Origin of the sequence: Curtobacterium sp. 9128 (assembly GCF_900086645.1) — a bacterium.
In the GTDB taxonomy this organism is placed as follows: Bacteria; Actinomycetota; Actinomycetes; order Actinomycetales; family Microbacteriaceae; genus Curtobacterium.
Map to the genome: position 1 here is coordinate 2,674,004 of NZ_LT576451.1, position 115,343 is coordinate 2,789,346.

General features: G+C 71.0%; 103 protein-coding genes and 1 tRNA gene (2 of these 104 running past the window's edge). 26 read left to right on the forward strand and 78 right to left on the reverse strand.

The window, feature by feature from the left end; translation table 11 throughout:
- The 13 genes from metK to QK288_RS12915 form a co-directional block, all read right to left on the reverse strand.
- A protein-coding gene (gene metK / locus QK288_RS12855) for a methionine adenosyltransferase (RefSeq protein WP_281264695.1) crosses the window boundary here: on the reverse strand, positions 1-519 show its 5' end (the start). The gene continues 696 nt to the left of window position 1, outside the view; the window shows 519 of its 1,215 coding nt (coding positions 1-519); its start codon is at positions 517-519; its stop codon lies beyond the left edge, outside the window.
- Between the two features lie 5 nt (positions 520-524).
- Positions 525-791 carry a DNA-directed RNA polymerase subunit omega gene (rpoZ, locus tag QK288_RS12860; protein WP_281264696.1) on the reverse strand — a complete coding sequence of 89 codons (267 nt, stop codon included), beginning with the start codon at positions 789-791 and terminating at the stop codon, positions 525-527.
- Positions 792-867: 76 nt separating this feature from the next.
- Positions 868-1,782, reverse strand: a complete 915-nt coding sequence (gmk, locus tag QK288_RS12865; protein WP_281264697.1) for a guanylate kinase — start codon at positions 1,780-1,782, stop codon at positions 868-870.
- Positions 1,779-2,681: an orotidine-5'-phosphate decarboxylase gene (gene pyrF, locus QK288_RS12870; protein ID WP_281264698.1), complete on the reverse strand. Its 903-nt coding sequence runs from the start codon at positions 2,679-2,681 to the stop codon at positions 1,779-1,781. Before pyrF ends, gmk begins: the two co-directional genes overlap by 4 nt.
- Positions 2,678-5,956 (reverse strand): carbamoyl-phosphate synthase large subunit, encoded by a 3,279-nt coding sequence (carB, locus tag QK288_RS12875; protein WP_281264699.1) that lies wholly within the window; start codon positions 5,954-5,956, stop codon positions 2,678-2,680. The genes pyrF and carB overlap by 4 nt, the downstream gene beginning before the upstream one ends.
- A complete protein-coding gene (gene carA, locus QK288_RS12880; RefSeq protein WP_281264700.1) occupies positions 5,956-7,155 on the reverse strand; it encodes a glutamine-hydrolyzing carbamoyl-phosphate synthase small subunit in 1,200 nt (399 codons plus the stop codon). The genes carB and carA overlap by 1 nt, the downstream gene beginning before the upstream one ends.
- Complete coding sequence (locus QK288_RS12885) at positions 7,155-7,697, reverse strand: hypothetical protein (RefSeq protein WP_281264701.1); 543 nt, start codon at positions 7,695-7,697, stop codon at positions 7,155-7,157. The genes carA and QK288_RS12885 overlap by 1 nt, the downstream gene beginning before the upstream one ends.
- The gene (locus QK288_RS12890; RefSeq protein WP_281264702.1) at positions 7,694-9,055 is read right to left on the reverse strand and encodes a dihydroorotase; all 1,362 of its coding nucleotides are present in this window, start codon (positions 9,053-9,055) and stop codon (positions 7,694-7,696) included. The genes QK288_RS12885 and QK288_RS12890 overlap by 4 nt, the downstream gene beginning before the upstream one ends.
- Positions 9,052-10,011, reverse strand: coding sequence for an aspartate carbamoyltransferase catalytic subunit (locus QK288_RS12895; RefSeq protein ID WP_281264703.1), 960 nt, complete (start codon positions 10,009-10,011; stop codon positions 9,052-9,054). Before QK288_RS12895 ends, QK288_RS12890 begins: the two co-directional genes overlap by 4 nt.
- Entirely contained in the window at positions 10,008-10,589 is a 582-nt protein-coding gene (gene pyrR, locus QK288_RS12900; protein ID WP_281264704.1) for a bifunctional pyr operon transcriptional regulator/uracil phosphoribosyltransferase PyrR, read from the reverse strand. Before pyrR ends, QK288_RS12895 begins: the two co-directional genes overlap by 4 nt.
- A 58-nt stretch (positions 10,590-10,647) precedes the next feature.
- Positions 10,648-11,100 (reverse strand): transcription antitermination factor NusB, encoded by a 453-nt coding sequence (nusB, locus tag QK288_RS12905; RefSeq protein WP_281264705.1) that lies wholly within the window; start codon positions 11,098-11,100, stop codon positions 10,648-10,650.
- Positions 11,097-11,660 (reverse strand): elongation factor P, encoded by a 564-nt coding sequence (efp, locus tag QK288_RS12910; protein ID WP_144758338.1) that lies wholly within the window; start codon positions 11,658-11,660, stop codon positions 11,097-11,099. Before efp ends, nusB begins: the two co-directional genes overlap by 4 nt.
- Before the next feature lie 78 nt (positions 11,661-11,738).
- A complete protein-coding gene (locus QK288_RS12915) occupies positions 11,739-13,430 on the reverse strand; it encodes an AarF/UbiB family protein (protein ID WP_281264706.1) in 1,692 nt (563 codons plus the stop codon).
- A gap of 279 nt (positions 13,431-13,709) precedes the next feature.
- Here QK288_RS12915 and QK288_RS12920 point away from each other — a divergent pair, with 279 nt between their 5' ends.
- On the forward strand, positions 13,710-13,877 hold the full coding sequence (locus QK288_RS12920) for a hypothetical protein (RefSeq protein ID WP_281264707.1): 168 nt from the start codon (positions 13,710-13,712) through the stop codon (positions 13,875-13,877).
- A gap of 7 nt (positions 13,878-13,884) precedes the next feature.
- Here QK288_RS12920 and aroB read toward each other — a convergent pair whose 3' ends face one another.
- From aroB to QK288_RS12965, 9 genes are all read right to left on the reverse strand, one after another.
- Positions 13,885-14,967 (reverse strand): 3-dehydroquinate synthase, encoded by a 1,083-nt coding sequence (gene aroB / locus QK288_RS12925; protein WP_281267587.1) that lies wholly within the window; start codon positions 14,965-14,967, stop codon positions 13,885-13,887.
- 11 nt (positions 14,968-14,978) lie between these two features.
- Entirely contained in the window at positions 14,979-15,506 is a 528-nt protein-coding gene (locus tag QK288_RS12930; protein ID WP_281264708.1) for a shikimate kinase, read from the reverse strand.
- Positions 15,503-16,723, reverse strand: a complete 1,221-nt coding sequence (gene aroC / locus QK288_RS12935) for a chorismate synthase (RefSeq protein WP_281264709.1) — start codon at positions 16,721-16,723, stop codon at positions 15,503-15,505. The genes QK288_RS12930 and aroC overlap by 4 nt, the downstream gene beginning before the upstream one ends.
- Before the next feature lie 36 nt (positions 16,724-16,759).
- Positions 16,760-18,259, reverse strand: coding sequence for an endolytic transglycosylase MltG (gene mltG, locus QK288_RS12940; protein ID WP_281264710.1), 1,500 nt, complete (start codon positions 18,257-18,259; stop codon positions 16,760-16,762).
- Positions 18,260-18,330: 71 nt separating this feature from the next.
- Entirely contained in the window at positions 18,331-18,783 is a 453-nt protein-coding gene (gene ruvX / locus QK288_RS12945) for a Holliday junction resolvase RuvX (protein WP_281264711.1), read from the reverse strand.
- A gap of 2 nt (positions 18,784-18,785) precedes the next feature.
- Positions 18,786-21,443, reverse strand: a complete 2,658-nt coding sequence (gene alaS / locus QK288_RS12950) for an alanine--tRNA ligase (protein ID WP_281264712.1) — start codon at positions 21,441-21,443, stop codon at positions 18,786-18,788.
- Between the two features lie 80 nt (positions 21,444-21,523).
- Positions 21,524-21,706, reverse strand: coding sequence for a hypothetical protein (locus QK288_RS12955; RefSeq protein WP_281264713.1), 183 nt, complete (start codon positions 21,704-21,706; stop codon positions 21,524-21,526).
- Positions 21,707-21,824: 118 nt separating this feature from the next.
- The gene (gene rpsD, locus QK288_RS12960; RefSeq protein ID WP_281264714.1) at positions 21,825-22,454 is read right to left on the reverse strand and encodes a 30S ribosomal protein S4; all 630 of its coding nucleotides are present in this window, start codon (positions 22,452-22,454) and stop codon (positions 21,825-21,827) included.
- 224 nt (positions 22,455-22,678) lie between these two features.
- Positions 22,679-24,043, reverse strand: coding sequence for a replication-associated recombination protein A (locus QK288_RS12965; RefSeq protein ID WP_281267588.1), 1,365 nt, complete (start codon positions 24,041-24,043; stop codon positions 22,679-22,681).
- 116 nt (positions 24,044-24,159) lie between these two features.
- On the opposite strand from QK288_RS12965, the gene QK288_RS12970 reads away from it, so the two are divergent.
- Positions 24,160-24,972, forward strand: a complete 813-nt coding sequence (locus QK288_RS12970) for a peptidylprolyl isomerase (RefSeq protein ID WP_281264715.1) — start codon at positions 24,160-24,162, stop codon at positions 24,970-24,972.
- A gap of 112 nt (positions 24,973-25,084) precedes the next feature.
- Complete coding sequence (locus QK288_RS12975) at positions 25,085-26,317, forward strand: DUF349 domain-containing protein (protein WP_281264716.1); 1,233 nt, start codon at positions 25,085-25,087, stop codon at positions 26,315-26,317.
- Positions 26,318-26,404: 87 nt separating this feature from the next.
- Here QK288_RS12975 and QK288_RS12980 read toward each other — a convergent pair whose 3' ends face one another.
- The 5 genes from QK288_RS12980 to QK288_RS13000 all read right to left on the reverse strand — a co-directional run bounded on the left by QK288_RS12980 (position 26,405) and on the right by QK288_RS13000 (position 29,677).
- A complete protein-coding gene (locus tag QK288_RS12980; RefSeq protein ID WP_281264717.1) occupies positions 26,405-27,367 on the reverse strand; it encodes a bifunctional riboflavin kinase/FAD synthetase in 963 nt (320 codons plus the stop codon).
- 13 nt (positions 27,368-27,380) lie between these two features.
- Positions 27,381-27,821, reverse strand: coding sequence for a hypothetical protein (locus tag QK288_RS12985; protein ID WP_281264718.1), 441 nt, complete (start codon positions 27,819-27,821; stop codon positions 27,381-27,383).
- A gap of 68 nt (positions 27,822-27,889) precedes the next feature.
- Positions 27,890-28,255 carry a hypothetical protein gene (locus tag QK288_RS12990; protein WP_281264719.1) on the reverse strand — a complete coding sequence of 122 codons (366 nt, stop codon included), beginning with the start codon at positions 28,253-28,255 and terminating at the stop codon, positions 27,890-27,892.
- Positions 28,252-29,193, reverse strand: coding sequence for a tRNA pseudouridine(55) synthase TruB (truB, locus tag QK288_RS12995; RefSeq protein WP_281264720.1), 942 nt, complete (start codon positions 29,191-29,193; stop codon positions 28,252-28,254). Before truB ends, QK288_RS12990 begins: the two co-directional genes overlap by 4 nt.
- A 37-nt stretch (positions 29,194-29,230) precedes the next feature.
- Positions 29,231-29,677, reverse strand: a complete 447-nt coding sequence (locus tag QK288_RS13000; protein ID WP_281264721.1) for a hypothetical protein — start codon at positions 29,675-29,677, stop codon at positions 29,231-29,233.
- 97 nt (positions 29,678-29,774) lie between these two features.
- Here QK288_RS13000 and QK288_RS13005 point away from each other — a divergent pair, with 97 nt between their 5' ends.
- A complete protein-coding gene (locus QK288_RS13005) occupies positions 29,775-30,635 on the forward strand; it encodes an A/G-specific adenine glycosylase (RefSeq protein WP_281267589.1) in 861 nt (286 codons plus the stop codon).
- A 13-nt stretch (positions 30,636-30,648) separates the two neighbouring features.
- On the opposite strand, the gene rbfA is transcribed toward QK288_RS13005, so the two are convergent.
- The 10 genes from rbfA to dxr all read right to left on the reverse strand — a co-directional run bounded on the left by rbfA (position 30,649) and on the right by dxr (position 43,315).
- On the reverse strand, positions 30,649-31,095 hold the full coding sequence (rbfA, locus tag QK288_RS13010; protein WP_281264722.1) for a 30S ribosome-binding factor RbfA: 447 nt from the start codon (positions 31,093-31,095) through the stop codon (positions 30,649-30,651).
- Between the two features lie 86 nt (positions 31,096-31,181).
- Positions 31,182-34,004: a translation initiation factor IF-2 gene (gene infB, locus QK288_RS13015; RefSeq protein WP_281264723.1), complete on the reverse strand. Its 2,823-nt coding sequence runs from the start codon at positions 34,002-34,004 to the stop codon at positions 31,182-31,184.
- A gap of 74 nt (positions 34,005-34,078) precedes the next feature.
- Complete coding sequence (locus QK288_RS13020) at positions 34,079-34,399, reverse strand: YlxR family protein (protein ID WP_281264724.1); 321 nt, start codon at positions 34,397-34,399, stop codon at positions 34,079-34,081.
- 71 nt (positions 34,400-34,470) lie between these two features.
- Positions 34,471-35,469, reverse strand: coding sequence for a transcription termination factor NusA (gene nusA, locus QK288_RS13025; protein ID WP_281264725.1), 999 nt, complete (start codon positions 35,467-35,469; stop codon positions 34,471-34,473).
- 258 nt (positions 35,470-35,727) lie between these two features.
- Positions 35,728-37,479: a proline--tRNA ligase gene (locus tag QK288_RS13030; RefSeq protein WP_281264726.1), complete on the reverse strand. Its 1,752-nt coding sequence runs from the start codon at positions 37,477-37,479 to the stop codon at positions 35,728-35,730.
- Positions 37,480-37,564: 85 nt separating this feature from the next.
- Positions 37,565-38,695, reverse strand: coding sequence for a flavodoxin-dependent (E)-4-hydroxy-3-methylbut-2-enyl-diphosphate synthase (gene ispG, locus QK288_RS13035; RefSeq protein ID WP_281267590.1), 1,131 nt, complete (start codon positions 38,693-38,695; stop codon positions 37,565-37,567).
- A 57-nt stretch (positions 38,696-38,752) separates the two neighbouring features.
- Positions 38,753-39,295 (reverse strand): cysteine hydrolase, encoded by a 543-nt coding sequence (locus QK288_RS13040; protein ID WP_281264727.1) that lies wholly within the window; start codon positions 39,293-39,295, stop codon positions 38,753-38,755.
- Entirely contained in the window at positions 39,292-40,785 is a 1,494-nt protein-coding gene (locus QK288_RS13045) for a cytosine permease (protein ID WP_281264728.1), read from the reverse strand. The genes QK288_RS13040 and QK288_RS13045 overlap by 4 nt, the downstream gene beginning before the upstream one ends.
- A 25-nt stretch (positions 40,786-40,810) precedes the next feature.
- The gene (locus QK288_RS13050) at positions 40,811-42,139 is read right to left on the reverse strand and encodes a site-2 protease family protein (protein ID WP_281264729.1); all 1,329 of its coding nucleotides are present in this window, start codon (positions 42,137-42,139) and stop codon (positions 40,811-40,813) included.
- A gap of 81 nt (positions 42,140-42,220) precedes the next feature.
- Entirely contained in the window at positions 42,221-43,315 is a 1,095-nt protein-coding gene (gene dxr / locus QK288_RS13055; protein WP_281264730.1) for a 1-deoxy-D-xylulose-5-phosphate reductoisomerase, read from the reverse strand.
- Between the two features lie 98 nt (positions 43,316-43,413).
- Between dxr and QK288_RS13060 the strand changes: the two genes are divergently transcribed.
- Positions 43,414-43,929, forward strand: a complete 516-nt coding sequence (locus QK288_RS13060; protein WP_281264731.1) for a hypothetical protein — start codon at positions 43,414-43,416, stop codon at positions 43,927-43,929.
- A 77-nt stretch (positions 43,930-44,006) separates the two neighbouring features.
- On the opposite strand, the gene QK288_RS13065 is transcribed toward QK288_RS13060, so the two are convergent.
- Both QK288_RS13065 and QK288_RS13070 read right to left on the reverse strand, forming a co-directional pair.
- Complete coding sequence (locus tag QK288_RS13065) at positions 44,007-44,981, reverse strand: FKBP-type peptidyl-prolyl cis-trans isomerase (RefSeq protein WP_281264732.1); 975 nt, start codon at positions 44,979-44,981, stop codon at positions 44,007-44,009.
- Positions 44,982-45,512, reverse strand: a complete 531-nt coding sequence (locus QK288_RS13070; protein WP_281264733.1) for an OsmC family protein — start codon at positions 45,510-45,512, stop codon at positions 44,982-44,984.
- 54 nt (positions 45,513-45,566) lie between these two features.
- Between QK288_RS13070 and QK288_RS13075 the strand changes: the two genes are divergently transcribed.
- A complete protein-coding gene (locus QK288_RS13075) occupies positions 45,567-46,559 on the forward strand; it encodes an asparaginase (protein ID WP_281264734.1) in 993 nt (330 codons plus the stop codon).
- Here the strand turns inward: QK288_RS13075 and QK288_RS13080 are convergent.
- From QK288_RS13080 to QK288_RS13185, 22 genes are all read right to left on the reverse strand, one after another.
- Positions 46,556-47,233 carry a hypothetical protein gene (locus tag QK288_RS13080; RefSeq protein WP_281264735.1) on the reverse strand — a complete coding sequence of 226 codons (678 nt, stop codon included), beginning with the start codon at positions 47,231-47,233 and terminating at the stop codon, positions 46,556-46,558. The genes QK288_RS13075 and QK288_RS13080 overlap by 4 nt on opposite strands.
- 92 nt (positions 47,234-47,325) lie before the next feature.
- A complete protein-coding gene (locus QK288_RS13085; protein ID WP_281264736.1) occupies positions 47,326-49,005 on the reverse strand; it encodes a hypothetical protein in 1,680 nt (559 codons plus the stop codon).
- A gap of 68 nt (positions 49,006-49,073) precedes the next feature.
- Positions 49,074-51,548 carry a transglutaminase domain-containing protein gene (locus QK288_RS13090; RefSeq protein ID WP_281264737.1) on the reverse strand — a complete coding sequence of 825 codons (2,475 nt, stop codon included), beginning with the start codon at positions 51,546-51,548 and terminating at the stop codon, positions 49,074-49,076.
- Positions 51,545-52,957, reverse strand: coding sequence for a DUF58 domain-containing protein (locus tag QK288_RS13095; protein WP_281264738.1), 1,413 nt, complete (start codon positions 52,955-52,957; stop codon positions 51,545-51,547). Before QK288_RS13095 ends, QK288_RS13090 begins: the two co-directional genes overlap by 4 nt.
- A complete protein-coding gene (locus QK288_RS13100; protein WP_281264739.1) occupies positions 52,954-53,925 on the reverse strand; it encodes a MoxR family ATPase in 972 nt (323 codons plus the stop codon). Before QK288_RS13100 ends, QK288_RS13095 begins: the two co-directional genes overlap by 4 nt.
- A 30-nt stretch (positions 53,926-53,955) precedes the next feature.
- Positions 53,956-59,799 (reverse strand): Ig-like domain-containing protein, encoded by a 5,844-nt coding sequence (locus QK288_RS13105; protein WP_281264740.1) that lies wholly within the window; start codon positions 59,797-59,799, stop codon positions 53,956-53,958.
- Entirely contained in the window at positions 59,796-61,208 is a 1,413-nt protein-coding gene (locus QK288_RS13110) for a serine/threonine-protein kinase (protein ID WP_281264741.1), read from the reverse strand. Before QK288_RS13110 ends, QK288_RS13105 begins: the two co-directional genes overlap by 4 nt.
- A 125-nt stretch (positions 61,209-61,333) precedes the next feature.
- A complete protein-coding gene (locus QK288_RS13115; protein WP_281264742.1) occupies positions 61,334-62,155 on the reverse strand; it encodes a protein phosphatase 2C domain-containing protein in 822 nt (273 codons plus the stop codon).
- A 3-nt stretch (positions 62,156-62,158) separates the two neighbouring features.
- A complete protein-coding gene (locus QK288_RS13120; RefSeq protein WP_281264743.1) occupies positions 62,159-62,914 on the reverse strand; it encodes an FHA domain-containing protein in 756 nt (251 codons plus the stop codon).
- A gap of 67 nt (positions 62,915-62,981) precedes the next feature.
- A complete protein-coding gene (locus QK288_RS13125) occupies positions 62,982-63,536 on the reverse strand; it encodes a hypothetical protein (RefSeq protein WP_281264744.1) in 555 nt (184 codons plus the stop codon).
- Between the two features lie 98 nt (positions 63,537-63,634).
- Entirely contained in the window at positions 63,635-64,405 is a 771-nt protein-coding gene (gene yaaA, locus QK288_RS13130) for a peroxide stress protein YaaA (protein ID WP_348639045.1), read from the reverse strand.
- Positions 64,402-64,665: a F0F1 ATP synthase subunit epsilon gene (locus QK288_RS13135; RefSeq protein WP_056124084.1), complete on the reverse strand. Its 264-nt coding sequence runs from the start codon at positions 64,663-64,665 to the stop codon at positions 64,402-64,404. Before QK288_RS13135 ends, yaaA begins: the two co-directional genes overlap by 4 nt.
- Position 64,666: 1 nt before the next feature.
- Positions 64,667-66,121, reverse strand: coding sequence for a F0F1 ATP synthase subunit beta (atpD, locus tag QK288_RS13140; RefSeq protein WP_144765305.1), 1,455 nt, complete (start codon positions 66,119-66,121; stop codon positions 64,667-64,669).
- A gap of 47 nt (positions 66,122-66,168) precedes the next feature.
- Positions 66,169-67,071 (reverse strand): F0F1 ATP synthase subunit gamma, encoded by a 903-nt coding sequence (locus QK288_RS13145; RefSeq protein WP_281264745.1) that lies wholly within the window; start codon positions 67,069-67,071, stop codon positions 66,169-66,171.
- On the reverse strand, positions 67,072-68,700 hold the full coding sequence (gene atpA / locus QK288_RS13150) for a F0F1 ATP synthase subunit alpha (RefSeq protein WP_281264746.1): 1,629 nt from the start codon (positions 68,698-68,700) through the stop codon (positions 67,072-67,074). It lies immediately after the preceding gene.
- A 107-nt stretch (positions 68,701-68,807) separates the two neighbouring features.
- The gene (locus QK288_RS13155) at positions 68,808-69,602 is read right to left on the reverse strand and encodes a F0F1 ATP synthase subunit delta (protein ID WP_281264747.1); all 795 of its coding nucleotides are present in this window, start codon (positions 69,600-69,602) and stop codon (positions 68,808-68,810) included.
- Between the two features lie 2 nt (positions 69,603-69,604).
- On the reverse strand, positions 69,605-70,171 hold the full coding sequence (locus QK288_RS13160; RefSeq protein WP_281264748.1) for a F0F1 ATP synthase subunit B: 567 nt from the start codon (positions 70,169-70,171) through the stop codon (positions 69,605-69,607).
- Between the two features lie 9 nt (positions 70,172-70,180).
- Entirely contained in the window at positions 70,181-70,417 is a 237-nt protein-coding gene (gene atpE / locus QK288_RS13165) for an ATP synthase F0 subunit C (protein WP_027465781.1), read from the reverse strand.
- A 61-nt stretch (positions 70,418-70,478) separates the two neighbouring features.
- Entirely contained in the window at positions 70,479-71,339 is an 861-nt protein-coding gene (atpB, locus tag QK288_RS13170) for a F0F1 ATP synthase subunit A (protein ID WP_281264749.1), read from the reverse strand.
- 105 nt (positions 71,340-71,444) lie between these two features.
- Entirely contained in the window at positions 71,445-71,921 is a 477-nt protein-coding gene (locus QK288_RS13175) for a hypothetical protein (protein WP_281264750.1), read from the reverse strand.
- Complete coding sequence (locus tag QK288_RS13180) at positions 71,918-73,150, reverse strand: MraY family glycosyltransferase (protein ID WP_281264751.1); 1,233 nt, start codon at positions 73,148-73,150, stop codon at positions 71,918-71,920. Before QK288_RS13180 ends, QK288_RS13175 begins: the two co-directional genes overlap by 4 nt.
- The gene (locus QK288_RS13185; RefSeq protein WP_281264752.1) at positions 73,147-73,821 is read right to left on the reverse strand and encodes an L-threonylcarbamoyladenylate synthase; all 675 of its coding nucleotides are present in this window, start codon (positions 73,819-73,821) and stop codon (positions 73,147-73,149) included. The genes QK288_RS13180 and QK288_RS13185 overlap by 4 nt, the downstream gene beginning before the upstream one ends.
- 37 nt (positions 73,822-73,858) lie before the next feature.
- Between QK288_RS13185 and QK288_RS13190 the strand changes: the two genes are divergently transcribed.
- A complete protein-coding gene (locus QK288_RS13190) occupies positions 73,859-74,506 on the forward strand; it encodes an HAD-IA family hydrolase (RefSeq protein WP_281264753.1) in 648 nt (215 codons plus the stop codon).
- A gap of 106 nt (positions 74,507-74,612) precedes the next feature.
- On the opposite strand, the gene prmC is transcribed toward QK288_RS13190, so the two are convergent.
- The 9 genes from prmC to argS all read right to left on the reverse strand — a co-directional run bounded on the left by prmC (position 74,613) and on the right by argS (position 86,587).
- Positions 74,613-75,485: a peptide chain release factor N(5)-glutamine methyltransferase gene (prmC, locus tag QK288_RS13195; protein WP_281267592.1), complete on the reverse strand. Its 873-nt coding sequence runs from the start codon at positions 75,483-75,485 to the stop codon at positions 74,613-74,615.
- Positions 75,486-75,501: 16 nt separating this feature from the next.
- Positions 75,502-76,581, reverse strand: coding sequence for a peptide chain release factor 1 (prfA, locus tag QK288_RS13200; protein ID WP_281264754.1), 1,080 nt, complete (start codon positions 76,579-76,581; stop codon positions 75,502-75,504).
- Between the two features lie 3 nt (positions 76,582-76,584).
- Positions 76,585-78,795 (reverse strand): transcription termination factor Rho, encoded by a 2,211-nt coding sequence (rho, locus tag QK288_RS13205; RefSeq protein WP_281264755.1) that lies wholly within the window; start codon positions 78,793-78,795, stop codon positions 76,585-76,587.
- Between the two features lie 182 nt (positions 78,796-78,977).
- Positions 78,978-79,892, reverse strand: a complete 915-nt coding sequence (gene thrB, locus QK288_RS13210) for a homoserine kinase (protein WP_281267593.1) — start codon at positions 79,890-79,892, stop codon at positions 78,978-78,980.
- A gap of 74 nt (positions 79,893-79,966) precedes the next feature.
- On the reverse strand, positions 79,967-81,046 hold the full coding sequence (thrC, locus tag QK288_RS13215; protein ID WP_281264756.1) for a threonine synthase: 1,080 nt from the start codon (positions 81,044-81,046) through the stop codon (positions 79,967-79,969).
- 70 nt (positions 81,047-81,116) lie between these two features.
- The gene (locus QK288_RS13220; RefSeq protein WP_281264757.1) at positions 81,117-82,424 is read right to left on the reverse strand and encodes a homoserine dehydrogenase; all 1,308 of its coding nucleotides are present in this window, start codon (positions 82,422-82,424) and stop codon (positions 81,117-81,119) included.
- Between the two features lie 29 nt (positions 82,425-82,453).
- Positions 82,454-83,878, reverse strand: a complete 1,425-nt coding sequence (gene lysA / locus QK288_RS13225; RefSeq protein ID WP_281264758.1) for a diaminopimelate decarboxylase — start codon at positions 83,876-83,878, stop codon at positions 82,454-82,456.
- Between the two features lie 92 nt (positions 83,879-83,970).
- Positions 83,971-84,732, reverse strand: a complete 762-nt coding sequence (locus tag QK288_RS13230) for an LmeA family phospholipid-binding protein (RefSeq protein WP_281264759.1) — start codon at positions 84,730-84,732, stop codon at positions 83,971-83,973.
- Positions 84,733-84,922: 190 nt separating this feature from the next.
- Positions 84,923-86,587 (reverse strand): arginine--tRNA ligase, encoded by a 1,665-nt coding sequence (gene argS, locus QK288_RS13235; protein ID WP_281264760.1) that lies wholly within the window; start codon positions 86,585-86,587, stop codon positions 84,923-84,925.
- Between the two features lie 69 nt (positions 86,588-86,656).
- On the opposite strand from argS, the gene QK288_RS13240 reads away from it, so the two are divergent.
- Entirely contained in the window at positions 86,657-87,265 is a 609-nt protein-coding gene (locus QK288_RS13240; RefSeq protein ID WP_281264761.1) for a hypothetical protein, read from the forward strand.
- 58 nt (positions 87,266-87,323) lie between these two features.
- On the opposite strand, the gene QK288_RS13245 is transcribed toward QK288_RS13240, so the two are convergent.
- Positions 87,324-88,052: a gamma-glutamyl-gamma-aminobutyrate hydrolase family protein gene (locus tag QK288_RS13245; RefSeq protein ID WP_281264762.1), complete on the reverse strand. Its 729-nt coding sequence runs from the start codon at positions 88,050-88,052 to the stop codon at positions 87,324-87,326.
- 91 nt (positions 88,053-88,143) lie between these two features.
- Between QK288_RS13245 and QK288_RS13250 the strand changes: the two genes are divergently transcribed.
- The 4 genes from QK288_RS13250 to QK288_RS13265 all read left to right on the forward strand — a co-directional run bounded on the left by QK288_RS13250 (position 88,144) and on the right by QK288_RS13265 (position 94,721).
- Positions 88,144-88,215: transfer RNA gene (locus QK288_RS13250), tRNA-Arg, on the forward strand.
- A 166-nt stretch (positions 88,216-88,381) separates the two neighbouring features.
- Entirely contained in the window at positions 88,382-89,428 is a 1,047-nt protein-coding gene (locus QK288_RS13255) for a Gfo/Idh/MocA family oxidoreductase (RefSeq protein ID WP_281264763.1), read from the forward strand.
- Positions 89,429-89,472: 44 nt separating this feature from the next.
- Positions 89,473-93,411, forward strand: coding sequence for a Pls/PosA family non-ribosomal peptide synthetase (locus tag QK288_RS13260; protein WP_281264764.1), 3,939 nt, complete (start codon positions 89,473-89,475; stop codon positions 93,409-93,411).
- Complete coding sequence (locus QK288_RS13265; RefSeq protein WP_281264765.1) at positions 93,408-94,721, forward strand: M1 family metallopeptidase; 1,314 nt, start codon at positions 93,408-93,410, stop codon at positions 94,719-94,721. The genes QK288_RS13260 and QK288_RS13265 overlap by 4 nt, the downstream gene beginning before the upstream one ends.
- On the opposite strand, the gene QK288_RS13270 is transcribed toward QK288_RS13265, so the two are convergent.
- On the reverse strand, positions 94,718-95,302 hold the full coding sequence (locus QK288_RS13270) for a 4'-phosphopantetheinyl transferase superfamily protein (protein WP_281264766.1): 585 nt from the start codon (positions 95,300-95,302) through the stop codon (positions 94,718-94,720). The genes QK288_RS13265 and QK288_RS13270 overlap by 4 nt on opposite strands.
- 108 nt (positions 95,303-95,410) lie before the next feature.
- A complete protein-coding gene (locus QK288_RS13275; RefSeq protein ID WP_144765352.1) occupies positions 95,411-95,614 on the reverse strand; it encodes a hypothetical protein in 204 nt (67 codons plus the stop codon).
- 211 nt (positions 95,615-95,825) lie between these two features.
- Here QK288_RS13275 and QK288_RS13280 point away from each other — a divergent pair, with 211 nt between their 5' ends.
- From QK288_RS13280 to QK288_RS13300, 5 genes are all read left to right on the forward strand, one after another.
- Positions 95,826-97,823, forward strand: a complete 1,998-nt coding sequence (locus QK288_RS13280) for a TPM domain-containing protein (RefSeq protein ID WP_281264767.1) — start codon at positions 95,826-95,828, stop codon at positions 97,821-97,823.
- 64 nt (positions 97,824-97,887) lie between these two features.
- Positions 97,888-98,613, forward strand: a complete 726-nt coding sequence (locus QK288_RS13285; protein WP_281264768.1) for a PspA/IM30 family protein — start codon at positions 97,888-97,890, stop codon at positions 98,611-98,613.
- 55 nt (positions 98,614-98,668) lie between these two features.
- Positions 98,669-99,490 carry an arginase family protein gene (locus QK288_RS13290; protein WP_281264769.1) on the forward strand — a complete coding sequence of 274 codons (822 nt, stop codon included), beginning with the start codon at positions 98,669-98,671 and terminating at the stop codon, positions 99,488-99,490.
- Positions 99,491-99,547: 57 nt separating this feature from the next.
- On the forward strand, positions 99,548-100,951 hold the full coding sequence (locus tag QK288_RS13295) for an NAD(P)/FAD-dependent oxidoreductase (RefSeq protein WP_281264770.1): 1,404 nt from the start codon (positions 99,548-99,550) through the stop codon (positions 100,949-100,951).
- Between the two features lie 3 nt (positions 100,952-100,954).
- Positions 100,955-101,311, forward strand: coding sequence for a Fe-S oxidoreductase (locus QK288_RS13300; RefSeq protein WP_281264771.1), 357 nt, complete (start codon positions 100,955-100,957; stop codon positions 101,309-101,311).
- A gap of 234 nt (positions 101,312-101,545) precedes the next feature.
- On the opposite strand, the gene QK288_RS13305 is transcribed toward QK288_RS13300, so the two are convergent.
- Positions 101,546-102,337, reverse strand: a complete 792-nt coding sequence (locus QK288_RS13305; RefSeq protein ID WP_281264772.1) for an ABC transporter ATP-binding protein — start codon at positions 102,335-102,337, stop codon at positions 101,546-101,548.
- A gap of 20 nt (positions 102,338-102,357) precedes the next feature.
- Positions 102,358-103,251 (reverse strand): siderophore-interacting protein, encoded by an 894-nt coding sequence (locus tag QK288_RS13310; protein WP_281264773.1) that lies wholly within the window; start codon positions 103,249-103,251, stop codon positions 102,358-102,360.
- 65 nt (positions 103,252-103,316) lie between these two features.
- On the opposite strand from QK288_RS13310, the gene QK288_RS13315 reads away from it, so the two are divergent.
- Genes QK288_RS13315 through QK288_RS13340 form a run of 6 tightly spaced genes read left to right on the forward strand, consistent with a single transcriptional unit; the run spans position 103,317 to position 109,311 of the window.
- Positions 103,317-104,258: an alpha/beta fold hydrolase gene (locus QK288_RS13315; protein WP_281264774.1), complete on the forward strand. Its 942-nt coding sequence runs from the start codon at positions 103,317-103,319 to the stop codon at positions 104,256-104,258.
- Positions 104,259-104,315: 57 nt separating this feature from the next.
- Positions 104,316-105,827: an ABC transporter substrate-binding protein gene (locus tag QK288_RS13320; protein WP_281264775.1), complete on the forward strand. Its 1,512-nt coding sequence runs from the start codon at positions 104,316-104,318 to the stop codon at positions 105,825-105,827.
- Positions 105,828-105,852: 25 nt separating this feature from the next.
- A complete protein-coding gene (locus tag QK288_RS13325; protein WP_281264776.1) occupies positions 105,853-106,803 on the forward strand; it encodes an ABC transporter permease in 951 nt (316 codons plus the stop codon).
- Positions 106,800-107,720: an ABC transporter permease gene (locus QK288_RS13330; protein ID WP_281264777.1), complete on the forward strand. Its 921-nt coding sequence runs from the start codon at positions 106,800-106,802 to the stop codon at positions 107,718-107,720. The genes QK288_RS13325 and QK288_RS13330 overlap by 4 nt, the downstream gene beginning before the upstream one ends.
- Complete coding sequence (locus QK288_RS13335) at positions 107,717-108,535, forward strand: ABC transporter ATP-binding protein (protein ID WP_281264778.1); 819 nt, start codon at positions 107,717-107,719, stop codon at positions 108,533-108,535. The genes QK288_RS13330 and QK288_RS13335 overlap by 4 nt, the downstream gene beginning before the upstream one ends.
- Positions 108,532-109,311 carry an ABC transporter ATP-binding protein gene (locus QK288_RS13340; protein ID WP_281264779.1) on the forward strand — a complete coding sequence of 260 codons (780 nt, stop codon included), beginning with the start codon at positions 108,532-108,534 and terminating at the stop codon, positions 109,309-109,311. Before QK288_RS13335 ends, QK288_RS13340 begins: the two co-directional genes overlap by 4 nt.
- A 365-nt stretch (positions 109,312-109,676) precedes the next feature.
- Here the strand turns inward: QK288_RS13340 and QK288_RS13345 are convergent, their stop codons facing one another.
- On the reverse strand, positions 109,677-111,116 hold the full coding sequence (locus QK288_RS13345) for an amidase (protein WP_281264780.1): 1,440 nt from the start codon (positions 111,114-111,116) through the stop codon (positions 109,677-109,679).
- Between the two features lie 77 nt (positions 111,117-111,193).
- Between QK288_RS13345 and QK288_RS13350 the strand changes: the two genes are divergently transcribed.
- Together QK288_RS13350 and QK288_RS13355 are read left to right on the forward strand one after the other, a co-directional pair.
- The gene (locus QK288_RS13350) at positions 111,194-111,859 is read left to right on the forward strand and encodes a YigZ family protein (protein ID WP_281264781.1); all 666 of its coding nucleotides are present in this window, start codon (positions 111,194-111,196) and stop codon (positions 111,857-111,859) included.
- Positions 111,860-111,973: 114 nt separating this feature from the next.
- Entirely contained in the window at positions 111,974-112,846 is an 873-nt protein-coding gene (locus tag QK288_RS13355; protein ID WP_281264782.1) for an aminoglycoside phosphotransferase family protein, read from the forward strand.
- A gap of 87 nt (positions 112,847-112,933) precedes the next feature.
- Here QK288_RS13355 and QK288_RS13360 read toward each other — a convergent pair whose 3' ends face one another.
- Both QK288_RS13360 and QK288_RS13365 read right to left on the reverse strand, forming a co-directional pair.
- Complete coding sequence (locus tag QK288_RS13360) at positions 112,934-113,671, reverse strand: sulfite exporter TauE/SafE family protein (RefSeq protein ID WP_281264783.1); 738 nt, start codon at positions 113,669-113,671, stop codon at positions 112,934-112,936.
- A 21-nt stretch (positions 113,672-113,692) separates the two neighbouring features.
- On the reverse strand, positions 113,693-114,577 hold the full coding sequence (locus tag QK288_RS13365; RefSeq protein WP_281264784.1) for an oxidoreductase: 885 nt from the start codon (positions 114,575-114,577) through the stop codon (positions 113,693-113,695).
- Between the two features lie 14 nt (positions 114,578-114,591).
- Here QK288_RS13365 and QK288_RS13370 point away from each other — a divergent pair, with 14 nt between their 5' ends.
- On the forward strand, positions 114,592-115,343 hold the 5' portion of the coding sequence (locus QK288_RS13370; protein ID WP_281264785.1) for an ABC-F family ATP-binding cassette domain-containing protein. It continues 892 nt past the right edge of the window; the window shows 752 of its 1,644 coding nt (coding positions 1-752); its start codon is at positions 114,592-114,594; the stop codon falls past the right edge of the window.

Sequence of the window (115,343 nt, forward strand, 5' to 3'; positions counted from 1 at the left end):
GAACGGCAGTTCACCGGACTTGCGGACGGCGGCCAGGCGCTCGGCCAGCCGGTGTGCGAGCCAGATCGCGACGGGCATGTACTCGGGCGTCTCGTTCGTCGCGAAGCCGAACATGATGCCCTGGTCACCGGCGCCCTGGCGGTCGAGCGCGTCGACGCCGGCACCCGAGCGGGCGTCGAGCGACTCGTCGACGCCCTGCGCGATGTCCGGCGACTGCGCGCCGATGGAGACCTCGACACCACAGGTGTGGCCGTCGAAGCTCACCTCTGACGAGTTGTACCCGATGCCCGTGATGACGTCGCGGACGATCTTCGGGATCTCGACGTAGCCCGACGTCGTGACCTCGCCCGCGACGTGCACGAGCCCGGTCGTCACCATCGTCTCGACGGCGACGCGCGCGTGCGGGTCCACCGCGAGGAGGGCGTCGAGGATGCTGTCCGAGATCTGGTCGCAGATCTTGTCTGGATGCCCCTCGGTGACCGACTCGGACGTGAAGAGGCGCAGGGTGCTGGACGTCACCGGGGTCAGACGGTGGGCTGCGGCTGCTGCTTGGTGGCGGTGAGCTTGTCCTCGTTGATCTCGTGGAGGGCCACCGACAGCGGCTTGTCGTCGATCGTGGAGTCGACGAGCGGACCGACGTTGTCGAAGAGCGAGCCCTCGTGCAGGTCGGCGTAGTAGTCGTTGATCTGGCGCGCGCGCTTCGACGCGAAGATGACGAGCGCGTACTTCGACTCGACCTTGGACAGCAGGTCGTCGATGGGCGGGTCGATGATGCCCTGGGGGTTGGCCATGGTGTCTCCTGTCGACGGAAGTTCGGTCGCACCCGGCGGGGCGCAGTCGCGCCCGAACGGGCGCAGTGGCACCCGGCTAGGGCGCAGTGAACAAGTCTACGACTTCCTGTGCCGCGGTGCTGACATCGGAGTTCACGATGCGCACGTCGAACTCGTCCTGCGCGGCGAGTTCGACCTTCGCGGTCTCGAGCCGACGGGCCTGTTCCTCTGCGGATTCCGTGCCGCGACCGATCAGCCGGCGGACGAGTTCGTCCCACGTCGGCGGCAGCAGGAACACGAGCACCGCCTCGGGCATGGCGTCACGGACCTGCCGAGCGCCCTGCAGGTCGATCTCGAGCATCACCTTGTCGCCGGCGTCGAGCGCGCGGTCGATCGGCGGACGCGGGGTGCCGTATCGGTACGAGTTGTGCACGGTCGCCCACTCGAGGAGCTCGCGGTCCCGGATCATCCGGTCGAACTCGGCGTCGTCGACGAAGTAGTAGTGCACGCCGTCGACCTCGCCGGGACGGGGCTTCCTCGTCGTCGCGGACACGCTGAGGTTCACCTCGGGGTACTGCTCGCGGATGTACGCGCTCACGGTGCCCTTGCCGACGGCGGTCGGACCCGCGAGCACGACGAGCTTCGACACGCCACGCTTGCGGCCACGCGCGACGAGCCAGTCCGACAGCGCGGTCCGCTGCCGGGTCCCGAGCCCGCCGAGGCGCTTCGACGGCGCGATCCGGAGCGTGCCCATGATCCCCTCGGCCCGCGCCGGACCGATCCCGCTCAGGCTGGTGAGGAGGTCACGGACGCGCAGGGACTTCTCGGCCGGTGCGTCCTCGTCGCTCCATGCGGTGCGCGCGACGTCGAGTGCCGACCGCTCCCCCGACGCGACGGCGGCCTTCACGGCGGCCCGGGCGCGACGCGCGGCGACCGCCGCACGTGCGGCCGCGACACGGTCCACCTCCGGTGGATTGCGGTGCGCGGGCAGCTGGCTGCGGTCGTCGGTCATGCCCCTGCCCCAGCCAGCGCCGCCGCGATCCGATCGGCACGGTCGGTGACGAGCGACGCGACGCCGTCCGGCCCGTCGGTGAGCAGCCCGCGGGACTCGCTCACGAGCACCTGCTCGGCACGGGAGCCGTACAGGGACCTGAGGTCCTCGATGCGAGCGCCCTGCGCACCGAACCCCGGAGCCAGGATCGGCGAGGTGCCGATCTCGTCCGCGCCGATGCCGAAGTCCTGCAGGGAGAGGGTCGCGCCGAGCACGAGCCCGACGTCGCCGATGGCCTGGTCGCCCACGGCCGGGTTGTCGTCTGCCACGTCGAGAACGATACCGGCCGCGACGGAGCGCCCCGCACGCGGGCCCTCCGCCAGCACTGCGGTCTGCAGGACGCGGGCCTCGGGGTTGCTCGTCGCCGCGAGCACGAACACGCCGGCGCCGTTCCGTCGCGCGACGTCGACCGTGCCGGCGAGCGAGCCGTAGCCGAGGTACGGCGAGACCGTCATCGCGTCGGCGGCGAACGGCCCGTCGCGGTCCAGCCACGCGAGCGCGTAGTCGTCCCCGGTGGATCCGATGTCGCCGCGCTTCACGTCGGCGACGACCAGGAGGCCCGCATCGCGTGCCCGGCGGATCGTCGCGTCGAGAGCACGGTATCCGTCCACCCCCGCGGCCTCGAAGAAGGCGATCTGCGGCTTCACGACCGCGGCGCGGCCGGCGGCCGCGTCCACCAGGACGCGGCCGAACTCGGTCAGACCCGCTTCGTCACGACCGAGCCCCCACGCCGCCAGGGTGGCGGCATGGGGGTCGATCCCGACGCACAGCGCGGACCGCGACCCGATGGCGGCCGCGAGCCGGACGCCGAACGGCTCCGGGCCTCCCGACCGGTCTGCGGCGTCGAGGCGGTCCGTCACCAGCCCGCCCGCTCGAGCGCGTAGTCCTGCAGGCTGCGGACGCTGTGCTGCGTGCCGATCGTCTCGATCGCCGCGACGGCCGCACCGAGCTGCGCGATCGTGGTGAACAGCGGCTTGTCCGCCGCGACGGTGGCCGCGCGGATCTCGTAGCCGTCCGCACGACCCGACGCGCCCGACGGGGTGTTGATCACGATGTCGACCTCGTCGCGGGCGAGCATCTCCACGACGCTGTCGCCGCCCTGGCTGAACTTGCCGACGACCGACACCTGGATGCCGTTGCGGCGGAGCACCTCGGCGGTGCCCTCGGTCGCGGTGATCGTGAAGCCGAGCTGCTGGAGGCGGTGCACCGGCAGCACGATCGCGCGCTTGTCGGTGTCGGCGACGCTCACGAAGACCGTGCCGGAGGTCGGCAGTCCGCCGTACGCGGCTTCCTGCGACTTGAGGAACGCCCGCGGGAAGTCGCGGTCGATGCCCATGACCTCGCCCGTGGAGCGCATCTCCGGGCTGAGGACCGAGTCGACGACCTGGCCCTCTGCGGTGCGGAACCTGCGGAAGGGCAGCACGGCCTCCTTGACCGCGACCGGCGCCTGTGCGGGGACGAACGCGCCGTCCCGCTCGGGCAGCAGCCCCTCGGCGACGAGCCCGTCGACGGTGGTCCCGGTCATGATGCGGGCAGCGGCCTTGGCCAGCGCGATGCCGAGCGCCTTGGAGACGAACGGGACGGTACGGCTGGCACGAGGGTTCGCCTCGAGCACGTAGAGCACCCCGGCACCGATCGCGAACTGCACGTTGAGCAGCCCTCGGACGCCGATGCCGCGCGCGATCTTCTCGGTCGCGTCGACGACGGCCTGGATCTCGCCGCGGCCGAGCCCGACCGGCGGGAGCGTGCAGGACGAGTCGCCGGAGTGGATCCCGGCTTCCTCGATGTGCTCCATGATGCCGCCGATGTAGAGCCGCTCACCGTCGAAGAGCGCGTCGACGTCGATCTCCACGGCGTCGTCGAGGAACCGGTCCACCAGGAGCGGCAGATCAGGGCCGATGATCGCCTGGTCGGCCATCCGGTCGAAGTAGTCGGCCATCGCGGTGGAGTCGTAGACGATCTCCATGCCGCGGCCACCCAGGACGAACGACGGGCGGACGAGCACCGGGTACCCGATCTCCTCGGCCACCGCGGTCGCGCTGGCGAGGTCGTGCGCGGTTCCGTTGCGCGGGGCGAGCAGCCCGGCCTCGTCGAGGATCGCGGAGAACTGGCCGCGCTCCTCGGCGGAGTCGATCGCCGTCGGGCTGGTGCCGAGGATCGGGATGCCGGCTGCCTCGAGCGGCTTCGCGAGCCCCAGGGCCGTCTGGCCGCCGAGCTGCACGACGACGCCGACCAGCTCGCCGGACGCCGCCTCGGCCTCGATGACCTCGAGGACGTCCTCGGTGGTCAGCGGCTCGAAGTACAGGCGGTCGGAGGTGTCGTAGTCGGTGGAGACCGTCTCCGGGTTGCAGTTGATCATGATCGTCTCGAACCCGGCGTCCGAGAGCGCGAAGGACGCGTGCACGCAGGAGTAGTCGAACTCGACGCCCTGGCCGATGCGGTTCGGGCCGGAGCCGAGGATGACGACCTTCTTGCGGTCGCTGGGTGCGACCTCGGTCTCGGTGTCGTAGGACGAGTAGTGGTACGGCGTGAGTGCCGGGAACTCGCCGGCGCAGGTGTCCACCGTCTTGAACACCGGACGGATGCCCAGCGCGTGACGGCTGTTGCGGACGTCCTGCTCGGTGACGCCGCGCAGCGCCGCGATCTGGATGTCGCTGAAGCCGTGCTCCTTGGCCCACCGGATCGTGTCGGCATCGAGTTCCGCTGCCGCGGCGACCTCGGCGGCGACCTCGTTGATGAGCACGATCTGGTCGATGAACCACGGGTCGATCTTCGTGGCGTCGAAGACCTCTTCTGCGGTGGCGCCGGCGACCAGGGCCTGCTGCACCGTGACGATGCGGCCGTCGGTCGGGATCGCCGACTTCGCCAGCAGTGCGTCCTTGTCGAGCTCGGCGGCCGGGGTGTCCCAGTGGAAGCTCGAGCCGCGCTTCTCCAGCGAGCGGAGCGACTTCTGCAGGGCGGTGGCGTAGTTCCGGCCGATGGCCATCGCCTCGCCGACGCTCTTCATCGTCGTGGTCAGCGTGGCGTCGGCGGCCGGGAACTTCTCGAACGCGAACCGAGGGGTCTTGACCACGACGTAGTCGAGCGTCGGCTCGAAGCTCGCCGGGGTGACCCGCGTGATGTCGTTCTGGATCTCGTCGAGGCGGTACCCGATGGCGAGCTTCGCGGCGATCTTGGCGATCGGGAAGCCCGTCGCCTTCGACGCGAGGGCACTCGAGCGGGACACACGCGGGTTCATCTCGATCACGATGACGCGGCCGTTGGACGGGTCGATCGCGAACTGGATGTTGCAGCCGCCGGTGTCGACGCCGACGCGACGGATGATGTCGATGCCGATGTCGCGGAGGTTCTGGTACTCGCGGTCGGTGAGCGTCAGCGCCGGGGCGACCGTGATCGAGTCGCCGGTGTGCACGCCGACCGGGTCGACGTTCTCGATCGAGCAGACCACGACGGTGTTGTCGTAGTTGTCCCGCATGAGCTCGAGCTCGTACTCCTTCCAGCCGAGGATCGACTCCTCGAGCAGGACCTCGGTCGTCGGGCTGGACTGCAGCCCGTCGCCGACGAAGCGGACGAGCTCGTCCTCGTTGTACGCGAAGCCGGAGCCGAGGCCGCCCATCGTGAAGGACGGACGGACGACGAGCGGGTAGCCGAGGTCGGCCGCGAACGCCTTCGCCTCCTCCAGCGTGTGCGCGATGTGGCTGCGGGCCACGTCGGCGCCGGACTCGAGCACGAGCTCCTTGAAGAGCCACCGGTCCTCGCCACGCTGGATCGCGTCGACCTTGGCGCCGATCAGCTCGACGCCGTGCTTCTCGAGGATCCCGGCCTCGTCGAGCGCGATCGCCGCGTTCAGGGCGGTCTGGCCGCCGAGCGTCGGCAGGACGGCGTCCGGCTGCTCGATGCGGATGATCTCCTCGAGCGAGGCGTTCGTGATCGGCTCGATGTACGTCGCGTCGGCGAAGTCCGGGTCGGTCATGATCGTGGCCGGGTTCGGGTTCACGAGGATGACGCGGATGCCCTCTGCACGGAGGACACGGCAGGCCTGGGTGCCGGAGTAGTCGAACTCGGCGGCCTGGCCGATGACGATCGGACCCGAGCCGATGACGAGGACGGAGTTGATGTCGGAGCGCTTGGGCATCAGTTCGCTTCCTTGGTGGTGTCTGCTGCGGGCGTCGTTGCGTCGGCGGTGGCGGCGTCCAGCGGACGGCCTTCCGCACGCGCCACGACCATGTCCCGGAAGCGGTCGAAGAGGTACATGCTGTCGTGCGGTCCCGCGGCGGCCTCCGGGTGGTACTGCACGCTGAACGCGGGGATGTCGAGCGCGCGGAGGCCCTCGACCACGTTGTCGTTGAGGGAGTAGTGCGAGACCTCGACGCGGCCGAACCCGGCAGGCGACTCGAGGACCTCGCCGACGGGGGCGTCGACCGCGAAGCCGTGGTTCTGGCTCGTGATCTCGACCTTGCCCGTCGTCGTGTCGAGCACCGGCTGGTTGATCCCGCGGTGGCCGAACGGCAGCTTGTACGTGCCGAAGCCGAGCGCGCGGCCGAGGAGCTGGTTGCCGAAGCAGATGCCGAAGAACGGGCGGCCGTCGTGCAGGCTCTCCTGCAGGAGCGTCACCTGGGCGTCGGACGCAGCGGGGTCGCCAGGACCGTTCGAGTAGAACAGGGCGTCGGGGGCGAGCGCTCGGAGCGCCTCGATCGTGACGTCCTGGGGCAGGACGTGCACCTCGAAGCCCCGCTCGGCGAGGTAGCGGGTGGTCGACGCCTTGACGCCGAGGTCGAGCACCGCGAGGGTGCCGATCTGCTCGCCGACGGCGGGCACGACGTAGGTCTCGGGGGTGGACACCGTCGCGGAGAAGCTCGCGCCGGCCATGTCGGCCTGCTCGCGCACCAGGCGCGCCTGCTCCTCGGGCGCCAGCGCGGCGTCCGGGCCGCTGAACACGCCGCCCTTCATCGCGCCGGCGTCCCGGATGCGCCGGGTGAGCGCACGGGTGTCGATGCCGGAGATGCCGACGATGCCGTCACGCTCGAGGTGGTCGTCGAGGGAGGCGTTCGCGCGGTGGTTCGACACGACACGGCTGGGGTCGCGGACGACGTACCCGGCGACCCAGATGCGGCGGGACTCGGGGTCCTCGTCGTTGACCCCGGTGTTGCCGATGTGCGGCGCGGTCTGCACCACGATCTGCCCGGCGTACGAGGGGTCGGTCAGGGTCTCCTGGTAGCCGGTCATCCCGGTCGCGAAGACCACCTCGCCGAGTGTGCGCCCGCGGGCGCCGTAGGCCCATCCGTCGTACCGGGTGCCGTCCTCGAGGACCAGCACGGCCCGTTCGCGTGTCATCAGTTCGTCCCTTCGCCCGCGTGGTGCGGGTGGTTGTGCTTCGTCGCCAGCTCCTGGAGGGCGTGCAGTGCCGCTGCGTCGCCCTCCGGAAACCGGAAGTAGGTGTCGAGGTCCGTCGCACCTGCGGCGCCGGTCGCCGTCCATCGCAGACGGACCAGTCCCCCGGGTTCGACCACGCGGTCGATGGCCCAGGTGGCGCGGTCGGCGCCGCGGACGGCGTCCCGGGCGACCCAGCGGTCGTCGGCTCCGGCGAGGTGCAGGACCACGCCGTCCCGGTGGACGGTCACGCCGCCGCGGCCGCGGAAGCCGAGTCCGCCTGCGGTGATGCGTTCGAGCGGGGTGTCGGCCCGGGTCGTCGCGACGGTGAACCCGTCCCACGACCCGGCTTCCGGCCCGGGTTCGGCCGGCACGCTGACGGGAGGCACGGATTCCGCCTGCTTGCGGGCCCGCGTCCGCCAGGTGCGTGCCATGGCGACGAACAGCGCGGCCACGGCGAGCAGGATCACCCCGCCCAGCAGCCAGCGTGCGGCGTCACCGCTCATGCGGTCGCCGCCGTCCCGGCCGTCGCCGCCGCTGCGGCGGCGACGGTCTCGGCGTCGACCAGGACGCCGTCGAGGAGCGTCGGGTAGCCCTGGTGGAAGGTCGCGACGACCCGACCCGGGAGCCGCATGCCGAGGTACGGCGAGTTCTGCGACTGTCCGGCGAGGTCGGTCACCGCGAACTCGCGGACCGCGCTCGGGTCGTACAGCGTGATCTCCGCGGGGGCACCGGCAGCGATCGCGTGCCCGTGACCGGCGACCTGCCCGATCCGCGCAGGAGCGCTAGAGAGCACGCGCGCGACGTCCGCCCAGTCCAGTCGGCCGTCCTCGACCACCGCGGCGTGCACGACGCTCAGCGCGGACTCGAGGCCGACCATGCCGTTGGCGGCCGCCGGCCACTCGCAGCACTTGGCCTCTGCCGTGTGCGGCGCATGGTCCGTCGCGACGATGTCGATCGTGCCGTCGGCCAGTGCGGCGCGCAGGGCGTCGACGTCCTCGCGGGAGCGGAGCGGGGGGTTCACCTTGTACTTGGCGTCGTACCCCGGTGCACCGTCGACCCCGGCGATGAGGTCCTCGGTGAGCACGAGGTGGTGCGGTGTGACCTCCGCGGTGACGTCGATCCCGCGGGACTTCGCCCAGCGGATGACCTCCACGCTGCCGGCGGTCGAGACGTGGCACACGTGCAGCCGCGCACCGACGTGGTCCGCGAGCAGGACGTCGCGGGCGATGATCGCCTCTTCCGCCACCGACGGCCAGCCGGCGAGCCCGAGCTCCGACGACAGCCGCCCCTCGTTCATCTGCGCGCCGATCGTCAGGCGGGGTTCCTGCGCGTGCTGCGCCAGGACACCGCCGAAGCCCTTGATGTACTCGAGCGCGCGCCGCATCAGCAGCGGGTCGGACACACACGAGCCGTCGTCCGAGAACACCCGGACCTTCGCCCTGGACGTCGCCATCGCGCCGATCTCGGACAGGTGCGTGCCCTGCAACCCCTGCGAGACGGCACCGATCGGACGGACCGTGACGTAGCCGGCGTCGTCGCCGAGGGCCTGGACCTGCTCGACGACCCCGGCGGTGTCGGCCACCGGGCTCGAGTTCGCCATCGCGTTGACGGCGGTGAAGCCGCCGGCGGCCGCGGCACGCGAGCCGGACAGGACCGTCTCGGACTCCTCGAAACCGGGCTCGCGGAGGTGGGTGTGCAGGTCCACGAGACCGGGCATGGCGATCAGGCCGTCCGCGTCCACGGCCGTGGCACCGGCCGCGTCGAGACCGGACCCGACCGCGGTGATGCGCCCGGCCTCCAGTCGGATGTCGGCACGGGTGCCGTCGACCAGCTGCGCGCCGCGGATGAGGTGGGCGGTCATGCGATGGTCTCCTTCGCTTCGTTTCCGGTCAGTGCCAGGTACAGCACCGCCATGCGGACGCTCACGCCGTTGGCGACCTGCTCGACGACGGTCGAGCGGGCGTCGTCCGCGGCGACCCCGGCGATCTCGAGCCCGCGGTTCATCGGGCCGGGGTGCATCACGAGCGTGCGCTCGGACAGCCGCTGGAACCGGGCCGCGGTGAGCCCCCAGTGCCGGGTGTACTCGCGTGGGTTCGGGAAGAACGCGTCGTTCATCCGCTCCTGCTGGATGCGCAGCGTCATCACGACGTCGGGGTCCTCGGCGAGGGCCACGTCGAGGTCGTGGTGCACGGCGGCGCCGAACGGGGTCGTGGTGGCGGGCAGCAGCGTCGGCGGCGCCGCGAACGTGACGCTGGCACCGAGCGTGCGGAGGAGCCACGCGTTGGACCGTGCGACGCGACTGTGCAGCACGTCGCCGACGATCAGCACGCGCACACCGTCGAGGCCCTGGCCGCGAGACGCACCGCCGTGCAGGCGACGGCGCATCGTGAAGGCGTCGAGCAGGGCCTGGGTCGGGTGCTCGTGCGTCCCGTCACCGGCGTTCACCACCGGGACGTCGATCCAGTCCGCGTCGGCGAGCACCCGCGGGGCGCCGGACGCGCCGTGCCGCATGACGATGCCGTCGATGCCCATCGCACCGAGTGTCTGCACGGTGTCCTTGAGCGACTCGCCCTTCGAGACGCTGGAGCCCTTCGCGGCGAAGTTGATGACGTCGGCGGACAGGCGCTTCGCGGCGGCCTCGAACGAGATGCGGGTGCGTGTGGAGTCCTCGAAGAAGAGGTTCACGACGGTCTTACCGCGGAGCGCAGGCAGCCGCTTGACCTCTCGCGTGTTGACCTCGGCCATCTCCTCGGCGACGTCGAGGATGTGGATCGCCTCGGCGCGGGACAGGTCCGCTGTGGAGAGGAGGTGCTTCACGAGGCGGCCCCCGGCGTCTCGCCCTGCTGCTCGCTCTGTTCGATGACGACCTCGTCGGTGCCGTCGGTCTCCGTCAGCCGGAGCGTCACGCGCTCGTCGGACGCCGTCGGCAGGTTCTTGCCGACGTGGTCGGCACGGATCGGGAGTTCGCGGTGCCCCCGGTCCACGAGCACGGCGAGTCGGACGGCGCGCGGCCGGCCGATCCCCTGCAGCGCGTCGAGCGCCGCGCGGACGGTGCGGCCCGAGTAGAGCACGTCATCGACGAGCACGACGACCTTGCCGTCGATGCCGGTCGTCGGGATCGTCGTGCGGTGCGGCGCACGACCGATGCCGTGGCCGAGGTCGTCGCGGTGCATCGTGACGTCGAGCGTGCCGACGCGCTGGTCGCGCTGATCGGCCCAGTCGGGCTCGATGCCGGCCAGGATCGTCGCGAGACGATCGGCGAGCACGGCTCCGCGCGTCGGGATGCCCAGGAGCACGAGATCCGAGCCGCCGTGGTTGGCCTCGAGGATCTCGTGGGCGATGCGTGTCAGAGCACGCGTGATGTCGGGGTGCTGCAGGACCGTTCTGGTACCCACGCCGACCTCCTTCCCCGCCTCTCAGGACGGCATTTAAAGGATGCTGACGTGGTCAACCCTACCGGGACTCCTGGTCCCCTGCGACCGTCCGGCCGGACGGTGCACGGCCCCCGGCGACGGCACCGAGGACGCCGTTGACGAACCCGGCCGACTCCTCGGTCGACAGCGACTGCGCCAGCTCGACCGCCTCGGCGATGGCGACGCCGTCGGGCACGTCGGCGTTGAACCGGATCTCCCAGACGCCCATGCGCAGGATGCAGCGGTCGAGGACCGGCATCCGCGCGATCGACCAGCCCTGGGCGTGGTCGACGATCACGGCGTCGATCTCGGCGCGCGCTTCCTCGACGCCGGTGACGACCTGCCGGGCGTAGTCCCAGCTGGACGCACGCTCGGGCTGGTCGAGGTGCCTGACGGTCTCCGTGGCGAGGACGTCCGCGATCGGGAGATCGCGGACCTCCGCCACGTACAACATGTCGAGGGCGCGCTTGCGGGCCTTGGAACGAGCGCTCATTCGTTGACGCGGCCGAGGTAGTTGCCGTCGCGCGTGTCGATCTTCACCTTGGTGTCGGTCTCCAGGTACAGCGGCACCTGGATCTGGTAACCGGTGGCCTTGATCGTCGCGGGCTTGGTGCCGCCGGACGAGCGGTCGCCCTGCAGGCCGGGCTCGGTCTCGATCTCGGTGACGATCGAGGTCGGGAGCTCGATGTAGAGCGGGTTGCCCTCGTTCATCGCGATGGTGACCATCGCGGACTCGAGCAGGAAGTTCTTCGCGTCGCCGACGACCGTCGCGGGGACCGGGATCTGGTCGTAGGTGTCGGTGTCCATGAACACGTACGAGTCGCCGTCCTCGTAGAGGAACTGGTAGTCGCGACGGTCGACCGTCGCGGTCTCGATCTTCGCGCCCGCGTTGAACGTGCGGTCGACGACCTTGCCGGAGACGACGTTCTTCAGCTTGGTGCGCACGAACGCACCGCCCTTGCCGGGCTTGACGTGCTGGAACTCGACGACCGACCAGAGCTGCCCGTCGATGATGAGAACGGCGCCGTTCTTGATGTCAGTGGTACTGGCCATGAGTCTTCGATGTCCCGTTCGTATTGATGAGTGAAGTGTTCGGGCGTCGCGCGCCCCGGTCGAGTGTAGCCGACGGCGTCACTCCCGCCGTCGTGCCCGCCACGCGTCGATCGCCGCCCAGACCAGTAGCACGACCGCGGCGCCACCGAGCAGACCACCGGCCGCCGCGGTGCTCAACGCCGCCGTCGGTCGCGCGGGCGACGCCAGGTAGACGATGGCGAGCACGCCCGCTCCTGCGCCGAGCAGCACGAGGAGCACCCGGCGGATCAGACCGGACAGCGTCCGACGGTCCCGCTGGTCCGCGAAGAGCCGGATGTTGACGGTCAGCTTCCCGGTCTCGATCGCCTCGCCGATCCGGTCGACGCGGCGCGGCAGGCGTCGGGCGGTCGACACGAGCCCGAAGAGCTCCTTCAGCGCGACGTCCCGCAGCTTGCCGGGGCGCAGCTGGTCGCGGATCTGCTCACGAGCGAGGTTCCGCGATTCCTCGAGCAGGTCGAAGCTCGGCACCAGGGTCCGGAGCGTCCCCTCGAAGATCGCGAGCGCCCTGGCCGCGGCCACGAAGTCCGGCGGGGCCTTCAGCCGGTACTGCCCGAACACCTCGACCGCGTGGTCGACGGTCTCGACGCCGATGCGCGCACCAGGCCCGAGCTCCTCGGCCACGAAGCGGGCGATGTCCCGTCGGAAGTCCGGCTCGTCCTGCGCCCGCCGGACCGGGGCCATCCGCAGCACCGCGTCCGCGATCCGGGAGGTGTCGTCCTGCAGGTAGGACGCGAGCAGCTCCTGCACGATGTCGCGGAGCCCCGGGTCGAGCCGTCCGACCGACCCGAAGTCGATCAGTGCCGGCCGACCGTCGGGGAGCAGGAGCACGTTCCCCGGGTGCATGTCGGCGTGGTAGATGCCGTCGAAGACCACCTGCCGGAGGAACACACGCAGGATCGCCCGCATCGGCTCGTCCAGGTCGCGGTCGGACCTGGTGGCCCGGATCGCGCTGAGGGTGTCGCCCTCGAGGAACTCCATCACGAGCACGCGCCGGCCGGACAGCTCGGGGTACGGGTCCGGGAATCGCACCTCGTCCGGACGGGCGCTCCGTGCCTGCGCCGCGCGGAGTGCCTCGAGGTTGCGGAGCTCCGATGTGAAGTCGACCTGCCTGATGAGGTCGGCCGCGTACTGCGCCGCGACGTCCTGCACGCCGATCTGCCGGGCTTCGGTCGAGGTGCGGGCCATGAACCGGACCACCCGGAGCGCGATGTCGACGTCGCGTCGGACGGCGTCGTCGATACCGGGTCGCTGCACCTTCACGGCGACCGCCGTGCCGTCGTGCAGTCGAGCACGGTGGACCTGCGCGATCGACGCGGCCGCGACGGGTGTCGTGTCGAACGACTGGAAGACCTCGTCGACGGGCGCGTGCAGATCGCTGGCGAGCAGCGCAGCGACGGCAGCGGGGTCCGCCGCCGTCACGTTGCGCTGCAGGTGCGCGAGGCCCTCGGTCCACTCGTCGGGCAACAGGTCGTCCCTGGTCGACAGCAGCTGCCCCATCTTCACGAATCCGCCGCCGGCTTCTTCGAGCGCGCGGCGGAGGTGCTCCGCCTGACTGCGGCGCTTGTCGGACGTCTCCGGGTCGCGTGAGAAGTCGAGCCGTCGGAACGGCACCAGACCGTGTCGACGGGCGATGGACAGGAGCTCGGCGAACCGGCGCGCGCGGGTGCGGAGCGTTCCGGGCTCCGCCGCCGGCCCGGCGCCGAGGTCGCTCAGGCGGGGTGGGTTGGGCACTCGGCCAGCATGCTCCCCCGGGCTGGGCTTCCGCAGACGGCTCCTCCACAGCCGGGAGGCTCGGCGCGCGTCCCACAGATCGGCCTGCCGCCGCCTCGTGGCCCCGTCCGCTGCACCCGTCCAGACCGCGAGCGATACGGAACACGACATTTCGGAAAGTGTGCTCGCGAACGTGCGCGACCTACGGTGGGCTCCCGAGGACGACCGCGAGCTCGCCGCCACGCTGCTGGCACAGATGCGCCGCCGTTCCGAAGGATTGCCGATCGAAGGAGTGCCACCATGCTGAAACGGAAGCCGCTCGACGTCCCGACCGACCCGTTCGAACGGCGGGCATTCGCCAACGGCGCCACGCCCGAGGAATGGGCCGAGTTCCACCGCACCAACATCATCACGGTGTCGATGCGCGTGAAGTGGTGGTTGCGGAGGACGCTCCACGTCCTTCGATGAGCTCGGGCTAGACGCCGACCTCCTGGTAGGCGGTGAAGAGCAGGTGGTCCTCCGGCCCCTCGAGGGTGACGGGCTTGCCGACCCCGTCGAGGATGATGAACCGCAGCATCCCGGCACGCGCCTTCTTGTCGCGGCGCATCGTGGCGAGGAGCCCCTCCCACCGGCCGAGCGGGTACGTGGTGGGCAGCGACAGCGAATCGAGGACGGCACGGTGCCGGTCCACGGTCGCGTCGTCGAGGTGCCCGGTCAACCGGGCGAGTTCCGCGGCGAACACCATGCCGACCGAGACCGCCGCTCCGTGCCGCCACTGGTACCGCTCGGCGTGCTCGATCGCGTGCCCGAGCGTGTGCCCGTAGTTGAGGATCTCGCGGCGGCCCTGCTCGGTGAAGTCGTCCGACACCACCTGTGCCTTCAGCTCGATGGCGAGCTCGACCACTCGGCGGAACTCCGGCGTCGTGGGGTCGGTCGCGCGATCCACGTCGGCTTCGACGATGTCGAGGATCTCCGGCACGGCGATGAACCCGGCCTTCACGATCTCCGCGAACCCGGTGAGCACGTCGTTGCGCGGCAGCGTCAGCACGAGGTCGATGTCCGCGACGACCGCCTTCGGCGGATAGAACGCGCCGACGAGGTTCTTGCCCTCGTTCGTGTTGATGCCGGTCTTGCCGCCGACGCTCGCGTCCACCATGCCGAGCACGCTCGTCGGGATCGCGATGTACGGCACGCCGCGAAGCCACGTCGCGGCGACGAACCCGGCGAGGTCGGTGACGGCTCCCCCACCGAGCCCGATCACGGCGTCGGTCCTGGTGAAGTCCGACTGCCCCATGATCTGCCAGCAGAACGCGGCGACCTCGATGCGCTTGGCGGCCTCGGCGTCCGGGACCTCGGCGATGAGCGCCTCGAGGCCGGCGTCGACCAGTTGCACGCGGAGCTCCTCAGCGCGTGCACCGAGGGTCGGCGCGTGCACGATGAGCACCTTGGCGACCCGCGGTCCGAGGAGCGCCGGCACGGAGCCGAGCAAGCCGTTGCCGACCGCCACGACGTACCCGTCGTCGCCCCCGACGCGGATCTCGGTGGTGCCCTCTGGCAGGATCGACTCGGTCACGGTGTTCCTCCTGTTGTCCCCCGCACCCACGCGACGACGTCGTCGACGACGTGCGACATCGGGCGGCGGGAGGTGTCGACGACGATGTGCGCCAGCTCCGCATAGGTCGCGGCGCGCTCGTCCATGATGGTCTGCCAGGCGTCGATGCCGCCGGAAGCCAGCAACGGCCGGTCCGAGCCGTTGATCCGCTCGGCGACGGCTTCGGGTGAGACGGTGAGCAGGACGACGCGCGCCCCGGCCATCGCGTCACGCGTGGCCGCGTGGGTCACGGCTCCCCCACCCACGGCGACCACGCCACCCGACGCCATCGCCGCGGCCACCGCATCGGCCTCGAGCGCCCGGAACGCCGGTTCGCCGCGGTCCGCGAAGATCCCCGGGATCGGTCCGTGCTCTCGGACGATCACCCGGTCGGTGTCGGTGAACGGCACGCCGAGCTGCTTCGCGACGCGCTTGCCCACGCTCGACTTGCCGGCGCCCATCGGTCCGATGATGACGACGGGAGCCGCGGCGCGCTCGTTGCTCACCAGGTGCTGGAGGGCTCAGCCGGCTCGGTGCGGCGTGAACGCAGGGTCTCCGGGATCGACGCGAGGTACGACTCGAGGTTGCGCTTGGTCTCCACGACGTTGTCGCCACCGAACTTCTCGAGCACGGCGTCGGCGAGCACGAGCGCGACCATGGCCTCGGCGACCACACCGGCGGCCGGGACGGCGCAGACGTCCGAGCGCTGGTGGTGCGCGGAGGCGTCCTCACCCGTGGCGACGTCGATGGTGTGCAGCGCGTGCGGGACCGTGGCGATCGGCTTCATCCCCGCGCGGACGCGCAGCACGGTCCCGGTGGACATGCCGCCCTCGGTCCCACCGGCGCGGTCGCTCGTGCGGATGATCTCGCCGTCCTCGCGGAACAGCTCGTCGTGCGCTTCGGAACCGCGGCGGGCAGCCGTCTGGAATCCGTCGCCGATCTCGACGCCCTTGATCGCCTGGATGCCCATGATCGCCGCGGCGAGACGCGCGTCGAGACGACGGTCCCACTGCACGTGCGAGCCGAGCCCCGGCGGGACGCCGTAGAACAGCACCTCGACGACACCGCCGAGGGTGTCGCCGTCCTTCTTCGCCGCCTCGACCTCGGTGACCATGCGGGCAGAGGTGTCGGCGTCGAAACAGCGCAGCTGGTCCTCGTCGAGCCGGTCGACGTCGTCGGGTTGGGGCAGTGCGGTGCCGTCGGGCACGCGGACGGTCCCGACCTGCAGCGTGTGCGCGACAGACCGGATTCCGAGTTCGGCGAGGAACGACTTCGCGACGGCACCGAGGGCGACGCGCGCCGCGGTCTCGCGAGCCGAAGCACGTTCGAGGATCGGGCGGGACTCGTCGAACCCGTACTTCTGCATGCCGACCAGATCGGCGTGCCCCGGACGCGGGCGGGTCAGCGGGGCGCTGCGACCACGCGAGAGCTCGGTCTGCTCGACCGGCTCCGGGTTCATCACCTCGACCCACTTCGGCCACTCGGTGTTGCCGATGCGGATGGCGATCGGGCTGCCGAGGGAGTACCCGTGCCGGACGCCGCCGGACACGTGCAGCTCGTCCTGTTCGAACTTCATGCGCGAGCCGCGGCCGTAGCCGAGTTTGCGCCGCGCGAGGTCGGTACGGATGGACTCGAACGACACCGGGACGCCGGCGGGCAGGCCCTCGAGCATCGCGATCAGTTCGGGTCCGTGGGACTCACCAGCGGTCAACCAACGAAGCATGGTGTCCATCCTCCCACAGCGCCAGGGCCCGAGTCGTTACTGGTACGAGGGGTTCGCGCGGAGCCACGCCTGGAACTGCTTCACCGCCTGCTGGTGCTCGGCGTAGGTGTCCGAGAAGACCGTCTCGCCCGTCTCGAGGTTCACCGTGACGAAGTACAACCAGTTGCCGGTGGCCTCTTGGGTGACCGCCTTGATGGCGATGTCACCGGGGTTCGAGATCGGCGCGGGCGGCAGACCCTCGTGCTGGTACGTGTTGTACGGGTTCGAGGCGTCGTTCCGCTCGGCGTCGGTGGTGGTCACCCGGTGGGTGTTCCCCGTGCCGTACGCGACGGTCGCGTCCGACTGCAGCTTCATGCCCTGGTCGAGGCGGTTCTGGAACACGCGGGCGACCTTCGGGTAGTCGGCTGCCAGGCCTGCTTCCTTCTGCACGAGCGACGCGAACACGATGACGTGCTCCTGGTCCGCCTCGGCCACGCCGGCGTCCTTCAGGTGCTGCTTCATCGTGTCGACCATGGACTGGAAGTACTGCTTCGCGGTCCAACCCGGGTTGATCGGGTACGTCGCCGGGAAGAGCCAGCCCTCGAGGGTGGTCACGCCGCTCGGTAGCCCGTACGCGGAGACGTCCTTCGCGGCCGACGACACCTCGGCTTCGCTCAGCCCGGCCTTCGAGACCATGCCGGCCTCGATGTCCTTGAGCGCGGTGCCCTCCGGGATCACGATGGACGCGGTGACCTTGTTGTCCTTGTCCTGCAGCGCCGCGAGCGCGGCCTTCGAGCTCATGTGCTTCTTCAGCGCGTAGGAACCCGGCTGGAACTGGACGTCGCCGGATGCCAGCAGGAGCTTGTAGAACGCGGTCGACGTCTTCACGACGCCGCTGCGCTGCAGGGTCTTCGCGACGTCCTCGCCGATGTCGCCCTGCTTGATGGTGATGGTGACCTTCGAGGTCCCGTTCCCGGTGTAGTCATCGGTCTCCTTCGCGCCGGTGAGCGCTCCGATGACCTGCTGCACCTTCGGCGCAGCGAACGTGTACGCGCCGATGCCGGCCGCCAGCACGACGGCGACGATGACGATGCCGGCGATCAGTGCGCCGCGCGACCGACGACGCGGCTCACGGGGCGGCCTGGAGGCTCCCCCGCGTCCGCCTCGGCGCCCACGTCCGCCGCCTCCCGCCGATCCACCACCGGTGCTGCCGCCACCGGTGCTGCCAGCACCGTCGCCGTCGCCTGGTGCAGGCGCTGCCGCCCCCTCGGTGAGCAGGCCGTGCACCTCCGGGTGGAGCTCATCGACGGATCGTGCCACCGGAGCGTCGGCCGGTGAGACCGGCCGCTCCACGTCGTCCCGGGGCGACCCGGCGGCCGCGCGAGCCGACGTCGATTCCCGGGCACGAGCCTCCCGTCGGGACAGCGGGCGCCCTGTGGCACCGTCGGCGGAGCGGACGTCGTCGCGTCCATCGGGTGCACCGTCGGTGGGCTTCGCCCGCCGCTCGGCGTCGTTGCCGGGCGCGATGATCGCGTTCCAGTCCAGGTCGTCTGCCAACGGTCCTCGGTCTCTCGGTCGGGAAGACTCCGCGGGGGCTCCGTCGCTGCGGTGGCGACGGGAGGGCAGCCCTACTCGGGGAGCGTGGCCCCGGGTGGGGCGCCGGACGCGCGCTCGTGGTCGAGCGCATGTTGCAGAATGATAACAGCGGCCGCTTGGTCGATCACGGACCGCGACTTCTTGGCGTTGCGTCCCGCCTGCCGCATCCCCCGCTGGGCGGTCACCGTCGACAGTCGCTCGTCGACCAGACGGACGGGTCGGTGCGCGGCGATCCGGGCCGCGAACTCCCTTGCGTCCGTCGTGGACGGCGTGTCCGCGCCGGACATCGACAGCGGCAGCCCGACGACGATCTCGAGCACGTCGTACTCCTCGGCGATCGTCAGGATCCGCCCCAGGTCAGCGTCGTCGTCGCGCGCGACGGTCTCCACCGGCGTTGCGAGGAGTCCGTCGCGGTCGCAGACGGCGACACCGATCCGGGCGCGTCCGACGTCGACGCCGAGGCGGCGTCCGGATCGGATCGTCATGGTCAGGCCGACAACCGCGCGGTCACCGCACGGAGCGCTTCGGGCAGTGCCGCGGCGTTCGTGCCGCCACCCTGTGCGAGGTCGGGCTTCCCGCCACCACCACCGCCGAGGACACCGGCGGCTTCCTTGGCGAGCGGTCCGGCCTGGATCCCGGCCGCACGGGCGGCGTCGTTCGTCGCGACGATGACGGCCGGCTTGTCGTTGACCACGGCGCCGAGCACGACCACCGCGGCGCCGTCGCCGAGCTGGGCGCGGACACCGGTGGCGAGCGACCGCAGGTCGTCCGCGGATCCGAGGTTCTCGACCGACTCGGCGACCACGGTGGTCCCGCCGATCGTCGTCGCCTGACGGGCGATCGCCGGTACCCGCTGCTGGAGCCCGGCCGACTCGAACTCCGCGATGCGCTTCTGCGCGACACGGAGGTCCTCCATCAGGGACTGGACACGGGTGGGGAGGTCGGCGCGGGGGGCCTTCAGCGCGCTCGAGAGCTGCGACACGATCGTGCGCTCGACCGCGAGGTCACGGAAGCCCTCGAGTCCGACGAGGGCCTCGACACGACGGTTGGTGGAACCGACGCTGGATTCGCCGACCAGGTTCACGAGACCGACCTGGGAGCTGGACGCGACGTGCGTCCCACCGCAGAGCTCACGCGACCACGGGCCACCGATGTCGACCATGCGGACCTCGGCGCCGTACTTCTCGCCGAACAATGCCTGCGCACCGAGTTCCTTCGCCTGGTCGAGCGGCATGATCCTGGTCGAGACCTCGAGGTCGGAGCGGATCGCGGTGTTCACGACCTCTTCGATCTCGGAACGGGTCTCGAGCGAGACGGGCTGGCTCCACGAGAAGTCCAGGCGCATGTAGCCGGACTTGTTGTACGAACCGGCCTGCAGCGCTTCCGGCCCGAGGATGTCGCGGAGCGCCGCGTTCACGAGGTGCGTGGCGGAGTGGGCCTGGGTCGCGCCCCTGCGGTACTCGGCGTCGACCACCGTGGTGGCTGCGTCGCCGACCCCGACCTCACCGGAGCGGACCTGCACCTTGTGGCTCCACAGTCCGGACACCGGTCGCTGCACGTCGAGGACCTCGAGGTCGAAGCCGTTGCCGACGATGGAGCCCTGGTCGGCGTCCTGCCCGCCGGACTCCGCGTACAGCGTGGTCTCGCTGAGGACGACCTCGGCGATGTCGCCGGCGACCGCACGGTCGACGCTCTGGCCGTCGACGATGAGGCCGAGCACGCGGGACTCGGCTTCGAGGGCGTCGTACCCGAGGAAGGTGGTCTCGCCGGAGGCACGGAACGCGCTGTAGACACTGAGGTCGGCCAGCGCGGTCTTCTTGCTCTTGGCGTCCGCCTTGGCCCGCGCACGCTGCTCCGACATCAGGGTGTCGAAGGCGGTGCGGTCGACGTGGACGCCGGCTTCCTCGGCCATCTCCATCGTCAGGTCGATCGGGAAGCCGAACGTGTCGTGCAGCAGGAACGCGGTGTCCCCGCCGATCGACGGCTGGTTGTCCTGCTTCGCGCGGTCCACCGCGACGTCGAGGATCGTCGTCCCCTGTGCCAGGGTGCGCAGGAAGGTCTCTTCCTCCGCGTAGGCGATGCGCGAGATGCGGTCGTAGTCGGACGCGACCTCGGGGTAGGCGTCACGCATGGCGTCACGCGACGCGGGGAACAGCTGGGGGAACGTCGCTCCCTCCACGCCGAGCAGACGCATGGCCCGGACCGTGCGGCGCAGCAGACGGCGGAGGATGTAGCCGCGTCCCTCGTTCGACGGCGTGACCCCGTCCGCGATGAGCATCAGGGAGGACCGCACGTGGTCCGCGATGACGCGCATGCGGACGTCGTCCTCGTGCACCGCACCGTAGCGGCGACCGGAGACCTCCGCCGCCTTGTCGAGGACCGGGCGCACCTGGTCGATCTCGTACATGTTGTCGACGCCCTGCTTGATGAAGGCGACGCGCTCGAGCCCCATGCCGGTGTCGATGTTCTTGTTCGGCAGCTCGCCGGTGATCTCGAAGTCGTACTTCGACCGCACGTCGGCGATCTGGTACTGCATGAACACGAGGTTCCAGATCTCGACGTAGCGGTCGTCATCCGTCGCCGGACCACCGTCGATGCCGTACTCCGGGCCGCGGTCGAAGAAGATCTCCGAGCAGGGGCCGGCGGGACCGGGCTGGCCGGTCGACCAGTAGTTCGTGTCCTTGCCGAGTCGCTGGATGCGCTCGTCGGGCAGGGACGAGTGCTGCTTCCAGAACGCGATCGCCTCGTCGTCGTCCTCGTACACCGTGACCCACAGGTCGTCAGGCGAGAAGCCGAGCCCACCGTCGGGCTCCGGCGAGGTGAGGAACTCCCAGGCGTACTGGATCGCCTGCTCCTTGAAGTAGTCGCCGAAGGAGAAGTTGCCGTTCATCTGGAAGAACGTGCCGTGCCGCGGGGTCTTGCCGACCTCTTCGATGTCGTTGGTGCGGATGCACTTCTGCACGCTCGTCGCGCGGGGGTACGGCGCGGGGATGAGTCCGGTCAGGTACGGGATGAACGGGACCATGCCGGCCACCGTGAACAGCAGCGACGGGTCGTCCGAGACGAGCGAGGCGGACGGTACGACGGTGTGGCCGCGGTCACCGAAGTACTGGAGCCAACGGCGGCGGATCTCTGCGGTCTGCATGGTGCTTCCTGATGACGTGGAACGGGTACGGGCGCTGGGGCTGTGCGGTGCGACGGTGTCGCCGCGTGTCGGTGCGACGGTCAGTCGTCGGTGCGGAGCTCGGCTTCACGGGAGCGGTACCCGTCGGCCACGGCACCGGTGAAGGCCTTCGTGCGGGCATCGACCTCGGCGAAGAACTTCGCACCCGACGAGGTCCTGCTGACCCGGTGGGCGACGAGGAACCCGATGACGACGCCGACGGCGACGGCGAACAGCTGCTTCACGGTGCCTCCCTCTCGCACGCGCCGTGGCGCGCGTCCGACCAGCTTAGTCGTCGCTCCGGGAACGCAGAACGGCGGGCCGCCCGATGTGGACGACCCGCCGTTCAGGCGGTGCAGTGGATCAGCGAGCCGCGTAGTACTCGACGACCAGCTGGACCTCGCAGGTCACGGGGACCTCGGCGCGCTTCGGGCGACGCACGAGGCGGGCCTGGAGCTTGTCGATCTCGACCTCGAGGTAGCCCGGGACCTTCGGGAGGACTTCCTGGTGGCCACCGGCAGCGGCGACCTGGAAGGGCTCGAGCGACTCGGAGCGCTGCTTGACGTGGATCAGCTGACCCTCCTTGACGCGGAAGGAGGGGCGGTCGACGAGCTTGCCGTCGACGAGGATGTGGCGGTGCACGATCAGCTGACGGGCCTGCGCGGTGGTGCGGGCGAAGCCAGCACGCAGCACGAGGGCGTCGAGGCGCTGCTCGAGCAGCTCGACCAGGTTCTCACCGGTCAGGCCGTTGGTCTTGCGGGCCTCTTCGAAGACGATGCGCAGCTGCTTCTCGCGGATGCCGTACTGGGCGCGCAGACGCTGCTTCTCACGGAGGCGGACGGCGTAGTCGCTGTCGGCACGACGACGCGTGCGGCCGTGCTCACCGGGGCCGTAAGGGCGCTTCTCGAGGTACCGGGCCGCCTTCGGCGTCAGCGGGATGCCGAGCGCGCGAGACAGGCGGGTCTTGCTGCGGGTACGTGACTTGGTAGACACAGGGTCCTTTTCTCTGTTGTTGCTGAACTGAACACGGGTCTCGGCACGCGCACGTGCCGACGAACCCCGTGAAGGGATCCAGAGGGATGAGCCTGTGGGATCGGACGGCTACAGTCCGAACCTCTGCCCCCGTGCCGCCACAACGCTCTGCGCTGCGTGGCACTCTGTCCCCGACGCAGCCGCACGCGGGGACCAGGACTTAGGCCCGTCAACGATAGCAGGCTTCAGGCGTCCCCAGAAGTGCCGCGCGTGATCTTCCGGAGCCGGTCGAGCCGCGGCCCGACTTCTCGCTCGTAGCCGTTCGCGGTCGGCGTGTAGTACTCGGTGCCCTCGAGCGCGTCGGGGAGGTACTGCTGCTCCGCCACACCGTGCTCGGCGTCGTGGGAGTAGATGTAGCCCTTGCCGTGCCCGAGCCGCTTCGCACCGGCGTAGTGGGCGTCCCGGAGGTGGTTCGGTACGACGCCCATCCGGCCGGCCTTGACGTCGGCCATCGCCGCGTTGACGCCGTTGTACGCGGCGTTCGACTTCGGCGCCGTCGCCAGGTACACGACCGCTTCTGCCAGGGGGATCCGTCCCTCCGGCATGCCGATCAGCTGCACCGCCTGTGCCGCGGCGACGGCGATCGGGAGCGCCTGGGGGTCTGCCATGCCGATGTCCTCGGACGCGGAGATGATGATGCGCCTGGCGATGAACCGGGAGTCCTCTCCTGCCTCGATCATCCGGGCCAGGTAGTGGAGCGCGGCGTCGACGTCGCTCCCCCGCACCGACTTGATGAACGCGCTGATGACGTCGTAGTGCTCGTCGCCCTGCCGGTCGTAGCGGAGCAGAGCACGGTCGACGGCGGCCGCGACGGTGTCGGCGTCGACCACCGGCACGCTGTCGTCGTCGTCGTCCTGTGCCGCCCCGGCCGAGGCGGCAGCGGCTTCCAGCGCCGTGAGCGCACGACGGGCGTCGCCGGATGCGAGCCGGACGATGGCGGAGCGTGCTTCGTCGCCGAGGACGACGGACCCACCGAGGCCACGGGGGTCCTCCACCGCACGGTCGACGAGCATGCCGAGGTCGGCGTCGGTGAGCGGCTTCAGGGTCAGCAGGAGCGACCGGGACAGCAGCGGCGAGATGACCGAGAACGACGGGTTCTCGGTCGTGGCCGCGATGAGGATCACCCAGCCGTTCTCGACCCCGGGGAGCAGCGCGTCCTGCTGCGCCTTGCTGAAGCGGTGGATCTCGTCGAGGAACAGCACCGTGGTCGAGCCGTAGAGGTCACGGTGCGTGAGGGCCTTCTCCATCACCTCTCGGACGTCCTTGACGCCGGCGGTCACCGCGGAGAGCTCGACGAACTCGCGTCCGGACTGGCGGGCGATCGCCTGCGCCAGAGTGGTCTTGCCGGTGCCAGGGGGTCCCCAGAGGATCACGGAGACACCGCCGGGGTTCTCACGCGTGCCGGTCGCGAGCTGCACGAGCGGCGACCCACGCCCGAGGAGGTGCTGCTGACCGGCGACTTCGTCGAGGCTGGTCGGACGCATCCGGACGGCGAGCGGCACGGAGCCCTGCGCCAGACCGACACGCCCACCGGTCGTGGGCGCGGTCATGCCCGATCGATCCGATGCCATGCCCTCAATCGTAGGTGGAACCACTGACAGCCGACTCATGGGAGCGGGTCCGATACGCTCGCAAGCACACTGCGACGAGAGGGCAGACCAGCACCGTGGCACCGAAGAACCAGGCGCGTGACAACCGTGAGGCGCGCGAGCGGCTCCGTCTCTACGAGGCTCGACAGGGCCTCCACGACCGGCAACGCCGCCGACGTGTGCGGGACAACGTCATCGGGATCAGCGCGCTCGTCGCCGTCGCGGCACTCGCGACCGGGTCCCAGCTCGCCTTCGCCGGCTCGCAGCCCGACGCGAAGCCGAGTGCGAGCGCCAGCGCCACCAGCACGCCGACTCCCTCGGCCAGCGCCACCCCCGCGAACACCGGGGACGTCCCGAGCAAGTCCATCGCGAAGGACTCGACGTGGACGGGCTCGCTCACGCTGAACAAGGACGTGAAGCTCGGGATCGAACTCGACGGGAAGAAGGCGCCGCAGGCCACGAGCGTCGAGATCGACCTGATCCGCAAGCAGTTCTACGAGGGCACGAGCTGCCACCGGCTCGCCGACAGCGACGGGTTCGAGTTCCTGCAGTGCGGTTCGGCGAACGGCGACGGCACGGGCGACGCTGGCTTCCAGTACGGACCGATCGAGAACACGCCGAGCGACGACGTCTACGACAAGGGCACGATCGCGATCGCCCGCAGCTCGTCCACGTACTCCCAGTCGACGCAGTTCTTCATCGTCTACGGCGACACCACGCTCGACGGCTCGACCGGCGGGTACACGGTGGTCGGCAAGGTCACCAGCGGTCTGTCGGACCTGGTGTCGAAGATCACGTCGAAGGGCATCTCGGACGCCGGTTCGGACGGTACCGGGGAACCGAAGGTGAAGACCACGATCACCGGCGCGACGATCAAGCAGGAGCAGTAGTCCACAGACCAGCACACTGGCGGGTCGCGGGGCTCGCCAGTGCAATAGGGTGGCTTCCTGACCGTACCGACGGTGACGTCGGTGATGCACGACCACGATCGAGGCGAGACCTGTGGGATCTGACGAAGCAACGACCTGGGGGCGGGTCGACGATGACGGCACCGTGTACGTCCGGTACCAGGACACCGAACGTGTCGTGGGTGAGTACCCGGACGCCACCCCCGAAGAAGCACTCGCCTACTTCGCGCGCAAGTACGCCGACCTCGAAGGTCAGGTGAAGATCGCGGAGCAGCGCGTGCAGCGCGGCGCGTCCGCGAACGACGTCGCCAGGACGGTCGAGCACCTGACCGCGCTCGTGGGCGAAGCCCGCGTCGTCGGCGACGTCAAGTCGCTCGAAGACCGCGTCGCAGCGCTCTCCGAGCAGCTCGGGTCGCTGACCAAGGAGCAGGCGGAGCAGGCCCAGCAGGCCCTCGCCGAGGCACTCGCGTTCCGCACCGCCCTCGTCGAGGAAGCCGAGGCGCTCGCAGCGGTCGACCCGGCACGTGCGCAGTGGAAGCAGATCACCGCGCAGCTCGACGACGTGTTCGCGCGGTGGCAGCAGCACCAGCACGACGGGCCGCGGATCCCCAAGAACGAAGCGAACGAGCTGTGGAAGCGGTTCCGTGCCGCACGGTCCACGGTGGACCAGCACCGTCGCGCGTTCTACTCCGAACTCGACGCGCAGCACCGGGACGCCCGCACCCGCAAGCAGGAGCTCGTCCAGCAGGCCGAAGCGCTCGCGCCCCGTGGTTCGGATGCCATCCCGACCTACCGCCAGCTCCTCGACGACTGGAAGCGCGCCGGGCGTGCGGGCAAGCGCCACGACGACGCGCTCTGGGCACGGTTCAAGGCCGCAGGTGACGTGCTGTTCGAACAGCGCCACGCCGAGAGCGCCGCGGAGAACGAGGAGTACTCCGCCAACCTCGACGCGAAGCTCGCCGTCCTGACCGAGGCCGAGCCGCTCCTCCAGCAGAACGACCGGGTCGCGGCCCGCAAGGCCCTCACGGACATCCAGCGCCGGTGGGACGAGATCGGCAAGGTCCCCCGCGGGGACGTCCGCCGCATCGAGGACCGCCTCCGCGCGGTGGAGGACCACGTCCGCGGGCTCGAGGACGCGCACTGGCGCGAGTCGAACCCGGAGCGCAAGGCCCGTACGACCGGGCTCGCGAGCCAGCTCGAGGACGCGATCGGCAAGCTCGAATCCGAACTCGAGTCGGCGAAGGCATCCGGGGACGCCCGCAAGATCAAGGACGCCCAGGAAGCCCTCGACGCCCGCAAGATCTGGCTCGACGCGCTCGGCAGCTGACCCAGCGCGACCGCTGACGCTGCACCACCCACGACGAAGGCCCCGGCGGATCCGCCGGGGCCTTCGTCGTCGGGCGAGACCCGGAGGTCAGACGGGTGCCGGGAGCCCGAGCAGGGTCCTGATGTCCCGGTCGTCCTGTCGCATCTGGGCAGCGAGCTCGTCCATCGACGAGAACTTCACCATCCCGCGCACGTAGGAGACGAACAGCACCGAGATGGTCTCCCCGTACAGGTCGATGTCGACGTCCAGCAGATGAGCCTCGATCTGCTTCGCGGGCACCCCCTCGAACGTCGGGTTGTTCCCCACCGACACCGCGGCCGGGTACACCGTGCCGTCGTGCAGCACCCGGGCGGCGTACACACCGTCGGCCGGGACGAACCCCTCGCACGACGGGTCGAGGTTCGCCGTGGGGTACCCCATCGCGCGACCACGCTGGTTGCCGTGCACCACCACGCTGCGGACCGCGTGCTCGCGGCCGAGGAGCCTGGCGGCCTCCGCGACACGACCCTCGCCGAGGAGCTCGCGGATCCACGTCGACGAGACGCGACGTTCCCCGTCGGGGCGGACGTCGTCGACCAGGTCCACGTCGTCGATGAGCTCGACGGAGAACCCGTGCTGCGCACCGAGGGTCCGCAGGAGTGCGACGTCGCCTGCCCCCTTCGAACCGAACCGGAAGTCGCTCCCGACGAAGACGAGCTCGGCGTGCAGTGTCTCGACGAGGATCCGGGACACGAAGGTCTCCGGCGTCCACGACTGCAGTTCCGCGTCGAACCGGAGCAGCAGCGTGGCGTCGACCCCGACGTCGTCGAGCAGTTCGCGGCGTTGCGCGATGCTCGTGAGCGCCGGGGGCACCTTGCCGGGGTCGATGATGCTCAGCGGGTGCCGGTCGAACGTCACGACGGTGGACACCAGCCCGTGCTGCCGAGCGGCCCGCTCGAGGTGGGCTATCACGGCACGGTGCCCGACGTGCACGCCGTCGAACTTGCCGATCGTGACGGCACTCGGCCCGAATCCCTCTGCGACGTCGTCGACGTCCTCGTAGTACTGCATGCTGCTCCCCCGCCTACTCGCCGGCCGTCACGACGGACTCGGCAACGGGTCGGCCAGCGGTGCGGTGGTGTTTGCGGAGCCACCACAGACCGGCGATCGGCAGGACGAGCGGCGCGAAGGCGTACCCCAGGCCGTAGTACGACCAGATGGTGTCGTCCGGGAAGAGCTGACGGTCGAACAGTGACAGCGTGCCGATCACCAGGACACCGGTCATCTCGAACACGATGGTGACGCACGCCACCCGGAACCAGAAACGACCGGGGACGATCAGGGCGATCATCGCGACGATGTACACGACCGCGGCGATCGCGCTCAGCGTGTACGCGAACGGGGCGAACGAGAACTTCTCCGCGATCTGGACGACGCTCCGCCCGGTCGCCGCGAGCGCGAGGATGCCGTACACGGCGATGAGGACGCGACCGATGCCGGTCGCGAGTGAGGTCTTGGTCGCCATTGCACCGATTCTACCGACGCCGGGAGACCACCGCGGCACACCTGGTCGCCCGGTGACGCAGAGCGACCTCAGTTCAGCGCGAACCAGATCTGGTACATCCGGTAGAGCATCACCGCGACGGTGAAGGCCCCGGCGCCCAGGACCACGGTGCTCCACCGCGTGCGGTCGACGAGCGCCCACACGATGGTGGCCGGTGGCACGAGCAGGACGGACACCGCGTAGACCCAGAACTCGAGGACGTTGCCCCGCGGTGGGTTGCCCACCGCTGGTGCGACCAGCGAGACGACGAGTTGCGCGATGAGGAGCAGTTCGACGAGGACGAGCGATCCGACGGTGTAGTCGTTCGGCTTCCACCCGATGAACCCGACCACCACGGCGAAGATGCCGATCACGACGGCGAGCACGAACTGCACCCACATGAACCACTCGATCACGCGTTGGCTCCGGTCGTCGTCGGGAAGTTGGTGATGACGCGCAGCAGCCCCCTGCGCACCGACACGAGGCCGATGAGCCGGTCGTCGCGCGCGGTGACGGCGGCAACGGGTCCGTCGGTGTCCGGGTGGTCGGCACCGATCCGCTTGCCGTCCGCGAGGTCCTTCGCGTCGACGGCGTCGAGCGTCACGACCGGGAACAGGGTGCGGGCGATGTCGGCCGGCCGCACGAGTGCCCCGCGGACGTCCACCGAGTCGTCCTCCAGGTCGACCGCGTCGTCGACCGCGAACGGGCCGACCAGGGTGCGACGCAGGGCTGTCAGGTGCGCGCCGGTACCGAGCGCTGCGCCGACGTCACGGGCGAGTGCCCGCACGTACGTGCCCGACGAGCACGAGACCACGACGTCGAGGTCGACGACGGGCACCGACGCGTCGAGCGCGGACACGACACGGTCGTTCCGGCCGGTCACGTCGAAGCGCGAGATCGTCACCGCCCTCGCCTTGAGGGTCACTTCCTCGCCCTTCCTGGCCAGGTCGTACGCGCGCCGACCGTCCACCTTGATAGCGCTGACCGTCGAGGGCACCTGCGAGATCGGGCCGCGCTGCGTGGCGACGGCCGCCTCGATCGCAGCATCGGAGACGTCGGCTGAGCCGACGCCGACCGCTGCGACCGGCGTGCCGTCAGCGTCGTCGGAGTCGGTGGCGACTCCGAGGCGGATCGTCGCGGTGTAGGTCTTGTCGAGCCCGACGAGGTGCGTCAGGAGCCTGGTGGAGGGGCCGGCGCCGAGGAGCAGCAGCCCCGTCGCCATCGGGTCGAGCGTGCCGGCGTGGCCGATCTTCTTCAGGTCGAGCCGTCGACGCGCGATGGACACGGCACGGTGGCTCGAGATCCCCTGCGGTTTGTCGACGAGGAGGATGCCGTCGGGAGCGGTTGCGAGCACCGCAGCAGATTACCAGCGCGGCGGGACGCCAGCGGCGTCAGCAGGCATCGTTCCACTCACGCCGGGGATGCGCCGGATCGGTGACGTCGAGCACCGCGGACGCCGCGATCTTGACGTCGGCGCGGCGCTCGAGTCGGCCGGACTCCTGCTCGACCCACATCGACCACCGCCACAGAGCGCGCGCGCCGGCGCCGAGGACCCCGTGCCCGTGCACCACCAGCACGCCGGGACCTTCGCCCGTGGACCGGAACGGCGCCACCAGGTCGTTCCGCAACGCGTCGGCGTCCGCCGAGCTCGCTGCGGCCGCCATCGCGGAGACTCCCTGCTGCTCGAACCCCGCGACGAGCGCAGCGGCCACCCGCTCGAGGTCGACGCCGTCCTGCCCGTCGATGCCGACGACGGTGCGGTTCGTGCCGACCTGCGCGATCACCTCGTTCGCGATCGCGGCCATCGTGTCGGTCTCTTCTGGTGCCCAGCGTGCCATGCACCCACCGTAGGCTGTCGTGGTGAACGCGAGCAGGGCCTCCCGACGGTCTGTGGACAACCCGTCGGACGGATCCCGTCCCGACATCGCCACCCCGCTGATCGCCTGGTACCGCGCCGAGGCGCGCGACCTGCCGTGGCGACGCCCCGGGTTCCCGGCCTGGGGCACGCTGGTGAGCGAGATCATGCTCCAGCAGACGCAGGTCGCGCGGGTGGTCCCCCGACTGGAGGCATGGCTCACCCGGTGGCCGACGCCTCGCGACCTCGCCGACTCGCCTCCTGGCGACGCGGTGCGGGCCTGGGACCGGCTCGGCTACCCGAGACGCGCGCTCGCGCTGCACGCCGCGGCGACGGCGATCGCCGAGCAGCACGACAACGTGGTGCCCCGCGACGTCGACGCGCTCCTCGCACTCCCGGGGATCGGTGACTACACGGCCAGGGCGGTGGCGGTCTTCGCGTACGGTGACCGGCACCCGGTGGTCGACGTCAACGTGCGCCGGGTTCTCGCCCGAGCGATCCTCGGCGAGGGCGAACCAGGACCGGCGAAGGCCAAGCAGGACCTGCCGCTGATGGAGTCGGTACTGCCGGAGGACCGCGACGACGCGGCGACGACGAACGCCGCCGTGATGGAGCTCGGCGCACTCGTGTGCGTCGCCCGCTCCCCCGCGTGCGACGTGTGCCCCATCGCGGACCGCTGCGCCTGGCGAGCGGCCGGGTACCCGGAACACGACGGACCGCGCGCCCCGAGACAGGCGAAGTTCGCCGGGAGCGACCGACAGGTCCGCGGGCTCGTGATGGCCGAGCTCCGCGCGAGCGACGTGCCGGTCACCCCCGACGAGATCCGGATGGTGTGGCCGGACGACGACCAGCGGGACCGGGCGCTCGCGTCGCTCCTGCGGGACGGACTGGCCGTCGGCGACGACGCGAGCGGCTACCGGTTGCCGGACGGGTCAGACTGAGCGTCGGGACCGACTAGGCGCGTTCCTCGGCATCGTCGTCCTCGTCGTCGTGCTTGTACGGGTCGGCGTCGCCGGCGTACGTCGCGCCGGCCGAGGCGTTCCGGACCGCTTCGTCGCGCAGCTTGGCCTGCACCAGCAGGTCTTCCATGTGCGCCGAGGTGTCCGGCAGGGCGTCGGCGATGAACTCGAGCGACGGCGTCAGCCGAGCGGTGATGTTCTTGCCGACCTCGGTGCGGAGCATGCCGGTCGCGGCCTTGAGCGCCGCGGCGGAGTCGGCACGTTCCTCGTCCGTGCCGTACACGGTGTAGAAGACCGACGCGTGCTGTAGGTCACCGGTGACGCGGACGTCCGTGATGGTCACGAACCCGAGTCGCGGGTCACGCAGGCCCTTGTCGATCCGGCGGGCGACGACTTCCTTGATGCGGTCCGCCATCTTGCGTGCGCGCTGCGGATCAGCCATGGGTGCCTCCTGGGGCGGTGGTGGAACGGGGTCGGGCCCCGGCCCCTCCCGCGAAGGAGAGGCCGGGGCCCATGGTGGTCACACGATCAGTCGCGTGGCTTCTCGACGAGCTCGGTGGTCTCGATCTCGTCACCGATCTGGATGTCGTTGTACTTGCCCAGACCGATACCGGCCTCGAAGTCCGTACGGACCTCGGTGACGTCGTCCTTGAAGCGACGGAGCGACTCGATGGCCAGCCCGTCCGCGAGGACCACGCCGTCACGGATGACGCGCGCCTTGGCGTTGCGCGTGATCGTGCCGGAACGGACGATGACACCGGCGATGTTGCCGAACTTCGAGGACCGGAAGACCTCGCGGATCTCGGCGACACCGGACTGCACCTCTTCGTACTCGGGCTTGAGCATGCCCTTGAGGGACTGCTCGATGTCCTCGAGTGCGTTGTAGATGACCGAGTAGAACCGGACGTCGATGCCTTCACGGGCAGCGCGTTCGCGGGCCTTGACGTCCGGACGGACGTTGAAGCCGACGACGATCGCGTTGTCGATCGTGGCGAGGTCGATGTCCGACTCCGTGATCGCACCCACACCGCGGTGCAGGATGCGCAGCTGGACGCTGTCGTCCACCTCGATGTCGAGGAGCGACTGCTCGAGTGCCTCGACGGCACCGGAGACGTCACCCTTGATGATGAGGTTGAGCGAGTCGACCTTGCCCTCTTCGAGTGCGCGGGTGAAGTCCTCGAGCGAGATGCGCTTGCGGGCCTTGGCCAGCTGGGCGTTGCGCTCGGCGGCTTCACGCTTCTCGGCGATCTGGCGTGCCGTGCGGTCCTCTTCGGTGACGAGGAACGTGTCACCGGCGCGGGGCACCGACGACAGACCCTGCACCTGGACCGGGCGGCTCGGCGTCGCTGCTGCGACCGCGTTGCCGTCCTCGTCGGTCATCGCACGGACGCGGCCGTAGGCCGTGCCCGCCACGATGGCGTCACCGACGTGGAGCGTGCCCGACTGGATGAGCACGGTCGCGACGGCGCCGCGGCCCTTGTCGAGGCGCGCTTCGATCGCGACACCACGGGCGTCCTTGTCGGGGTTCGCACGCAGGTCGAGCCCGGCGTCCGCGGTGAGCAGCACGGCGTCCAGGAGCTCCTGGATGCCGATGTTCTGCCGCGCCGACACGTCGACGAACATGACGTCGCCGCCGTACTCCTCGGCCACCAGGTTGTACTCGGTGAGCTGCTGGCGGACCTTGGCGGGGTTCGCGCCTTCCTTGTCGATCTTGTTCACCGCGACCACGATCGGCACGTTCGCCGACTGCGCGTGGTTCAGCGCCTCGATCGTCTGGGGCATGATGCCGTCGTCCGCCGCGACCACGAGGATCGCGATGTCCGTCACCTGCGCACCACGGGCACGCATGGCGGTGAACGCCTCGTGTCCAGGGGTGTCGATGAAGGTGATCGGGCGCTCGATGCCCTCGTGCTCGGTGGTGATCTGGTACGCACCGATGTGCTGCGTGATGCCGCCGGCTTCGCCCTCGACCACCTTGGAGTTGCGGATGGCGTCGAGCAGTCGGGTCTTACCGTGGTCGACGTGACCCATGACGGTGACGACCGGGGGACGCTGCTGGAGGACGGAGTCGTCTTCCTCTGCGTACTCGGCATCGATGTCGATGTCGAAGCCCTCGAGGAGCTCGCGGTCTTCGTCCTCCGGCGACACGATCTGGATCTTGTAGCCGAGCTCGTCGCCGAGGACCTCGAAGGTCGCCTCGTCGAGGGACTCCGTGGCGGTCGCCATCTCACCGAGGTGGAACAGCACCGTCACGAGGTTGCCGGGGCTGGCGTCGATCTTGTCCGCGAAGTCCGAGATGCTCGCACCACGACGGAGTCGGACGACCGTGTTGCCGTCACCACGAGGGACCTGCACACCGCCGAGCGACGGGGCCTGCCGCATCTCGTACTCGGCGCGCTTCGTCCGCTTCGACTTGCGGGCACGGCTCTTGCCGCCACCACGACCGAACGCACCAGCGGTACCGCCACCGGGGCCACGACCGCGGCCACCGCCACCGGCGGGACGCGGGCCGCTGAACGCCGGACGCGGGAAGCCGCCACCGGCGCCACCACCGGCACCCGGACGACCACCGGGGCCGCCACGACCGCCGCCACCCTGGCCCGGGCGCTGCCCGAAGCCGTTCGGACGGTTGCCCTGACCGGGACCACCCGGACGCGGAGCACCCGGGCGAGGCGCGCCGGGACGCGGGGGCTGCGGACGCGGGATCCCACCGCCACCGGCACCGCCGGCGGGGCGCTGGCCCATGCCCTGGTTCGACGAGTAGGGGTTGTTGCCCGGACGGGGCGGGCGCGAGCCCATGCCCTGGCTGGACGCGTAGGGGTTGTTGCCCGGTCGTGCGCCCGGCTTCGGGCCACCCGGCTTCGGGCCGGCAGCCGCTGCGGGCTTCGGGCCACCCGGCTTCACGGCGTCGGTCTTGGCGGGGCCGTCAGCGGAACCGGAGCTCTTCGACTCGGCTGCCGCCTTCCTGGCTGCTTCTGCCTCGGCCTGTCGCTGTGCGACGGTCTTCGGGGCCGGCGTGACGGGCACGTCGGAATCGTCCGAAGGTGCTGCCGCGGCGGGTGCTGCGGCCTCGGGCTCCGGGGTCGGCGCCGGACGCTTGGGTCCGGGCTTCGGGCCACCGGGCTTGGGCGCTGCGGACTTCGCCGCCGGCGCGGGTGCTGCTGCAGCGGGCTTGGCGGACGCCGAAGCACCTTCTGCCTGCAGGGCGGCACGGAGCTTCCGTGCCACGGGGGGCTCGACACTCGAGCTCGGTCCCTTGACGAACTCGCCCAGCTCCTTGAGCTTCTCGAGTGCGGTCTTGCTGTCGACGCCGAGCTCGCTTGCGATCTCGTGTACGCGTGGTTTCGCCACTGTTCTCCTTCACGGGTCCCACCCCGTCAAGGGGCAGGACTCACTGGATGATGGGTCTCATTTCGAGCCGCTCATCAGTTGTCCATAAGCCGTTCAGCCTGTTCTGTCGTGTCCGGGCGCTCTTCCGCGAGGTCCCTCGGGTGAGGGAGACTCCGCAGGTAGTCGAGCACCGCAGACGTGTCCGGTTCGCGATCCAGCCGCAGCGCCCGGCGGAAAGCCCTGCGCTTGACGGCCAGCTCGTAGGCTTCGACGGTCGGTGTGAGCCACGCTCCCCGGCCCGGCATGACTGCCTTCGGATCCGCCACCACACGTCCGTCGCCCAGGGCGACGACTCGGAGGAGGGAGGATCGGGATGCGCGACGACGACTGCCGATGCACGTTCTGACGGCGACCACTCTACTCCTTGCCTCCGACGACCGCGATCCGGCGCGCCCGGACGGGGCACGCCGAGCGCGAAACGCGCCCGCTACGACTCGTCGTCGTCCAGGATCGAGTCCGGCTGGATGTCGATGCGCGCACCCGTGAGCTTCGCGGCGAGTCGGGCGTTCTGCCCTTCCTTGCCGATCGCGAGCGACAGCTGGTAGTCCGGCACCAGGGCACGGACCGCCTTCGTCGACACGTCGAGCACGAAGGCGCTCGTCACCTTCGCCGGCGACAGCGCACTCGCCACGAAGGTCGCGAGGTCCGGCGACCAGTCCACGATGTCGATCTTCTCGGCACCGAGCTCGGTCGTCACGGCGCGCACGCGGGCACCGAGCTCGCCGATGCACGCGCCCTTCGCGTTGACACCCGGTTCGTTCGCCTTGACCGCGATCTTCGTGCGGTGACCGGCTTCACGAGCGAGCGAGGTGATCTCCACGACACCGGAGGCGATCTCCGGGACCTCGAGCGCGAACAGCTTGCGGACCAGGCCCGGGTGCGTGCGCGACACCGTGATCTGCGGGCCCTTGTTGCCGCGGCCGACGCTCGTCACGTAGACGCGGAGGCGGGAGCCGTGCGTGTACGTCTCCCCCGGGACCTGCTCTTCGGGCGGCAGGATGGCCTCGACGGTGCCGAGGTCGACGTGCACCATCTTCGGGTTCGGGCCCTGCTGGACCACCCCCGCGACGATGTCGCCTTCCTTGCCGCGGAACTCGCCGAGGATCTTGTCGTCGCCGATGTCGCGGAGTCGCTGGTTGATGACCTGCTTCGCCGCGAACGCCGCGATGCGGCCGAAGTCGCTCGGCTGGTCGACGGCCTCGCCGATGACGGTGCCCTCGTCGTCGCGCTCCGGCACGAAGACGCTGACCTCGCCGGTCTTCCGGTCGAGCTCGACGCGGGACTGCGCGTCGGCCGGCTCGCCGTTCTCGTCGGTGTGCTTGTGGTACGCGGTCAGGATGGCCGACTCGATGATCTGGACGAGTTCTTCGAACGGGATCTCCCGTTCACGCTCCATGAGTCGCAGGACTGCGAGATCGATCTTCACCGAGGGCCTCCGTATTCAGCTGAGTCGCTCCTGCGCACTGGAACCGCGCAGAAGTCGGCGTCCAGACTACCGCACTGCCAGTCGCGACCCGGCCGCGCCGTTGCGGACTGGAGGCACGGTGCCAGCCCGCACCGAGCCTCCCGTCCGGTGCGGGCGCACCCAGATCTCCGAAACGGTCCCGGAACGATGAGACGCCGCCGAAATCGGCGGCGTCTCGACGCGGTCGCGGCGTTTCGGCCGCACCGCGGTGTCAGCCCGCTAGATCGCGCGGACCGCCTCGAGCAGGTCGGCGACCGGCACCTCGGTGCGCTCACCGCTCGCACGGTTCCACAGTTCGACGATGCCGTCGGCGGCACCACGACCGGAGACGATCACGATCGGCATGCCCAGCAGCTCGGCGTCGCGGAGCTTGACGCCGGGAGAGACCTTCGGACGGTCGTCGTACAGCACGTCGTACCGGTCGTCCTCGAGCGAGGCGACGATCGACGTGGCAAGGTCGTACGCGGTCTCGTCTCGGCCCGTGGCGACCACGTGCACGTCGAACGGCGCGACGTGCTTCGGCCACGCGAGGCCCTTGTCGTCGTTGTGCGCCTCGGCCAGGATCGCGAGGATGCGGGTGACGCCGATGCCGTACGAGCCCATCGTCACGGTGGCGAGCTTGCCGTTCTCGTCCTGGACCTTGAGCCCGAGGGCCTCTGCGTACTTGCGGCCGAGCTGGAACACGTGACCGATCTCCATGCCGCGGGCGGTCTCGAGCGGGCCGGAGCCGTCGGGTGCGGGGTCGCCGGCACGGACGTCGGAGACCTCGACCACGCCGTCGGCGACGAAGTCACGCCCGGCGACGAGCCCCGAGACGTGGAGGCCGCGCTCGTTCGCGCCGGTCACCCACGCGGTGCCGTCGACGACGCGCGGATCGACGAAGTACCGGATGCCCGTCGCACTGTCCTCGCCGAGGACCTGCGGGCCGATGTAGCCCTTGACCAGGCCCTTGTGCTTCCGGAAGTCGTCGTCACCAGCGGCTTCGACCTCGGCGGGGGCGAACGAGACCTCTGCCCGCTTCATGTCGACGTCGCGGTCCCCGGGGAGCCCGACGACGACGATCTCCCGCGTGCCGTCGAGGTGCGTCAGCGCGAGCACGACGTTCTTGAGCGTGTCGGCGGCCGTCCACGGCGCACCGTCGCGCGGAGCGACCTGGTTGGCGTGCTCGACGAGGGTGTCGATCGTCGGGGTGTCGGACGCCGGCAGCAGCACGGGCTCGGGCTGGCCGTCGATCGGCAGGGCGTCGGGGACCGGGGTGACGTACGCCTCGACGTTGGCCGCGTACCCGCCGGCACTGCGCACGAAGGTGTCCTCGCCGACCGCGATCGGGTGCAGGAACTCTTCCGACTTGGAGCCGCCCATCGCGCCGGCGTCGGCCTTGACGATCACGTACTCGAGGCCCAGGCGGGCGAAGATCTTCTCGTAGGCGTCACGCATCACCTGGTAGCTGCGGTCGAGCCCGGCGTCGTCGAGGTCGAACGAGTACGCGTCCTTCATGGTGAACTCGCGACCGCGCAGGAGCCCGGCACGGGGACGCGCTTCGTCACGGTACTTGTCCTGGATCTGGAAGAGCGTGACCGGCAGGTCCTTGTACGACGAGTACAGGTCCTTCACCAGGAGCGCGAACATCTCCTCGTGCGTGGGGGCGAGCAGGTAGTCGGAACCCTTGCGGTCCTGCAGGCGGAACATGCCGTCGCCGTACTCGGTCCAGCGGTTCGTCGCTTCGTACGGCTCACGCGGCAGGAGCGCCGGGAGCAGGACTTCCTGCGCGCCGGCGGCGACCATCTCCTCGCGGATGATGCCCTCGATCTTGGCGCGCACGCGCAGCCCGAGCGGCAGCCACGCGAAGATCCCCGGGGACTGGCGACGGACGTACCCGGCGCGGACGAGCAGCTTGTGGCTCGTCACCTCGGCGTCGGAGGGGTCGTCGCGGAGCGTGCGGAGGAAGAGATGCGAAAGCCGTGTGACCACGGACGCAAGCCTAGCGGCGGTGGAACCGGTCGTGCGACGGGCCGGGACCGGCGTGGAGAAGCCGCCACGGGCCTCCAGGCCGGGACTACGCGGTGATCACCTCGGGCTTGCCGGTCGCGGCCGCAGGACCCATCTCGTCGGCCAGGCGGCTCGCCTCCGCGATGAGGGTGGCGACGATCTCGGCCTCCGGCACGGTCTTGATGACCTGGCCCTTGACGAAGATCTGGCCCTTGCCGTTGCCGGACGCGACGCCGAGGTCGGCCTCGCGGGCTTCACCAGGGCCGTTCACGACGCAGCCCATCACGGCGACGCGGAGCGGCACGGTCATGCCCTCGAGCCCCGTCGTGACGTCGTTCGCGAGCTGGTAGACGTCCACCTGGGCGCGGCCGCAGCTCGGGCACGAGACGATCTCGAGCTTGCGCTCGCGGAGGTTCAGCGACTGCAGGATCTGCAGGCCGACCTTCACCTCTTGCGCGGGGGGCGCAGACAGGGACACGCGGATGGTGTCGCCGATGCCCTCGCTGAGCAGGATGCCGAACGCGGTGGCGCTCTTGATGGTGCCCTGGAACTCCGGACCGGCCTCGGTCACGCCGAGGTGCAGGGGCCAGTCGCCGCGCTCGGCGAGCTGCCGGTAGGCCTTCACCATCACGATCGGGTCGTTGTGCTTGACCGAGATCTTGAAGTCGTGGAAGTCGTGCTCCTCGAACAGGCTCGCTTCCCAGACGGCCGACTCGACGAGCGCCTCCGGGGTGGCCTTGCCGTACTTCTGGAGCAGGCTCGGCTCGAGCGACCCGGCGTTCACCCCGATGCGGAGGCTGACGTTCGCCGCCTTGGCCGCCGCGGCGATCGCGCCCACCTGGTCATCGAACTTGCGGATGTTGCCCGGGTTCACGCGGACGGCGGCACATCCGGCGTCGATCGCCTGGAAGACGTACTTCGGCTGGAAGTGGATGTCGGCGATCACCGGGATCTGCGACTTCTTCGCGATGATCGGCAGCGCGTCGGCGTCGTCCTGGGTCGGCACCGCCACGCGGACGATGTCACAGCCGGAAGCCGTGAGCTCGGCGATCTGCTGCAGGGTCGCGTTGATGTTCGTGGTCGGCGTCGTGGTCATCGACTGCACGGAGACCGGCGCGTCGCCACCGACCAGCACCTTGCCGACCCGGATCTGCCGGGACTTGCGACGGGGGGCGAGGGTTTCCGGGGCCTTGGGCATACCGAGATTCACTGCGGGCACGCATCGAACTCTACGCGCTCCGGGTGCGCGCGAACCTCAGAGCGTGTCGACGACCGTGATCAGCGGGGCGTACAGGCGCATGGTGTCGAGGGCGCGCTCGTGGTCCGCGTCACTCGCGCCGGCGCAGGCGTCCGCGACGACCGTCACGCGGGCGCCGGCATCCGCCGCCGCGAGCGCGGTCGACAGGACGCAGCAGTCCGTCGACACGCCGGTCAGGACCAGGTGCGGCTGGTCGCCGACGACGGACTGGAGGCTCGTCCCCCACTTGCCGAAGGACGTCTCGGTGACGACGGGGCCGTCCAGGGCCGCGAACGGCTCCGTCAGGTCGTACAGCGGATCGTCGGCGGGGACGAGCGCGAAGGGCCAGTCCCGGTAGTAGTCGACCCATGCACCCTGCGGGTGCTCCGGCGCGACGAAGCGGGTACGAACCGTCCGATCCGTGAACCGTGGGAGCAGGCGCTGGATCCCCGCCGCTGCGTCGTCGTAGCGCGGCGCGGCCCACTGGCTGTCACCGGTGAAGACGCGTTGCATGTCGATCACGACGAGCCACGCGTCGCCGGTGTCCGGTGCAGGAGTCACGGGTGCAGCTCCGTCGCGGGGACGCTGTCGATCGGCTCGGTCACCGGCAGTGCCTCCTGCTCGCGGATCGACCGGCGGGCGAAGAGCAGCGTCCCGAGGAACCCGACGACCAGGGCCACCAGCACACCGAGGTTCGCGTACGCCCACGCACCCGTGCGACCGCCGAGTCCGAACGGCTCCAGCAGGTACCCCTGCCAGTTGAGCCACGACGGGACGCCGTACGTGTTCGTCACCAGTCCCCAACCGAGCGCGGTCCCGAGCACGACGAGCCCGATCGCTCCCCAGCGGACGTCACCGTACCGGCCGGTCGTCGCGTGCAGCTCCCCCTCGGCGTAGGCCTTCCGGCGCAGGACGACGTCGGCCACGAAGACGCCGCACCACGCCGCGATCGGGACGCCGAGCGTCACCAGGAACGCCTGGAACGGCGAGATGAAGTCGGTCGCGAAGAACACCACGTAGATCGCACCGGCGACCATGAAGACGCCGTCCACCCCCGCGGCGACCGGGCGCGGGATGCGGATCCCGGCACTCAGCAGTGCGAGTCCGGAGGAGTAGATGTCGAGGACCGCGCCGCCGACCAGGCCGAGGATGGCGACGATCGCGAACGGCACGAGGAACCAGACCGGCAGCAGCGTGGTGAGCGCGCCGATCGGGTCGGCACTGATGTCGGTGTTCAGCTGCTTCGACGACCCCGCGAGCAGGACCCCGGTGACGACGAGCACCACCGGAGCGAGCGCTCCCCCGAACGTCGTCCACCACACCACCCCGCCCGTCGAGGCCGACCGCGGCAGGTACCTGGAGTAGTCGGCGGCGGCGTTCACCCAGCCGAGGCCGAACCCGGTCATCACGAGGACCAGTGCGCCGACGACGTTCTGCGCGCTCCCGGATGGCAGCGCCGCGAGTGCGCCGAAGTCGATCGACCCGGCGACGAGCACGATGTAGACGACCGTCAACACGGCGGTGATCACGGTGATCCACGCCTGCAGCCGCATGATCACGTCGAACCCGGCGATGCCGGCGCCGATCACCAGCGCGGCAACGACCACGAGCGCGACGAGCTTCGTCACGACGCCGTCGTCCCAGCCGAGCTCCCGGAACACCGTCGACGTCGCGAGCACCGCCAGCGCGGCGAGCGAGGTCTCCCACCCGACGGTGAGGATCCAGCTCAGGAACGACGGCAGTCGGTTGCCCCGCACGCCGAAGGCCGCGCGGCTCAGGACCATCGTCGGCGCAGAACCGCGCTTGCCGGCGATCGCCACGATGCCGCACAGCAGGAACGAGAACACGACCCCGATGACGGACACCACGGTCGCCTGGACCACGGAGATCCCGAAGCCCAGCACGAACGAGCCGTAGCTCAGCCCGAGGACGGAGATGTTGGCGGCGAACCACGGCCAGAACAGCCCGCGGGGGCGCCCCTTCCGCTCGGACTCGGCGATGACGTCGATGCCCTGCCGTTCGACGGCACGGACCTCGGGCGCTGTGCTCATGCGCTGAGCGTAGTGCTGGCGGGGCCTATCCGAACAGGTTCACCGGCCGCACGATGTCGGCGTAGATCAGCAGTGCGCTCATGCCGGCGAGCAACACCACGACGACCATCGTGAGCGGCATGGTCTTCGCGAGGTCGATGGGACCGGGGTCCGCCTTGCCGACGAGCTTGAACGCGCGACGCTTGATCGCCTCCCAGAGGGCGCCGGCGATGTGGCCGCCGTCGAGTGGCAGGAGCGGCACCATGTTCAGCACGAACAGGCCGATGTTGAGCGACGCCAGCAGCCCGAGGATCGTGTAGATCTTGTCGACCACGGGGACACCGCTCATCGACGACACCGTGCCGATCGCCCGACCGACACCGACCACGGACACCGGGCTGTCCGACGAACGCTCCTGGGCGCCGAAGGCCGCGTTCCAGACCGCGACGAGGCGCTGCGGGAGGTCGATGATGAGGTGGGCGGACGCCCCGATCTGCGCCCCGGTGGCCGGGAGCACCGCAGCGGGCGACTGCCGCACGAGCGTCTGGCCGATCGAGACCCCGACCACACCGACCTGCTGGGTCTTCGAGGTGCCGTCGTCGTTCTTCACGACCTTCCCCTGCGCGTCGTAGACGTCGCGGGTGGCCAGCGCCGGCGTGACCTCGAGGGTCTTCCGTGCACCGTCGCGCTCGACGACGACCTCGACCGACTTGCCAGCCGACTCCTGGAACGTGTCGGAGACCTCGGTGATCGTCGGGTTCTCCTTGCCGCCGACGGCGAGGACCACGTCGCCGGAGCGGATCCCCGCTTCCTTCGCCGGGGAGACGGAGTCCCCTGGTGAACACGTGGTCGTCGCGGTCGTCGGGAGCACGCAGTCGACGCTCGACGTGAAGGTCGTGGTCGGCGCGCCGAACCCGACGAGCAGCACACCGAACAGGACGATCCCGATCACCAGGTTCATCGCCGGACCGGCGACCATCACGATGATGCGCTTCCACGGGGTCAACCGGTAGAACGCCCGCGAGTCGTCGCCGCCGGACTCCGCGATCTGCTCGGCGCTGGCCTGCCTGGCGTCCTGCACGAACGCGCTGTACATGCCCGTGTTCGTGATCGCGCGGCCGGAAGCGCGGGGCTTCAGCATGCCGACCATCGAGATGTAGCCGCCGAGCAGGATCGGGCGGATGCCGTACTCGGTCTCGCCCCGACGGAACGACCAGAGCGCCTTGCCGAAGCCGAGCGAGTACTGCGTCACCTTCACGCCGAAGAGCTTCGCGAACGCGAGGTGACCGAGCTCGTGGAGCCCGATCGAGATCAGCAGGCCGACGATGAAGACGACCACGCCGAGGACGAAGAGGAGCACGGTTCCGACGGTCACCGGAGAAGCGTACGGGACGCTGGCAAAGAAGCAGCCGAGCGTGTGCTGGGTGGTGACCCGTGCCCCCCGCCCGTCTCCGCGTCAGCGGGCCAGCGCGCGGTCCGCAGCGGTGCGTGCCCACCGCTCCGACGCGAGGACGCCGTCGAGCGACGGCTCCGTGGGCTCGTGCGACTCCACCACCCGCTCGATCGTCTCCACGATGTCGAGAAAGCCGATCGCGCCGGCGTGGAACGCGGCGACGGCCTGCTCGTTCGCGGCGTTGAACACGGCCGGGTACGTGCCGCCGAGTTCGCCGACCCGCTTCGCCAGTGCCACCGCACCGAACGCCTCGTCGTCGAGCGGCTCGAACGTCCACGTGCTCGCCGACGTCCAGTCGAGCGGGACCCCGACACCGGGGACACGGTGCGGCCACGCGAGCCCGAGCGCGATCGGCAGCCGCATGTCCGGGGGCGATGCCTGCGCGATCGTGGACCCGTCGGTGAACTCCACCATCGAGTGCACGATCGACTGGGCGTGCACCGTGACGTCGATGCGGTCGTACGGCACTCCGAAGAGCAGGTGCGCCTCGATCACCTCGAGGCCCTTGTTCACCAGGGTGGCCGAGTTCGTCGTCACCACGAGGCCCATGTCCCACGTCGGGTGCGCGAGTGCCTGCTGCGGCGTCACGTCGAGGAGGCTCGCACGGGACCTGCCGCGGAACGGGCCGCCGCTGGCCGTCAGGACCAGGCGGCGCACCTCGGCGTCGGTGCCCGAGCGGAGGGCCTGCGCGATCGCGGAGTGCTCGCTGTCGACCGGGACGATCTGGCCGGGCGACGCCGCTGCCTGCACGAGCGGGCCGCCGACGATCAGGCTCTCCTTGTTCGCCAGGGCCAGGGTGGCGTCCGTCTCGAGCGTGGCGAGCGTCGGGCCGAGGCCCACGGAGCCGGTGATGCCGTTGAGCACGACGTCCGCCTCGACGCTGCGGATCAGGCGCTCGGCGTCGGCGGCCCCGAGGGCGGTGTCGCGGACGCCGAACTCGGCAGCCTGCTCGGCCATCGTGGCGGCGTTCGTCCCCGCGGTGAGGCCGACGACCTCGAAGCGGTCGGGGTGGCGGGCGACGACGTCGAGCGCCTGCGTGCCGATCGAGCCGGTGCTGCCGAGGACGATGATGCGGCGGCGTTCGGGGGTGGCGTGCATGATCCCCCAACCTACTCGAACGTGATCGGGAGGTCGGATGTCAATTCACGATATTCATCCGCCAGAGTTTCACCGCTTGCTACATTGCAGGGGACCAGATGGTCACCACGGGATGGAAGACATTGAAGAGCAAACTCATCACGATCGCCGCGACCGCAATCGTGGTCACAGGAGCAGCCGTGACACCGGAAGCAGCGTTCGCGACCACTGGGGCAGAGGGGTATGCCGCGATTGATGCGCGTCTCGCTGCTCTGCAGGAGACCCAGTCCACGGCCGACGCGGAGCGCATTCTCGCGAGCGGGGGCAACGTCCAGGCGCTGGTCGATCCAGACACCGGTGAAGTGCTGGCAGCATTCCGCTCCTCAGCACGAGCACTCACGCCTGTGACTCCTGGCTGCACGACGACCAGTGCGTGTATGACGTCATCCTCGGGAGTTCCGTATGGCTACACCGGCAGCGGAACACGAACTGGCAGCTGGAAGAACATCGTCCGCGTCGGAGCTGGGGATCGCCGCACGAGCTACGCGGCGTCGAACGGAGCCGCGTACAACTACAGCGCTGGTGTGACGATCAGCTGGGCACGGCCGGTCACGGTCGTGAAGATCTCGCGGTGACGAAGGGCTGAAGCACTCGAGAGAACGAACGAGCGGGCGACGGATGGCCGTCGCCCGCTCGTCTGTGTACCGACGGATCAGCCCTTTGCGAGGATGTCGACGACGAAGACGAGCGTCGCGTTCTTCGGGATTCCCGATCCCTCTCGAGGCGTGGCGCCGTAGCCGTCCTCCGGGGTGACGACGATCATGACCTGGGAGCCGACCTTCTGGCCGACCAGTCCGGTCACGAAGCCCTTGATCAGGGAGCCCTCGGCGATGGTGAAGGTCGTCGGCGCGCCCTTCGACCACGAGGAGTCGAACTCCTTGCCGCCGTCGTAGAGGACGCCCTTGTACTGCACCAGCGCAGTGTCCCCCTCCGCGATCTCGTCGCCGTCGCCCTGCTTGATGACCTCGGCGGTCGTCTTGGTCGGAGCGGTGGTGTCCGGGATGGTGATCTCCGGTTCACCGTCGGACTTGTCCTTGACGGTCGGCAGGTCGGGGTTCTGCGTCTGAGCCGCCCCCGTGGACTTCGTCGGCGTCTGCGCGATGACGTCGGCCACGACGACGATGTTGCCGCCGGTGTTGAACCCGAGCGCCGACGAAGCGCCGACGGCAGCGATGCGGTCGCCGACGTGCGAGCACGCGAGGAGCGCACCGAAACCGCTGCCACCGACGGACAGGACCTGGGCGTTGCCCTGGTCGAACCCGACCGTCCCGAGCTTCTTCGCGTCCGACGCCTGGTAGACGCTGTACGCGACCTGCGTGTAGTCGCCGTTCTTCAGCGCCGCGCCGGAGCCCTTGGTGACGGTCGTCGCCTGCGGCGGCGTCGCCTTGATCCCCTTGGAGAACGTCACGGTCGGGGCCGTCTTGCCGCCGAAGTCACCGGAGACGTCGATCGTAGCCGAGGCCTTCCCTGGCTTCGGGCAGCTGGTGATCGCCGACGCGGTCGCGCTGGACGACGCGGACGGCGTCGCCGACGAGTCGGTGGAACCGGAACCGGAGCAGGCGGCCAGTCCGAGGACGACGGCGGGCACCAGGGCGATCGGGAGCAGGCGGAGACGCTTCACGGGCACCTAGTCTGCCTCACTCGTCGATGAGTCGGCTCCGAGTCGGGGTTCGCCTGGTCGACCGGCCGGGTCGGCGACGATGGTCGTGGCGTCGTGGTGCACCGGGAAGGCCACCGACCGGGCGATGAAGCAGAGGGCGTTCGCTGCCGCGTGCGCCGCCTCGGCATCAGCGACGCGGTCGGCTTCGGCGATCGTCACGACCGGGTGGAGCGTCGCGCCGGTCAGTTCGCCGGAGCCGTCGCGGTTCAGGTTCATCGAGGCGGTGGCACGGTCCTCGTACGCCAGGACGGTGAACTCCTGCGTCACCGCGACGTGCAGGTAGCTGAGCATGTGGCACTGGGCGAGCGCCGCCGTCACCATCTCCTCCGGGTTCCAGCGATCGCGGTCGCCACGGAACGTCGGGTCGGCGGACCCGAGGACATCGGGCTTGCCGGTGGCGGAGACCACGTGGTCGCGCCCGTACTCGCGGTACCCGCTGGTGCCGGTCCCACGGTCGCCGGTCCAGCGGACCTCGACCTCGTAGGTGTGGTCGTGCATGCCTGCTCCCCTTCCAGGGCGATCCGGTGCCGTGCGGCTCGGTACGATCTCGGTATGACGGAGAGCTCCGATGTCCGCACCGACCGCCATCCTCTCACCGCCGACGGCTCCGTCGAGCTCGCGGTGCTCGAACGCTCCGGCTTCGACGAGAGCCGGCACATCGGAGCCGGTGTCGTCGTCGACGCCTCGGGCACGGTGATCGACTCCGTCGGGGACATCTCCGCGAGCATCTACCCGCGCTCCACGATGAAGCCGTTCCAGGCGCTCGCCATCCGACGGGCCGGCGCGCGGTTCTCGGACGCGGAACTCGTGATGACGACGGCGAGCCACGCCGGAACGCCGTCGCACCAGGCGCTGGCCGAGCACATGCTGGCCTCCTTCGACCACGTCGAGGCCGACCTCGGGTGCCCGCCGGACATGCCGTACGACCGGGCGACGGCGCGGACCATGACCGAGCCCCGTCGGCTCGCGATGAACTGCTCCGGGAAGCACGCCGGCATGCTCGCCGCCTGCCGGGTGAACGGGTGGGACGCCGCGACCTACCTCGACATCGACCACCCGATGCAGCGCGCCGTCCGGGCCACCGTGGAGGACGCGACCGGGGAGGTCGTCGACGTGGTCGGCGTCGACGGGTGCGGGGCGCCGGTGTTCCCGCTGACGTTCACCGGCATGGCCCGTGGCATCGCGGGGGTGGTGCAGCGCGGCGACGCCGACACGGCTGCCCTCACCGACGCGATCCTCGCGAATCCCTGGGCGATCGACGGGGTCGGGCGAGCGAACACGGTCACGATCGAGCGGCTCGGGCTCGTCGCCAAGCTCGGCGCCGAGGGGGTCATGGTCATGGCTGCGCCCGGCGGTGCCGCGGTCGTCGTCAAGGTCCTCGACGGAGCACTCCGCGCCGGCACGCTGGCAGCGCTCACGCTGCTCGAGCGGAACGGCGTCGTCTCGGCGGACGGTGTCGCCGACGTGCTCGGCACCACCGGCGAGAAGGTCCTGGGCGGCGGCGTCCCGGTCGGGTCGATCCGCCCCGGTGCCGGGCTCCGCTAGACCGCGGGCGGGTCGAGGCCCGGGAGCACCGGGGCCAGTGCCATCCCGACGGGTTCGTCCGGGTCGCTGCGGAGCGTGCAGCCGTACCGGGTGACCTCGATGGTGGGACAGGGACGGCGTGGTCGGGACCGGAGATCGGGAACCAGCACGACGGAGCCGTCCCTGCTGCCGTCGGCGCCGACCAGCACGGCCACCGCGACACCCGACGGCAGCGTCGCGACGGGCGCGCAGGCCAGCTCGGGCAGGACGACGTCGGCGCCGTGGGCGACCCGGAGCTCCTGATCGGCGGTCGCCGTCGCCCCGAGGCCTGCCGTGACCGCCGCGAAGACAGCGGCGGCCAGTGCGCCGCGACCGACGACCAGCACGCCGTCGAGGCGGTCGATCGACACCGGTTCTCCCCCGATCACCCGGCCGACGTGCAGCGCACCGCCGTCGAGCGCACGGCCATCGGGCACCAGGTCGACGACCACCTCGTCCATGGGGAAGCGGACCTCGATCGGCGCGGGGCGCTCCCTGTTCGCCGACCGCGACCGCACGACCGACGCGATCGCACCGAGGATGACGGCCGCTGCGAGCGAAGCGGTTCGCTGTCCTGGTGGCCCCGGGAGCGACGTGGCAGCTCCGGCCACGGCGGCGACGGCCAGCACGGACCATCGAACGGCGGGTGCTCCCATGCCGTCGAGTCCATCGCACCACCACGACGAACGAGAGCGGGCGCCGGAGTCCGTGGAGAACCCCGGCGCCCGCCGTCGTGTGCAGGGACGCGCTACTGCACGAGGAAGAACTGCTCGCCGATGTCCACCCGGGCTCCGCGCTCCACCCGGTACCGACGACCCGGCTCGCATCGGCGGATCGATCCGTCGATGTGCCGGATGACGGACCCGTTGCCGGAGAACCGGTCGGACACCCAGAGGTCGGCGTCATCGCGCCCGAGCTCGAGGTGCGTCTTCGACACGGACTTGCCCGGGTCGTGGATCGTCAGCAGGTCGTCGAACCGTTCGCCGGGCTCGGGGCGGGGCAGACGCCCGAGCAGTCCAGTCCCGTGGACGCCGATGCGCTCACCGGTGCTGAAGTGCAGGACGAAGGGCGCACGCGTCGGGGTCTTCGTGACGATCCGCGTCTCGTCCACGTCCTCGTCGAGCTGCGCGGACTCGTCGGCGTCGGTGCTCGAGGGCACCACGTCTGCGTCGGACAACGGTCGAGCAGGCTCCGCACCCGGGACGGGCGGGAGGGGCGCGACGGTCGGGACAGGCGGGAGGGGTGCTGCAGTCGGGACGGATGCGTCCTCGCGCGCGGCCACGTCCTCTCGCGACACCTCGACGTCGTCCGTCGCCTCGACACCGTCCGTCGGCCCGACATCGTCCGTCGGCACGACATCGTCCGTCGGCACGACATCGTCCGTCGGCACGACGTCGTCCGTCGGCGCGCCGGCAGCCGGCACTTCGACGAGCCCAGAGTCGTCCCCCGGCGCGTCGACCGGGATCTCGTCGTCCGGTGCTTCCACCGGCGACCCGTCGTCGTTCGCCGCCCAGTCGGGACGGTCCACCGGCAACGGCATCACGGGACCGGTGAACGCGGCGGTGACCGCGGGACGGACCGCCCCGCACTCGCCGCAGAAGATGTCGTCGGGCTCGAGCCGGTGGCCGCACACGTGGCACGTCGTCGGCTGCAGCCCGGGCTGGACCAATGGTGTGGGACGCATCGACCGGCGGTCGACCAGCGGCTCGACGACCGCGGTGTCGCCCGGCCGCGCACCGGTGTCGCCCTCGGGAAGGACATCGGGCGTGGCCTCGTCCTGAACCTGCGCGGCCGACGCCTCGGCCGGCGAGACTGCGTCGTCGCGATCGGCGGACACCGACTCCGTCACCGGTTCGGCAGCGGCCGACTGCTCGTCGACGGCTCGACCGATCCACCAGGACGGCGCACTCGGAGCGGTCGCGGGTGCAGGCTCCGGCGCCCAGAACGGCGCGGCGGCGGTCTCGGCCACGGGCTGCGACGGCTGGAACGTCGGCGGCACCGGGGTGGTTCCTGCGCCGGAACGAGGTGCCACGCGGGTGACCTCCGGGTCGTCCTCGACGGCAACGGCCTCGGACGGGAACGCGTCCGGGTCGAGCGGCGGCTCCGACGGCGCCTGCGTGCTCGGAGAACCCTCGCCGCCCGTCCACGCACCGAGGCCGCTTCCGGCACCGTGCACGTGGGTCGGCGCGGAGCGGGGCGCGTAGGCGTCCGGCGTCCGGACGGGAACGGGTGCGGTCGGACCGGCCTGCCGGCGATCGGCGCCGGTGAGCCAGGCCCTGGTGGCGGGGTCGAGCGTCGACTCCGGCAGCCACGCCTCTGCGGCGGGGTCCTGGCGACGGCCGTGCTGGTCCGGCTGCTGGAGCGGCGGCGGTGTCGCACGGTCGACGGGCTCGGGCGCGACGGATCGTCGCCCGGGAGCCGCGTTCACCGCTCGACCGCACTCACCGCAGAAGATCGCTCCGTCCGGGAGCACCGATCCGCAGTGTTCGCATCTGATCACAGGTTGCCTCTGTCCTCGTCCGGCCCGCCGTGACGCTCGTCGGGCCTCCGGACATCGTAGTCACCGCCGGCTCCACGCCGTCGCTGGCCGGCACCCACACGCCGTCGGAGTGCGCCGCCGACACGTGCGACAGCCGCCCCCGGTGCGGGGCTGCGCAGCGACCTCGTCGACACGGCGGTGCGGATGCGCTCCCGCCGGGTCCGTCCGTCGCGGAGGTCGCCGATCGCGGTGTCGGTGGCCTCCCACATGCGGTCCGCAGTGCGGTCGTCCGCCTCGCTCGGGCCGAACACCGCTCGGTCCGCCAGCGCGGCGAGTCCGGTTCCGCCGTCCCCCGGGGCGCTCGACGCGACCTCTCGTCGCGTCGACTCCGCACGGACGTCGTGTCCGCGGTCGAGCAACGCATCCCGGTACTCGTCCCACGCGCCGACGATGCGGCCCCTGGCAGTCGCGGCGCGGCGACGGCGACGACGACGGATCCGCTTCAGCAGCACGATCACGCCGAACGGCAGCAACACCAGGGCGATGAACGCGAGGGTCCCGAGCACCCACGGCAGTGCGGCGAGCAGGATCTGCAACCAGAGCGGTGGTTGGTCCGGCGTGTTCCGGTCGCTCTGCGGCGGCGTCTGCTGGTCCTGGTCCTGCTGGTCGACGGGCGGCGGCGGCACCACCGTCTCCGGCCTGGTGACCGGTTGCGGGGTCTGCTCCTGCTCCTTCGGGATCTCCCGGACGGTCGGGTTGGGGTTCAGGGTGACCCATCCCCACTGCGCCGTGTCCACCTCGATGCGGGCCGTCACGTCGGAACCGCGGAAGGTCGTCGTGCCGGCAGCACCAGAGGATGACGGCGTCGATCCGGAGTCACCCCCCGCTGCGAAGCCCAGCACGACCCTGGTGGGGAAACCGATCGACTCGGACATCAGCGCCGCCGCGACGGCGTACTGCTCCTGGTCGCCGAGCATCAGCGGCGACGTGAGGAGTTCCTGGATGCGGTCGGCACCGTGGCCCGAACGGCTGACCCGGTCGTCACCCACACCGTGGCTGACGTACCCGTTCCGCTGCAGCGCCTGCACCACGGCCACGAGCTTCGCCCCGTCGCTCTGGGCATCGGTGGTCGTCGACTCGACGGTGTCGCGCACGGCGTCGGGGACGTTGCGAGCCGCAGGGACCGTTGCGGTTCCCGGACGCGCGGTCGCCAGCTGTTCCTCCGTCGGCTGGTCGGGGACCACCGCGGTGAGGTCGTACCGCGTGCCGTCCTGCACCCCGCCGACGACCGCTCCGGTGCGGGTCGAAGCGTTGTAGAAGAACGCACTGCGCTCCCGCTCCCCCGCAGCGCCCGCGAACTCGACGCGTTCGAGGTCGCCGACGGTCGGGAGCCAGACCCCGGAGTAGCCGTCCACGGTCACCCCGACGTGCACGGTGGTCCCGCTCACGCCGCGGACGTCCACCGACGTCGGGACACGCTCGAACGTGCCCGATGCCGACGCGCCGTCCGTCCCGCCGACGCGGTAGACCACGCCGTCGTACGTGTCCAGCGTGGCGATCCGGACGAACCCGTTCTCCGGCAGGCCGGTGACACGGAGCTGCGTGGTGTCCGCCTCGGTCGATTCCTCGTAGGCCCGGAAGCCGCTGAGCGGGCTGACGTAGTCACGGGGATCGAACGGCTTGACGACGTCCGTCCTCGCGACGGTCCGCGCGGTGGTCGGCGGCGCGACCAGCCCCAGTCCGGTCGCGACGACCGCCGCAGCGACGATCGTCCCCGTCCCGACCAGGGCGGGCCGGACGACGGACCTGGTCACCGTGACGCGGGCGCCGATCGTCTCGGCCACCGCGACCGCGCGGCGCGCGTGGCGCACCGTGAGCGCCCAGACGAGCGCGATGCCGGTGAGCACGACCGCGAGGGCGAGCGACGTGTCGAGACGACTCGGCCCGACGACGACACCGGCGGCGAACAGCACCAGTGCCGGGATGCTCGCCAGTTCCTGCCTGGAGGCACGGGTCGCCACGCTCACGGACGTCACCGTCGCGACGAGGAGCGTCACGAAGAACGGCACCAGGAGGGCTTCGTAGGTCCCGACCGGCAGGCTGATGGTGACGAGCCGCTTCCAGCCGAGCGCGACACCGGAGAAGAGGTCCAGGAAGCCCTGGCCGGTCGGGAGCACCCCGTTCGCCTCCCCCGGCACGGCGGCGGGGACACCGGTCACCGTGAACGCCGCGATCGTCGCGATCGCGACGACCGCGGTCGGCAGACGGAAGACGGCGCCCAGCAGCGCGACGAGCGAACCGACGAGCACCGCGGTGACCGCGGCGACGACCATGCCGTCGTCGCGGTACACCGGCCACCACGCGACGCTCGCGACCGCCAGGAGCAGCCACACGACGAGCGTGCCGCCGACGAGCCGGAACGCCGGCACCCGCCGGGCCCGACGTCGCGTGTCTCGCCGTGCGCGCGACGGCACCACCGCGGGGGCGCTCATGCGGCGGCCGATCGGTGCAGCGCGTGCCGGAGGTCGTCGAGGTAGCCGATCGTCATCACGGTCAGCCCTGGTACTCGCACGAACCGCGGGACGGCCTCGGGCTCGCAGATCACGGCGACGACCTCGACGCCGATCGGGAAGCGGGTGGCAGCGAGGCGGAGCGCGGGGAGTTCGACAGCAGAGCCGACGACGAGGAACGCGACCGAGATCCCGGCGGTGTCGTTGCCCACGATGCGAGCGACCTCGGCGACGGGCAGGCAGGCGTCCGCCAGGCCGACGGTCGCGAAGTCGTCCAGCAGTCGCGTCGGGGTCACGGTCGGCAGGCGGTGCACGGCGTAGACGGCGCGCTTGGCGAACTCCGGGGTGCGTTCGGACACGACGACCGTGACCTCTCGGCCGTCCCGCACCGCACGGCTGCCGAGGGATGCCGCGGCGCTGACCGCGAGCTCGAACTCCTCGTCGTCCACGAACTCGGTCCTGGAGATGCCGAGCGCGATCACCAGGTGCGACCGACGCGTGTCCTCGAACTGGCGCACCATGAGCGCGCCGGTCTTCGCCGTCGACTTCCAGTGGATGTTCCGGGGATCGTCACCCGGCATGTACTCACGGATCGCGTGGAAGGAGATGTCGGCAGGCGAGAGGTCGGTCGTCGCCTGCCCCTCGAGGTCCCGGACCAGACCGGTGCTGGTCGACGGGATCGCGACCGTCCTCGGGTGCACGATGACCTGTTCGCGAGTCGTCCAGACGATCTCCCGGCGCACGAGGCCCACCGGGTCGGCGCGGACGCCCGTCACCGGACCGACGTCGAGGACCCCTCGGCGGACCGTCGGGACGGGCACCTCCCGTTCGAACGTGCCCCGCGGGGCGATGGTCGGGATCGCGACGTCCACGAGTCCGGCGCCGACCGGCACCTCGACCGTGATCGGGACGGACGGCAGACGTGCGGGGTTCTCGGCGGTGACGGTCACGCCCGCCGGGTCACCGACCGCGACGCGGCGGACCGGGAGGCTCATCCGGATGAGCAGCCTCGACCCGCCGATGAGCGCGACGGCCGCGACGACCACGAGCAGGGCACCGGCGAAGCCGACGACGACGACCTCGCGCAGGCCGAAGACGTACCCCGTGACGAACGCGACGAGCGTGAGCGCGGCGACCGTCCAGCCCAGGCCGGTGACCACCGACGAGACCTCGGTCCACCCGCGTGCCACGAGCCTCCAGGCCGTGCGCCACAGACGGACGATCCCGACGACCGCGTCGGCGGCGACGCCGTCGCGGTCGCCGACCAGCCGCGTGCGGACGTTCGTCAGGCCGGCGACCGTCCCCGTGCGCTCGTACGCCGTGCTCGAACGACGCGACCGCGTCGACGAGGGACGGCGCGAGCGCGTGGAGACGGGCCGGCGGTCCGTCACGACGTGACCCGGTCAGCGGGCGGCGGGGTCTCCACCAGGAGCTGGGAGACGACGCTCGAGGCACTGACACCGTCGAACTCCGCCTCGGCGTCGAGCACCAGACGGTGGGCGAGCACGGGCTCCGCGAGTGCCTTGACGTCGTCGGGGGTGACGTAGTGCCGGCCGCTCAGTGCCGCGAACACGCGCGACGCGCGCATGAGCCCCATTGCACCACGGACACTGACGCCGAGGCGGACCTCGCTCGCCGAACGCGTGGCGTCCACGAGGCGGGCGACGTAGTCGGCGATCGTCGCGTCGACGTGCACCGTGCGGGCCAGCGCCGCCATCTCCGTGATCGTCGCAGCGGGCACCACGCTCGCGAGCGGCACCGACGACGCCGGCGCCGAGGAGGTCTCGAGGATCTTCACCGTCGCCGCGTGGTCGGGGTAGCCGATCGACGTCTTCATCAGGAAGCGGTCGAGCTGCGCCTCGGGGAGCCGGTACGTGCCCGCCTGCTCGATGGGGTTCTGCGTCGCGATGACCATGAACGGCGCTGCGAGCCGGTGGTTCACACCGTCCACCGTGATCGCGGATTCCTCCATCGCCTCCAGCAGCGCAGACTGCGTCTTCGGGCTCGCGCGGTTGATCTCGTCGGCGAGCACGATGTTCGCGAAGACCGGGCCGCGGTGGAACTCGAACTCCTGCGCGCGCTGGTCGTAGACGCTGATGCCGGTGATGTCACCAGGCAGCAGGTCCGGGGTGAACTGGATCCGGTTCGTCGAGCCCTGCACGCTCTGCGCCAGCGCCCGCGCCATGCTCGTCTTCCCGGTGCCGGGGACGTCCTCCAGCAGCAGGTGGCCCTCGCTGAGCATCGCCGTGACCGCGAGACGGATCACGAACGTCTTCCCCAGGAGCACCTGCTCGACGTTGGTCACGATGCGGCCGGAGACGTCGGCGAACCAGGTGGCCTGCTCGGGGGTCATGCTCATGTGAAGGGGTTCCTCGGTGGGTGTCGTGGGTCAGGGGGTCGGTTGTTCGTTCGCCGGAGGCGCAGTGACCGCAACCGGGTCGGACTTGGCGCCTTCCTCGGAGATGGCGGTTCCACTCCAGGAGACCTTCGCTGAGACGCGGACGAACTGGGCGAGTGCAGGAGGACTGGGCGCCGTCTGATCGCCGTTCCAGCTCTGCTCGATGCCGTCTCCGGAAGTGTCATCGGTGAGGTACCAGTGCGCCACGTACTTCACCGTCATGCCGGTGCCGAGGGCAGGTCCACTGACCACGATCGGACTCCCCGACACTGCGCTCGAGACGGACACCGCGGTGTTCAGCGCGACCGCTGTGCCGTCGAACCGATTCTGCTCGGCTGCACAGAACGTGTCGCCCGGACCACCGCACGCATAGAGCGCGAACGAGGTCGGGACGTTGTAGCTGCCTCCTGGCACGTAGGAGTAGGACTGCCCGGGTGCCAGGTCGACTGTGCTGCCGTTCCCGGTGTCGAGCTTGTAGTGATGTGCGCTCGTCGACGGCGCGGTCACGACGGCGTTCCACGAGTTCGCGCCGGACTGCGAGACGTCCACGGTCGCCGGGTCCGTGCGGGTGGAACGGTCGAACGTCGTGGCCGTGACGTAGGCAGCGTTGCAGAACAAGCCGTTGTTGGACACGACCGCATACCGCTGGGCGCCGTTGCTCGGCTGATCGTCGACCACCGGACTCGTCGAACCCAGCGACGACCCGTTCAGGGACGTGCAGGGCGGGTTGCCGGAGTCGATGCGGTAGACGGAGTAGCTCACCGAGCTCCCGCCTGCGGGATCGGCCGACGACCAGGTGATCGTGACCGGTGACTTTCCGTACTGGTTGGCGTTCGCCTTCGCGGTTGCGCTGACGGGGCCAGGAGCTCCGGGCTGGCCGACGGCGACGCCTGAGGTGCTCGCGCTGTTCCACTGCACGGGGCTGCCGTCCCGGCCGGCGTTGTTGCGCGCAGAGACGGTGAACGTGTACTTGCCACCGCTCGTCAGCCCGTCGAACGACGTCGACGTCGCCGTCCCGACGCTCTTGCTCGCGGAGGTGCCCGGACCGTCGATCGTGACCACGTAGTCGTCGACGGCGGTTCCTCGCCCGGGACGCGGGACGGCACTCCACGACAGGTCGAGCCGGTTGGGCGTCGAAGTGTTCGCCTCCGCCTTCATGCCGTCCGGTGGAGCGGGGACGAAGTCCGCGCTCATCGGCGCGGACTGCGGCGACGGATCAGACGTCCCGACGGCGTTCACCGCGGTGACCGAGAACCGGTAGGACGCGCTCGGGTCGAGATCAGTGAGCGTGCAGACGGTGGAGGTCCCGCAGTCCTTCGACACGCCGTTCGTCCCGGTGACCCGGTAGCCGGTGATCGCCGAGTTGTTGGACTGCGGCGCCGACCAGGTGAGCGTGATCTGCCCGCCGTCGTACGAACCGGTCCGGGTCGGGGTACCCGGAGCGTCCGGGACGTCCTGCACCGAGATCGTGACGTCGCCCCAGACGTACCGGTCGGGATCGTTCGTCGCGTCGGCGACCTGGTACTGCAGGTTGGTGTTCACGGGCTTGGCGGTGCCCGAGACGGACACCTGGAGCCGTGACTTGTCGGCACTCGGGGTGATCGTGACGCCGGAGGGCAGGCCGCCGGCGAGCCCGCGGATGTTCACCACGCGCAGGCGCTCGTTCGGGAACGGGTTGGTCGGCTGGTCGTTCGCGAGGACGTCGATCGTCGTCGACGATCCACGCTTCGCGACGGCACTGTCCGCCCCCGGCTGTACGAGCGGCCTGGTGGACGCGACGATCCCGACGGTCACGAGACCGGACCGGCCGGCGTTCGCGGCATCGGCGACGCCGACGCCGATCGTCGCCGAGGTGTTCTTCTGGGCGGAGTCCGCGACCTTGATCGTCAGTCGCTGGCCGGAGATCGTGGCCGTGGTGCCGGAGGAGGGCTGGCTGACGACGGAGTACTGCAGTTCGGGCAGGTCCTTGGGGTACGGGTAGTCCGTCAGCCGCGTGAGGTCGAGCGTCCGGGAGTCGCCCGGCTGCATCTCGATCGAGGACCCGGTGAACGCGGGCGGCTGGTTCGAGCGCGGCGTGACCTTCACGGGGAGGACCAGGGTCGCGACCCGCCCCTTGCCGCCGTTGGCGTTCGAGCCGTCGGTCACCTCGAACGAGATCGACGCGTTGCCGTAGTAGAGCTTCGCCGACGTGAACTGCAACGTGGACGAGTCGACGGTGAGGTCGTCGCCGTTCGCGTGGGTGGCCTTGACCGTGCCGGGGTCGGTGATCTTGGCGGTCTGCCCGTTCGCGGTCACGACGTACTTCGACAGCGGGATCCTGATGGTCGACTCGCTCTTCACCGTGATCGCGCCTGCTGACCGGTTGACCTGCGGGAGGGCGTCGTCGAACCCCGGGACGTGGATGAACCCGTACGACACGATGTCCGGGTGGTCCTGCCGGGCGACCGAGAACGGGATGACCTGCGAGTCATCCGTGAGGCGAACGGAGATCCGCCCGTCGGTCGTGGTGCGGGCGGTGTCGCCGTAGCCGTCCACCACACCCACGGTCAGGGACGACGTCGACCCCTCGGCGAAGAACACGTTCTTCAGCACGTCGACGGTCACGCTCTGCCGATGCAGGATGTCCTGCAGGTCGAGCGTGGTGTCGTCGACCTCGGGACGGAGCGGGCGCGCGTCCTTGTCCACGGTGACCGTGAGGAACGCCGTGCTCGCGCCGCCGCTCTCGTTCGACGCCGTGTAGAGCACCGCGAAGTCTCCGCTCTTCGCGGTCTTCGGCGGGGTGACGCGGATCTCCTGCTTCCGCAGGACCTTCGCGGTGACGTCCTTGGCGGTCGGCTCGGCCTTGGAGACGGTGAGGTCGCCGCCCTCGGGGTCCGAGTCGTTCTGGAGCACGCGAACCGTCACGGAGCCGCCCGGCCGGATCGTCACGTGGTCCGCCTCGGCCACCGGGTTCGACGCCTGTTCGGCCCGCGGTGCGATGCCGACGCGGATGGTGCCCGTGGCGCGAGCGCCCAGCGCGTCCACGACCGTGTAGGTGAACTCGTCGGTGCCGGCCGAGTAGTCCCCGGCCTCGTAGGTCAGGGAGTCCGATCCGATGTCGCTGACGGAACCCTTGTCGGGGTTCGACGCCACCCCGACCAGCTGCACGGAGTCGCCGTCGGGGTCGATGCCGTTCAGTGGCACGGAGATGCTGACGGCCTGACCCGCGACCACACGAGCCGTGACGGTCTGTGGCACCGGCGGGTTGTTCGTGGCACTGTCCTTCTCACGGACCGAGATCGAGACCGCGGCGTCCGCGGACTGTCCGTCCGGGCCGGCGACGCGGTACACCGCCGTGTAGTTGCCCGGGGTCTTCGGCGCGAGGTACCGGAGGTGGTCGCCGGAGGCGAAGAGCAGCCCGCCGTCACCGGGGACGTTCTGCACGAGGTCCGGCTGCAGGGTCAGCGGCTCGCCCTCCGGCTGGGTGTCGTTCGCGAGGACGTCGATGTTCGCGACGTCCCCGACCCGGACCGTCGCGGTGTCCGGCTGCGCGACGGGCGGCTGGATCCGGTCCGGCTTCGGGATCTCGACGACCGTGACGGTGCCGGGCGACGACGCCAAGCCGTTCGTCTCGGTGTAGGTGAAGGTCACCGGCCCGTCGAGCGGTGCCGACAGGGTCGTCCGGATCGTGTGCTGGTCGAGGATGCTCGCCTGCACGCCGGAACCCCGCGCGGGTCCGTCGAGCGCCGTGACGAGGAGGACCCCGCCCGCCGGATCGATGTCGGTGGCGGTGACGTCGGTGTCCTTGGTCGACAGCGTGTTGACGAACACGGTCTTCGGGGTCGTGATCGGTGCGGTCGACGCGTCCGGCGGTGCCGCGATCGTCATGCGGACGATCCCGCTGGACGTCTTCGTGCCGTCCGTCACGGTGTACTCGACCTGGTGGTCCCCCACTGCGTCGCTCTGCACCCGGAAGGTCCCGGCGTCGTAGCTCGGGGTGATCGTCACGCCGCTCGCCGACGAGACACTCGTCAGCGTGATGCTCCCGTTGCCGCCCCGCACGTGCTCGAGCGGATCCACCGTGAAGGACTTGCCTGCGTAGCCCTTCACCGGGAACGCGTCTGCCCGGAGCGGCACGCTCCCCTGCGCGGCGACGTGCACGGTGAGGGATCCACGGCCGTCCGCGCGACCGTCACTCACCACGAGCTGGACGCTGCGGTCGCCGGTGCGACCGCTCTTGTTGCGGAAGTCGAGCAGGCCGTCCGGCGTCGTCGAGACCTCGTCCCCGTCCGTCGCGGTCGCCGACTTCAGGTACACCGGGTCGCCGTCGGGGTCGACCCAGTCGCCGAGCACGTTGCTCGACACGTGCCCGCTCTGGACCACGTCGGCTGTGGTGTCCCTGACCTGCCTGGGCGCGTCGTTCTCGGACTCCGGTCGCACGCTGACCCGGACGGTCGCGGTGGCCGAGCCGCCGTTGCCGTCGGTGATCGTGTACGGGAACGTCACGGTCCCGGACGCGCTGTCCGACAGGGCGATCTGCAGCCGCTGCCCGTCATCGACGATCGCGACCTTCCCAGCGGCCTGGTCGACGGACCCGACCTCGCTGACGATGATCGGGTCGCCGTTGGGGTCGTAGTCGTTGAGCAGGACCGGGAGGCTCGTGGTGCGTCCCGGACGGGCACCCAGGTCGTCGTCCACGGCGACCGGCGGCTTCTGGTCCTTGTCGACCTCGGGATCGTCGTCCGAGATCTGCTCCTGCTGCTGGTCGTCGTCCCGCTTGATCAGGTCGGACCAGTTGTCGATGAGCTGACCGCTGCGGTCGATCGCCCAGGAGCGCCCGGTCGCCGGGTCGTTGGCGACGACGGTGTCGGCGTTGTGGACGATCTGGAGGGCGGCACCGCCGGGCACCCGGTCGAGCTGCTGCAGCGCGCGGCCGGCGCACGTGTCGATCGCCTGCCCGCCGCTCCACGCCCCGAACGTGCAGTTGCCGTCGACGTAGGGGCGGGCCGCGCGTCCCGACACCGCCAGGGCGGTCGTGGTCGCTGCGCCCGACGGCGTGACGCGGACGAGACCCGCGGCACCGGCGACGACCACCGAGTCCCCGTCGGCCGAGGACCGCTGGAGAGCCGGGGACCCACCGACCCGGTCGCCGAGGTCGACCGTGTCGCCGTCGACCGAGAGCGCGCCGGTCGTCTGGTCGAGCACCGCCATGTGGGAGCCGAACGCCGCGACCTGGAAGTCGTCCTTGCGGTCCATCCGCACGGTCCAGCGCTTCGCGACGGACAGGGTCGAGCCGACCTCGACGAGGGACGCCGTCCCGGTCCGCGGCGAGTACACCGCGACGTGCTCGTCCGACGCGTCGAACACCGCGTCCGCGCCGAGCGTCAGATCCGCCTTGGTGGAAGCGTCGAAATCGGCGAGCTCCTTCGCCGGCGTGGACCAGACCTCACCGGTCTCCTGGTTGCCGATGACCGCGGTCGATCCCGAGAAGAACACCTGCGGTGACCCGGAGGGCAGCGTGACCGGGTCACCGATCGTCGCGTCCGCCACGTCCACCTTGGCGACCGTGCCCTTGGTCTCGTCGACGCTGTAGACCATCGATCCGGTCTGCAGCACGGAGAGCGCGTCCGTGGACGACTCCACCGCGGTGTTCAGCTGCAGGACCGCGGTGTTCGCGCGGCCGACCGCGCCGTACTGCGACGAGGGCACCCAGACGGTGCCGTCCCCGAGCGCGACCCGCTGCGTGTGGTACCCGCTCGAGACGACGGCGGCCCCGGCGACGAGCGCAGCGACGACCACGGACGCGCCGATGGTGATCGCGGCGGACCGGTGTTGTGCGATGAGCCGCCGGATCACGATCCGCCGCCGATCGTGGCGCACCGTTCGGCACTCGCGACGCCGGTCTTGCCATCACGGTTCACCGCGACCGAGATGCACTCCTCGTCGCCCTTGCTGCCGGAGACGACGAACGACGTGCCCGACTGCTGGCTCGACGCGCCGTTCGAGGAGATCACGTAGGTGTCGCCGTTCCGGAGCCCTGGGTCGCTCCAGCGGAACGTGACGGACTGACCGGCGGTCGACGCGCGGACGTCGGAGACCGTGGGGATCGCCCCGGAACCGACACGTGTCACGAGGACGAAGGACGTCACGGCGAGGGCGACCACGACCGCCGCGGCGACCGAGGACGCCCAGATCACGGTTCGGCGGGATCGACGTCGGGCCAGGGTGACCGAGCCCGTCCGGTGGACGGTGCCGACGCTCCGCGAACCGGTGGCCGCCACGCCGCCCTGCACCGGGCGACGCGTCCGGCGCCGACGACCGACCCGGCTCGGCGGCTGGAGTTCCCGGATCATCGTGCGGTCACCCTCCGGCGTGGGCGTGGCGACGGCCCATGCCTCGACCGCGACGTCGGCAGCAGTCTGCGGGATGCCGAGCTCGGCCTGGACCTGCTGGAACCCGCGGACGAGTTCCATCACGGTGGCCGGACGCTGCTGGACCTTGCGGGACATCGCCGTGGCGAGCAGTCGCTCGAGCGACGGCGGCACGTCCGTGCGACCGGACGGCTTCACACCGCCCTTGTCCACGCGCGCCATCAGGTCGGCGGCACCGTTCTTGCCGCCGGGGACCTCGAACGGGCTGCGCCCGGCGAGGAGCGAGAAGACCGTCGCCGCGAGGGAGTACACCTCGGACTGGATGGTCCCGCGGGACTCGTCGATGAGGACCTCTGGCGCCGACCACGGGATGGACATGCCGATCGGCTCGTCGGGATCGGACTCACCGATGGTCGCCGCGATGCCGAAGTCGGACAGGACGGGGTTGCCGTACGCGGTGAGCAGGATGTTGGACGGCTTGATGTCGCGGTGCAGCACGCCTTCACGGTGCGCCGTCTCGAGCGCGGAACCGATGCGGACCCCGATCGACAGGACCTCGGAAACCGGGATCGGCTCGCGTCGGTAGCGCTCGCTGAGCGACGACGAGCAGAGCTCCATCACCAGGTACGGACGCCCGTCGGCCGCGACGCTCGCCTGGAACACGGTGAGGATGGACGGGTGCGTGCTCAGCCGGGCCATCAGGTTCGCCTCGGCCTGGAACATCTGCCGGACCCGGTCGTCGACGACTTCGTCGAGCAGGACCTTCACCGCGACCTGGCGCCGCGGCATGTCCTGCTCGTAGAGGAACACGTCGGCGAAGCCGCCGGAGCCGAGGACGTGGACCGGGCTGAACCCGGCGATCACGGGAGGGGTCGACGGCAGCCGTCGCGCCATGGCACCCTCTCCTCCCCGGCCGCAGCCGATCGTCCCCTCGGCCCTTCAGTCTACGGAAACGAGCCGGCCGGAATTCCGCACACCAGAGTACGGGATTCCATCCGCTGCCCCCAATTCGGGGGACGTCAGTGGCGAGGCAGCGTGTCCTCGAGGTCGCCGTCCTGCGGTGCGTCCTCCACCTGGAGGACCACGACGGTGACGTTGTCGCGGCCACCTGCGATGAGGGCATCGCCCACCAGGCGCTCGGCGAGCTCCTGCGGGTCGGCGACCTTCGCGGCGATGCGGCCGATGACCGCGTCGCCGATCTCCTTCGTCAGACCGTCCGAGCACACGATGTACCGGTCGCCGGTGCGGAGCGGCAACGTCCACCAGTCCGGCTCCGGCGGTTCGCCGAAGCCGACCGCGCGGGTGATGACGTTGCTGTCCGGGTGCGCTTCGGCGTCCTCTGCCCGCAGCACACCGGCGTCGACCATCTCCTGCACGACCGAGTGGTCGACGGTGATCCGACGGAGGACGCCGTCGTCGACCCGGTAGGTGCGCGAGTCGCCCACGTTGAAGACGAGCGCTGCCGGCTGCCCGTTCGACGCGACGAGCGCGAGTCCGGTCACGGTGGTGCCGGCACCGATCGCGTTGCCGCCCGCCGCACGCTCGATGTCCGCCGTGGCGAGCAGGAGCGCGCGCTGGATCGACTGTCGGGTACCGAACGGCCCGTCGACCGAGTCACCGAGGCGACGGACCACGGCGTCGCTCGCACGGTCACCGGCGAGGTGTCCACCCATGCCGTCCGCGACGACGAAGAACGGTGCTTCGACGATGTAGCTGTCCTCGTTGTGGTCTCGGCGACGACCGACGTCGGTCGCGGCTCCCCACGAGAGCGTCAGGGTGGCGCCGTCCGTTCCGGGGACGTCGATGGCGTGGGCGGCGGCTGCTCGGCCGAGTTCGGTCACGTTTCAGGATCGCTCTCTGGGGGTTCGGGGCGTGCCGGTCTGATGGGTCGGAGGCTGGTGGAGCGACGGCGGGACGCCGTCGGCCCCTGGCGTGAGCCGGAGGTGCGGCGAGAGGATCTCCACCGCGATGCCGTCCCCGATCTCGACTACCGTACCCGTCAGCGCGACGATCGACGCACCCGACGACATCCGGTACGGCGCCGAGCCGGCGGGCCGGACGACGGTCCCGTTGGTCGAGCGCAGGTCGTCCACCACCGCGGCTTCGCCCTCGGCGTGCACGAGCAGGTGGGACGACGACACCTGTCCGAGCGGCGACGGCACGGTCACGAGTTCTGGCGCCGGCCCACGGACGACACGCGGCAACGCGGGACGCCGGCCGATCACCACCGGGTGGTCGAGTCGGATGACGCGTCCGCCGACGCGGATCGACGGCACGCGGGTGCGTGGCGGTTCCGGGACGGCAGGGAGGCTCGGGGGCGCGTCCGGCTGGGAGGCCGTCGGCCGCGTGGATGGTGCAGCCCGAGGCATTCCGAGGACCGTGTCCTCGGGGACCGTCGACGGGTCCGGCGCAGTGCGCGGCGCACGGATGACGGTGTCCCCGAGCGGGCCGTCGTCGAGCAGGTCCGATCCGTGCGACCCACCACCCGAGGGGACCCGGAGGACCGTGTCGTCGATCGCGTCCTGCGCGCGAGCGGATCCGAGTGGCCGCGACCGAGGACGGATCACCGTGTCCTCGACGTCATCGGCGTCGTCGTGCACGTGGTGCCTCCCTGCGTCCTTCCAGCGGTGCGGTCTCACAACCGTAGACGATCCGGTGCACGCCCCGTCACCCCCACCACTCCGGGCGCGCCCCGGCCCGGGCCGATCGATGGACGACGAGCGCCAACGCGTCGTCCGGCACCACGTCGAGCGCGTACCCGGCTCGGACCTCGGCCTCCGTCAACGCACCGATCGCCCATGAGCACCAGGCGCCGAGCGCGACCGCTCCCGCGACGCCCCGACGTTCGTCACGAGGTGAGCCCTGCTGCTTCCAGCCGTGCCAGACCGCGGTGCACCGTGCGCCAGCGGTCCGGATGCGGTCGCGCGACGGAGCAGGGCCGCGGCCGTGGAACGCCGACGGGGTCGGATCCGTGAAGGGATCGAACGGACGGACCGCCCGCAGGTCCGGTCCGGATGCGGCACCGATGAACCGCACCAGGGCCATCCGGGTCGCAAGTGCGGCGCACGCGGTCGCGACGGCCGACCGGCCGGCGGTGTCGAGGAGCGCGGTGCCGGGCGCGACGAGCGCGGCGGCGGCGACCGGCAGGGTCACGGCTGCCGCGATCTCGCGCGGGTAACGGACGAACGGGGAGCTGGACGATTGTGCGACGTCGAGGTTCATGCGTCCATCGAAACGCGCACCGAGCCTCCAGAGCGTTGACGGAGGCCAGTCCGTGGTGACCGCGACGTACGGGGCGCCTGTGGAGGAACGGCCGCCGATCAGACGGAGGCCGGCTCCAGGCTCTCGGCGACCAGGTCCCACCCCGTCTCCGAACGCTCCACCAGCACGCCCACGGACGTCGCCCACGCGACGAGGTCGTCCATCGACCCGATCGACGCACCGGTCCGGGCCAGCAACGACACCAGTCGCCCCTTCGCGGTCTTGTTCCAGTGGTTCAGCGCCTTCCGGCGGCCGCTGCCGTCGACGCTCACGACCCGCAGGGCCACGGCGCCGTCGACCGGACCGAGCGCGCGGTAGCCCTCCGAGCGCAGGTCCAGGACCAGTCCCCCGCTCCTGGTGGACAACGCTGCGGTCGCGACTGCGGGCCAGTGCGACGCGAGTCGCAACGACCCGAGGCGCGAATCATGCGACAGCCGGTAGGCCGGGATCGGGTCCCCCGCACCGATCGGCCCGAACATCGCGGACTGGACGACCACGTGCCGGTACCACCAGGAACGGACCTCCGCAGAGGCCGACGGGACGTCCAGCGGGTCGTAGAGCACCCCGGTGTACCGCTCGATCGCCGGCAGCGTCGGCGACGTGTCCAGCGAGAGGTTCCGGAACCGCTCGGCGATCGACTTCGGTCCGAGCTTGAGCGCCGTCCGCGCGGTGGACTCCTCGGAACTGACGGAGCGGGCCGCGGCGATCACCGCGGCCCGCTCTCGGGTCAGTTCCGGGAACGAGAGACCACCCAGGTCGAGGGTGGTTCCCGTGTCCCCGCCCTCCCGCTTCGTCTCCGAAGGCGGGAGGAGGACGGTCAGTCCGGTCAGGAGGCCAGCGCGGCCTGCCGCGCCACGATCGTGACCGTGTCGTGCTCGACCGAGAGGAACCCGTCCTCAGCGTCGACCGCGACGGTCGAACCGTCGGCCCGCGTGATGCGGACCTGGCCCTGGGCGAGGATCGCGAGCATCGGCTCGTGACCCGCCAGGATGCCGATCTGGCCTTCTGTCGTGCGTGCGACGACCATGGTGGTGTCGCCCGTCCAGACCTCGCGGTCCGCCGAGACGACACTCACGGTGAGACCCGCCATGTCAGCGGTTCTCCTTCTGGATCTGCGCCCACTTCTCTTCGACGTCGTTGATGCCACCGACGTTGAAGAAGGCCTGCGTGGCCACGTGGTCGAACTCGCCGTCGGCGATGGCGCGGAAGGACTCGATCGTGTCCTTGAGCGGGACCGTGGAGCCCTCGACACCGGTGAACTTCTTCGCCATGTACGTGTTCTGCGAGAGGAACTGCTGGATACGACGAGCGCGCTCGACCGTGATCTTGTCCTCTTCGGAGAGCTCGTCGACACCGAGGATGGCGATGATCTCCTGCAGTTCCTTGTTCTTCTGGAGGATCTGCTTGACGCGGGTGGCCGTCTGGTAGTGGTCGGCGCCCAGGTACCGGGGGTCCATGATCCGCGACGTGGAGGTCAGCGGGTCGATCGCCGGGTAGAGGCCCTGCGACGCGATCTCACGGGAGAGCTCGGTCGTGGCGTCGAGGTGCGCGAACGTGGTCGCCGGCGCCGGGTCGGTGTAGTCGTCGGCCGGGACGTAGATCGCCTGCAGCGAGGTGATCGAGTGACCACGCGTCGAGGTGATGCGCTCCTGGAGCACACCCATCTCGTCGGCGAGGTTCGGCTGGTAGCCCACCGCGGACGGCATGCGGCCGAGCAGCGTGGAGACCTCGGAGCCGGCCTGCGTGAAGCGGAAGATGTTGTCGATGAAGAGGAGCACGTCCTGCTTCTGGACGTCACGGAAGTACTCCGCCATCGTCAGCGCCGACAGGGCGACGCGCAGACGCGTTCCCGGCGGCTCGTCCATCTGGCCGAAGACGAGGGCCGTCTTGTCGAAGACACCCGCCTCTTCCATCTCACCGATGAGGTCGTTGCCCTCACGGGTGCGCTCACCGACACCGGCGAACACCGACACACCACCGTGGTCCTGCGCGACGCGCTGGATCATCTCCTGGATGAGGACGGTCTTGCCGACACCGGCACCACCGAACAGACCGATCTTGCCACCCTGGACGTACGGGGTGAGGAGGTCGATCGACTTGATGCCGGTCTCGAACATCGAGGTCTTGGACTCGAGCTGGTCGAACGCGGGGGCCTTGCGGTGGATCGGCCAGCGCTCGGTGATCTCGAGCTTCTCGTCGGTGTTGAGCACGTTGCCCAGCACGTCGAAGACCTTGCCCTTGGTGACGTCGCCGACGGGGACCGAGATCGGGGCGCCCGAGTCACGGACCTCCTGACCACGGACGAGGCCGTCGGTCGGCTTCAGGGAGATGGCACGGACGAGGTCGTCGCCGAGGTGCTGCGCGACCTCGAGGCCGATCTCCTGCGACGAGTCACCGATGGTGATGGTCGTGAACAGGAGGTTGTACATCTCCGGGATTGCGTCGTGCGGGAACTCGATGTCGACGACGGGACCCGTGACACGGGCGATCCGGCCGACACCGGGCGCCGACGACGTCTCGACCGCGGTGGTTGCGGTGTCGGTCATGGCTGGTGCCTTCCTGAGGGTGGGTATCTGTCCGCGAACGACGCGGACTACTTCTTCTTCGACGAGAGGGCGTCGGCGCCGCCGACGATCTCGGAGATCTGCTGGGTGATCTCGGCCTGGCGTGCGTTGTTCGCGAGACGGGTGAAGTCACGGATCAGCGAGTCGGCGTTGTCACTGGCCGCCTTCATCGCCTTCTGCCGGGCGGCGTGCTCGGAGGCAGCCGACTGGAGCATGGCGTTGAAGATGCGGCTCTCGATGTAGACCGGGAGCAGCGAGTCGAGCACCGCGTCGGCGTCCGGCTCGAACTCGTACAGCGGGAGCGGCTCGTTGTCCGTCGGCTCCTCGACACCCTCGACGACCTCGAGCGGGAGCAGGCGGACGACCTGCGGCTCCTGGGTCGCGAGGCTGAGGAAGCGGTTGAACACGATGTGGATCTCGTCCACGCCGCCCTCTGCCGTGTCCTGGAGGAACTTCGACACGACCGCGTCGCCGATCTCCTTCGCCGTCGAGAACTCGGGCTGGTCGGTGTTGCCGACCCACTGCTGCTCGGAGGGGCGCTCACGGAACGCGAAGTACCCGACGGACTTGCGCCCGACCAGGTAGTACACGACGTCCTTGCCCTCGCTGCGGAGCAGGGAGGCGAGCTCCTCGCCCTGCTTGAGGACGTTCGTGCTGAACGCGCCGTTGAGGCCACGGTCCGAGGTGAACAGCACCACGGCCGCACGCGTCGACGACTCCGGCTCGGTGGTCAGCACGTGGTCGACGTTCGAGAACGTCGCCACGGCCGACACCGCCCGCGTCACGGCCCGCGAGTACGGGCCGGACGCGGCCATGCGGGCCTGTGCCTTCTGGATCCGCGACGCCGAGATCAGCTCCATCGCGCGAGTGACCTTCTTCGTGGTCTTCGCCGACTTGATTCGCTGTCGGTAGACCCGGACCTGCGCTGCCATCTAGCGACGACCCTTGACGATCTGCTCCTGGTCCACGTCCTCGGCGTCGGCGGCGTCGAACTGCTCCGACCCGAGCGTCTTGCCGTCGCTCGTCTGGAAGCTCTTCGAGAACTCGTCGATCTGCTTCGACATCTCGGCGACGGTCTCGTCGCTGAGCTGGTTGGTCTCGCGCAGCGTCGTGAGGACGTCGGAGTTGCGACGCAGGTGGTCGAGCAGCTCGGACTCGAAGCGGAGCACGTCCGGCACGGGGACCGTGTCGAGCTTGCCGTTCGTGCCGGCCCAGATCGAGACGACCTGCTCCTCGACCGGGTACGGCGAGTACTGCGGCTGCTTGAGGAGCTCGGTGAGACGGGCACCGCGGTCCAGCTGACGACGCGAGGCCTGGTCCAGGTCGGACGCGAACATCGCGAACGCCTCGAGCGAGCGGTACTGCGCCAGCTCGAGCTTCAGCGTGCCGGAGACCTTCTTGATCGACTTCACCTGGGCGTCACCACCAACGCGGGACACCGAGATGCCCACGTCGACGGCCGGACGCTGGTTCGCGTTGAAGAGGTCCGACTGCAGGAAGATCTGGCCGTCGGTGATCGAGATGACGTTGGTCGGGATGTACGCCGAGACGTCGTTCGCCTTGGTCTCGATGATCGGGAGACCCGTCATCGAGCCGGCGCCGAGCTCGTCGGACAGCTTCGCGCAACGCTCCAGCAGACGGGAGTGCAGGTAGAAGACGTCACCCGGGTAGGCCTCGCGTCCCGGCGGACGACGCAGGAGGAGCGACACCGCACGGTAGGCCTCTGCCTGCTTCGAAAGGTCGTCGAAGATGATGAGGACGTGCTTGCCCTGGTACATCCAGTGCTGGCCGATGGCCGAGCCGGTGTACGGGGCGAGGTACTTGAAGCCGGCCGGGTCGGATGCCGGGGCGGCGACGATGGTGGTGTACTCCATCGCGCCGGCGTCCTCGAGCGCACCCTTCACGGAGGCGATCGTCGAGCCCTTCTGACCGATCGCGACGTAGATGCAGCGGACCTGCTTGTCCTCGTCGCCGGACTCCCAGTTGGCCTTCTGGTTGATGATCGTGTCGATCGCGATCGCCGTCTTGCCGGTCTGGCGGTCGCCGATGATCAGCTGACGCTGGCCACGGCCGACGGGGATCATCGCGTCGATGGCCTTGATGCCGGTCTGCAGCGGCTCGTGCACCGACTTGCGCGACATGACGCCCGGCGCCTGCAGCTCGAGGGCACGACGGCCCTCTGCCACGATCTCGCCGAGGCCGTCGATCGGGGCGCCGAGCGGGTCGACGACGCGACCGAGGAAGCCGTCACCGACGGGGGCGGAGAGGACTTCGCCCGTCCGGGTGACTTCCTGGCCCTCTTCGACGCCGGCGAACTCGCCGAGCACGATTGCGCCGATCTCGTCCTCGTCCAGGTTCTGGGCCAGGCCGAGCGTGCCGTCCTCGAAACGGATGAGCTCGTTGGCCATGACGCCGGGGAGGCCTTCGACGTGGGCGATGCCGTCACCGGCGTCGGTGACGTGCCCGACCTCGGCCGTGGAGGCCTTCGTCGGCTCGTAGTTCGAGACGAAGTCCTTCAGGGCATCACGGATCTCATCGGGGCTGATGGTGATGTCTGCCATGGGATTTTCCTTGTTGGTTTCCGGGGCCCTTCGGCTCCGAGAGGGTGATGCTGTCCGGTCAGGACAGTTCCCGTTGTGGACTTGGGGTGTCGGGTACGACCGTACGCTCAGCCCGCGAGCTGGAGCCGGAGGTCGGCGAGGCGCGTGGACACGGTGCCGTCGATGACGTCGCCGCCGACCTGCACCCGGACCCCGCCGACGACCTTGGGGTCGACGACGTGGTTGACGATGATGTCCTTGCCGTAGCGCGCCGACAGCCCACGGGCGACACGAGCCGCCTGTGCTTCCGACAGCGCCGTCGCGGTGATGACCGTCGCCACGACCTTCTCGGCCTGGTCGGCGACGATGCGCGAGGCATCGCGGACCAGTTCACCGATCCGGCGGCCGCGGGGCTGCTGGACGAGTGCCGACAGGATCGTCACCGTCTGCGCCGACGACTTGCCGCCGATGAGCCGCTCGACGAGCGCGCTCTTCTCAGCGGGGCTGCCGAGCTTCGTGCCGAGCGCGAGCTCGAGGCCCGCGTCGGACCGGACGGCGGTCTCGAAGGCGAAGAGCTCCGCCTCGATCGAGGTCCCGGGTCCGGCGGTGGCCGCGACGGCGCGGATGCCCGCGTCCTCGATACCGGCGAGCAGGTCCTGCTGGGAGGACCAGCGCGCCCCGGCGACCGCCGTCAGGACAGCCCGCGTGGTGGTCGCCTGCCCGGCGAAGACGCGGTCGATGACCGCCTTCTTGCCGACGACGTCCGCCGTGGGGTCCGCGAGCAGCGTGAGGAGCTGCGAAGAACCGGCGACCACTCGCCCGGCGGCGAGGATCTCAGCACCGGTCGCCAGGTCGGCGCTCCCGCCGAGTTCGGCGAGGACCGCCTGCGTCGACGAGAGTGCTGAACGAGTGGCGCTCCGCATGCTCAGCGCTCCGTCTCTGCCTGCGACGCCTGCGCGTCCTTCGACGACTCGAGGTCGGCGAGGAAGCGGTCGACGACCGCGGTGGCCTTGGCGTCGTCCTTGAGGGACTCGCCGATGACACCAGACGCGAGGTCGAGTGCGAGCGAGCCGACCTCGGTGCGGAGCGACTGGAGCGCGCTCTGGCGCTCTGCCTCGATCTGCGCCTGGGCGTTCGACGTGATGCGCGCGGCGTCGGCAGCAGCCTGCTCGCGGACCTCGTTGCCGATCGCCGTGGCGTCGGCACGGGCCTGCTCGCGGATGCGGGAGGCCTCGGCACGGGCGTCGGCGAGCTGCTTGTTGTACTCCTCGAGCGCAGCAGCAGCCTGCTCCTGAGCGGCCTCGGCCTTCTTGATGCCGCCTTCGATGGCCTCGGTGCGCTCATCGAGCATCTTCGTGATGCGCGGCGTGACGACACGCCAGAACACCAGGAAGATGATGACGAAGGCCACCGCAGACCACACGATGTCGTACACCGGCGGGATCAGCGGATTGTGGGTCTCCTCCGCCGCGATGATGAGTGCGTTCTGCATCGAGGAACCTTAGTTGGTGAAGATGAAGTACGTGGCGATACCGATGAAGGCCAGGGCCTCGGTGAAGGCGATACCGATGTACATGAGGGTCGTCAGTCGGCCCTGGAGCTCGGGCTGGCGAGCGACGGACTCGATCGTCTTGCCGACGACGATGCCGACGCCGATGGCCGGGCCGATCGCAGCGAGGCCGTAGCCAACCGTCGCGATGTTGCCGTTGATCTCCGCGAGAACGGTCGTTGCGTCCACGTGTTTTCCTTTCGAGGTGCGGGCCCGACGGTTGCCGGCCCCGTAGGGGGTCAGTGAGGAATCAGTGCTCGTCTGCCAGCGCCAGCTGGATGTAGACGGCGGTGAGGAGCATGAAGACGTACGCCTGGAGCAGCGCCACGAGGATCTCGAAGAAGCTGAAGGCGATGCCGAACGCGAGCGTGCCGATCCCGAAGAACGCCAGCAGGCTGTGCGAGTCGAAGAAGAAGAACCAGGTGGCCGAGAAGAACAGCACCAGGAGCAGGTGGCCGACCACCATGTTCATCAGGAGTCGCAGGGTCAGGGTGACCGGGCGGAGGACGAACGTCGAGACGAGCTCGATCGGCGTCACGATGATGTACAGGTACCACGGGACACCGGGCGGGAAGAGCGAGTTCCGGAGGAACGTTCCCGGGTGCTTGCGGAGACCGGCGTAGATGAAGGCCACGTACGCGACGATCGCGAGGATCATCGGCATCGCGATGCGGCTCGTGCCGGCGATGTTCATGAACGGGATGAGCCCCGTCAGGTTCATGAACAGGACACCGAAGAAGATGGTCGCCAGGAGCGGGAGGAACCGCTTGCCGTCCTTCTCACCGAGGTTGTCGAAGGTGTTCCGGCGGACGACGTCGAAGCCGTACTCGATGAACGCCTGACCGCGGTTGGGGATCAGCTTGAGCGCCCGGGTCCCCGCGAACGCGAAGACGAGCAGCACTGCGACCGCGATGAAGCGGATGATGACGATCCGGTCGATCTCGAACGGCGTCCCCGCGAAGAAGATCGGGTCGGGGAAGAACTCGTTGATCGACGGACCATGGAACTCGGCGGCCTTACTGCTCCCCGCCGCAACGGTGTTGGCCGCAGCGGTGAGGGACAGGGGAAGAGCGTGGGATAGCAGCGCTGTCTCCTGTGTCGGCGCGCGCACGTCATGGCACGCGATGGTGGACTGTGTGGAGGCTCGTCCGCTCCGAGCATGGCTCCGGGCGCGGACTCCTCAAACCCTATCAGGTGTCAGAGCCTTCCCGGGCTCTCAGACGCCCGGGTCGTCCTTCTCAGCATCCGCAGAGCCGGGCAGGGGCACGTCGATCGGCACGCGTCCCTTGGCGATGACCGTCACGTCGATCACGAGCGACCCGATGACGCCGACGATGATCGCGATCGCGAGCACGGGCGTGTCCACCCAGTCCCGGTCCTTCAGCAGCACGAGCACCACGATGAAGAGCACGAACTTCACGAGGAACATCCCCATGATCGTGCCGAAGAAGGCGCCGGAGATCATCTGCCCGCGGGAGAACCGGATCGCCAGCAGGACGCTCACCGCCGTGAGCCCGCAGAACACGACGCTCATCACCGCGCCGATCAGTCCCCCAACCAGCCCCGGCGTACCGGCGACGAAGAAGCCGACGACTCCCCCGACGACGGCGAGGGCGACCGCGAGCACGGCCCCCTGCACGAGGATGCGGCGGAAGAGCGGGCTGACGTGGTCGAGGCCGTTCGGCGTGGTCACGAGGGGTCTCCTGGGGTCGGGATGTCGCGGGTGGCTGCCGCGCGGTCGAGCGGGTCGAGCCGGGCATCGACGGCCGCGCCCGTGCCGGCACGGCTCTGGGCGGCGATCTCCGCTCGCTTCCGGCCGAGCGGGGCGAACGTCGCGATCGCGCAGATCGTGAACCCGACCGCGACGAAGGCCACGACCCACCACCACTGCAGGAACAGGAACAGCAGACAGCCGATCGCGACGGTCGCCGTCCACGCGTAGAAGATCAGCACGGCGTGGAAGTGCGAGTGCCCCATGTCGAGCAGCCGGTGGTGCAGGTGCTTCCGGTCCGCCGAGAAGGGCGACTTCCCCGCGCTCAGTCGCCGGACGACGGCGAGCCCGAAGTCGAGGATCGGCACGATGAGGATCGCGAACGGCAGCAGGATCGGGATGAACGCCGGCAGCAGGTCGGTGCGGGTGCGCACGGCGGCCGGGTCGATGTTGCCCGTGATCGACACGGCGCTCGTCGCCATCAGGAAGCCCACGAGCAGCGCGCCGGCATCCCCCATGAAGAGCTTCGCCGGGTGCCAGTTCAGGATGAGGAACCCGAAACACGCGCCGACGAGGACCGCCGTCAGCAGCGACGGCAGGTTGAAGAAGAACTCGGTCTGCACGACCACGCGGTTGATGAAGAACGTGTAGAGGAAGAACACCCCGCCGGCGATGATCGCGACGCCGGCGACGAGCCCGTCGAGCCCGTCGATGAAGTTGACGGCGTTCATCACCAGCACGACGGCGAGCACCGTGAAGATCAGGCTCATGTAGGACGAGCCGACGCCGAGCGTGTTGCCGATCGGCAGCGACACGATCGCGACGCCCTGCCACGCCAGGATCCCCGCGGCGATGATCTGGCCGGCGAGCTTCGTCATCCAGTCGAGGTCCCAGATGTCGTCGGCGACACCGAGCACCACGATGATCGTCGCCCCGGCGAGCACCGCCAGCACGCGCCCGGGTTCGGCGAACACCAGGCGGAAGTAGTCGACGCCCGCGATCTCGGGGAACAGGAACCACGCACACAGCAGCGACACCATCACGCCGATGAACATCGCGATCCCGCCGAGCCGCGGCGTCGGGGTGCGGTGCACGTCGCGTTCGCGGACCTTCGGGTACCACTTGTACTTCAGGCCGAGCTTCCAGACCAGCCAGCTGACCAGGAAGCTCACGACCGCGGAGATGAGCCCCGCGAGCAGGTAGTACTTCACGTGACGAGGTCGGCCCCGACGACCCGTTCGATCTCCGAGTCCGGGATCACGCCGTGCCGCACGATGCGCAGCCCGCCACCGGTGGAGAGCCCGGTGGCGTCGACGATGGTCGACCCCGTCGACGCCTCGAACCCGTCGTGCGGTTCGAGGGATCCGCCGTCGAGGTAGACGGACACGCTGTCGCCGAGCATCGACTCGGCGGCGTCGATCGTCATCGCGGCAGGGTCGCCCGTCGAGTTCGCCGACGACACCGCGAGCGGGCCGACCTCCTGCAGGAGCTCGAGCGCGATCCGGGAGTCTGGCATGCGGAGCGCGACCGTGCCGCGGGTCTCCCCCAGGTCCCAGTCCAGCGAGGGCTGCGCGTGCAGGATCACGGTCAGCCCGCCCGGCCAGAACTCGGCGACCAGGTCGCGCACCTGCTGCGGGACCTCGCTCGCGAGCGCGTCGAGCGTCGGCGGACCGGGGATGAGGACCGGCGGCGGCGACTGCCGGGTCCGCCCTTTCGCGTCGAGGAGCCGCTGGACGGCGGCCGCGTCGAAGGCGTCGGCGGCGAGGCCGTAGACGGTGTCGGTGGGGACGACGACGAGTTCTCCCCGGCCGAGTGCGGCACGTGCGAGCCGCATCCCGGTCAGGAGTCCGTCGGGGTCGGTGCAGTCGTATCGGGATGCCATGACTCGACGATGATAGTGCGACACAATGGAGGACATCGTGAACGAGACGCCAGCGCCCCGACTCCTGTTCCTCTTCGACATGGACGACGTCCTCGTCCGCTACGACGGGAAGACCCGGATGGCCGGGTTGACCGACCTCACCGGGCACGAGCTCGACGAGCTCCGCCGCCGGTGGTGGCTGTCCGGCAACGAGTCCCGTGCCGAGGCCGGACACTTCCCGGACGGCGACGCGTACCTCGCGGCGTTCGCGGCCGCGATGGAGTGCGAGGTCCCCGAGACGGAGTGGGCGCGGATCCGCGGTTCCGCGATGACCGAGCTCCCGCAGCGCATCGAGGCGGTCCGCATCGCCAGCGAGCACGGGCGTGTCGCGCTCCTCACCAACAACGGTCCGCTCGCCGGCCGCTGGATCCACCGATGGGCACCGTCGCTGCCGCCGCTGTTCGGCGAGCACCTCGACACGTCGAGCAACTTCGGTGCCAGGAAGCCCGACCCCGAGGTCTTCCGCCGTGCGCTCGCACACCACGGCGCGCGGGCGGAGGACACCTTCTTCGCCGACGACATGCCCGAGAACATCGAGGGCGCCAGGAGCGTCGGCATCTCCGCGGTGCTGGTGGAGCACGACACCGACCTGCGGGAGGCGGTCCGCGCCTTCGTCGCGCGTTCTGTCCCATCGCACGTGCACTAGGAAGCCGAATCGCGCGTCGGAGGTCGGAACGTCTGACCCCCTACGCGCGAATCGGTCGCCTACGCGCGATCCGACAAGGCGGACGGGAGGCTCGGGGGGCGTCCGCCTAGCGGGTTGCGGTGGTCGTGCGGTCGCGGCCCGTCAGGTCCTGGTGCGTCTCCGGGGATCGGAACCCCCAGCGGGCAAGGACGTCCCGCACGGCTGCGCCCTGCGGCTCGGCGTGCTCGATGACGAGCGCACCGCCGGGGACGAGCAGGCGCCAGGCGGTCTCGGCGAGGGCACGGACGGCGTCGAGACCGTCCGGTCCGCCGTACAGCGCGAGCGCCGGGTCGTGGTCACGGACCTCCGGATCCACCGGGATCGCGTCGTCGGGGACGTACGGCGGGTTCGACACGACGACCGAGACGGTCCCGTCGAGCTCCGGGAACGCGTCGGCGAGGTCGCCCTCGACGAGCCGGACCGTGCCGCCGTACCGCTCGACGTTGCGACGGGTCCACGGCAGGGCCTCGGCAGAGCGTTCGACGGCGTAGACGAGGGCGTTCGGCACCTCGGTGTCCATGGCGATCGCGATGGCGCCGCTGCCCGACCCCAGGTCCACGGCGATCGGCTCCGGCACCGCCGTCGCCCGGAGCGCGTCGATGCCGAACTGCACGACGCCCTCGGTCTCGGGCCGCGGGACGAACACCCCGGGGCCGACGGCCAGGGTCAGCGCGCGGAAGTGCGCCTCGCCGGTGATGTGCTGGAGCGGCTCACGGGTCATGCGTCGCGCGACGGCCTGACGGAAGCGTTCGACGTGCTCCCCCGCGATCGCCCCGCTCGTCATGGCACGCGCCTGGACGGCACCGCGCGAGGTGTCGGTCGCCCACGCGAGCAGGAGTTCCGCGTCCACGCGCGGTGTCGGGACACCGTGCGCGACGAGCGCAGCGGTCGCCTCGTCGAGGAGGCGATCCGCCGTGAACGTACCGTGCGTGTCGGACAGGAGCCGAGCCTCCAGTTCAGCTCTGGTCGCCGACGGCAGCCAGGCGTGCTTCTTCGTCCGCACGGATGGCGGACTCGATGACGGGCTCGAGCGCGCCGTTCATCACGCGGTCCAGGTCGTACGCCTTGTACCCGGTGCGGTGGTCCGCGATGCGGTTCTCCGGGAAGTTGTACGTGCGGATGCGCTCGGAACGGTCCATGCCGCGGATCTGCGAACGACGGGCGTCCGACGCGATCGCGTCGAGCTCCTCCTGCTGCTTCGCGAGGATGCGGGCGCGCAGGACGCGCATGCCCGCCTCTCGGTTCTGCAGCTGGGACTTCTCGTTCTGCATCGCGACCGTGATGCCCGTGGGCAGGTGGGTGATGCGGACCGCGGAGTCCGTCGTGTTGACCGACTGACCGCCGGGGCCCGAGGACCGGTACACGTCGATCTTCAGGTCGTTCTGGTTGATCTCGACCTCTTCGGGCTCGTCCACCTCGGGGAAGACGAGCACGCCCGTCGTCGAGGTGTGGATGCGCCCCTGGGACTCGGTCGCCGGCACACGCTGGACGCGGTGCACACCGCCCTCGTACTTCAGGTGCGCCCAGACGCCCTGTGCGGGGTCGGACGAGTTCGACTTGATCGCGACCTGGACGTCCTTGTAACCGCCGAGATCGCTCTCGGTGCGCTCGAGGAGCTCGATCTTCCAGCCCTTGGACTCGGCGTAGTGCGAGTACATGCGCAGGAGGTCGGCCGCGAAGAGCGCCGATTCCTCGCCGCCCTCGCCGCCCTTGATCTCCATGATGACGTCGCGGCCGTCGTCGGGGTCACGCGGGACGAGCAGCCGGCGGAGACGCTCCTGGCGCTCCGCGAGCTGCTCCTCGAGCGCGGGGACCTCTTCGGCGAACGCCGGGTCCTCGCGCGCGAGCTCCCGAGCGGCGGCGAGGTCGTCCCCCGCCGCCGTCCAGGCCTCGTACGCGGACTTGATCTGGTTCAGTTCGGCGAAGCGGCGGTTGACCTTCTTCGCCCGGGCCGGATCGGCGTGGAGCGCGGGGTCCGACAGCTGCTGCGTCAGGTCCTCGTGTTCCGCCAGCAGCCCTGCTACCGACTCGAACACCGGTTACTCCTGGTGGCCGTGGTGACCGTTGCCGGTCGCCGGGACCGACTTCTGCACCTGGACGAGGAACTCGACGTTGGACTGCGTCTCCTTGAGGTTCCGCAGCACGATCTCGAGCGCCTGCTGCGGGTCGAGCCCGGCGAGGGCACGACGCAGTCGCCACGTGATCTTGACCTCGTCGGCGGAGAGCAGCTGCTCCTCGCGACGGGTGCCGGACGCGTTGACGTCCACGGCCGGGAAGATCCGCTTGTCCGCCAGGTGACGGTTCAGGCGGAGCTCCATGTTGCCGGTGCCCTTGAACTCCTCGAAGATCACCTCGTCCATCTTCGACCCGGTCTCGACGAGCGCCGTGGCGAGGATGGTGAGCGAGCCGCCGTTCTCGATGTTGCGCGCTGCGCCGAAGAAGCGCTTCGGCGGGTACAGCGCGGACGAGTCGACGCCACCCGACAGCACGCGACCGGAGGCCGGCGTCGAGAGGTTGTAAGCGCGGCCGAGTCGGGTGATCGAGTCGAGGAGCACGACGACGTCGTGACCGAGCTCGACCAGGCGCTTCGCACGCTCGATGGCGAGCTCGGCGACCGTGGTGTGGTCCTCGGCCGGGCGGTCGAAGGTCGAGGCGATGACCTCGCCCTTCACCGTGCGCTGCATGTCGGTGACCTCTTCGGGCCGCTCGTCCACGAGGACGACCATCAGGTGCGCCTCGGGGTTGTTCTTCGAGATCGCGTTCGCGATGGCCTGCAGCACGACGGTCTTGCCGGCCTTGGGCGGCGAGACGATCAGGCCGCGCTGGCCCTTGCCGATCGGGGCGACGAGGTCGATGATCCGGGTCGACAGCTTCGCCGGCTCGGTCTCGAGGCGCAGGCGCTCGTTCGGGTACAGCGGGGTGAGGTCCTGGAAGTCGACGCGGTTCGCGGCGTCGTCGGCGGACTGGCCGTTGATCGTGTCGATCTTCACCAGGGCGTTGTACTTCTGGCGGCTCTGCTGCTCGTTGTCGCGCGGCTGCTTGATCGCGCCGACGACCGCGTCGCCCTTGCGCAGGTGGTACTTCTTGACCTGGCCGAGGGAGACGTACACGTCGCTCGGGCCCGGGAGGTACCCGGTCGTCCGCACGAACGCGTAGTTGTCGAGCACGTCGAGGATGCCGGCGACCGGGATCAGGACGTCGTCCTCGGTGATCTCCGGCTCGAAGTCGTCGTTCTGGCCACCACGGCCGCGCTTGCGGTCACGCTGGCGACGGCTGCGGCCACTCTCGGCCTCGTCGTTGTGACGCTGCTGCTCGTCGCGCTGGTTCTGGCTGCTCTGGCCCTGGTTCTGCTTCTGCTGGCCCTGCTGGTTCTGGCCCTGCTTCTGCTGCTGCTGCTTCTGCTGGTCGCCCTGGTTCTGACCCTGCTTCTGCTGGTCGCCCTGCTTCTGCTGGTCGCCCTTGTCGGCGTCCTGCTTGCCGTTCTGCTGGCGACCGTTCTGGTCGTCCTGCGCCTGCTGGCCCTGCTGGCCCTGCTGGTCGGCGGTGTCGGCGTTCTGCCCACGGCCGCGACCACGGCCACGGCTGCGACGACCGCGGCGCTGACCGCCCTCGTGCTCGCCGTTCTGGTCGTTCTGCTGGTCGTTCTGGTCGTTCTGGTTCGACTGGTCGTCGACCGCGTCGGTCGACGACTCGGCGTCGGGTGCCTCGGCGGCGCTGGTCGGAGCCTGCTCGGCGGGCTTCTGCCCACGACGACGATGCTGGCCACCGTTCTGGCCGGCGGGCTGGCCGCCGTTCTGGCCGGCTTCGGCTGCGTCCTTCTCGGCACGGACCTGGTCGAGCCCGGCGAGGAGGTCCTCGGTACCGGTCTGACCGTGGTTGGTGTGCTCCGCTGCCGTGGTCGGCGCGGTGGTCACGTTGCCGCCGGAGGTGGCGCGGCGCGAGCGGCGAGCACGCGAGGGCGCCTCGGTCGTGGTCGCTTCGGCGGCGGGGGCCTCCGCGGCGGGGGCCTCGACCTCGGGCAGGGTGGGCTGCTCGGGCGCCTGCGCGGCAGCCGCGGGGGCCGTGGTGTCTGGCGTCGTCGCCTCGGCGGGGCGCTTGTCCTCGATGGCGGCGATGAGGTCGCCCTTGCGGAGCTTCGAGAGCCCCGTGATGCCGAGGGAGGAGGCGATGCGCTGCAGCTCGGGCAGGCGCAGTGCGCGCAGGTCGCTGGGGATCTCCACCGTGTCGGCAGAGTTGTTCACGTCGGTCAAGTTCCTGTGTTCCTTCCGAACCGCAGAGCGCGGAGATTTTTCACCGACTCCCGCACGGAGCGCACTTGCACGGGTGGGCAAGCGCAGTGCATCGGCCGCCGTTCAGACGACGGGCCGGGAATCGGTGATCTGAGGGAGATCACACCTGGGGTCGGAGATTCCCTGCTGGCTGTTGAGCCGCGCTAGGGGCGTTCTTCGTGGACCGCCGGGTGCGGCACCACTGTAGCACCACCCAGATCGACGGCCAGCATGAGCGGGTGCCAGGTGGATTCGGCGTGTCGTTCCACCAGCCCGGCGGCGGTGAGACGCTGCGCGGGATCGCTCCCGAGCACCAGCAGGCTCGGCCCGGCGCCGGACACCACGGCGGCGAGCCCGTGCTGCCGGAGCAGCCGGATGAGCACGTCGGTCTCCGGCATCGCGCTCGCCCGGTACGTCTGGTGGAGCCGGTCCTCGGTCGCGGCGAGCAGGAGCTCGGGGCTCTGGATCAGCGCGGCGACGAGGAGCGCCGAGCGGGACACGTTGAACGCGGCGTCGGCGTGCGGCACGCTGGCCGGCTGCAGGGACCGCGCGAGCTTGGTCGACAGCGTCGAGGTCGGCACGAAGACCACCGGCGAGACGCCACGGTGCACCAGGAGTCGCTTGTACGCGGGGCCCTCTGCGGTCATCCACGCGATCGTGAGCCCGCCGAAGAGCGCCGGCGCGACGTTGTCCGGGTGCCCCTCCATCTCCGTCGCGAGGGTCAGCAGGGTCGACGCGTCCAAGTCGACGACGCCCTCGAGCAGCCCCCTGGCCGCCATCAGCCCGGCGACGATCGCGGCGGCGGAGGATCCCATGCCGCGGCCGTGCGGGATCGCGTTCACCGCGTGCAGCTCGAGCCCCGGCTGCTCGACGCCCGCGTGCTCGAGACCACGCCGGATCGCACGGACCACGAGGTTCGTGTCGTCGGTCGCGACCTCACCAGCACCGACACCGTCGACCGTGACGGTCGCTCCGGGCTCGGGCCGCACACGGACCTCGACCTCGTCGTACAGGGACAGCGCGAGGCCGAGCGAGTCGAACCCCGGGCCGAGGTTGGCGGAGGTCGCCGGCACCCGCACGCGGACCGCCCGTCCGGCCGGTACAGCGTTGCGGGCGGTGACGCCCCCGTCCGGCCCGGACGAGCGGTCGGTGCTCACTGCGCGCCGGCCAGTCCGAGCACGTCCGCGACCGCCGCGGTGTCGACCGGGACGCTCGTCGGCGTCACGTCGCTACCGTCCTCGGTGCGGAGGGCCCACTGCGGGTCCTTCAGGCCGTGGCCCGTCACCGTGATGACGACGGTCGCGCCCTTCGGGATCTGCCCGGCGTCGGCGCGCTCGAGGAGCCCCGCGACACCGATCGCCGATGCGGGTTCGACGAAGACGCCGACCTCTGCCGACAGGATGCGGTGGGCGGCGAGGATGCCGGCGTCCGTGATCGCGCCGAAGTAGCCGTCCGTCTCCTCACGCGCTTCGAGGGCGAACTTCCACGATGCGGGGTTGCCGATGCGGATCGCCGACGCGACCGTCTCCGGGTGCTCGACGACGGCGCCGTTGACGATCGGCGCCGAGCCGGCAGCCTGGAAGCCGAACATGCGCGGCAGCTTGGTCGAACGACCGGCGGCGACGTCCTCGCGGTAGCCGCGGGAGTACGCCGTGTAGTTGCCGGCGTTCCCGACGGGCAGGAAGTGGAAGTCCGGCGCGTCGCCGAGGACGTCGACGACCTCGAACGCGGCGGTCTTCTGCCCCTCGATGCGGTCGTTGTTCACGGAGTTGACGAGGTGCACCGGGTAGTTCGCGGCGAGGTCGCGCGCGATGTCGAGGCAGTCGTCGAAGTTGCCCTGGACCTGCAGCAGCTGGGCGTCGTGGGCGACGGCCTGGCTGAGCTTGCCCATCGCGATCTTGCCCTCGGGGACGAGCACGGCGGCGGTGATGCCCGCGTGCGTCGCGTACGCGGCGGCCGAGGCGCTCGTGTTGCCGGTCGATGCGCAGATGACGGCCTTCGCGCCGTGCTCGACGGCCTTCGAGATCGCCATCGTCATGCCGCGGTCCTTGAACGAGCCCGTCGGGTTCATGCCCTCGAACTTCACGTAGACGTCCGCGCCGGTGCGCTCCGACAGCCGCCGCGCCGGGATGAGCGGCGTGCCGCCCTCCCCCAGCGTGATGACGGGCGTCGCCTCGGTCACGTCGAGACGGTCGGCGTACTCGCGCAGGACTCCCTGCCACTGGTGGGCCATCAGGGTTCTCTCTCTGTCTGGTGCTTCGGGGCTGGTGGAACGGGGGCGGTGCTGGTCGGGACGGTGCTGGTCAGGCGCCGACGACGCGGAGCACGCTGGCGACGTCGGTCACGGTCGCCTCGCCACGGAGGGCTGCGACGGTGTCGGCGAGGTCGGACTCGCGTGCTTCGTGCGTGCCGATCACGAGGGTGGCGGTGCCGCCCGCACCGTGGGCGCTGGACTGCTCGACCGTCTCGACGCTGACGCCGTGCTTCGCGAGCACGCCCGCGACGGTCGACAGCACGCCGGGGGCGTCCGTCACGTGCAGGGTGATCTGGTAGCTCGTCCGGACGGTGCCGATCGGGAAGACGGGCAGCGCGGACTGCGTCGACTCGGCGACACCGGGGCCGCCGATCACGTGCCGACGAGCAGCGGACACCAGGTCGCCGAGGACCGCGGAGGCAGTCTCGACACCACCGGCACCTGCGCCGTAGAACATCAGGTCGCCGGCGGCTTCTGCCTCGACGAAGACGGCGTTCTTCGCGCCGTGGACGCTCGCGAGCGGGTGGGTGTCCGGGACGAGCGCCGGGTACACGCGGGCGCTGACGCCTTCGCGACCGTTCTCGTCCGTCAGGCGTTCGCACGTCGCGAGGATCTTCACGACGTAGCCGGCCTTGCGCGCGGCACGGACCTGCTCGATGGTCACCGAGGTGATGCCCTCGCGGTGCACGGCGGCGAGCGGCACCGAGGTGTGGAACGCGAGCGACGCCAGGATCGCGGCCTTCTGCGCGGCGTCGTAGCCCTCGATGTCGGCGGTCGGGTCGGCCTCGGCGTACCCGAGCTCCGTCGCGGTCGCGAGGGCGTCCTCGAACGTGGCGCCTTCGCGGTCCATCAGGTCGAGGATGAAGTTCGTGGTGCCGTTGACGATGCCCATGATCCGCTCGATGCGGTCTCCCGCGAGCGAGTCGTGCAACGGGCGGATGATCGGGATCGCCCCGGCGACGGCGGCCTCGTAGTAGAGCTGCGCGCCGACCTGCTCCGCCGCGGCGAAGAGCTCGGGGCCGTGCGTCGCGAGGAGCGCCTTGTTGCCCGTCACGACGTCGGCGCCGGACTGCAGCGCCTGCAGCACGAGGGTGCGTGCCGGCTCGATGCCGCCGATGAGCTCGACGACGATGTCCGCGCCGAGGATCAGCGAGCCGGCGTCCGTGGTGAAGAGCTCCCGCGGGAGGTCGACGTCGCGCTGGGCGTCGACGTCACGGACGGCGATGCCGACGAGCTCCAGGCCGGCGCCGGCGCGCGATGCGAGCTCGTCGCCGTGCTCGAGGAGGAGTCGCGCGACCTGCGAGCCGACCGAGCCGGCTCCGAGCAGCGCGACGCGGACGTTGCGGTATTCGATCATGTGGTGCGTGTCTCCGGGATCTCGGGGGCTCACCGCGCGGCACCTGCTGCGGCCGCGGGCGACACCCCGGTGTCGCGGGCGAGGAGGTCGTCGACCGTCTCACCACGGACGAGGATACGGGCTCGACCGTCGGCGACCGCCACGACCGGCGGGCGACCGACGTGGTTGTAGTTGCTCGCGAGGCTCCAGCAGTAGGCACCGGTCGCCGCGACCGCCAGCAGGTCGCCGCGGTGGACGTCCCCGGGGAGGTACTCGTCGTGGACGACGATGTCCCCGCTCTCGCAGTGCTTGCCGACGACGCGGGTCAGCACCGCATCGGCGTCGGAGGCACGAGCGAGGCGCGCGGTGTACTCGGCGCCGTACAGGGCGGGGCGTGCGTTGTCGCTCATGCCGCCGTCCACCGACACGTAGGTGCGCGTCGCCTGGTCGTGCCCGTCGGAGGTCTCGAGCGTCACGGGCTTGATCGTGCCGACACGGTAGAGCGTGAGCCCCGCTGGCCCGACGATGTACCGCCCGGGCTCGACGGCGACCTCCGGCACGGGGATGCCGCGCTCGGCGCAGGCATCCGCCACGATCGTCGCGAGGGCGTCCGCCACGTCTTCCGGTTCGAACGCCGAGTCCGCCTCGGTGTAGTCGATGCCCCACCCGCCGCCGAGGTTGAGCTCCGGCACCGGACCGGACTGCACGAGGGTCGCGTGCACGTCCATCAGACGACGAGCGGCTTCACGGAAACCGGACTCGTCGAAGATCTGCGAACCGATGTGCGAGTGCAGCCCGACGAACGCCAGGGACGGCAGGGATCGGATCGTCTCCGCGGCGGCGACCGCCTCGGTCAACGGGATGCCGAACTTCTGGTCTTCCCGAGCCGTCGCGAGGTACTCGTGCGTCGAGGCGTGCACCCCGCTGTTGATCCGGATGCGGACACGCTGGACGACTCCGGCGGCGGCCGCGGCGTCGGCGACCCGCTGCACTTCTTCGTGGCTGTCGAGCACGATCGTCCCGACACCCACCTGCACCGCGCGGGCGATCTCGGCGTCGGACTTGTCGTTGCCGTGGAACCCGAGCCGACCGGGGTCGACACCGCCGGCCAGGGCGACCGCGAGCTCTCCCCCGGTGCACACGTCGACGCGGAGGTCTGCCTCGGCCATCCACGCGGCGACCTGGGTCGTGAGGAACGCCTTGCCCGCGTAGTAGACGTGCGCCGTCGTGCCGATGCGACCGAACGCCTCGGCGAAGGCGTCGCGCACCCGGACCGCGCGCGACTGCACGTCACGCTGGTCGACCACGTAGAGCGGCGTGCCGTACTCGGCCACCAGGTCGTCGGCGGACACGCCGCCGACCGCGAGCGAGCCGTCGTCCGTCCTGGTCGCGGAAGCGGGCCAGATCCGCGCGGTCAGCGCGGAGGCGTCCGTCGGGAACCGCAGCCGCGGCGGGGCAAGTGGGTTCTCGCTCACAGGACCCGATCCTACCGAGCCGGGACGGGCCTCCCGGCCTGCGTTACGCCGCTGTGGACAAAACCGCTGTGGACGAAACCGCTGTGGAGCAGTCAGCACGTTCCGGTGGTCTGGAGGCCCTGCTCGCTCAGCGGGAGCTCGTCCGCCGTGACGCGCACCGTCGCGTGCGCCGCCGTCACGTCGAGCGACCGGACCCGCAGCGACTCGGGGAGGAACTGCGCCGTGCACACCGACACGGGCGTGTTCGTCACCCCGGGGATGTCGTCCACCTTGAGGTCGAGTGCCGAGTTCGTGATCCTGACCGTCTTCGGGGTGATCGTGATGCCCTTGCCGTCGCTCTGGGCGACGACGGAACCGCGGGCCTCGTACGAGATGTCGTAGCCGAGCACCGCGGTCGTGCCGGACAGCTGCACGCCGCCGTCGACGAGCGACATCCGGTCGAACAGGGGGCTGTACTTCGACAGGTCCTTCACGCTCGACGCCGCGAGCGTCACGGTGCCGTCCACGTCGTGCACGGCTCCTGCGCCGTCGATCGGCACGTCGTGCGCCGTGACGTCGGCGGCGAGCGGGACGCCGTCGACCGTGATCTTCTCCGACGAGATCTCGACCTCGTCGAGGGAGCCGCCGATCAGCTGCGGGATGAGGACGCCGTTCGCGTGGGCGTCGACCGTCCCCTCGGTCCCGGCGGGCAGGGACTGCTCCACCTGCTGCGCGATCATCCGGTCCACGACGCCGCGGAGCACGAACTCGGCGATGACGACGAGCGCGGCGAGCACGACCACGATGCCGATCACGACGATCGTCAGGGTGCGGCCGCGGCGGCGCCGCTTCGGGGTGTCGGTTGCGGTGGACATGCGTCCCACCTTGCCAGCGTCCCCCGGCAGCCCGCCTGGAGGCTCGGCACGGGTCGGGCTCGTACGTCGCGTCCGGCGCGTGGTGCGGTCGCCGGTTGCGCCCGCTGACGAACATCGCGCCCCGTCGTGACGGGGCGCGATGTTCGTGGTGGGGTGCGACGCCGAAGCCAGCGTGGCCGGCGCGCGGAGACTACATGCGCTCGGGGGCGCTCACGCCGAGGAGCCCGAGGCCGTTGCGCACGACCTGGCCCGTCGCGTCGTTCAGCCAGAGCCGCGTGCGGTGCAGGTCGGTCACGTCCTCGTCCCCGAGCGGCGTCACCCGGCAGGCGTCGTACCAGCGGTGGTAGAGGCCGGCGAGCTGCTCGATGTACCGCGCGATGCGGTGCGGCTCCCGGAGCTCGGCGGCCTGCCGGACCACGCGCGGGTACTCGGCGAGGGCCCCGAGGAGCGCACCCTCGGTGTCGTGCGTGAGGAGCGACGCGTCGAACGCCGAACGGTCGACACCCGAGGCCGCGGCGTTCCGCGCGACGGACTGCGTACGGGCGTGGGCGTACTGCACGTAGAACACCGGGTTGTCGTTGGTGCGCTTGGTCAGCAGGTCGAGGTCGATGTCGATCGCGGTGTCGATCGCGAACCGCACGAGCGCGTACCGGCCGGCGTCGACACCGACTGCCTCGACGAGGTCCTCCATCGAGACGATCGTGCCGTTGCGCTTCGACATCCGGAACGGCTGGCCGTCCTTCAGCAGGTTGACCATCTGGCCGATGAGGATCTCGAGGTTCTTGCCCGGCTCGTCACCGAACGCGGCGCACATCGCCATCATGCGGCCGACGTAGCCGTGGTGGTCCGCGCCGAGCATGATGAGGTTCCGCTCGAACCCGCGCTCGCGCTTGTCGAGGTAGTACGCCAGGTCGCCGGCGATGTACGCGGGCTCCCCGTCGGACTTGATGACGACACGGTCCCGGTCGTCGCCGAAGTCGGTCGTGCGGAGCCACTGGGCGCCGTCGGCCTCGTACATCTGGCCCTGCTCCTGCAGGCGCTCGATGGCGCGCTCGACGGCCTTCGACTCGTGCAACGAGTTCTCGTGGAAGTAGACGTCGAAGTCGACGCCGAACTCGTGGAGCGACTGCTTGATGTCGGCGAACATGAAGTCCACGCCCTCACGGCGGAACATCTCCTGCGCCTCGTCGCGGGGGATGTCACGGACGTCCCCGTCGAAGGTGGCGAGCACGCGGGCCGCGATCTCGGCGATGTACGCGCCGCCGTAGCCGTCCTCCGGTGCCGGTTCCCCGAGCGCCGATGCGACGAGCGACCGGGCGAACCGGTCGATCTGGCTGCCGTGGTCGTTGAAGTAGTACTCGCGGGTGACGAGGCCGCCCTGCGCCTGGAAGACCCGGGCGAGGCTGTCGCCGACCGCCGCCCAGCGGACACCGCCCATGTGGATCGGTCCGGTCGGGTTCGCGGACACGAACTCCAGGTCGATGCGCACCCCGTCGTACAGGTCGCCGTGCCCGAAGGACTCGCCGGACTCCACGATGGTGCGGGCGATCTCGCCGGCCGCCGCGGCCTCGAGCGTGATGTTGATGAAGCCGGGGCCCGCGACGTCCACCGAGGCGACACCGTCGAGCTCGGTCAGCTCGCCGGCGATCTCGGTCGCGAGCTCCCGCGGGTTCGTGCCGAGGCGCTTCGCGAGCTGCATCGCGGCGTTCGACGCCCAGTCGCCGTGCGCCCGGTTCTTGGGGCGCTCGAGGGCGACGTGCGACTCCTCGACGGTCACGGTGTCGGACGCGCCTCGGCGCTCGACGATCCCGGTCAGGATCGACAGGTACGCGGCGGAGAGTTCGGCAGGAGTCACGGCGCACGAGTCTACCGGGCGAGCGAGGACCCACCGGTCGCACCCGGCGACGTGCAGCATCATGTCCGCATGACCACCCGACGATCCGCCCGGGCGATCAGCGTCGCCGCGCTCGCCGTCCCCGCAGCCCTCGTGCTCGCCGCCTGCTCCGGCGGCGACTCCGGCGGGTCCCCCACGCGGACCCCGACGACGGCTCCGAGTGCGAGCGCCACGGCCGCCCCGATCGGCAAGCGCATCAGCCAGACGTGTGCCGAGCTCGTGCCGGACACCACCTTCGCCGTGTACGGGAAGCAGTTCGAACTCGACGCGTCCGCGACTCCGGAGAAGGGGTCGGCAGCGGCGAAGATCGCCCAGCAGCGCGGCCGCGTCTGCGTCTTCCACGAGGTGTCGGACGAGTCCATGACGATCACGCTGGCCGTCGCGGACCTGCCTGAGAAGTCGCTCACGAACCTCAAGGACGCACTCTACGAACGCGGCGGGTCGGTGCCGACCTACCGCGTGGAGGGGTACTTCGCCCTGACCGACGACGTCGGCCGCGCCGACGCGTTCGCCGACCCGTACTGGATCACCACGTCCTCGACACTGTTCACCGAGCCGGGCTCCGCCCAGCCGGTCGTCGACGCCGTCCGCCAGGCCCTCGCGCCGGCCGCCTCCTCGACCGCGACCCCGGCAGGCTGACGCGGGTCGGACCGACTGGAGGCGCGGCGCCGGACCGCCACGGGCCTCCCGTCGGACGTCAGTCGCGTGACGGCAGCATCGCGACCAGCAGGTCGCGGAGCGCGGTGCCACGGGCACCGGAGTCCTCCGGGTGCCACTGCACCGCCCAGAGCGGCGCAGTCTCGTGCTCGACCGCCTCGACCGTGCCGTCCGGCGCGGTGGCGACCACGCGGAGTCCGTCGCCGACCCGCCCGACCGCCTGGTGGTGCGACGACCGCACGTCGAGCTCCTCGGATCCGAGCGCCGCTGCGAGCCGACTGCCCGCCGCCACCGACACCCGGTGGTCGACCATGCTCTCCGCGGGGTCCCCCGGCGCCACGTGCCCGCCGTGCTCGAGGTGCTGGACCAGGTCGCCACCCAACGCCACGTTGATCACCTGCATGCCACGGCAGATGCCGAGCGTCGGCAGCCCGTCCGTGACCGCCGCCCGGACCGCCTCGATCTGCGCGAGGTCGGCGACGGCGAAGTGCTGCCCGCGCCCCTCGTAGTCCTCGGGGCCGCCGTAGTGCGCCGGGGCGACGTCCTCGCCGCCCATCACGAGCACGCCGTCGGCGTCCGCCAGCGCCCGCCGCAGTCCAGCGGGCCCGAGCTGCTCGGCGGCCGCCCGACGCGGCTCCCACCCCGCGGCGCGGGCGACCTCGACGGCACGCCTGGTGAGCGTCGTGAGGGCGTCGTGGAACGCGGGATCGTGTCGGTCGGCGTCGCTGACGTCGACCACGGCGAGGACGGGACGCGCTCCTGGCTGCATGGGACGATCATGGCGGAAGTCGGGCACGCCCGGGGTGCAGCCGGTGGTCCCGGGGCGGGGTCGGGACCTGCTACGGTTGTTCCCACCCAGGGCCCCCATAGCTCAGGGGATAGAGCACTGCCCTCCGGAGGCAGGGGCGGAGGTTCGAATCCTCCTGGGGGCACAGTGACATTTCCGATCAGGCCGATGTCTTCGCTTCGCTCAGTCAGCGGCGATCGACATCGCGGCAGGCCGCGACCGTTCCCCGTGGTCACCTCCGGGGCGGACGCACCAGTCTCACCCGTGGTCACCTCCGGGGCGGGACCCACCGGTCGCGGTAGCGTCCGTGCATGTTCTCGTTTCCGGTGCACACCGCTGAGCCGCTCCGAGGCGGGCCGACACTCCGCTGGGGTGTGATCGGGCCCGGCGAGATCGCACACGACTTCACGAGCACCCTGCACGCCAACTCCGACCAGCGCGTCGTCGCCGTCGGGTCCCGCTCCCCCGAACGCGCAGCCGCCTTCGCCGCCCGACACGGGGTCGACGGCGTGCACGGCTCGTACGAGGCACTCGTCGCCGACCCCGCGGTCGACGTCGTCTACGTCGCCTCTCCACACCCGCAGCACCTCGGACACGCACTCCTCGCGATCGCCGCCGGCAAGCACGTCCTCGTCGAGAAGCCGATGACGACCTCGGCCGCGGACACCAGACGCCTCGCCGACGCGGCCCGCAGCGCCGGGGTGCTCGCGATGGAGGCGATGTGGACCAGGTACCTCCCGGGCACCACCGTCATCGCGCAGCTCATCGCGGACGGTGTCCTCGGCGACGTCCACCTGGCGACCGTCGACGTCGGCTGGCCGCACGAGCCGGACCCGGCAGACCGAATGTTCGATCCGGAGGCCGGCGGAGGCGCGCTCCTCGACGCCGGCGTCTACGGCCACTGGTTCGCCCGCTTCGCCACCGGTGCCCCGGTGACCAGCCGGACGACGGGAGCGGTCTCGGATCGCGGGGTGGACCTCCAGTCCGTCACCGTGTCGACGGCCACCGGCGGCGCGCAGTCCGTGGTGACCACGTCGATGACGGCGTGGACGCCCGGTCTCGCCGTCGTCGCGGGCACCGAGGCGACCGTTCGGTACACCGACCACTTCGTCTTCCCCGCCTCGTTCGTGCTGCACCACGCGGCCGGTGAGGACCGGTGGTCCGAACCGACCGGGCTCCGCGGCAGACAGGGTCTGGCGTGGCAGGCGGCAGCGCTCGCACGGTACGTGTCGGACGGCCGGACGGAGTCGCCGCTGCACGGGCTCGACGACTCGATCGGACTCGCGACGGCGCTCGACGACGCCAGGGTCGCCCTCGGCGTCCGGGGTGTTTCCGAGCACGACACCTCCGCCCCCTAGGATCACCGGCCGGTCGACCAGTCCACGACCGGGAAGAGGACGCGATGCCCATCGTCACCGGGAACCCGCAGCGGGAACTCGCCCGCGGCGACCTCGCCGCCGACCCGCGGACGCTGCTCGACGTCCTCACCGCGACCGCGGACGCGCACCCGGAGGCGCTGGCGCTCGAGGACCCGGACGGGACGATCGACTACCGGACGCTCGTGTCGCTGGTGCGCGAGCGAGCGGACGACCTCGCGGCCCGCGGTGTCCGGCGGGGCGACCGGGTGGGCATTCGCGTCCCGTCCGGCCGCCGTGACCTCTACCTGTCCATCCTCGCGGTGCTCGCTGCCGGTGCGGCGTACGTGCCCGTGGACGCGGACGACCCCGAGGAGCGCGCGACGCTGGTGTTCGGCGAGGCCGGCGTCGTCGGCGTGATCGGTGCGGGCGGGGTGCTGCGCACCCGCGACGGCGCCGCGATCCCGGTCGGCGGCGACGGGGACCAGGCGCCGACGACGGCGGCTCCGACCATCGACGACGACGCATGGATCATCTTCACGTCCGGCTCCACCGGCGTCCCGAAGGGCGTCGCGGTCACCCACCGTTCCGCAGCGGCCTTCGTCGATGCCGAGGCGCGGATCTTCCTGCAGCGCGCACCGATCGGGCCAGGGGACCGCGTGCTCGCCGGGCTGAGCGTGGCGTTCGACGCGTCCTGCGAGGAGATGTGGCTCGCGTGGGGGCACGGCGCGTGCCTGGTGCCGGCGCCCCGCTCCCTCGTCCGGACCGGCGTGGACCTGGGTCCGTGGCTCATCGTGCACGGCATCACCGTCGTGTCCACCGTCCCGACCCTCGCGGCGCTCTGGCCGGACGACGCCCTCGAGCAGGTCCGCCTGGTGATCTTCGGCGGCGAGGCGTGCCCGCCGGAGCTCGCTGCCCGCATCGCCTCCAGGGACCGCGAGGTCTGGAACACCTACGGTCCGACCGAGGCCACCGTCGTCGCGTGCGGCTCCCTGATGGACGGGTCGGCACCGATCCGCATCGGCCTGCCCCTCGACGGCTGGGACCTCGCCGTCGTGGACCCGGCGGGCGCCAGGGTCGCGCCGGGCGAGGTCGGCGAACTCGTCATCGGCGGCGTCGGACTCGGCCGGTACCTCGACCCGGCGAAGGACGCCGAGAAGTACGCGCCGTTCCCGTCGCTCGGGTGGGAGCGCGCGTACCGGAGCGGCGACCTGGTCCGGTACGACCAGGAGGGCCTCGTGTTCCAGGGTCGTGCGGACGACCAGGTGAAGCTCGGCGGCCGCCGCATCGAACTCGGCGAGATCGACGCCGCGCTGCAGGCCCTCGACGACGTCGCGGGCGGTGCCGCCGTCGTGCAGCGGACCCCCGCGGGCAACCAGGTCCTCGTCGGGTACGTCGCCCCCGTCGCCGGTGCGACGATCGACACCGCGGCCGCGAACGCCAGACTCCGCGAGGAGCTGCCGGCGGCGCTCGTCCCGTTCCTCGCCGTCGTCGACTCCCTGCCCACCCGCACGTCCGGCAAGGTCGACCGTGCGGCGCTCCCCTGGCCGTTGACCGGTCCCGCCGGCGGCGACACCGCGGTGCTCCCGCCGACGGTCGCCTGGATCGCCGAGCGCTGGGCCGCGATCCTCGGCGTGCCCGTCACCGGCGAGGACGACGACTTCTTCGCCCACGGCGGCGGGTCCCTGACGGCCGCGCAGCTGGTGTCCGCGATCCGTGAGCGCTACCCGACGACGACCGTGGCCGACGTGTACGACCACCCGCGGATCGGCGCGCTGGCCGATGCGCTCGACGCATCGGGACCGGTCGCCGCCGCCTCGCGCGACGTCCGTCCGACACCGCCGGCGACGGGGCTGACCCTGACGCTCCTCGGCCTCCCGGTGCAGCTGCTCCGCGGCCTGCGGGTCCTGACGTGGACGGCGCTCGTCGCCGGGGTGCTGCACGTCACCACGCTGCCGTTCCTGCCGGCACTGCCGGTCCCGGTGCTGGTGCTCGCACTGCTCGTGTTCGTCACCCCGATCGGGAAGATGGCGCTCACCGTCGCCCTGGTCCGGCTGGTGCTGCTCGGCGTCCGACCGGGAGACCACCCGCGCGGCGGATCGGTACACGTCCGGGTCTGGCTCGCGGAACGGATCGCCGAGGCCGTCGACGGCCCGTCCACCGCCGGCGCCCCGTGGATCAGCTACTACGCCAGGGCCCTCGGTGCGACGATCGGCCGCGACGTCGACCTGCACACGCTGCCGCCGGTCACCGGCATGCTCACGATCGGCAAGCGTGCGTCGATCGAGCCCGAGGTCGACCTCGCGGGCCACTGGGTCGACGGCGACGTGTTCCGACTCGGGCGCGTCCAGGTCGGCTCGGACGCGGTCGTGCACAGCCGCACGACGCTCATGCCGGGCGCAGCGGTCGGCGCGGGTGCCGAGATCGAGGCCGGCTCCGCCGTCGCCGGGCGGGTCCCGGACGGGGAGCGTTGGGCGGGATCGCCGGCGGAACGCGTCGGCTCGGCCAGGCACGACCGGGAGGCCCGTCCCCCGGCCCGTCGTCGCTGGCTCGTCGCGTACGGGGCCGGGTCGGTGGCCGTGGCCGGTCTGCCGGTGGTCGGCGTCGCGGTCGGCCTGTTGGTCGCCGTCGCGATCGTCGGCCGCGCCACGTCGCTCGGCGCCGCCGTGCTGCACGCCCTCGCCGTGGTCCCCCTCGCGACGATCGTGGCCGGCACCGTGTACGCCGGGCTCGTCGTGGCGGTCGTCCGGCTGCTCGGGATCGCCCTGCACGAGGGCAGGCACCCGGTCCGCTCCCGGATCGGCTGGCAGGCGTGGTGCACCGAGCGGGTCCTCGACGCGGCACGGACGCTGCTGTTCCCCCTGTACGCGAGCCTGGTCACGCCGCTGTGGCTCCGGCTCCTCGGTGCCAGGGTCGGTCGCAACACCGAGATCTCCACGGTGCTCCTCCTGCCCTCCCTCACGCAGATCGCATCCGGGGCGTTCCTCGCCGACGACACCATGGTCGCCACGTACGAACTCGGCGGTGGCCGGGTCACCATCGGGAAGTCCAAGGTCGGGCGTCGCGCGTTCCTCGGCAACAGCGGCATGACCGGCGCCGGGCGCAACGTCCCGCGCGAGGCGCTCGTCGCGGTGCTCTCCGCCGTGCCGAAGAAGGCCAAGCGCGGGTCGTCGTGGCTCGGCTCCCCGCCGGTCCGGCTCCGACGTGCCGCGACGACGTTCGACGAGGAGCGCACCTTCCGTCCGCCGGCGCGCCTCCGTGTCGCCCGCGGCTGCTGGGAGGTGCTGCGGGTGCTCGCACCGATGGTCTCCGCGGCGATCGCACTCGGTGTCGGCGCCTCCCTCGTCGCGCTGTGGTCGGCCGTCGGGATCGGGTGGACGGTCCTCCTCGCCGCGCCCGTCCTGATCGTCGCCGGGGCCGTTGCCGCGATCGTGTCGACGATCGCGAAGTGGGCGTTCGTCGGGCGGATCACCGCCACGGAACACCCGCTCTGGTCGTCCTTCGTATGGCGGAACGAGGTGCAGGACACGTTCGTGGAGACCGTCGCACGGCCGTGGTTCGCCGAGCAGGCGACGGGGACGCCGGCGTTGGCCGCGTGGCTCAGGAGCCTCGGCGCGACGATCGGGCGGGGCACCTGGCTGGAGACGTACTGGCTGCCGGAGGCCGACCTCGTCACGATCGGTGCCGGGGCGACCGTCGCGCGCGGTACCGTCGTGCAGACGCACCTGTTCCACGACCGCGTCATGCAGCTCGAGGAGGTCCGCGTCGACGCCGGCGGCACCCTCGGGCCGCACAGCGTCGTCCTGCCCGCCGCCGGGATCGGCCCGGGAGCCACCGTCGCACCGGCGTCCCTGGTGATGCGCGGCGAGCAGGTCCCTGGAGGCACCCGCTGGGCAGGGAACCCCATCGCGCCGTGGGAGGACTCCCCCGGGGACTCCGCCTGGGATGGGCCGTCCGCCCGCGTGGCAGACTCGACGGCACCGTGAAGCCGACGAACGCAGCCGACCCCTACACCCCGCACAGTGGAGACCGTCGTTGGCGTGCCGACCACTACGAGCTCCGGCTCGACTACCGCGTCGCGACGAACCGGCTCGACGGCACCGCGACGATCACCGCGACCGCCCTCGAGGACCTGGACAAGGTCGTCGTCGACCTGCACGGGCTGTCGGTCGATCGGGTCGACATCGACGGGCAGCGTGCGCGGAAGACGACCACCGCCGTCCACAAGTGCACGGTGACGCCGGCGACCCCGATCACGTCGGGCACCGAGTTCACCGTGCACGTCCGGTACCGCGGCACCCCACGACCGCTCCGGAGCCCGTGGGGCCAGATCGGCTGGGAGGAACTGACCGACGGTGTCATCGTCGCCGCCCAGCCCACCGGTGCGCCGTCGTGGTTCCCGTGCAACGACCGACCGGACGACAAGGCCACCTACCGCTTCGAGATCACGTGCGAGACCGGGTACGACGTCGTTGCGAACGGCGAGCTGCTCGGCAAGGAGCGCACCGGCCGCGGCACCAGGTGGACGTACGCGACGACCGACCCGATGGCCACCTACCTGGCGACCGTGCAGATCGGGCGCTACCGGACGCACGCGATCCGCGGTGCCGACGTCCCCGTGACGCTGCACCACCCGGCCGACCTGGCCGCTGCGGCGAAGACCGACTTCGGGCAGGTGCCGGACATGCTCGCGCTCTACGCCGACCGGTTCGGGCCGTACCCGTTCCCCGCGTACGGCGTGGTCGTGACCGACGACGAGCTCGAGATCCCGCTCGAGGCCCACGGGCTGGCGGTCTTCGGCCGGAACCACGTCGACGGTGAGCACGGCACCGATCGACTCATCGCCCACGAACTCGCGCACCAGTGGTTCGGCAACTCCGTGACGCTCGGACGGTGGCGGGACATCTGGCTGCACGAGGGCTTCGCCTGCTACGCGGAGTGGCTCTGGTCCGAGCACCGCGGCGGTGACGACGCCGATCGGCTGGCCGACGAGCACCGCGCCGGACTGCTCGACCAGCCGGAGGACCTCGTCGTCGCGGACCCCGGGCCGAAGGACATGTTCGACGACCGGGTCTACAAGCGCGGCGCACTCGCACTGCACGCACTGCGTCGGACCATCGGCGACGACGCGTTCTTCGCCGGGCTGCGCACGATCACCGAGCGACACCGCCACGGCACGGTCGCGCCGTCCGACGTGCTGGACGCCTTCGCGACGGCGTCCGACCGATCGGTGACGGCGATCGACGCCGTCGTCGCACCGTGGATCGACGACCCGGGCGTCCCGGAGCTCCCCTAGCGGCGGTCCTCGAGTTCCAGCGGCACCCCGTCCGCTGCGACGGCGAGCACGAGGTCCTCCTCGAGGCGCACGAGGGATACCGGATGCGCCACCCCCTCGAGGGCGGCCGACCCGGTCGTCACGTCGACGTCGACCGCGCCGGGGTCGACGCGCATGCCCCTGCCGTCGCGCTTCAGGACGGCTTCCTTGCCGGCCCAGCACGCCGCGAGGAGCGCCGCATCGCCCGCAGACCGCGCGCGCTCCCCCGCCGTGAACGCGTCGAGGGGCGCCGCGGCCACCCGTCCGACACGCTCCACGTCGACGCCGAGCGCTGCAGGACCGACCGCGAGTGCCACGGCGCCGTCCGTCCGCGACAGGCTCACGCCGATCCGGGTGTGTGCTGCCCGGCCTTCCACCGCGGCCCACGGCCGCCCGTGCGCGGTGCTGCCGCAGTGCGCGCAACGGCGCCCGCCGCGAACCGTCGTGGGGTCCGCTCCGGTGACCTCCGCGACGAACGCGAGCAGAGCCTCCCGGTCGGCCGTCCGCGTCACGCCGGGCGCGCTGACGCGCACCGACACGGTCTGGAGGCCCGGATCACCCACACACGCACCATACGACCGCGCGTACCGACCTCCTGCGAACACAGCGAGACACCGCCGGATGCGGCGGTGTCTCGGAGGTCCTGCGGTGTCTGGGTGAGTCCGCGGTGATCAGGCGTGCGTCAGTGCGATGAGTGCGACGTTCATCGTCGAGTACAGCCCCTCTGAGCGGGTGGCCTGGCGCACGCGTCCGCGGAGCACCTCGTACCGGCCGTCGTGCTCGCGCACGAACCCGATCACCCCGCTGGCGGGCGTCGAGACGCGGTGGAAGCCGTCCTCGAGCGGGACTACTTCGGTGCTGGTCGTTCGTTCCATCGTCGACCCCTTTCGTCGTCGAAACGGTCACCGCGGATACTACCCCGATCGGGGGACAGACGGCGTCCCCCGTGAGTGTTCTCCACAGGTGCGACGCTTCCCGGACGAGTGCTGCGCTGCCTGGATAGACTCCGGGCGACGGCGCCCTTCCGCGGCGTTCCGGGGATGCGCCGGGACGGTCGGGACGGTGCCGCCGACGGACGGAGGACGGATGCGAGCGGTCCAGGGCGGATCGAGCAGGATCGGGTCGACCACGGGCAGGGGGACGTCCAGGCGCTGGGCAGCGCGACTCGCTGCGGCGACGATCACCGCCCTGCTGGTGCTCGCGCCGGCGACCGCGGCTCGGGCGACCGCGCCGGTCGGCCTCGATGGCGCGTACGTCCTCGACGACGCCGATGCGCTGACGTCGTCGCAGCAGTCCGACGTCGAGCAGGCGGTGCAGGACCTCTACTCGGAGACGAAGACGCAGCTCTACGTCGTGTTCGTGCCGGAGTTCACGGACCCGACCGACCACGGCGCATGGGGCGACGCGGTGATGAGCAAGAACCAGATCCAGAACGACAGCATCCTGCTCTCGATCGCGGTGGACGAGCGCAACTACGACGTCCAGCAGACCAACGAGACCTCCATCAGCTCCGGCGACGTCGAGTCAGCCGTCAACGACGACCTGCTCCCCAAGCTCAAGGCGGACGACTGGGCAGGGGCTGCCACCGCCTTCGCGAACGGACTCGCCCAGACGCAGCAGCCGCCGAACCTCACGTGGCTCTGGATCCTGCTGCTCGTCGTGGTGGTCGCGATCGTCGTCATCGTGCTCGTGATCCGGACGCGGAACAAGCGGAGGACCGCCGCCGCGACCAAGGCGCAGCAGGCGTCCCTGGCGGACCTCGAGCGCACAGCGGGTGCCGCGCTCGTGACCATCGACGACGAGCTCCGGACCGCTGAACAAGAGGTCGGCTTTGCGACGGCCCAGTTCGGCCCCGACGCCGCGAAGCCCTTCGCCGATGCCGTCGCCACCGCGCAGAAGAACGTCCGCAAGGCGTTCACGTTCCAGCAGCAGCTCGACGACGAGATCCCGGACTCCCCCCAGCAGCGGGCCGACTGGTCGAACCAGATCATCGCGATCTGCGAGCAGGCCCACGCCGCGATCGAGGAACAGACCGACTCGTTCGACAAGCTCCGATCGCTGGAAGACGGCGTCGAGGCGGCGGCCGTGTCCCTCGGCGAAGCGGTCCGCGCCGCCCCGGCGACGGTGACCGATGCGGCTGCATCGCTCGAACGGATCAGGAGCACCTACAGCGGCCGCACGCTCGCGACCGTCGCCGACAGTGTCGACCAGGCGCGCCAGGTCCTCGAGTACGCGACCGAACGATCGCAGGCAGCAGACGCCGCCATCTCGAGCGGTGACAAGGGCCAAGCCGTCGTCGCCGTCCGGGACGCCCAGCACGCGCTCGCGCAGGTGCAGCAACTCAGCGCGTCGGCGACCGGCGCAGAGGCGTCGTTCCGTGAAGCGACCGCTCGGGTGGACGCGATGCGCCTCGACATCGAGGGCGACGTCGCGGCGGCCCGCGCCATGAAGACCGGCGGACCAGACCTCGCGTCGGCCGTCGTCACGGCGGAGACCGTGCTGCGAGAACGCCTCGACCCGAAGGACCCGATCGCCGCGGTCGACGCACTGACGCAGGCGAACACCGCCATCGACGCCGCGCTCGCCTCGGCCCGCGGTGCCGAGGAGCAGAACCAACGCGCGATGCAGGCGCTCGACGCGGCGCTCCGCGACGCCCGGACCAGGATCAGTCAGGCGCGCGAGTTCATCTCGCTTCGTCGTGGTGGCGTCGGCCCGACGGCACGGACCCGCCTGTCCGAGGCGGAACGGGCACTCGACGACGCGGTCCAGCTCGCTACCACCGACCCGCAGCGGGCGCTGCAGGCGGCCCGCGCCGCCGAGCAGTACGCGGCGGCGGCGATGGACGAAGCCGGCAACGACATGGGCGGGTGGCCCGGCGCAGGCGGCGGGGGCGGCGGGAACGGCGCCCAGCTCGGCGGCCTCGTCACCGGCATCATCCTCGGCGGGCTCCTCGGCGGCCGCGGCGGCAGCTACGGCGGCGGGTCGTTCGGCGGGGGCGGTTTCGGCGGCGGAGGCGGAGGCGGGGGCTTCGGCGGCGGAGGCGGAGGAGGCGGCGGCGGCTTCTCGGGCGGAGGTCGCTTCTGAGCAGATCCGCTGAGTCGCACCACCTCGCACGGCACAACCACCATCCCAAGAAGGGGAAACAGCAATGGCAAAGCAGTCGATCTTCGGTCGCATCTCAACGCTCGTCCGGGCGAACATCAACCAGCTCATCGACAACGCGGAAGACCCGCAGTTGATGCTCGACCAGCTCGTGCGCGACTACACGAACAACATCGCGGACGCCAAGAGCGCGGTCGCCCAGACCATCGGCAACCTCCGCCTGCTCGAACAGGACAACGAGGAAGACGTCAAGGCCGCGCAAGAATGGGGCCAGAAGGCGCTCAACGCGTCGGCAGCGGCGGACAAGTACCGCGCAGCGGGCAAGAGCGAGGACGCCGACAAGTTCGACAACCTCGCGAAGATCGCGATCGGCAAGCAGATCGCCGCCGAGCAAGAGGTCAAGGACAACGCCTCCCCGTTGGCCACCCAGAACGAGCAGGTCGAGAAGCTCAAGACCGGCATCACGAACATGGAGCAGAAGCTCGAGCAGCTGAAGTCCAAGCGCGACAGCCTGGTGGCGCGTTCGAAGACGGCCGAAGCCCAGTCGAAGGTCAACGACGCGATCGGCAACATCGACATCACCGACCCGACGAGCGACCTCAACCGCTTCGAGGAGAAGGTCCGCCGCGAAGAGGCGAAGGTCATCGGTCAGCAGGAACTCCAGTCGTCCAGCCTGGACTCCCAGTTCGAGAGCCTCGAGGACGTCGGCAAGGACGCCGAGGTCGAGGCACGTCTCGCCGCGCTGAAGTCCGGCGGCTCGTCGACGCTCTGAGCTGAACCGGCCACGCACTGCGGACGACGCCGGACCCGCCTGACAGACTGAGGAGATGCAGTTCCTCGTCGTCGGTCAATGGCAGGGTTCGGCGTCGTCGCGTGCGATGCGCCTCGGCGACGGTGCCGCAGCCATAGCAGCCGATCTCCCCCGCACCGCGACCACCGTCATCGACGTCCCGACCGGGGCTGGCGACAGACTCGAGACCGCGCTCGCTCGCTACACCTCTGTGCTCCACGTCGCGGAGCGCGTGGCGGAGGAGACCGCGATCGCATCCGAACCGGTGCTCGTCATCGGTGGCGACGGGTCGAGCGCACTCGGTGGCAGTGTCGCCCTCGAACCAGGCACCGCATTCGTCCGGATCTCGGGGTCGAGTGGCTACCGGGCGCTGAACCGTGCCCAGCCGATCGCCGCCGAGACCGCTGCGCTCCGGATCCTGGTCGACCGTCCGACCGAGCTCTTCCCGTCGCTGCCGACCGTCGCTCCCGCGTCCGTGGTGCTCGCCGGCACGCGGGGCATCGACGAGGCCGAGGCGAACGCCGTCACCAGGGCGGGCATCGCGCACCTCGACGTCGACGCGGCCACTCCCGACGCGATCGCCGCCGCGGTCGAGGCGACCGGTGCCGACTCGGTCTACGTGCACGTCGACCTCGACGTCCTCGACCCGTCCGAACTCGACGGGCTCCTGGAACCCGTTCCGTTCGGCATCGACGATGCGGCGCTCGTCGAGCGGATCCAGGCAGCCACGCGCGGACGCCGGCTGGTCGGTGCGGCGCTCACCGGCTTCGCGCCGGTCGACCCGGACCGTGCCGTGGACGACATGGGCGTCATCCTGCGGGCCGTCGGGGCTCTGAGCGCGGCCGCCCGGGTGGCGTAGCCCGGGGGACGACCCGCACTCGGTCCGGTTCATGCCGCTCCGCGTACGCTCGGCCGCATGACGGACTACGACCTCATCGTGATCGGCGCCGGCGCTGTCGGCGAGAACGTGGCGGACTACGCCCACAAGCGCGGCCTCTCGGTCGCGATCGTGGAGTCGGAACTCGTGGGCGGTGAGTGTTCGTACTGGGCGTGCATGCCCTCGAAGGCGCTCCTGCGCAGTGGCCACGCGCTCGCGGCGGCGAAGCGGCTCGCCGGTTCGGCAGAGGCGGTCACGGGCTCGCTCGACGCCGCGGCGGTCCTCGCACGACGCACCTCCTTCACGAGCGACTGGAAGGACGACGGGCAGGTCTCCTGGCTGGAGTCCGCCGGCATCGACCTCGTCCGCGGCCACGCCCGCATCACCGGCCCGAAGACCATCGAGGTCGACGGCACCACCCACACCGCCCGTGCAGCCGTCGCCGTCGTCACCGGCTCGCTGCACGCGCTGCCGGACGTCCCCGGGCTCGCGGACGCGAAGCCGTGGGGCACCCGTGAGGGCACGAGCGCCCAGTCTGTGCCGGAGAGCCTCCTGGTGATCGGCGGCGGCGTCGCCGGCACCGAGCTCGCGACCGCGTGGGCGTCCCTCGGCGCGAAGGTCACCCTCGTCGCTCGCCACGGGCTGCTGGGTGGGATGGAGCCCTTCGCCGGGGAACTCGTCGCCGACGCCATGCGCGAGTCCGGGATCGACGTCCGCACCGGCGTGAACCCGACGCGCGTCGACCGTGACGAGCACGGACTCGTCACCACCACCCTCGACGACGGCACCACGGTCATCACCAGCGAGGTCCTCGCGGCCACCGGGCGCACGCCGCACACTGCCGACCTCGGGCTCGAGTCCGTCGGGCTCACCGCGGGTGACTGGCTCGACGTCGACGACACGATGCTCGTGACGGGGACGGACTGGTTGTACGCCGTGGGCGACGTCAACCACCGCGTGCTCCTCACCCACCAGGGCAAGTACCAGGCGCGTGCCGCCGGCGAGGCGATCGCCGCGCGGTACCAGCGCACGCCGCTGCACACCGAGCCGTGGGGCGCGCACGTCGCCACGGCCGACCACGCCGCGGCACCGCAGGTGACCTTCACGGACCCGGAGGTCGCGAGCGTCGGCCTGACCGAGGCGAAGGCGAAGCAGCAGGGGCTGAACGTCCGCGCCGTCGAGTACGAGCTCGGGAACATCGCGGGCGCCGCGCTGCAGGCGGACGGGTACACGGGGCGCGCGAACATGGTCGTCGACGAGGACCGCGGGGTCGTCGTCGGCATGACCTTCGTCGGCCAGGACGTCGCGGAGATGCTCCAGGCCGCGACGATCGCCGTCGTCGGAGAGGTTCCGCTCGACCGCCTGTGGCACGCCGTCCCCGCGTACCCGACGATGAACGAGATCTGGTTGCGCCTCCTCGAGACCTACGGCCGCCCGGAGTAGCGGATGCGCAACCCGCTGCTCGACTCCCCCGTGTCGTGGGCGGGCTGGGCGTTCGCGACGCTCGTCGGGTTGTCGATCGGCGTCCCGCTGTCGACCGGCCCGATCCGCCGCGTCGACGGGGTGATCGTGTGCTCGGGACTGCCACGGTGGGTGTTCCGTCGTGGCGGCACGTGCGTCGGGTCGGTGTACCTCACCAGGGACAACGACGGCGACCGGGTGCTCCGGCACGAACGCGTCCACGTGTCGCAGTGGCGCCGGTACGGCATGCTCATGCCGTTCCTGTACGCGGTCGCCGGCCGCGATCCTCAGCGCAACCGCTTCGAGATCGAGGCGGGCCTGGAGGACGGCGGCTACCGCTAGTCCCTCCGCGCCCGCGCCGCCCGCGCCCGCCCGCGAGTGGTCGTGACTCGCCGCTCGCGTTCGTCGAGTGGCCACGAACTGTCGCCCGCCCGGCTGTAAGACGACGATCTTCGACCACTCGCCGAAGCTGAGCGGGGTGTTGTGGCCAGTCGGGGCACACCAGCCGGGGCACACCAGCCGGGGCACACATGGCGAACGGCACGAACGCGGCGGACGGGACCCGCGCAGCGCGCTTCAGCGCGGGCGGCGCGGGACCACGAGGGGCGTGCCCGTCTCGGGGTCGGGGACGACCACGCACGGCAGCCCGAAGACGTCCTCGACGAGGTCCGCCGTCAGGACCGACGCCGGCGGACCGGACGCGACGATCGACCCCGCCCGCATCGCGATCACGTGCGTGGCGTACCGCGCGGCCTGGTTGAGGTCGTGCAGGACCGCGACGACGGTCCGACCGGCCGTGTGCAACGTCGACGCGAGCTCGAGCACGTCGTACTGGTGCGCGATGTCGAGGAACGTCGTGGGTTCGTCGAGCAGAACGATGTCGGTCTCCTGCGCGAGCACCATGGCGATCCACACCCGCTGCCGCTGCCCACCGGAGAGCTCTCCGACCGCCCGGTCGGCGAGCGACACCGTGTCCGTCTGTTCGAGGGCCCGCTGCACGGCGATGCGGTCGGAGCCGGACGTCGGGTGCAACAGGTCCTGGTGTGGGAAGCGTCCGCGGGACACGAGGTCGCGGACGGTGATCCCGTCGGGGGCGATCGGGGTCTGCGGCAGCATCGCCACGCGGCGCGCGACGGCCTTCGGGCGGAACGACGAGATGGGTGCACCGTCGAGGTAGACCGTGCCGGCGGTCGGCTTGAGCGTCCGCGCGAGCGACTTCAGCAGCGTGGACTTCCCGCACGCGTTCGGTCCGACGATGACGGTCAGTTCCCCGTCGGGGATGTCGACGTCGAGTCCGTCCACGACGACCCGGTCGTCGTAGGCGAGTGTCAGGCCCCTGGCGCCCAGCGCCGTGGCCGGAGCAGCCACCGCCGACGGAGCCGCGGCGCTCAGTTCTCGGCCTTGCCGTGCCGCCAGTACCCCATGAACGCGACCTGCTTGCGGTCGAGCCCGACGCCACGCACGAGGTGCCGCCGGAGCTCCTTGATGCAGCCGGCTTCCCCGGCGATCCAGGCGTAGAGCTGCGAGTCGGTCACCGGCGGGATGTCCCAGAGGACCTGCTGGTCGACGTCCACGTCCACCAGCTCGTCCGAGGAGGAACAGGCACCACCGGCCACCGCCGTCGATGCCCACGCGTGCACCTGGTCCGTCATCCGCACGCCGTGGGATGCGCCGTTCCGGGCGATCCAGCGGACCTCGACCCCGGCGGGCGCGGTGACCGGCAGCCGGTCCGCGTCGGTCGGCACCTCGATGAAGACGTGTCCGACGGTGCTGACGTCGAGGGCTTCGAGGATCGCGCAGATGGCCGGAGCGGCGGTCTCGTCGCCAGCGAGCAGGATCCGGTTCGCGGAACCGGGCGCGAACTCGGCGGCACCCGTCGGCAGCTCCGCCGGTGACGACGGCACCGCGGGCCCGACGATCCGGAGCTCGTCGCCGACCCGGCACGACGACACCCAGCGCGACGCGGGACCGGCGTCACCGTGGGCGACGAAGTCGATGTCGAGCTCGTGGGCGTCCGGGCGGAACGAGCGCACCGTGTAGGTGCGGAGCGGGTTCCGCGCCTCGTCGGGCAGCGCACGCCAGGCCGCGTACCAGTCCTCGCCGTCCGGCAGGTCCGTGAACCCGAGCCCCGGGATCGGCAGGACGACCTTGATCCGCTGGTCGAGCCCGACCGAGGAGAACGCGCCGAGCTCGTCACCGGTCAGCGTCACCCGGACGAAGTGCGGGGTGAGCGAGGTGACGGCTGCCACGCGGACGGAGAAGACACGGTACCGGGCTGCCACGATTCGAGTATGGCATGCCTTACCTAACGACTCCAGGGCGGCGGCCACCTGCGAGACTGACGCCCGTGCCCGATTCCGACGACGAATTCCGCGACCTGGCCGACCTCGCCCGCGCGAGCGGCGTGGCGGAGCCGCTCCGCGCCTCCCGGCAGGAGATCCGGACCGCGACGGGAGGCGCGGTCTCCGCGATCCGGTGGCAGGATCCGGCAGTGCCGGGCCGGGAGGCTCGGCTCACCTACCTGCACGGGCTCGGGATCGACGCCCACAGTTTCGACCAGACGGCGATCGCCGTCGGCCAGCCGGCCGTCGCCCTGGACCTACCAGGCCACGGACGGTCGGCCTGGCGGGACGACGCCGACTACGCGGCGTCCGCGACCGCACCCACCGTCCTCGCCGCGATGGACGCGCTCGACGTGCCGCCGGGGGTCCTCGTCGGCCACTCCCTCGGTGCGATCCTCGCGGCGCGCATCGCCGCCACCGCTCCGGAACGTGTCACCGGACTCGTGCTCGTCGACATGTCCCCGGACTTCGCCCAGCGTGCCGTGGACCGGATCGCGCGGGCGCTGGAGTCGGAGCCGCCGTTCACGTCCCTCGACGAGGTCGTCGACCGGGCGATCGAGGCCCGTGTCGGTGACGACCGTCAGGTGCTCCTCCGCGAGGCCAGGCACACCACCCGGCTCGGTCAGGACGGCACGCTCGTCCGACGGCACCACTTCCCGCACCTGCCGGAGGGACGGACCTCCTCGGTGGGTCGGTTCGCGGACGCCTGGCCCGACCTGGAGGCGCTCGACGTGCCGATCCTGCTCGTCCGCGGCGACCGGGGCTACGTGTCCCCGAAGCTGGTGACCACGTTCGCGGAACGACTCCCCGACGCGACGATCGTCACGGTCGAGGCACGGCACGCGGTGCAGACGCAGGCACCGCTCGAGCTCGCGACGGCGATCCGGGAATGGGCGGCTCGTAACGGTTTGTTGCACGGGATCGAAGAAACCCCCGCGCGCCGGTAGCCTCTTCCGAGCGCGCGCGACGACCGTCGCTCCAGCGCCGGAAGGAACCCACAACCCATGAGCTTCTCCCTCCCCCGCAGCCGCCGCCGCACCGCGATGGTCGCGACCGCCGTGGCACTCGTCACCGGCATCGCGCTGGCGGGCTGCGCCGGATCGTCGAACGAGACCGGCGGCACCGACGCCACGGTCCGGGTCGGCCTGGTCCTCGAGCCGACGAGCCTCGACATCCGCACCCAGTCGGGCGCTGCGCTCGACCAGGTCCTCATCGACAACGTGTACCAGGGCCTCGTCGGGCGCACGGCCGACGGTGACGTCCACGACGTGCTCGCGTCGAAGCACGAGGTGTCGAGCGACGGCCTGACGTACACGTTCACGCTCCGCAAGGGCACCACCTTCCAGGACGGCAAGCCCGTCACCGCGGACGACGTCGTCTGGTCGCTGCAGCAGGTCAAGGACAACGCGTCGTACGTCGACTCGGCGAAGCTCGCGAACGTCTCGTCGATCGCGTCACCCTCGGCGGACACCGTCGTCCTGAAGCTGTCGAAGCCGGACTCCGACCTGCTCTGGAACCTCACCGGGCGCTCGGGCCTCGTGCTGGAGAAGGCGGCGAAGAACGACCGCTCGGGCACCGCGAACGGCACCGGACCGTACGAGGTCGCGAGCTGGAAGCAGGGCGACTCCCTGACGTTCGAGCGGAACGCGGACTACTGGGGCACGAAGGCGAAGGTCGCGAAGATCGTCTTCCGGTACATCACGCAGCCCTCGACGGCCGTGAACGCGATGGCGAACGGCGACCTCGACGTGCAGACCGCCGTCGACGGCACGCTGAAGAGCCAGCTGCAGAACTCGTCGGACATCACGCTCCACACGGGCAAGACGACCGACAAGTACACGCTCGCGTTCAACGACCAGGCCGCGCCGTTCACCGACAAGCGGGTGCGCCAGGCGATCCGGCAGGCGATCGACTCGAAGGCGATCATCAAGGCCATCGGTGGCACGGGCGTCGAGCAGGGCGGGCCGATCCCCCAGCTGGACCCTGGCTACGAGGACCTGACGGACATCGACGCGTACGACCCGTCGAACGCGAAGAAGCTGCTGGCCGAGGCCGGCTCGCCGAAGCTCGACCTCACGCTGACCTACGCGAACATCTACCCGTCGACCATCGGCGACGTGCTGAAGTCGCAGCTCGCCGACGTGGGGATCACCCTGACGGTCAAGCGCGTCGACTTCGCCACCTGGCTCTCGCAGGTCTTCGAGAAGAAGGACTTCCAGCTGTCGATGGTCGACCACGTCGAGGCCCGTGACTTCGGCAACTGGGCGAACCCGGACTACTACTTCGGGTACGACAACGCCGAGGTGCAGCAGCTCTACGCAGACTCGGTCGCGGCGACCAGCGCGGACGAGAAGGCGGCCGACCTGAAGAAGGCAGCGAAGATCGTCAGCGAGGACGCGGCCGGCGAGTGGCTGTACACGTCGACGTCGATCACGGCCGTCCGGAAGGGCGTCACCGGGGTGCCCTTCGACGGCACGAACTCGCGCTTCGACCTCTCGAAGCTCGCGGTGAAGTGAGCACCGAGCCAACTAGCATCGTTCCGTGACCCGGTTCCTCGTCGGGCGACTGCTGCTGCTCGTCGTCGGTCTGCTCGTGGCGAGCATCATCATCTTCGCCACGCTCCGCGTGCTGCCCGGCGACGTCGCGCAGATCGTCGCCGGCACGCAGGCCACCCCGGCGCAGGTCGAGGAGCTCCGGCAGCAACTGGGCCTCGACCGCCCGGTGGTGGTGCAGTACCTCGACTGGATCGGCGGCGTGTTCCGCGGGGACCTGGGCAGGTCGCTCGTCACCGACGGCGCAGTCGCTCCGGAGATCACCGAGAAGCTCGGCGTGACGCTCCCCCTCGCTGGCATGTCGCTCGCCGCCGCCCTCGTGCTCGGCGTCCCGCTCGGAGTCGTCGCAGCCGTGCTCCGTCGACGGGCGGGCGGTGCGGTCATCGCCTTCGTCGCCCAGGCGGTCGCCGCGGTCCCGATCGTGTGGGCCGGGATGCTGCTCGTCGCGCTCTTCGCGGTGACGCTGCACTGGTTGCCGACGCAGGGCTTCCCGCTCGACGGTTGGTCGGAACCCGGACGGGCGTTCTCGTCGCTGGTGCTCCCCGCGCTGACGATCGGTGCGGTCGAGGGCGCTGTCATCCTCCGCTTCACCCGCTCCGCCACCCTGTCGGTGCTCGACGCCGACCACGTCCGGACGGCTGCGGCGATCGGGCTGACCCGGAACGGCGCGCTCGTCCGGCACGGCCTGCCGAGCGTGGCGCTCACCGTGCTGGCGGTCCTCGGCGTGCAGATCGCCGGACTCCTCGTCGGCGCGGTCGTCGTCGAGCAGCTGTTCTCGCTGCCGGGCGTCGGCCGGATGCTCGTGGCCGACGTCGGCCGCCGCGACATCACGAAGGTGCAATCCGAACTGCTCGTCCTCACCGGCCTGGTGCTCCTGGTCGGGTTCGCCGTGGACGTCGTCCACCGTGCGCTCGACCCCCGACAGCGGGAGGCGTCGTGACGGCCTTCCGCCGCATCGTCGCCCGACCGACGGGCGTGTTCGCCGTCGTCGTGCTCGGCCTGCTCGTGGTGCTCGCCGTCGTGTCCCTGTTCTGGACGCCGGAGAACCCGTTCCGCACGGACCCGTTCCACCAGTGGGAGCCGCCGAGCGGCGCGCACTGGTTCGGCACCGACGGGGTCGGGCGCGACATCGCGAGCTACCTGCTCGCCGGCACCCGCACCACCGTCATCGTCGCAGTCGGGTCCGGGGTCATCGCGAGCGTCGTCGGCATCGTGCTCACGGCGATCGGGGCGCTCACCGCGCGGTGGGTGCGCGAGGGCATGGCCGTGCTCCTCGACATCCTGGTGGCCTTCCCCACGCTGCTCACGGCGATGCTCCTCACCGCGATCTTCGGCGGGTCGCTCGGCGTCGTCATCGTGTCGGTCGGCCTGGCGTTCGGCGTGACGATCGCCCGCGTCGCCCGCGGGGAGATCCGTCGCATCGCCAGGAGCGACTACGTCGTCGCAGCCAAGGCGTCCGGCGTCGGCCCGTGGGGCGTGCTCGTCCGGCACCTCGTCCCGAACGCCGCGCCGCTGTTCACCGTGCAGCTCTCGCTCGCGATGGCGACCGCGGTCCTCGCCGAGGCGGGCCTGTCCTACCTCGGCTACGGCGCGGGCTCCGGGACGGCGTCGTGGGGCAGCCTGTTGTCCGACCTGCAGACGTACATCGGCGTGCACCCGTGGAGCGCGACGTGGCCGGGTGCGGCGATCGCCCTCGTCGTGGCGGCGCTCTCGCTGCTCGGCGACGCCATCCGCGACGCCTCCGACCCGCGCCTGACGACGGGCGACGCCGCGCGGGACGCCGATCGTGCACCGGGCACCGACCCCGTGCCGGGCACGGACTCCGCACGGGTGACCGGGACCGAGGGGATCGCATGACGCCCACCGACGCGACCAGCGCAGCGACCACTGACGCGACCGCGGCCGGCGGACTGGAGGTGCGTGACCTGTCGGTCCGCATCACGGGGCGGACGGTCCTGGACCGCGTGTCGTTCACCGTGCCTCCCGGCCGGCGGGTCGGCGTGATCGGCGCATCCGGATCCGGCAAGTCCATGACGTCGCTGGCGCTGATGGGCCTGGAGCCGAGCGGCGCCGACGTGACCGGCAGCATCCGGCTGGACGGCGAGGAGCTCGTCGGGATGCCCGACCGGTCGCGTGCCGCGTTCCGCGGCGCGCGGATCGGCATGGTGTTCCAGGAGCCGGGCACCGCGCTCGATCCGCTCCGTCGCGTCGGGAAGCAGATCGCCGAGCCGCTCCGACTGCACCGCGGACTCGACCGGCGGGCCGCCGACCGCGCAGCGGTCGAACTCGCCCAGCAGGTCGGGCTCCCGGATCCCGCGTCGCTGCTCCGGCAGTACCCGCACCAGCTCTCCGGTGGGCAGCGGCAGCGCATCTGCATCGCGATGGCGATCGCCGGCCGGCCGGACCTCCTCGTCGCCGACGAACCCACGACGGCGCTCGACGTCACGACCGAGGCGCGGATCCTCGACCTGCTCGAGGGACTCGACGTCTCCGTGCTGTTCGTCACGCACGACCTCGCCGTGCTCGCCCGGATCGCGGACACGGCCGTCGTGCTCGATGCCGGCCGGGTCGTCGAGACGGGAACGGTCGCCGACCTCCTCGCCGCCCCGCAGCACCCCGCCACGCGCGCACTCGTCGATGCCGCACGCGCCACCGCGAGGAGGACCACGTGACCGCCCTGGAAGCAGTCGGACTGCACCGCACGTACCGACTCCCCCGCCGCGGCCCGTTCGAGCCCGGCCCGGTCCGCACCGCCGTGGACGGCGTGGACCTGACGGTGCCCGACGCTGCGCGGCTCGGGATCATCGGGGAGTCCGGTTCCGGCAAGTCGACCCTCGTCCGCCTGCTGGCCGGACTGGAGGCCCCTTCCGCAGGCACCGTGTCGGCCGGCGGTCGTCCGGTGACCGCGTCCGGGTCCGCGGCCGCGATGCGCTGGTTCCGTCGCGAGACCGGGGTGGTGTTCCAGGACCCGTACTCGTCGCTGGACCCGCGGATGCGCGTGGGGGCGATCGTCGGGGAGCCGCTGCGCGCGCTCCGGATCCCGGGGTCGCACGCGGCGCTCGTGGCGTCGGCGCTGTCGCGGGTGGACCTGCCCGCCGACGCTGCCGACCGGTACCCGCACGAGTTCTCGGGTGGGCAGCGGCAGCGCATCGCGATCGCCCGGGCGGTGGTGCACGGGCCGCGGATCCTGTTCGGGGACGAGCCGATGAGTGCCCTCGACGTGGTCGTCCGCGCGCGGGTGATCGACCTGTTCCACTCGCTCGCCGCGGAACTCGGGCTGACGCTCGTCCTGGTGTCGCACGACATCGGCGTGGTGCAGCGGCTGTGCGACTCGGTCGCGGTGATGTCGTCCGGCCGCATCGTCGAGCACGGTCCGGTGTCCCTGCTCGACGCCCCGGCGCACCCGCTGACCCGCGCGCTGGTCGACGCCGCCCCCACGCTCCCGTAGCGCGCGGGCGCGCGGGCGCGCGGGCGTGCGGGCGCCCGCCCACTGGTCCCTCGCCCCCTGGCCCCCTGGCCCCCTGGCCCCTCGCCCACTGGTCACAACACCCCGCTCACGTACGTCGAGTGGTCGGACGTCGTCGGCCGCGCGCAGCGCAGACGACGGCCCCCGACCACTCGACGATCAACCAACGGGATGTCGTGACCAGTCACGAGCCGACCCGACCGGCGAGGAGCCGAGACCCGACCGGCGGGGAGCCGAGACCGAAGCGGCGGGAGCACCTGACACGGGCCGGACGGGAGGGTCGGCGCGGGGCCGCCACGAGCCTCCCGTCTGGGTGCGTCCGCGGGCGGGGCCGGTGCCGACCGGCCTCACCAGACCGGCGGGTGCCTCCGCTGCCAGCGGATGCGCCGCTCGAGCTGCGCGCCGAGCGCCAGCAGCGTGCGCTCCCCACCCGGCCGGCCGATGAGCTGCACGCCCATCGGGAGCCCACCGCCGTCCGGGTGCGTGTCCTCGGTCACCCCGACCGGCAGCGTGATCGCCGGGAGCCCCGCCACGTTCGCCATCGACGTCCACGGCGAGTACGCACACTGGCGGCGGAAGTCCTCCTCGGGGTCCTCGCCGTACCAGCCGAGCGGACGCGGGGTGAGCGCGAGCGTCGGCGTGACGACGGCGTCGAAGCGGCTGAACGCGCCGATGAGCGTCGTCGAGAACAGGTCGAGCGCGGTCATCGCGTCGAGGACCTGCGTCCCCGTCAGCGCCCGGCCCCTGGCGACCAGCCAGGCCACCAGCGGGGTGAGCGCGGACAGGTCGATGCCGGGGAAGGACGGCAGCCGCGCGGCAGAGCTCTCCCATGCGACCCGGAACGCCGACGCGTACGGCACGCGCGGCATGGCGACGTCCTCGATGCCGTGGCCGAGCTCGCCGAGCGCCCGGAGTGCGGTGTCCACAGCCGCCCGTGCCGCCGGATCGACCACGACGTCGACCGTGTCGTCCCACGGTGACCCGTCGAGCACGCCGAGGACGAACCGCCCCTCGCCACGCACGGCCGCCGCGGTGAAGGGCCCGTCACCGACGTCCGGTGTGACGAGCGCGTACGGCGCGGGCTCGTCGAGGCCCGTCGGCGCCACGAGCGCGTCCAGGTACATGCCCGCGTCCGCGACGGTGCGCGTCAGCGGCCCGGCCACCGAGAGCCCGCCCACGCCCGAGCGCCCGGCCATCGACGGTACGCGGCCCCGGCTCGGTTTCAGCCCGACGAGGCCCGTCGCGGCAGCGGGGATCCGCACCGATCCCCCGCCGTCCGAGCCGACCGCCGCCGGCAGCAGTCCCGCCGCGACCGCGACCGCCGCGCCGCTCGACGACCCACCAGGAGCCCGGCTCGTGTCGTACGGGTTGCGCGTGACACCGCGCACCGTCTCGGACGACGACGACATCCCGAACTCCGGGCTCGCCGTCTTGCCGAGGCTCACCGCACCGGCGGCGTCGAGCGCCGCGACGAGCGGGTGGTCGGCCGTCGCCGGCCGCTCCGGCAACGACGCCGTCCCGGATCCGGTGGGCACGCCAGCGCGGTCGTACAGGTCCTTGTCACCGGACGGGAGGCCCCACAGCGGTCTCGACGTCGGCACCAGGTGGCCGAGACGGTCGGCTCGTTCGCGCGCGGCGTCCGCGGTGACCGTCACGAAGGCACCGAGTCCCGGGTCCAACCGCTCGATGCGGGCGAGGAAGTGCTCGGTCGCTTCGCGCGCCGTGGTGTCGCCGCGGCGGATCCACTCCCAGAGTTCCTGCGCGGAGAGGTGGTGGAGTTCGAACACGGTTCCCGAGCCTATTCGCCCTGGTCCTCGTCCCTGCCCGCCGCTGAGCGGGACCCCCGCGCCGGTACGCTTGACGGGTGAGCCGCCGCTACCCGTCCACGATCGCGGCCACGGTCGAGCACGAGATCGTCATCACGAAGTCGCGGTTCGTCACCACCGTCGTCCCGGTGTCCGACCCGGACGCGGCGGACCAGGCGATCGCCGAGGTCCGGAAGCGGTTCTGGGACGCGCGGCACAACTGCACAGCGATGGTGACCGGCGTCCTCGGTGACCAGGCGCGCTCCTCGGACGACGGCGAACCGTCCGGCACCGCTGGCGTGCCGATGCTCGAGGTCCTGCGACGCCGCGAGCTGACCGACGTCGTGGCGGTCGTGACGCGGTACTTCGGCGGCGTCAAGCTCGGTGCCGGCGGACTCGTCCGCGCGTACTCGACGTCGGTGTCCGAAGCACTCGACCGTGCCGAGACCGTCCGCCGCGAAGCCCTGACGTCGGTGACCGTGGACGTCCAGCACGCGGATGCCGGGCGGGTCGACAACGTGCTGCGCGACTGGGTGCGGCACCACGGCGCGACGCTGGCGGAGACCCGGTACGGGACGGCCGCGACCTTCGAACTGTGGGTCCCCGCGCCGGCGATCCCGACCCTCGTGGCGGACCTCGCAGCCACGTCGGCCGGCACGCTCGCCCCGGTCGTCGGTGCCGAGCGGATCGTCGACGTCCCGGTTTCCCGACCCGCGTCGCGCTAGCGTCGGTGCCGTGATCGTATGGCTGAACGGCACGGGCGGCGCGGCCGAGGTGGTCGACACGACCACGACCCCGGCGCCGGCGGTCGCCCGGACGATCGTGGAACGCGTGCGCCGATGACGACGGACCGCGCACAGGCCGAGGCAGCGCTCCGCGACGCGTCGGCCGTGACGGGGCGGCGCTGGCACCTCGCGGAACGGCTCGACGGTGGTCGGCAGACCGGCGCCTGGCTGGTCCGTGCCGAGGACGACTCCGCCGCCGTCCTGAAGACGACGGCGGACGCGGAGTGGGCGGCGCGGATCGTCGCCGCCCGGGGCGCGGTCGACGTCGCTCGGCACGCGGGCTACTCGACGCCGGCGTGGCTCACCGCCGGAACGACGAGAGCGGGCATCGGCTACCAGATCCAGGAGTGGTGCCCAGGGCACACGTCCGACGACGTGGACACGGCGACGGCGGAGGCGCTGATCGCGGTCGTCGAGTCGCAGGCCGGGATCGACCCGTCGCCGGAGCACTGTTGGACGGACTTCCTGCAGGAGCAGATCGGAGCGGGTCGGGAACGGCTCCGCGCGGAGTCCGGCGCGCCCAGGCCGATGCTCGCCGTCTGCGACCGACTCCTCCTGGACGCGGACCGCGCCACGTGGCCGCGCACGGACATGGTGCACGGGGACTTCCGGCCGGCCAACGTCCTGTTCGACGGGGGCTCGGTCAGCGGCGTGGTCGACGTCGAGGCGATCGGTAGCGGGCCGCGAGCGTTCGACCTCGCGACGCTGCTGAGCCACGACCGGGTCGACCAGGACGCGCTCGTGCGCATCGTCGCCGCCGGGACGGACGCTGCCGAACCGGTGGTGTTCCGTGCCTGCGTGGCCGTGGTGTTCCTCGACCTCCTGCGGTTCAGCCGACGCGACGAGCACTCGACCGCTGATGGTCGCGCGCGGCAGCGTCGCCTGCTCACCGAGCGCGCGGAGTGGATCGAGCTGCTGACCCGGTGATCCCGGCGTGCCGGCGGACGCCCGACGCTGACCCGGTGATCCCGGCGTGCCGGCGGACGCCCGACGCTGACACGGAACGGCCCCGCGTCACGCCTCGACGAACAGGTACACGGCCAGCACGAACCCGCAGACGGCGATCGCGATGCGCAGCGGCGTCGGCGGGACGCGACGCGCGACGCTCGGTCCGATCAGGCCACCGACGACCGCCCCGATGCCGAGGGGCCAGACCATCGCCCACACCACGGTCCCGGACAGGGCGAACGCCACCGCTGGCAGGACGTCCGCCGCGAGCAGGAGCACGTTCTTCAGCGCGTTCGCCCGGTGCAGCACGGGCTCCCCGTCCAGGAGCATCACGGCGATCATGAGCACGCCGGACCCCGCGCCGAAGTACCCGTTGTAGAGCGAGACCGCCGAGACGCTCGTCGTCGCGACCCCTGGCCGCATCGTGGCCGATCCGCGCCGCCGGTCGATCCACGGCTGCGCCAGGAGCAGCACCGACCCGGCCGCCACGAGGAACGGCACGATCCGGTCGAACAGGTGCGACGGCGTGAGGAGCAGCAGCACCGCGCCCGCCGCGGAGACGATCACCGTGATCGGCATCCACCGCCGGAGGGTCGGGCCGTGTCCGACGAGGTCCGATCGGGCGCGCAGGGCGGAGCTCGCACCACTGCCGAGCAACGCGACCGAGTTCGTGACGTTCGCGGCGAGGGGCGGCACACCGACGGCGAGGAGCGCGGGGTAGGCGACGAGCGACGTGATGCCGCCGGCGGTGCCGATCACACCGGCGAGGACCCCGGCGACGAGCAGGAACACCGCGGTCAGCACACCGGAGATCCTGCCACGGGATCAGCCCGGTCCGTCACTCGCGGCGGCGAGGAGCGGCACGAGCACGTGGCTCACGGGTGTGGGGATGCCGTGGGCCGCTCCGAGTCGCTGCACCACGCCGTTCCGCACGTCCCACTCGAGCGGGTTCCCCGCGATCCGGTCGGCGAGGATCGAGGTCCCCATGTCCACGGGCGAGCCCCGGAACTGCTCGACGAGTGCGTCGGGCACGTCGTCGCCGAGGTCCGCCCCCTCCGCGCGGGCGACGAGCAGGCACTCGCGCAGGTAGTCGTGCGCGAGCCGCGCGAGGTCGTCCCGCGCGAACATCCCGGCGCGACGCCCGGTGAGGACCATGAGGCCGGCGACGGCGTTCTGCAGGAGCTTCCGCCACGCGACGCTCGTGAAGTCCTGCGCCACGTCGACCTCGACCCGTGTGCCGTCCAGCGCGCGCAGCAGGGCTCCGGTACCGGGACCGTCCGGCAGGGTCAGCCGCGGCGTCGCACGGAGCCAGACGGTGCCGTCGTGCTGCGTCTCGGCCGGGAACCAGACCACCGACGGCACGACGTCGGCACCCGCGACGTGCGGCGCGAGGGAGCGGACCTGCTCGACCCCGTTCTGCAGCACGCACACCACGGTGCCCGGTCGGCAGAGCACGGCGAGCCAGGGCGCGCACGCTGGTACCTGCGTCGCCTTCACAGCGAGGAGCACGACGTCCACGGGGTCCGTCACGGCGCGCGGGTCGGTCTGGACGGGCCCGGGCACCACGATCCGCCCGGACGCGTCCACGAGCTCCAGGTGGTCCCGAGCCGTCCGACCGAACAACAGCGGCGTCCGACCGGCGGCGTGCAGTGCTGCGGCGACGACGGTCCCGATGGCTCCCGGCCCGACCACGGCCACTGATGCGTCCATGGGACGATTGCACCATGACCGCCACGCTCGTCGTCAAGGGCCTCGCCGGCGGCTATGCCGCACGCACACTGTTCGAGGGGCTCGACCTCACGGTCGCCCCCGGGGACGTGATCGGCGTCGTCGGCGTGAACGGCGCCGGCAAGTCCACCCTGCTGCGGCTCCTCGCGGGCGTCGACGAGCCGCTCGCGGGCACCGTGTCGCTCGCCCCGGCCGACGCGTTCGTCGGCTGGCTGCCCCAGGAACACGAGCGGGTCGCCGGGGAGACCGTGACCGGGTACCTCGGACGACGGACCGGCTGCACCGCGGCGACCGCGGAGATGGACACCGCCGCGGCTGCCCTCGGGGACCCGGATGCCCCGGCGGACGCCGCCGACCGGTACTCCACCGCGCTCGACCGGTGGCTCGCGTCGGGCGCGGCCGACCTCGACGAGCGCGTCCCGGCCGTCCTCGCGGACCTCGGGCTGACGGTGGACACGGACGCGCTCATGACGTCGCTGTCCGGCGGTCAGGCCGCACGGGTCGGACTGGCAGCGCTGCTGCTGTCCCGGTTCGACGTCGTCCTGCTCGACGAACCCACCAACGACCTCGACCTCGACGGTCTGGCGAAGCTGGAGGCGTTCGTCACGGGCCTCCGCGGCGGGGTCGTCCTCGTCAGCCACGACCGCGAGTTCCTCGCGCGGTCGGTCACCGGCGTCCTCGAGCTCGACCTCGCGCAGTCGTCGAACCGGCTCTTCGGCGGTGGCTACGACGCCTACCTGGAAGAACG

Excerpts from the sequence above, each read along its gene's own strand:
- QK288_RS13060 (WP_281264731.1), top strand. The coding sequence starts at position 43,414 with ATGGTCACCACGGGATGGAAGACATTGAAGAGCAAACTCATCACGATC.
- QK288_RS13260 (WP_281264764.1), top strand. The coding sequence starts at position 89,473 with ATGCCCATCGTCACCGGGAACCCGCAGCGGGAACTCGCCCGCGGCGAC.
- QK288_RS13100 (WP_281264739.1), bottom strand. The coding sequence starts at position 53,925 with ATGAGCATGACCCCCGAGCAGGCCACCTGGTTCGCCGACGTCTCCGGC.
- QK288_RS13280 (WP_281264767.1), top strand. The coding sequence starts at position 95,826 with ATGCGAGCGGTCCAGGGCGGATCGAGCAGGATCGGGTCGACCACGGGC.
- rpoZ (WP_281264696.1), bottom strand. The coding sequence starts at position 791 with ATGGCCAACCCCCAGGGCATCATCGACCCGCCCATCGACGACCTGCTG.
- gmk (WP_281264697.1), bottom strand. The coding sequence starts at position 1,782 with ATGACCGACGACCGCAGCCAGCTGCCCGCGCACCGCAATCCACCGGAG.
- ruvX (WP_281264711.1), bottom strand. The coding sequence starts at position 18,783 with ATGACGATCCGATCCGGACGCCGCCTCGGCGTCGACGTCGGACGCGCC.
- nusB (WP_281264705.1), bottom strand. The coding sequence starts at position 11,100 with ATGAGCGCTCGTTCCAAGGCCCGCAAGCGCGCCCTCGACATGTTGTAC.
- QK288_RS13145 (WP_281264745.1), bottom strand. The coding sequence starts at position 67,071 with ATGGCAGCGCAGGTCCGGGTCTACCGACAGCGAATCAAGTCGGCGAAG.
- QK288_RS13320 (WP_281264775.1), top strand. The coding sequence starts at position 104,316 with ATGAGCTTCTCCCTCCCCCGCAGCCGCCGCCGCACCGCGATGGTCGCG.
- alaS (WP_281264712.1), bottom strand. The coding sequence starts at position 21,443 with ATGCAGACCGCAGAGATCCGCCGCCGTTGGCTCCAGTACTTCGGTGAC.
- QK288_RS13355 (WP_281264782.1), top strand. The coding sequence starts at position 111,974 with ATGACGACGGACCGCGCACAGGCCGAGGCAGCGCTCCGCGACGCGTCG.
- QK288_RS13045 (WP_281264728.1), bottom strand. The coding sequence starts at position 40,785 with ATGAGCACAGCGCCCGAGGTCCGTGCCGTCGAACGGCAGGGCATCGAC.
- aroC (WP_281264709.1), bottom strand. The coding sequence starts at position 16,723 with ATGCTTCGTTGGTTGACCGCTGGTGAGTCCCACGGACCCGAACTGATC.
- QK288_RS13080 (WP_281264735.1), bottom strand. The coding sequence starts at position 47,233 with ATGGGAGCACCCGCCGTTCGATGGTCCGTGCTGGCCGTCGCCGCCGTG.
- efp (WP_144758338.1), bottom strand. The coding sequence starts at position 11,660 with ATGGCCAGTACCACTGACATCAAGAACGGCGCCGTTCTCATCATCGAC.
- QK288_RS13255 (WP_281264763.1), top strand. The coding sequence starts at position 88,382 with ATGTTCTCGTTTCCGGTGCACACCGCTGAGCCGCTCCGAGGCGGGCCG.
- QK288_RS13160 (WP_281264748.1), bottom strand. The coding sequence starts at position 70,171 with ATGCAGAACGCACTCATCATCGCGGCGGAGGAGACCCACAATCCGCTG.
- thrC (WP_281264756.1), bottom strand. The coding sequence starts at position 81,046 with ATGGCCCACCAGTGGCAGGGAGTCCTGCGCGAGTACGCCGACCGTCTC.
- QK288_RS13275 (WP_144765352.1), bottom strand. The coding sequence starts at position 95,614 with ATGGAACGAACGACCAGCACCGAAGTAGTCCCGCTCGAGGACGGCTTC.
- QK288_RS13125 (WP_281264744.1), bottom strand. The coding sequence starts at position 63,536 with ATGAACCTCGACGTCGCACAATCGTCCAGCTCCCCGTTCGTCCGTTAC.
- QK288_RS13290 (WP_281264769.1), top strand. The coding sequence starts at position 98,669 with ATGCAGTTCCTCGTCGTCGGTCAATGGCAGGGTTCGGCGTCGTCGCGT.
- QK288_RS13230 (WP_281264759.1), bottom strand. The coding sequence starts at position 84,732 with ATGTCCACCGCAACCGACACCCCGAAGCGGCGCCGCCGCGGCCGCACC.
- QK288_RS13295 (WP_281264770.1), top strand. The coding sequence starts at position 99,548 with ATGACGGACTACGACCTCATCGTGATCGGCGCCGGCGCTGTCGGCGAG.
- QK288_RS13220 (WP_281264757.1), bottom strand. The coding sequence starts at position 82,424 with ATGATCGAATACCGCAACGTCCGCGTCGCGCTGCTCGGAGCCGGCTCG.
- QK288_RS13110 (WP_281264741.1), bottom strand. The coding sequence starts at position 61,208 with ATGGCGCGACGGCTGCCGTCGACCCCTCCCGTGATCGCCGGGTTCAGC.
- QK288_RS12980 (WP_281264717.1), bottom strand. The coding sequence starts at position 27,367 with ATGCAGTACTACGAGGACGTCGACGACGTCGCAGAGGGATTCGGGCCG.
- QK288_RS13135 (WP_056124084.1), bottom strand. The coding sequence starts at position 64,665 with ATGGCGGGTCTCACCGTGAGTGTCGTCTCGGCGGACCGCGAGGTCTGG.
- QK288_RS13300 (WP_281264771.1), top strand. The coding sequence starts at position 100,955 with ATGCGCAACCCGCTGCTCGACTCCCCCGTGTCGTGGGCGGGCTGGGCG.
- QK288_RS13285 (WP_281264768.1), top strand. The coding sequence starts at position 97,888 with ATGGCAAAGCAGTCGATCTTCGGTCGCATCTCAACGCTCGTCCGGGCG.
- QK288_RS13245 (WP_281264762.1), bottom strand. The coding sequence starts at position 88,052 with ATGCAGCCAGGAGCGCGTCCCGTCCTCGCCGTGGTCGACGTCAGCGAC.
- QK288_RS12920 (WP_281264707.1), top strand. The coding sequence starts at position 13,710 with ATGCTGAAACGGAAGCCGCTCGACGTCCCGACCGACCCGTTCGAACGG.
- dxr (WP_281264730.1), bottom strand. The coding sequence starts at position 43,315 with ATGCACGCCACCCCCGAACGCCGCCGCATCATCGTCCTCGGCAGCACC.
- QK288_RS13090 (WP_281264737.1), bottom strand. The coding sequence starts at position 51,548 with ATGAGCGCCCCCGCGGTGGTGCCGTCGCGCGCACGGCGAGACACGCGA.
- QK288_RS12985 (WP_281264718.1), bottom strand. The coding sequence starts at position 27,821 with ATGGCGACCAAGACCTCACTCGCGACCGGCATCGGTCGCGTCCTCATC.
- QK288_RS13155 (WP_281264747.1), bottom strand. The coding sequence starts at position 69,602 with ATGCGGAGCGCCACTCGTTCAGCACTCTCGTCGACGCAGGCGGTCCTC.
- atpA (WP_281264746.1), bottom strand. The coding sequence starts at position 68,700 with ATGGCAGACATCACCATCAGCCCCGATGAGATCCGTGATGCCCTGAAG.
- atpD (WP_144765305.1), bottom strand. The coding sequence starts at position 66,121 with ATGACCGACACCGCAACCACCGCGGTCGAGACGTCGTCGGCGCCCGGT.
- QK288_RS13365 (WP_281264784.1), bottom strand. The coding sequence starts at position 114,577 with ATGGACGCATCAGTGGCCGTGGTCGGGCCGGGAGCCATCGGGACCGTC.
- QK288_RS13070 (WP_281264733.1), bottom strand. The coding sequence starts at position 45,512 with ATGCACGACCACACCTACGAGGTCGAGGTCCGCTGGACCGGCGACCGT.
- carA (WP_281264700.1), bottom strand. The coding sequence starts at position 7,155 with ATGACACGCGAACGGGCCGTGCTGGTCCTCGAGGACGGCACCCGGTAC.
- QK288_RS12965 (WP_281267588.1), bottom strand. The coding sequence starts at position 24,043 with ATGACCGCGCCCACGACCGGTGGGCGTGTCGGTCTGGCGCAGGGCTCC.
- rbfA (WP_281264722.1), bottom strand. The coding sequence starts at position 31,095 with ATGGCTGATCCGCAGCGCGCACGCAAGATGGCGGACCGCATCAAGGAA.
- ispG (WP_281267590.1), bottom strand. The coding sequence starts at position 38,695 with ATGCCCAAGGCCCCGGAAACCCTCGCCCCCCGTCGCAAGTCCCGGCAG.
- QK288_RS13335 (WP_281264778.1), top strand. The coding sequence starts at position 107,717 with ATGACGCCCACCGACGCGACCAGCGCAGCGACCACTGACGCGACCGCG.
- QK288_RS12885 (WP_281264701.1), bottom strand. The coding sequence starts at position 7,697 with ATGAGCGGTGACGCCGCACGCTGGCTGCTGGGCGGGGTGATCCTGCTC.
- QK288_RS13000 (WP_281264721.1), bottom strand. The coding sequence starts at position 29,677 with ATGGCACGCTGGGCACCAGAAGAGACCGACACGATGGCCGCGATCGCG.
- carB (WP_281264699.1), bottom strand. The coding sequence starts at position 5,956 with ATGCCCAAGCGCTCCGACATCAACTCCGTCCTCGTCATCGGCTCGGGT.
- QK288_RS13240 (WP_281264761.1), top strand. The coding sequence starts at position 86,657 with ATGACCACCCGACGATCCGCCCGGGCGATCAGCGTCGCCGCGCTCGCC.
- QK288_RS13075 (WP_281264734.1), top strand. The coding sequence starts at position 45,567 with ATGACGGAGAGCTCCGATGTCCGCACCGACCGCCATCCTCTCACCGCC.
- QK288_RS12890 (WP_281264702.1), bottom strand. The coding sequence starts at position 9,055 with ATGACCGCCCACCTCATCCGCGGCGCGCAGCTGGTCGACGGCACCCGT.
- QK288_RS13185 (WP_281264752.1), bottom strand. The coding sequence starts at position 73,821 with ATGGCATCCCGATACGACTGCACCGACCCCGACGGACTCCTGACCGGG.